The 111460-nt window shown below is 65.9% G+C and carries 105 protein-coding genes, 2 rRNA genes and 2 pseudogenes; 63 read left to right on the top strand and 46 right to left on the bottom strand.

The window, feature by feature from the left end:
• Positions 1 to 9 precede the first annotated feature (9 nt).
• Positions 10 to 124 (top strand): 5S ribosomal RNA (rrf, locus tag AB4Y98_RS16045).
• A 132-nt stretch (positions 125 to 256) separates the two neighbouring features.
• Positions 257 to 371 (top strand): 5S ribosomal RNA (gene rrf / locus AB4Y98_RS16050).
• A gap of 218 nt (positions 372 to 589) precedes the next feature.
• Here rrf (AB4Y98_RS16050) and AB4Y98_RS16055 read toward each other — a convergent pair.
• On the bottom strand, positions 590 to 2305 hold the full coding sequence (locus tag AB4Y98_RS16055; protein WP_312787696.1) for a M28 family metallopeptidase: 1716 nt from the start codon (positions 2303 to 2305) through the stop codon (positions 590 to 592).
• A 78-nt stretch (positions 2306 to 2383) separates the two neighbouring features.
• Positions 2384 to 3046 (bottom strand): hypothetical protein, encoded by a 663-nt coding sequence (locus AB4Y98_RS16060; protein ID WP_442244690.1) that lies wholly within the window; start codon positions 3044 to 3046, stop codon positions 2384 to 2386.
• A gap of 169 nt (positions 3047 to 3215) precedes the next feature.
• Between AB4Y98_RS16060 and AB4Y98_RS16065 the strand changes: the two genes are divergently transcribed.
• From AB4Y98_RS16065 to AB4Y98_RS16075, 3 genes are all read left to right on the top strand, one after another.
• Positions 3216 to 4448 (top strand): murein hydrolase activator EnvC family protein, encoded by a 1233-nt coding sequence (locus AB4Y98_RS16065; RefSeq protein ID WP_394198230.1) that lies wholly within the window; start codon positions 3216 to 3218, stop codon positions 4446 to 4448.
• A gap of 107 nt (positions 4449 to 4555) precedes the next feature.
• On the top strand, positions 4556 to 6145 hold the full coding sequence (locus AB4Y98_RS16070; protein WP_442244691.1) for a S41 family peptidase: 1590 nt from the start codon (positions 4556 to 4558) through the stop codon (positions 6143 to 6145).
• A gap of 82 nt (positions 6146 to 6227) precedes the next feature.
• Positions 6228 to 6638, top strand: a complete 411-nt coding sequence (locus tag AB4Y98_RS16075; RefSeq protein WP_312787633.1) for a hypothetical protein — start codon at positions 6228 to 6230, stop codon at positions 6636 to 6638.
• Positions 6639 to 6716: 78 nt separating this feature from the next.
• Here AB4Y98_RS16075 and AB4Y98_RS16080 read toward each other — a convergent pair whose 3' ends face one another.
• A complete protein-coding gene (locus tag AB4Y98_RS16080) occupies positions 6717 to 7409 on the bottom strand; it encodes a rhomboid family intramembrane serine protease (protein ID WP_025878304.1) in 693 nt (230 codons plus the stop codon).
• A gap of 226 nt (positions 7410 to 7635) precedes the next feature.
• On the opposite strand from AB4Y98_RS16080, the gene AB4Y98_RS16085 reads away from it, so the two are divergent.
• From AB4Y98_RS16085 to AB4Y98_RS16100, 4 genes are all read left to right on the top strand, one after another.
• Positions 7636 to 9063, top strand: coding sequence for an outer membrane protein transport protein (locus tag AB4Y98_RS16085; RefSeq protein WP_025878303.1), 1428 nt, complete (start codon positions 7636 to 7638; stop codon positions 9061 to 9063).
• A 109-nt stretch (positions 9064 to 9172) separates the two neighbouring features.
• Positions 9173 to 9613, top strand: coding sequence for a hypothetical protein (locus AB4Y98_RS16090; protein WP_442244692.1), 441 nt, complete (start codon positions 9173 to 9175; stop codon positions 9611 to 9613).
• A gap of 71 nt (positions 9614 to 9684) precedes the next feature.
• A complete protein-coding gene (gene pnuC, locus AB4Y98_RS16095; protein WP_442244693.1) occupies positions 9685 to 10293 on the top strand; it encodes a nicotinamide riboside transporter PnuC in 609 nt (202 codons plus the stop codon).
• Positions 10280 to 11350, top strand: a complete 1071-nt coding sequence (locus AB4Y98_RS16100; protein WP_394123401.1) for an AAA family ATPase — start codon at positions 10280 to 10282, stop codon at positions 11348 to 11350. Before pnuC ends, AB4Y98_RS16100 begins: the two co-directional genes overlap by 14 nt.
• A gap of 88 nt (positions 11351 to 11438) precedes the next feature.
• Here AB4Y98_RS16100 and putA read toward each other — a convergent pair whose 3' ends face one another.
• Positions 11439 to 14657, bottom strand: coding sequence for a bifunctional proline dehydrogenase/L-glutamate gamma-semialdehyde dehydrogenase PutA (gene putA / locus AB4Y98_RS16105; protein WP_442244694.1), 3219 nt, complete (start codon positions 14655 to 14657; stop codon positions 11439 to 11441).
• Positions 14658 to 14930: 273 nt separating this feature from the next.
• Between putA and AB4Y98_RS16110 the strand changes: the two genes are divergently transcribed.
• The 6 genes from AB4Y98_RS16110 (at position 14931) to AB4Y98_RS16135 (ending at position 19727) form a co-directional block, all read left to right on the top strand.
• The gene (locus AB4Y98_RS16110; protein ID WP_025878297.1) at positions 14931 to 15407 is read left to right on the top strand and encodes a DUF2244 domain-containing protein; all 477 of its coding nucleotides are present in this window, start codon (positions 14931 to 14933) and stop codon (positions 15405 to 15407) included.
• Between the two features lie 11 nt (positions 15408 to 15418).
• Positions 15419 to 16375, top strand: coding sequence for a cytochrome c oxidase subunit II (coxB, locus tag AB4Y98_RS16115; RefSeq protein WP_025878296.1), 957 nt, complete (start codon positions 15419 to 15421; stop codon positions 16373 to 16375).
• A gap of 61 nt (positions 16376 to 16436) precedes the next feature.
• Entirely contained in the window at positions 16437 to 18044 is a 1608-nt protein-coding gene (gene ctaD / locus AB4Y98_RS16120) for a cytochrome c oxidase subunit I (RefSeq protein WP_025878294.1), read from the top strand.
• A gap of 8 nt (positions 18045 to 18052) precedes the next feature.
• Positions 18053 to 18250 (top strand): hypothetical protein, encoded by a 198-nt coding sequence (locus tag AB4Y98_RS16125; protein ID WP_136639629.1) that lies wholly within the window; start codon positions 18053 to 18055, stop codon positions 18248 to 18250.
• Positions 18247 to 18837 (top strand): cytochrome c oxidase assembly protein, encoded by a 591-nt coding sequence (locus AB4Y98_RS16130; protein WP_025878292.1) that lies wholly within the window; start codon positions 18247 to 18249, stop codon positions 18835 to 18837. Before AB4Y98_RS16125 ends, AB4Y98_RS16130 begins: the two co-directional genes overlap by 4 nt.
• A gap of 14 nt (positions 18838 to 18851) precedes the next feature.
• Positions 18852 to 19727 (top strand): cytochrome c oxidase subunit 3, encoded by an 876-nt coding sequence (locus tag AB4Y98_RS16135; RefSeq protein WP_025878291.1) that lies wholly within the window; start codon positions 18852 to 18854, stop codon positions 19725 to 19727.
• Between the two features lie 53 nt (positions 19728 to 19780).
• On the opposite strand, the gene AB4Y98_RS16140 is transcribed toward AB4Y98_RS16135, so the two are convergent.
• Positions 19781 to 19999, bottom strand: coding sequence for a twin transmembrane helix small protein (locus AB4Y98_RS16140; RefSeq protein ID WP_010484233.1), 219 nt, complete (start codon positions 19997 to 19999; stop codon positions 19781 to 19783).
• Positions 20000 to 20056: 57 nt separating this feature from the next.
• Between AB4Y98_RS16140 and AB4Y98_RS16145 the strand changes: the two genes are divergently transcribed.
• The 4 genes from AB4Y98_RS16145 to cyoE are packed head-to-tail and all read left to right on the top strand — an operon-like array spanning position 20057 to position 23465.
• Positions 20057 to 20773, top strand: a complete 717-nt coding sequence (locus AB4Y98_RS16145; RefSeq protein ID WP_025878288.1) for an SURF1 family protein — start codon at positions 20057 to 20059, stop codon at positions 20771 to 20773.
• Between the two features lie 50 nt (positions 20774 to 20823).
• On the top strand, positions 20824 to 21393 hold the full coding sequence (locus AB4Y98_RS16150; RefSeq protein ID WP_032975628.1) for a hypothetical protein: 570 nt from the start codon (positions 20824 to 20826) through the stop codon (positions 21391 to 21393).
• A gap of 10 nt (positions 21394 to 21403) precedes the next feature.
• Complete coding sequence (locus tag AB4Y98_RS16155; protein WP_312111707.1) at positions 21404 to 22567, top strand: COX15/CtaA family protein; 1164 nt, start codon at positions 21404 to 21406, stop codon at positions 22565 to 22567.
• A gap of 4 nt (positions 22568 to 22571) precedes the next feature.
• Positions 22572 to 23465 (top strand): heme o synthase, encoded by an 894-nt coding sequence (cyoE, locus tag AB4Y98_RS16160; protein WP_033830169.1) that lies wholly within the window; start codon positions 22572 to 22574, stop codon positions 23463 to 23465.
• A gap of 187 nt (positions 23466 to 23652) precedes the next feature.
• Here the strand turns inward: cyoE and AB4Y98_RS16165 are convergent, their stop codons facing one another.
• The 6 genes from AB4Y98_RS16165 to rpsU form a co-directional block, all read right to left on the bottom strand.
• A complete protein-coding gene (locus AB4Y98_RS16165; RefSeq protein ID WP_428703796.1) occupies positions 23653 to 24624 on the bottom strand; it encodes a bile acid:sodium symporter family protein in 972 nt (323 codons plus the stop codon).
• A gap of 40 nt (positions 24625 to 24664) precedes the next feature.
• Positions 24665 to 25165, bottom strand: coding sequence for a fused DSP-PTPase phosphatase/NAD kinase-like protein (locus AB4Y98_RS16170; RefSeq protein ID WP_428703797.1), 501 nt, complete (start codon positions 25163 to 25165; stop codon positions 24665 to 24667).
• Between the two features lie 26 nt (positions 25166 to 25191).
• Positions 25192 to 26931 (bottom strand): DNA primase, encoded by a 1740-nt coding sequence (gene dnaG / locus AB4Y98_RS16175; protein WP_442244695.1) that lies wholly within the window; start codon positions 26929 to 26931, stop codon positions 25192 to 25194.
• A 59-nt stretch (positions 26932 to 26990) separates the two neighbouring features.
• Complete coding sequence (locus tag AB4Y98_RS16180) at positions 26991 to 27950, bottom strand: YihY/virulence factor BrkB family protein (protein ID WP_059065748.1); 960 nt, start codon at positions 27948 to 27950, stop codon at positions 26991 to 26993.
• A 105-nt stretch (positions 27951 to 28055) separates the two neighbouring features.
• Positions 28056 to 28499: a GatB/YqeY domain-containing protein gene (locus AB4Y98_RS16185; protein ID WP_312109345.1), complete on the bottom strand. Its 444-nt coding sequence runs from the start codon at positions 28497 to 28499 to the stop codon at positions 28056 to 28058.
• Between the two features lie 133 nt (positions 28500 to 28632).
• Positions 28633 to 28848, bottom strand: a complete 216-nt coding sequence (rpsU, locus tag AB4Y98_RS16190) for a 30S ribosomal protein S21 (protein WP_002808376.1) — start codon at positions 28846 to 28848, stop codon at positions 28633 to 28635.
• 166 nt (positions 28849 to 29014) lie between these two features.
• Between rpsU and tsaD the strand changes: the two genes are divergently transcribed.
• Positions 29015 to 30040, top strand: a complete 1026-nt coding sequence (tsaD, locus tag AB4Y98_RS16195) for a tRNA (adenosine(37)-N6)-threonylcarbamoyltransferase complex transferase subunit TsaD (protein WP_049468546.1) — start codon at positions 29015 to 29017, stop codon at positions 30038 to 30040.
• Between the two features lie 45 nt (positions 30041 to 30085).
• On the opposite strand, the gene AB4Y98_RS16200 is transcribed toward tsaD, so the two are convergent.
• Positions 30086 to 30745: a hypothetical protein gene (locus AB4Y98_RS16200; protein ID WP_442244773.1), complete on the bottom strand. Its 660-nt coding sequence runs from the start codon at positions 30743 to 30745 to the stop codon at positions 30086 to 30088.
• Positions 30746 to 31110: 365 nt separating this feature from the next.
• Between AB4Y98_RS16200 and folB the strand changes: the two genes are divergently transcribed.
• The 4 genes from folB (at position 31111) to AB4Y98_RS16220 (ending at position 35861) form a co-directional block, all read left to right on the top strand.
• The gene (gene folB, locus AB4Y98_RS16205) at positions 31111 to 31464 is read left to right on the top strand and encodes a dihydroneopterin aldolase (protein ID WP_025878255.1); all 354 of its coding nucleotides are present in this window, start codon (positions 31111 to 31113) and stop codon (positions 31462 to 31464) included.
• Positions 31465 to 31555: 91 nt separating this feature from the next.
• A complete protein-coding gene (locus AB4Y98_RS16210) occupies positions 31556 to 32827 on the top strand; it encodes a mechanosensitive ion channel family protein (protein WP_025878254.1) in 1272 nt (423 codons plus the stop codon).
• A 128-nt stretch (positions 32828 to 32955) separates the two neighbouring features.
• Entirely contained in the window at positions 32956 to 35130 is a 2175-nt protein-coding gene (locus AB4Y98_RS16215) for a glycoside hydrolase family 3 N-terminal domain-containing protein (RefSeq protein WP_333622375.1), read from the top strand.
• A gap of 137 nt (positions 35131 to 35267) precedes the next feature.
• Positions 35268 to 35861 (top strand): hypothetical protein, encoded by a 594-nt coding sequence (locus AB4Y98_RS16220; RefSeq protein WP_099841784.1) that lies wholly within the window; start codon positions 35268 to 35270, stop codon positions 35859 to 35861.
• Positions 35862 to 35967: 106 nt separating this feature from the next.
• Here AB4Y98_RS16220 and AB4Y98_RS16225 read toward each other — a convergent pair whose 3' ends face one another.
• Positions 35968 to 37134, bottom strand: coding sequence for a PQQ-dependent sugar dehydrogenase (locus tag AB4Y98_RS16225; RefSeq protein WP_301909157.1), 1167 nt, complete (start codon positions 37132 to 37134; stop codon positions 35968 to 35970).
• A 171-nt stretch (positions 37135 to 37305) separates the two neighbouring features.
• Here AB4Y98_RS16225 and yiaA point away from each other — a divergent pair, with 171 nt between their 5' ends.
• The gene (gene yiaA, locus AB4Y98_RS16230; protein WP_025878247.1) at positions 37306 to 37758 is read left to right on the top strand and encodes an inner membrane protein YiaA; all 453 of its coding nucleotides are present in this window, start codon (positions 37306 to 37308) and stop codon (positions 37756 to 37758) included.
• Between the two features lie 107 nt (positions 37759 to 37865).
• Here yiaA and AB4Y98_RS16235 read toward each other — a convergent pair whose 3' ends face one another.
• The 6 genes from AB4Y98_RS16235 to AB4Y98_RS16260 form a co-directional block, all read right to left on the bottom strand.
• Positions 37866 to 38213 carry a hypothetical protein gene (locus AB4Y98_RS16235; RefSeq protein ID WP_025878246.1) on the bottom strand — a complete coding sequence of 116 codons (348 nt, stop codon included), beginning with the start codon at positions 38211 to 38213 and terminating at the stop codon, positions 37866 to 37868.
• An 82-nt stretch (positions 38214 to 38295) separates the two neighbouring features.
• Positions 38296 to 39597, bottom strand: coding sequence for an APC family permease (locus tag AB4Y98_RS16240; RefSeq protein ID WP_025878245.1), 1302 nt, complete (start codon positions 39595 to 39597; stop codon positions 38296 to 38298).
• Entirely contained in the window at positions 39594 to 40358 is a 765-nt protein-coding gene (locus tag AB4Y98_RS16245) for a L,D-transpeptidase family protein (RefSeq protein WP_312109630.1), read from the bottom strand. Before AB4Y98_RS16245 ends, AB4Y98_RS16240 begins: the two co-directional genes overlap by 4 nt.
• A gap of 12 nt (positions 40359 to 40370) precedes the next feature.
• Positions 40371 to 41219, bottom strand: a complete 849-nt coding sequence (locus AB4Y98_RS16250; RefSeq protein WP_025878243.1) for a MurR/RpiR family transcriptional regulator — start codon at positions 41217 to 41219, stop codon at positions 40371 to 40373.
• 398 nt (positions 41220 to 41617) lie between these two features.
• A complete protein-coding gene (locus AB4Y98_RS16255) occupies positions 41618 to 42712 on the bottom strand; it encodes a dipeptide epimerase (protein ID WP_025878242.1) in 1095 nt (364 codons plus the stop codon).
• On the bottom strand, positions 42713 to 44158 hold the full coding sequence (locus AB4Y98_RS16260) for an SH3 domain-containing protein (protein WP_442244696.1): 1446 nt from the start codon (positions 44156 to 44158) through the stop codon (positions 42713 to 42715).
• A gap of 132 nt (positions 44159 to 44290) precedes the next feature.
• Between AB4Y98_RS16260 and AB4Y98_RS16265 the strand changes: the two genes are divergently transcribed.
• From AB4Y98_RS16265 to hglS, 9 genes are all read left to right on the top strand, one after another.
• Positions 44291 to 45763: a transglutaminase-like domain-containing protein gene (locus tag AB4Y98_RS16265; RefSeq protein ID WP_442244697.1), complete on the top strand. Its 1473-nt coding sequence runs from the start codon at positions 44291 to 44293 to the stop codon at positions 45761 to 45763.
• A 50-nt stretch (positions 45764 to 45813) separates the two neighbouring features.
• Positions 45814 to 48813: a TonB-dependent receptor gene (locus AB4Y98_RS16270; RefSeq protein WP_208081651.1), complete on the top strand. Its 3000-nt coding sequence runs from the start codon at positions 45814 to 45816 to the stop codon at positions 48811 to 48813.
• A gap of 83 nt (positions 48814 to 48896) precedes the next feature.
• Positions 48897 to 50453 carry a serine hydrolase domain-containing protein gene (locus AB4Y98_RS16275; protein WP_442244698.1) on the top strand — a complete coding sequence of 519 codons (1557 nt, stop codon included), beginning with the start codon at positions 48897 to 48899 and terminating at the stop codon, positions 50451 to 50453.
• Positions 50386 to 51099 (top strand): M15 family metallopeptidase, encoded by a 714-nt coding sequence (locus AB4Y98_RS16280; RefSeq protein ID WP_442244699.1) that lies wholly within the window; start codon positions 50386 to 50388, stop codon positions 51097 to 51099. Before AB4Y98_RS16275 ends, AB4Y98_RS16280 begins: the two co-directional genes overlap by 68 nt.
• A gap of 477 nt (positions 51100 to 51576) precedes the next feature.
• Complete coding sequence (locus tag AB4Y98_RS16285; protein WP_025878234.1) at positions 51577 to 51948, top strand: hypothetical protein; 372 nt, start codon at positions 51577 to 51579, stop codon at positions 51946 to 51948.
• A gap of 227 nt (positions 51949 to 52175) precedes the next feature.
• The gene (locus tag AB4Y98_RS16290) at positions 52176 to 52595 is read left to right on the top strand and encodes an EF-hand domain-containing protein (RefSeq protein WP_025878233.1); all 420 of its coding nucleotides are present in this window, start codon (positions 52176 to 52178) and stop codon (positions 52593 to 52595) included.
• Between the two features lie 97 nt (positions 52596 to 52692).
• Entirely contained in the window at positions 52693 to 53445 is a 753-nt protein-coding gene (locus tag AB4Y98_RS16295) for an HAD family hydrolase (protein WP_442244700.1), read from the top strand.
• Between the two features lie 31 nt (positions 53446 to 53476).
• A complete protein-coding gene (locus AB4Y98_RS16300; protein ID WP_442244701.1) occupies positions 53477 to 53965 on the top strand; it encodes a hypothetical protein in 489 nt (162 codons plus the stop codon).
• A 163-nt stretch (positions 53966 to 54128) separates the two neighbouring features.
• Entirely contained in the window at positions 54129 to 55493 is a 1365-nt protein-coding gene (hglS, locus tag AB4Y98_RS16305; RefSeq protein WP_442244702.1) for a 2-oxoadipate dioxygenase/decarboxylase HglS, read from the top strand.
• Between the two features lie 181 nt (positions 55494 to 55674).
• On the opposite strand, the gene AB4Y98_RS16310 is transcribed toward hglS, so the two are convergent.
• A complete protein-coding gene (locus AB4Y98_RS16310) occupies positions 55675 to 57189 on the bottom strand; it encodes an acetyl-CoA hydrolase/transferase family protein (protein WP_442244703.1) in 1515 nt (504 codons plus the stop codon).
• A gap of 375 nt (positions 57190 to 57564) precedes the next feature.
• Between AB4Y98_RS16310 and glnE the strand changes: the two genes are divergently transcribed.
• The gene (glnE, locus tag AB4Y98_RS16315) at positions 57565 to 60360 is read left to right on the top strand and encodes a bifunctional [glutamate--ammonia ligase]-adenylyl-L-tyrosine phosphorylase/[glutamate--ammonia-ligase] adenylyltransferase (protein ID WP_442244704.1); all 2796 of its coding nucleotides are present in this window, start codon (positions 57565 to 57567) and stop codon (positions 60358 to 60360) included.
• A 482-nt stretch (positions 60361 to 60842) separates the two neighbouring features.
• Here the strand turns inward: glnE and AB4Y98_RS16320 are convergent, their stop codons facing one another.
• The 6 genes from AB4Y98_RS16320 to AB4Y98_RS16345 form a co-directional block, all read right to left on the bottom strand.
• Positions 60843 to 61403, bottom strand: coding sequence for a queuosine precursor transporter (locus tag AB4Y98_RS16320; protein WP_025878224.1), 561 nt, complete (start codon positions 61401 to 61403; stop codon positions 60843 to 60845).
• 74 nt (positions 61404 to 61477) lie between these two features.
• The gene (locus AB4Y98_RS16325) at positions 61478 to 61993 is read right to left on the bottom strand and encodes a hypothetical protein (protein WP_025878222.1); all 516 of its coding nucleotides are present in this window, start codon (positions 61991 to 61993) and stop codon (positions 61478 to 61480) included.
• A gap of 32 nt (positions 61994 to 62025) precedes the next feature.
• Positions 62026 to 62517, bottom strand: a complete 492-nt coding sequence (locus AB4Y98_RS16330; protein ID WP_312110527.1) for a hypothetical protein — start codon at positions 62515 to 62517, stop codon at positions 62026 to 62028.
• 18 nt (positions 62518 to 62535) lie between these two features.
• Positions 62536 to 63384 carry a DUF2145 domain-containing protein gene (locus AB4Y98_RS16335; protein ID WP_263934915.1) on the bottom strand — a complete coding sequence of 283 codons (849 nt, stop codon included), beginning with the start codon at positions 63382 to 63384 and terminating at the stop codon, positions 62536 to 62538.
• Positions 63385 to 63441: 57 nt separating this feature from the next.
• On the bottom strand, positions 63442 to 63660 hold the full coding sequence (locus tag AB4Y98_RS16340; protein WP_100460003.1) for a hypothetical protein: 219 nt from the start codon (positions 63658 to 63660) through the stop codon (positions 63442 to 63444).
• A gap of 150 nt (positions 63661 to 63810) precedes the next feature.
• The gene (locus AB4Y98_RS16345; RefSeq protein WP_428703808.1) at positions 63811 to 64770 is read right to left on the bottom strand and encodes a mitochondrial fission ELM1 family protein; all 960 of its coding nucleotides are present in this window, start codon (positions 64768 to 64770) and stop codon (positions 63811 to 63813) included.
• Positions 64771 to 64892: 122 nt separating this feature from the next.
• Between AB4Y98_RS16345 and AB4Y98_RS16350 the strand changes: the two genes are divergently transcribed.
• Entirely contained in the window at positions 64893 to 65483 is a 591-nt protein-coding gene (locus AB4Y98_RS16350; protein WP_025878215.1) for a malonic semialdehyde reductase, read from the top strand.
• 85 nt (positions 65484 to 65568) lie between these two features.
• Complete coding sequence (locus tag AB4Y98_RS16355) at positions 65569 to 66279, top strand: YceI family protein (protein ID WP_025878214.1); 711 nt, start codon at positions 65569 to 65571, stop codon at positions 66277 to 66279.
• Between the two features lie 189 nt (positions 66280 to 66468).
• Here the strand turns inward: AB4Y98_RS16355 and AB4Y98_RS16360 are convergent.
• Positions 66469 to 66786, bottom strand: a pseudogene (locus tag AB4Y98_RS16360) (hypothetical protein); the annotation flags it as partial.
• A gap of 91 nt (positions 66787 to 66877) precedes the next feature.
• On the opposite strand from AB4Y98_RS16360, the gene AB4Y98_RS16365 reads away from it, so the two are divergent.
• A complete protein-coding gene (locus tag AB4Y98_RS16365; RefSeq protein WP_442244705.1) occupies positions 66878 to 67711 on the top strand; it encodes a hypothetical protein in 834 nt (277 codons plus the stop codon).
• 73 nt (positions 67712 to 67784) lie between these two features.
• Here the strand turns inward: AB4Y98_RS16365 and AB4Y98_RS16370 are convergent, their stop codons facing one another.
• Complete coding sequence (locus AB4Y98_RS16370; RefSeq protein ID WP_442244706.1) at positions 67785 to 68582, bottom strand: siderophore-interacting protein; 798 nt, start codon at positions 68580 to 68582, stop codon at positions 67785 to 67787.
• 60 nt (positions 68583 to 68642) lie between these two features.
• Positions 68643 to 69203, bottom strand: a complete 561-nt coding sequence (locus tag AB4Y98_RS16375) for a PadR family transcriptional regulator (protein WP_442244707.1) — start codon at positions 69201 to 69203, stop codon at positions 68643 to 68645.
• Between the two features lie 635 nt (positions 69204 to 69838).
• Here AB4Y98_RS16375 and aceE point away from each other — a divergent pair.
• The 4 genes from aceE (at position 69839) to AB4Y98_RS16395 (ending at position 76282) form a co-directional block, all read left to right on the top strand.
• Complete coding sequence (aceE, locus tag AB4Y98_RS16380; protein ID WP_032975588.1) at positions 69839 to 72526, top strand: pyruvate dehydrogenase (acetyl-transferring), homodimeric type; 2688 nt, start codon at positions 69839 to 69841, stop codon at positions 72524 to 72526.
• Between the two features lie 138 nt (positions 72527 to 72664).
• Positions 72665 to 74017, top strand: a complete 1353-nt coding sequence (locus AB4Y98_RS16385; RefSeq protein WP_442244708.1) for an AAA family ATPase — start codon at positions 72665 to 72667, stop codon at positions 74015 to 74017.
• The gene (locus AB4Y98_RS16390) at positions 74014 to 74865 is read left to right on the top strand and encodes a DUF4435 domain-containing protein (RefSeq protein ID WP_442244709.1); all 852 of its coding nucleotides are present in this window, start codon (positions 74014 to 74016) and stop codon (positions 74863 to 74865) included. The genes AB4Y98_RS16385 and AB4Y98_RS16390 overlap by 4 nt, the downstream gene beginning before the upstream one ends.
• Positions 74866 to 75394: 529 nt before the next feature.
• The gene (locus AB4Y98_RS16395) at positions 75395 to 76282 is read left to right on the top strand and encodes an HNH endonuclease (protein WP_442244710.1); all 888 of its coding nucleotides are present in this window, start codon (positions 75395 to 75397) and stop codon (positions 76280 to 76282) included.
• 88 nt (positions 76283 to 76370) lie between these two features.
• Here the strand turns inward: AB4Y98_RS16395 and AB4Y98_RS16400 are convergent, their stop codons facing one another.
• The 4 genes from AB4Y98_RS16400 to AB4Y98_RS16415 all read right to left on the bottom strand — a co-directional run bounded on the left by AB4Y98_RS16400 (position 76371) and on the right by AB4Y98_RS16415 (position 78443).
• Positions 76371 to 76823, bottom strand: coding sequence for a hypothetical protein (locus tag AB4Y98_RS16400; protein WP_442244711.1), 453 nt, complete (start codon positions 76821 to 76823; stop codon positions 76371 to 76373).
• A 70-nt stretch (positions 76824 to 76893) separates the two neighbouring features.
• On the bottom strand, positions 76894 to 77262 hold the full coding sequence (locus tag AB4Y98_RS16405) for a hypothetical protein (protein WP_442244712.1): 369 nt from the start codon (positions 77260 to 77262) through the stop codon (positions 76894 to 76896).
• A gap of 454 nt (positions 77263 to 77716) precedes the next feature.
• A complete protein-coding gene (locus tag AB4Y98_RS16410; RefSeq protein ID WP_442244713.1) occupies positions 77717 to 78142 on the bottom strand; it encodes an energy transducer TonB family protein in 426 nt (141 codons plus the stop codon).
• A 91-nt stretch (positions 78143 to 78233) separates the two neighbouring features.
• Positions 78234 to 78443, bottom strand: coding sequence for a hypothetical protein (locus AB4Y98_RS16415; RefSeq protein WP_442244714.1), 210 nt, complete (start codon positions 78441 to 78443; stop codon positions 78234 to 78236).
• Positions 78444 to 79037: 594 nt separating this feature from the next.
• Between AB4Y98_RS16415 and AB4Y98_RS16420 the strand changes: the two genes are divergently transcribed.
• The 8 genes from AB4Y98_RS16420 to AB4Y98_RS16455 all read left to right on the top strand — a co-directional run bounded on the left by AB4Y98_RS16420 (position 79038) and on the right by AB4Y98_RS16455 (position 86116).
• Entirely contained in the window at positions 79038 to 79277 is a 240-nt protein-coding gene (locus AB4Y98_RS16420) for a hypothetical protein (protein WP_442244715.1), read from the top strand.
• 9 nt (positions 79278 to 79286) lie between these two features.
• Positions 79287 to 80225 carry an XVIPCD domain-containing protein gene (locus AB4Y98_RS16425; RefSeq protein WP_049464817.1) on the top strand — a complete coding sequence of 313 codons (939 nt, stop codon included), beginning with the start codon at positions 79287 to 79289 and terminating at the stop codon, positions 80223 to 80225.
• 136 nt (positions 80226 to 80361) lie between these two features.
• Positions 80362 to 81288: an XVIPCD domain-containing protein gene (locus tag AB4Y98_RS16430; RefSeq protein WP_442244716.1), complete on the top strand. Its 927-nt coding sequence runs from the start codon at positions 80362 to 80364 to the stop codon at positions 81286 to 81288.
• The gene (locus tag AB4Y98_RS16435) at positions 81288 to 81914 is read left to right on the top strand and encodes a hypothetical protein (protein WP_442244717.1); all 627 of its coding nucleotides are present in this window, start codon (positions 81288 to 81290) and stop codon (positions 81912 to 81914) included. Before AB4Y98_RS16430 ends, AB4Y98_RS16435 begins: the two co-directional genes overlap by 1 nt.
• 3 nt (positions 81915 to 81917) lie before the next feature.
• Entirely contained in the window at positions 81918 to 82925 is a 1008-nt protein-coding gene (locus AB4Y98_RS16440; RefSeq protein WP_442244718.1) for an XVIPCD domain-containing protein, read from the top strand.
• Between the two features lie 179 nt (positions 82926 to 83104).
• Positions 83105 to 84253, top strand: coding sequence for a YncE family protein (locus AB4Y98_RS16445; RefSeq protein ID WP_442244719.1), 1149 nt, complete (start codon positions 83105 to 83107; stop codon positions 84251 to 84253).
• Positions 84254 to 84397: 144 nt separating this feature from the next.
• Positions 84398 to 84973 (top strand): hypothetical protein, encoded by a 576-nt coding sequence (locus AB4Y98_RS16450; protein ID WP_363729534.1) that lies wholly within the window; start codon positions 84398 to 84400, stop codon positions 84971 to 84973.
• A 42-nt stretch (positions 84974 to 85015) separates the two neighbouring features.
• Complete coding sequence (locus tag AB4Y98_RS16455; RefSeq protein ID WP_363729536.1) at positions 85016 to 86116, top strand: hypothetical protein; 1101 nt, start codon at positions 85016 to 85018, stop codon at positions 86114 to 86116.
• Positions 86117 to 86165: 49 nt separating this feature from the next.
• On the opposite strand, the gene AB4Y98_RS16460 is transcribed toward AB4Y98_RS16455, so the two are convergent.
• Positions 86166 to 86564, bottom strand: coding sequence for an XVIPCD domain-containing protein (locus AB4Y98_RS16460; protein WP_243380336.1), 399 nt, complete (start codon positions 86562 to 86564; stop codon positions 86166 to 86168).
• Positions 86565 to 86711: 147 nt separating this feature from the next.
• On the opposite strand from AB4Y98_RS16460, the gene AB4Y98_RS16465 reads away from it, so the two are divergent.
• Positions 86712 to 87257 (top strand): hypothetical protein, encoded by a 546-nt coding sequence (locus tag AB4Y98_RS16465; protein WP_442244720.1) that lies wholly within the window; start codon positions 86712 to 86714, stop codon positions 87255 to 87257.
• A 22-nt stretch (positions 87258 to 87279) separates the two neighbouring features.
• Here AB4Y98_RS16465 and AB4Y98_RS16470 read toward each other — a convergent pair whose 3' ends face one another.
• Positions 87280 to 87765 carry a DUF4440 domain-containing protein gene (locus AB4Y98_RS16470; RefSeq protein ID WP_442244721.1) on the bottom strand — a complete coding sequence of 162 codons (486 nt, stop codon included), beginning with the start codon at positions 87763 to 87765 and terminating at the stop codon, positions 87280 to 87282.
• Between the two features lie 228 nt (positions 87766 to 87993).
• Here AB4Y98_RS16470 and AB4Y98_RS16475 point away from each other — a divergent pair, with 228 nt between their 5' ends.
• Positions 87994 to 88806: an alpha/beta fold hydrolase gene (locus tag AB4Y98_RS16475; protein ID WP_025879208.1), complete on the top strand. Its 813-nt coding sequence runs from the start codon at positions 87994 to 87996 to the stop codon at positions 88804 to 88806.
• 24 nt (positions 88807 to 88830) lie between these two features.
• Positions 88831 to 89001 (top strand): hypothetical protein, encoded by a 171-nt coding sequence (locus AB4Y98_RS16480; RefSeq protein WP_312107955.1) that lies wholly within the window; start codon positions 88831 to 88833, stop codon positions 88999 to 89001.
• A 4-nt stretch (positions 89002 to 89005) separates the two neighbouring features.
• On the opposite strand, the gene AB4Y98_RS16485 is transcribed toward AB4Y98_RS16480, so the two are convergent.
• Positions 89006 to 89722, bottom strand: a complete 717-nt coding sequence (locus AB4Y98_RS16485; RefSeq protein ID WP_442244722.1) for a hypothetical protein — start codon at positions 89720 to 89722, stop codon at positions 89006 to 89008.
• Between the two features lie 92 nt (positions 89723 to 89814).
• Here AB4Y98_RS16485 and AB4Y98_RS16490 point away from each other — a divergent pair, with 92 nt between their 5' ends.
• The 3 genes from AB4Y98_RS16490 to AB4Y98_RS16500 all read left to right on the top strand — a co-directional run bounded on the left by AB4Y98_RS16490 (position 89815) and on the right by AB4Y98_RS16500 (position 92118).
• The gene (locus tag AB4Y98_RS16490) at positions 89815 to 90459 is read left to right on the top strand and encodes a hypothetical protein (protein WP_312107959.1); all 645 of its coding nucleotides are present in this window, start codon (positions 89815 to 89817) and stop codon (positions 90457 to 90459) included.
• A gap of 56 nt (positions 90460 to 90515) precedes the next feature.
• A complete protein-coding gene (locus AB4Y98_RS16495; RefSeq protein WP_312785735.1) occupies positions 90516 to 91061 on the top strand; it encodes an RNA 2'-phosphotransferase in 546 nt (181 codons plus the stop codon).
• A gap of 88 nt (positions 91062 to 91149) precedes the next feature.
• A complete protein-coding gene (locus tag AB4Y98_RS16500) occupies positions 91150 to 92118 on the top strand; it encodes a polysaccharide deacetylase family protein (protein ID WP_442244723.1) in 969 nt (322 codons plus the stop codon).
• A gap of 3 nt (positions 92119 to 92121) precedes the next feature.
• Here the strand turns inward: AB4Y98_RS16500 and AB4Y98_RS16505 are convergent, their stop codons facing one another.
• The 4 genes from AB4Y98_RS16505 to dmeF all read right to left on the bottom strand — a co-directional run bounded on the left by AB4Y98_RS16505 (position 92122) and on the right by dmeF (position 94927).
• Positions 92122 to 92964: a class I SAM-dependent methyltransferase gene (locus tag AB4Y98_RS16505; RefSeq protein ID WP_312785737.1), complete on the bottom strand. Its 843-nt coding sequence runs from the start codon at positions 92962 to 92964 to the stop codon at positions 92122 to 92124.
• 77 nt (positions 92965 to 93041) lie between these two features.
• On the bottom strand, positions 93042 to 93365 hold the full coding sequence (locus AB4Y98_RS16510; RefSeq protein ID WP_442244724.1) for a hypothetical protein: 324 nt from the start codon (positions 93363 to 93365) through the stop codon (positions 93042 to 93044).
• Positions 93366 to 93440: 75 nt separating this feature from the next.
• A complete protein-coding gene (locus AB4Y98_RS16515) occupies positions 93441 to 93857 on the bottom strand; it encodes a hypothetical protein (RefSeq protein WP_033830222.1) in 417 nt (138 codons plus the stop codon).
• 92 nt (positions 93858 to 93949) lie between these two features.
• The gene (dmeF, locus tag AB4Y98_RS16520; RefSeq protein ID WP_428703831.1) at positions 93950 to 94927 is read right to left on the bottom strand and encodes a CDF family Co(II)/Ni(II) efflux transporter DmeF; all 978 of its coding nucleotides are present in this window, start codon (positions 94925 to 94927) and stop codon (positions 93950 to 93952) included.
• Positions 94928 to 94977: 50 nt separating this feature from the next.
• Between dmeF and AB4Y98_RS16525 the strand changes: the two genes are divergently transcribed.
• On the top strand, positions 94978 to 95262 hold the full coding sequence (locus tag AB4Y98_RS16525) for a metal/formaldehyde-sensitive transcriptional repressor (RefSeq protein WP_442244774.1): 285 nt from the start codon (positions 94978 to 94980) through the stop codon (positions 95260 to 95262).
• A gap of 7 nt (positions 95263 to 95269) precedes the next feature.
• On the opposite strand, the pseudogene AB4Y98_RS16530 reads toward AB4Y98_RS16525, so the two are convergent.
• Positions 95270 to 95635, bottom strand: a pseudogene (locus AB4Y98_RS16530) (MerC domain-containing protein); the annotation flags it as partial.
• A gap of 69 nt (positions 95636 to 95704) precedes the next feature.
• Here AB4Y98_RS16530 and AB4Y98_RS16535 point away from each other — a divergent pair.
• Positions 95705 to 97030: a GTP-binding protein gene (locus AB4Y98_RS16535; RefSeq protein WP_442244725.1), complete on the top strand. Its 1326-nt coding sequence runs from the start codon at positions 95705 to 95707 to the stop codon at positions 97028 to 97030.
• A 96-nt stretch (positions 97031 to 97126) separates the two neighbouring features.
• Here the strand turns inward: AB4Y98_RS16535 and AB4Y98_RS16540 are convergent, their stop codons facing one another.
• Both AB4Y98_RS16540 and AB4Y98_RS16545 read right to left on the bottom strand, forming a co-directional pair.
• Positions 97127 to 98734 carry an ATP-binding cassette domain-containing protein gene (locus AB4Y98_RS16540; RefSeq protein ID WP_442244726.1) on the bottom strand — a complete coding sequence of 536 codons (1608 nt, stop codon included), beginning with the start codon at positions 98732 to 98734 and terminating at the stop codon, positions 97127 to 97129.
• A 167-nt stretch (positions 98735 to 98901) separates the two neighbouring features.
• On the bottom strand, positions 98902 to 99801 hold the full coding sequence (locus AB4Y98_RS16545) for a LysR family transcriptional regulator (protein WP_428703833.1): 900 nt from the start codon (positions 99799 to 99801) through the stop codon (positions 98902 to 98904).
• 228 nt (positions 99802 to 100029) lie between these two features.
• On the opposite strand from AB4Y98_RS16545, the gene AB4Y98_RS16550 reads away from it, so the two are divergent.
• The gene (locus tag AB4Y98_RS16550) at positions 100030 to 101208 is read left to right on the top strand and encodes a serine hydrolase domain-containing protein (protein WP_442244727.1); all 1179 of its coding nucleotides are present in this window, start codon (positions 100030 to 100032) and stop codon (positions 101206 to 101208) included.
• Positions 101205 to 102389, top strand: a complete 1185-nt coding sequence (locus AB4Y98_RS16555; protein ID WP_394198141.1) for an MFS transporter — start codon at positions 101205 to 101207, stop codon at positions 102387 to 102389. The genes AB4Y98_RS16550 and AB4Y98_RS16555 overlap by 4 nt, the downstream gene beginning before the upstream one ends.
• A 198-nt stretch (positions 102390 to 102587) precedes the next feature.
• Here the strand turns inward: AB4Y98_RS16555 and AB4Y98_RS16560 are convergent, their stop codons facing one another.
• Positions 102588 to 104207 carry an EAL domain-containing protein gene (locus tag AB4Y98_RS16560; protein WP_442244728.1) on the bottom strand — a complete coding sequence of 540 codons (1620 nt, stop codon included), beginning with the start codon at positions 104205 to 104207 and terminating at the stop codon, positions 102588 to 102590.
• A gap of 228 nt (positions 104208 to 104435) precedes the next feature.
• Here AB4Y98_RS16560 and cycA point away from each other — a divergent pair, with 228 nt between their 5' ends.
• Entirely contained in the window at positions 104436 to 105809 is a 1374-nt protein-coding gene (gene cycA, locus AB4Y98_RS16565; RefSeq protein WP_442244729.1) for a D-serine/D-alanine/glycine transporter, read from the top strand.
• 395 nt (positions 105810 to 106204) lie between these two features.
• A complete protein-coding gene (locus AB4Y98_RS16570; RefSeq protein ID WP_442244730.1) occupies positions 106205 to 106981 on the top strand; it encodes a lytic transglycosylase domain-containing protein in 777 nt (258 codons plus the stop codon).
• A 7-nt stretch (positions 106982 to 106988) separates the two neighbouring features.
• On the opposite strand, the gene AB4Y98_RS16575 is transcribed toward AB4Y98_RS16570, so the two are convergent.
• The gene (locus tag AB4Y98_RS16575) at positions 106989 to 108524 is read right to left on the bottom strand and encodes a hypothetical protein (protein WP_442244731.1); all 1536 of its coding nucleotides are present in this window, start codon (positions 108522 to 108524) and stop codon (positions 106989 to 106991) included.
• A gap of 150 nt (positions 108525 to 108674) precedes the next feature.
• Here AB4Y98_RS16575 and AB4Y98_RS16580 point away from each other — a divergent pair, with 150 nt between their 5' ends.
• Entirely contained in the window at positions 108675 to 110759 is a 2085-nt protein-coding gene (locus AB4Y98_RS16580; protein WP_442244732.1) for an SMP-30/gluconolactonase/LRE family protein, read from the top strand.
• Here AB4Y98_RS16580 and AB4Y98_RS16585 read toward each other — a convergent pair.
• On the bottom strand, positions 110737 to 111144 hold the full coding sequence (locus AB4Y98_RS16585) for a YciI family protein (RefSeq protein ID WP_049464203.1): 408 nt from the start codon (positions 111142 to 111144) through the stop codon (positions 110737 to 110739). The genes AB4Y98_RS16580 and AB4Y98_RS16585 overlap by 23 nt on opposite strands.
• Between the last annotated feature and the right edge of the window lie 316 nt (positions 111145 to 111460).

The following is a 111460-nucleotide window of genomic DNA, read 5'->3' on the forward strand; positions in this document are numbered from 1 at the left end:
AACCGCCTCCCTGGTGAAATTAGCGCTATGGAACCACCCGATCCCATCCCGAACTCGGAAGTGAAACGTAGCTGCGCCGATGGTAGTGTGGCCTAAGCCATGCGAGAGTAGGTCATCGCCAGGGTTTATACCCAAAAACCCCGCTGCATGTGCAGCGGGGTTTTTTCTATTAAGTGAAGGCTCTGCTTTTTTGAGTTCCTTCCGCCCCAAGGGCAAGTACGTGAGCTGGCGCTGCAAGCGCTGCTGCAACCGTCTCCCTGGTGAAATTAGCGCTATGGAACCACCCGATCCCATCCCGAACTCGGAAGTGAAACGTAGCTGCGCCGATGGTAGTGTGGCCTAAGCCATGCGAGAGTAGGTCATCGCCAGGGTTTACATCCAAAAACCCCGCTGCTCACGCAGCGGGGTTTTTCTTTGCGCGCGAGAAACCGAAGGTAGTGCCGGCCGCTGGCCGGCAACCTCATGAACATCACGCGGCTGCACGTGCCAGCCGGCCAGCGGCCGGCACTACCGGGGCCCAGCACAACACGCACAAAAAAAGCGGCGCCCAAGGGGCGCCGCCTTTTTTGGAGCTCAACTGCTGGCGGACTTACTTCGCCGCAGCGGCCGGTGCCTTGGCCTTCATCATCGTGTCGCGGGCAGCCTTGAACGGATTGCCTTCGTACCAGTTGGGCCAACGATCGCCGCCGGCCAGTTCCTTGCCAACGCCGTACATCAGCTGCAGGTCCTCGACCGTGCCATCCAGCTTCCAGGTGGCCGGGTCATACTCGTCCTTCGGGCCGTGGTAACGGTTGGAACCGTAGTCTGCGGCGGCCTTGCGACCGGCCTCGACGCCGCCGTCGCGCAGGTCCTCACCGCCGTCGGCATACAGCGCCGGCACACCCGCCTTGGCGAAGTTGAAGTGATCCGAACGGAAGTAGAAGCCGCTTTGTACCGAGGTTTCGCCGTGCAGGGTGCGATCCTGGGCTGCAGCCAGCGGCTTGAGGATGTCTTCCAGCTCCGAACTGCCGAAGCCGGTCACCGTCACGTCCTTGGCGCGACCGGCCACCGACATCGCATCGATGTTGATGACACCGGCGATCTTGTCCAGCGGGAAGGTCGGGTGGGCGACGTAGTACTTCGAACCCAGCAGGCCGGATTCTTCCAGGGTCACCGCCAGGAACACCACCGAACGTTCCGGCTTCGGCTCCTGATGGGCCATCGCTTCGGCCACCTCAAGGATGCCGGCTACGCCGGTCGCGTTGTCGACGGCACCGTTGTAGATGTTGTCGCCCTGTTCGCCCTCGTGCTTGCCGAGGTGATCCCAGTGCGCCATGTACAGCACGGCCTCGTCGGCGCGCTTGCTGCCAGGCAGTACACCCACCACGTTGCGCGACTGCTTCTGCGCGACCTTGCTCTTCAGGTCCACCGAAGCGGTTGCCTTCAGCGGCACCGGCTTGAAGCCGCGCTTGCTGGCATCCTTGTAGGCCTGGTCCAGATCCAGCCCGGCACCGGCGAACAGGGCTTTGGCCGCGTCGGCGCTCAACCAGCCCTGCACCGGCAGGCGCGGCTCTGCATCGTCCTTGGCCGGCAGGTCGTACTGCGGGCCAGCCCAGGAGTTCTTCACCACGTCCCAGCCGTAGGACGCGCCTGCGGTGTCATGCACGATCAGTGCGGCGGCGGCACCCTTGCGCGCGGCTTCCTCGAACTTGTAGGTCCAGCGGCCGTAGTAGGTCATGCGCTTGCCGTCGAACAATTTCTCGTCATCGACATGGAAGCCCGGGTCGTTGACGAACATGACCACGGTCTTGCCCTTCCAGTCCTGGTCGGCGTAATCGTTCCACTTCTGCTCGGGTGCGTCCACGCCGTAGCCGACGAAGACGAGGTCGCTGGCATCGACCTTCACTTCTGTCTGGCCGGTACGGGTGCCCACCACCATGTCGGTGCCGAACTTCAGCTCGCGGGTCTTGCCGTCCTGGGTGAGAGTGAGCACGGTCGACTCATCGGCCGTGGTTTCGGTCATCGGCACGTCCTGGAACCAGCTGTCGCCGTTGCCGGGCTGCAGGCCGATGCGCTGCATCTGGTCGCGGATATAGTTGACCGTCAGTTCTTCACCCTTGCTGCCGGGCGAGCGACCTTCGAACTCGTCAGAGGCCAGGGTCTTCACCATCTCGCCAAAGTCGGCGGCGTTGATCCCGGGAGAGAACGTGTGCGGGGCCGGCTTGGCGGTGCTGTCGGCGCTGGGCGCCGGAGCCGGGGTGTCTTCGCCTTTGCAGGCGCTGAGCGCGGCCGCAGCGGCCAGGCACAGGAGGAGTTTGCGGGGCATCATCGGTTCCTGGAAACACAAGGGACGGCCGCGCAGCGGGCGCGACCGGTATCGGGGAGTATCGCCCAAGCCGCAGGCTCAATCGGCCGGGGCGGTGTCGGTATCGAAGGGAATCGGATCGGCGCCGGTGACCGCGCCGATGCGTGCGCTGCGGTGGACATACAGAACCACTTCGCGCTCGAACAACAGGCTGCCACTGACCACGGCATTCGGCCCGATGATGACCCGCGGCTTGCGACTGGCGGTGAGCGAGACGCTGAAGTTCGGCTTGCGCACATGCACGCCGCCGCCGACCTGCGAGCCGATGCCGACGGTGATGTCGCCATTGACGGTCTCTACGTCCTTGCGCACGCGGCTGCCGACCAGGCCGATGCCGCCGTTGACGGTTTCCACGCCGCCTTCGATCTGGCTGCCCTGGTCGCTGAAGATGCTGCCGTTGACCGTGCTGACATCCCCATGGGCCGTCACTTCGCGGCCGAGGCGGATGCCGCCGTTGACGGTCTCGATGCTGCCGGTGCGGGCACGATCGGCGACCTTGACGCCGCCGTTGACGGTGTCGATGCTGCCGGTTTCCACGCCCTCGCCGACACGGATGCCACCATTGACGGTGTCCAGCTTGCCGTAGCGCTGGCCCGGATCGGCGCTGATGCTGCCGTTGACCTTGCTCACGTCTGCCTGGGCCCAGGCCGGGCCACTGGCCAGCGCAATGCCCAACAGCAGCGGAATGGAGAGAGCTTTCATGGGAACCTCGTTGTTGTGCGGCTGGCAGGCCGCGTGCGGAGATGTCACCATTCCCCGCACGTCTCCGCATCTGCCTGAAGTCACTGGAAAGCCCTTGCGCAACAACGTCTTCCCCTCACGCCGGCATCACATCGCCACCCTGCGCGGTGGACGTTGCCTGTTGCTGGGCATGGCGCTTGCCCTTGCGCTGCCCATGCCTGGTGTGGCGCAGACCTCTTCGGCCCGCGAGGCCGAGCGCAAGCTGCAGAAGCTGCGCACCGAACTGAAGGGCGTGGCGCAGGAGCGCCGGCAGATCGAGGGCCAGCGCGGACAGGCCTCGCAGCAGCTGCGCGAGGCCGATGAAAAAGTCGCACGCAGTGGTCGCACGTTGGCCCAGACCGAGGCGGCACTGCGTGAGCAGAGCAGGGCGCTGGCCGAAGCCGAGCAGCGTCGCAATGCGTTGCAGTCCAATCTGGCAAAACAGAATCGCGAATTGGCAGGCCTGTTGCGTGCGGCCTACCAGATTGGCAACCACGCGCCGCTGAAGCTGTTGCTTTCGCAGGACACGGTGGCCGATGCCAACCGTGCGCTGGCTTATCACCGCTACCTGCAGCGCGAGCGTGCGCAGCGCATCACCACGCTGACGGCCGACCTGAAGGAGCTGGAGACACTGCAGACGCAGATCGCCCAGCGCCAGCAGCACCTGCAGGGTACCCAGCGGGAGCAGAAGCAGCAGGTCGCCACGCTCGCATCGGACCGTCGCGAGCGTGCGCAGACCGTGGCTTCGCTGGAAGAACGCTTCAAGGACAAGCGCGAGAAGGAGCAGGCACTGGGCCAGGATGCCAAGGCACTGGAAACCCTGCTGGCCAACCTGCGCGCTGCTGCGGCCCGTGCAGAGGCAGAGCGCCGTGCCGCCGCCCGCAAGGCTGCCGCCGAAAAGGCCGCCGCCGAGCGCGCGGCGCGCCAGGCCGCCGCGGCTGGCCGTCCACCGCCGCCGCCGACCAAGGTTCCTCCGGCCGTGGCCTCGGCGCCAGCGCCGAAGGTCGGTGGCCTGGGCTGGCCACTGTCGGGCAATCTGCTGGCCCGCTATGGCGGCAAGCTGCCGGACGGGCGCACCAGCAGCGGTGTGTTGATCGGCGCACCTGCCGGAAGCACCGTCACCGCCGTGGCCGACGGCACCGTGGTGTTCTCCGATTGGATGACCGGTTACGGCATGATCCTGATCGTCGACCATGGCAACGGCTACATGAGCCTGTACGCCCACAACGACACCCTGCTGAAGGATGCCGGCGCGCGGGTCAGCCGTGGCGACGCGGTGGCCAAGGTCGGCAACTCCGGTGGCCAGGGCGTGACGGCGCTGTACTTCGAGCTGCGCCGTGGTGGGCAACCGGTCAATCCGGACAGCTGGCTGCAGCGGCGCTGAATTCCGCCTGGCCGCAGCACGGCGGATTCAACGGGAATTTAGCCACGCTTCGCGCATAATCGGTGCATGTGCCTTGGGCACGATGCCATCGTCGACAGGAGTGATCCATGCGCGCAGCCCGTACCGCCACCCTCTTGCTGGCTCTGTTGCCGGCCCTGTCCTGGGCTCAGCACACCGCCCCCATCCCGTTGAAGGAAACTCCCGGGAAGGCGGCGAGCAGCGAGGAGGCGGTGACCTCGAAGGTACCGCTGGACGACATCCGGCGCTTCGTGGCCGTCTACAACGCTGTGCGCGCGGCCTATGTCGACCCGGTCGATGACAACAAACTGATGCAGTCAGCTGTGCGCGGCCTGCTGCTCGACCTCGATCCGCACAGCACCTACTTCAACAAGGAAGATGCGGAGGCGTTCGACGAGCAGGCCAACGGCGCCTATGAAGGCATCGGCGTGGAGCTGCAGCAGCAGCCGGACAACGCCAGCATGAAGGTGATCTCGCCGATCGACGACACCCCGGCGGCCAAGGCCGGCATCCTCGCCGGCGACCTGATCATCGCCATCGATGGCAAGCCGATCAGCGCGATCGATGCCAGCGAACCGCTGCGTGGCCCGGCCGGCAGCAAGGTGGTGCTGACCATCGTCCGCGACGGCAAGCCCAAGCCCTTCGACGTCAGCCTGACCCGACAGACGATCCGCGTGACCAGCGTGCGCAGCCGCCTGCTGGAACCGGGCTATGGCTACATCCGCCTGAGCACGTTCCAGGCCGACACCGGCTCTGATTTCCAGAAGCACCTGCAGCAGCTGCAGAAGCAGTCCGGCGGCAACCTCAAGGGGCTGGTGCTGGATCTGCGCAGCAATCCGGGTGGTCTGCTGACCGCTGCGGTGCAGGTGGCCGATGACCTGCTCGACAAGGGCAACATCGTCAGCACCCGCGGCCGCATCAGCATCAGCGATGCACGCTTCGACGCAACCCCGGGCGACCTGCTGAAGGGCGCGCCGGTGGTGGTGCTGGTCGATGCCGGTTCGGCCAGTGCATCGGAAGTGCTGGCCGGCGCACTGCGCGACAACAAGCGCGCGCGCGTGATCGGCAGCCGCACCTTCGGCAAGGGCTCGGTGCAGACCGTGCTGCCGCTGGACAACGGTGACTCGGTGAAGCTGACCACGGCGCGCTACTACACACCCAGCGGTAAATCGATCCAGGCCACCGGTATCGTGCCGGAAGTGGAACTGAAGGCAGCACCGCGTCCGGAAGACGAGGCATTGCCGGCCAGCCTGAGTGACTACAGTGAAGCGACCCTGCCGGGCCACCTGCGCGGTGACGAGGAAGGCACCGAGGGCTACCACGCAGGCGCCGTGTTGCCGGGCGATGGCCCGATCAACGATGCACTGGCCGAACTGAAGAACCCGGGTTCGGTTGCGGCGCGCTTGAAGGCAGAAGCTGCGAAGGCCGAAGCGGACAAGGCGGCGAAGGTCGCCGCCAAGCCGGCGCCCAAGGCGGAGCCCAAGGCTGAAGCAAAACCGGAAGCAAAACCGGAAGCAAAGCCGGAAGCAAAGCCGGAAGCAAAGCCGGAAGCAAAGCCGGAAGCAAAGCCGGAAGCAAAGCCGGAAGCGAAGCCCGAAGCGAAGCCCGAAGCGAAGCCCGAAGCGAAGCCCGAAGCGAAGCCCGAAGCGAAGCCCGTTCCGGCCCCGGCCACGCCCTGATGGTACGCCGGGCCACGCCCGGCTAACCTCGGTACGTCAAGGAGGCAGCACGATCGCATGTGTCGCCCCATAGAATCGATTCATGGACGATTCGACTCTCACCACCACGATCAGCAATCTGCTTGAGCGCCAGCCAGTGCCGATGGAGCAGGCTGCCGTCCTGATGGAATCGCTGGCGGGCCGCCATCGGATCGATACCCACCTCATCTACTGGTGGGCAAGCGCGCCGTTGATTGTCCAGAAGATTCACTACGACAGCAGTGAGGAAGGCCTCTCCTACCTGGCTGGACTGTTGGCGCAAGTGCAGAGCGAAATCTGCCTGGTGGCATCAGAAGAGCGCGCATCGCCTTGGCCGATGTGGACGCTGCAGGCAAGCGAACTGATTCCTCTGCTGGGCGAGCTGCCGTTCTTCGAGTACTTCCTGGTGTTGAATGACGGCGCAACGTTGCTCTTTGATACCCACCACAACACCTTGGTGGTCAGTCGCGAGTGACGTTTCTGGCATCGTTCCGGATGGAGCAGACCCAGAGCAATGAAGCAGCCTGGCAAGTTCGACTCTACCAAGCGGACGCTAGAACCCGTGCCGCTTGCGCAGTCGCCGTGCGATCGCCGCGCGCACGTACATGCCGTACACCACGCCGAACACGAAGCCCCCGATGTGCGCCCACCAGGCGACCATGCCGAAGGTCGGGCCGATGTAGGCGAACACCACCTGCAGCGCCGCCCACACACCGATCAGCAGATAGGCCGGGGCGCGCACGAACTCCAGGAACAGCCCCAGCGGGATCACCACGCCCAGGCGCGCGCCGGGGAACAGCGCCAGATAGGCACCGATCAATGCCGACACCGCGCCGCTGGCGCCGATGATGATCTGGTCCGGGCTGCCCATGGTGTAGATCGCGACCAGGTTGGAGATCGCCCCGCCCACCAGGAACAGCAGCAGCAACCGCCACGGGCCCAGCACCCGCTCGGCGGGCAGGCCGAAGATCAGCAGGAACACCAGGTTGCCCAGCAGGTGCGACCAGTCGGCGTGCAGGAACAGGGCGGTGAACAGGCGCAGCACGCTGCCGTCCTGCAGGGTTGCCCACCAGTCCAGCGGGTGGGTCAGGCCGGTGGACAGGGCGCCCCAGTCCAGCCACAGGCTTCCGCGGGCATCGTCCGGGCGCGAGATCGACCACAGGAATGCCAGCCACAGTGCCGCAAACAGCACGGGCGTAGCCCAGCGCAGGGTCGCCTTTTTGCGCGAGGGGAGGGAGACAAACATGGCACTAGCCTAGCGTGCGGGCGCTTTTGGCGGGGAAGGAGCCTGTTCAGCTTTTGCGACGAAGAAAGCGCCAGCGCTGTTATTGTTTCATTAACGGCTCTGGGTAATACTCGCATACGGCGTCGTATGTCGGGAGGGGAATCCGGCGCGCTTCGAAAGGCCATCCAGCCTGACGGGCGCAGGCGCACTTAGAGCACCATCACCGCTTACCGGAGAGAGAACTACGATGCAAACTGCTTCTACCATTGCCCGCCTGACCCTGCTGGCCGTCGGCGTTGCCGGTGCGCTGGCCGCCGCCGACGCCAATGCCGCCGCCTTCCAGCTGAAGGAAAACAGCGCCAAGGGCCTGGGCCGCGCCTTCGCTGGTTCCACCTCTGCCGAAGGCGATGCCTCGGTGGTCGCCACCAACCCGGCTTCGATGCGCCTGCTGGAAGGCACCCAGATCCAGGGTGACGTCAGCGCCATCAGCTTCGGCGCCAAGTTCCGCGGCGAAGGCCGCTATGCCAACGGCGCTCCGATTTCCGGCGGCAACGGCGGCGACGCCGGCATGATCGCTCCGGTTCCGGCCGCGTACTTCCACGTGCCGTTCGGCGAGAAGGACAACATGCACTTCGGCGTGTCGCTGACCGTGCCGTTCGGCTTCAAGACCGAATACGACCGTGACTGGGTCGGCCGCTACAACGGCGTCAAGACCGAACTGCAGGCCATCGACCTGGGTGCGGCCTTCTCCTACGACGTCAACCCGTACCTGTCGTTCGGTGCGTCGGTGTTCGCCGAGCGCCTGAATGTCGACCTGACCAGCGCCGTCGACGGCGGTACCGCCATCAACGCCAGCGCCCAGCAGCGCGCTGCCGCCGCTGCACTGGCCGCTGGCCGCACCCCGGCACAGGCCCAGGCCGCTGCCCAGGCCGCTGGCCGCCAGGCCGCACAGCTCGGCTTCTCGCCGGGTACCGCTGATGGTTACCTGCGCATCAAGGGCGACGAAGTGTCCGTCGGCTACACCCTGGGCATGACCGTCAGCCCGGTGGAAGGCACCAACATCGCCTTCAGCTACCGCTCGGAAGTCGAACACAAGATCACCGACGGCAAGGCCGACTTCACCATGACCCCGGCTGCTGCAGCGTTCCTGGCGCAGGCTGCTCCGGGCACCTTCGTCGACAGCAACGGCCGCGCGACCATCACCCTGCCGGCCAGCGCCACCGTCAGCTTCACGCACCGCGTGAACGACCAGTGGAAGATCATGGCCGACGTGTCGCGCACCGCATGGAGCAAGTTCGACGAAGTGCGCGTCGACTACGACTCCAACCAGCCCGACAGCGTGCTGCCGTTCCACTACCGCGACACCACCTTCGCTTCGATCGGTACCGAGTACCGTCTGAACGAGCAGCTGACCCTGCGTGGCGGTCTGGCCTATGACCAGACCCCGACCACCGACGCCCACCGTGACGTCCGCGTGCCGGATACCACCCGCAAGTGGCTGTCGCTGGGCCTGACCTGGGCGCCGTCGGAGAAGATGGAATACAGCGTGGGCTACACCCACCTGTTCACCAAGGATCCGAACATCAACTCGACCTCCGCTACCGCCAACAACGTTGTCGGCAAGTACAAGGTCACCGGCGACGTGCTGGCTGCGTCGATGCAGTACAAGTTCTGATTCCGGCGATTGCCTGAAGCAGTACGAAGGAGGCCCCGCGCAAGCGGGGCTTTCTTTTTTCCGGGGGTCTGCATCCACGCATGGCGTGGATCTACGCGACAATGGCCTGATGGCCGATCGCCGATACCTGAAGAAGATGACCCGCTACTGGGCCGCCGAAGAGGCGAGGGCCACCGTGGCGCTGCAGGATGCGCTCGCATCGGAATGGTTCGACTACTGGCATACCCACTTGGACTGGAAGGGGCGTGGCAATCGCCACGGCAGTGATCGCACCGCCGTTGCCGCCGCGTTGCTGCGGCTGCTCGAGCGCGCGGTGGCCTGCAGGCGGCAGGACACCCAGTGCTGGGTGGTGTTGGCGCCGGATAGCGGCCAGAGCGCGCTGTTCCTGCATTCGCCGAATCCGCAGGGTACGCCTTGGCCGCATCCGTTCGATGGCGTGACCTGGGATATCCAAGCACCGGATTGGCTCGCGCCTGTGATGGCGCCGCACCATCAACTGGGCCGCTGGGGTAGCGCAGAGCCCCGGCTGCTGGTGCGCGTGCGCGCTTGATTTCCATCCACGCATGGCGTGGATCTACTGGCTCAATCCCGCGGGGCGTGGATCTACGCGACAATAGCGCGATGAACCTGTCCGATCCGAACTTCCAGCTGGAGCTGGCTGCCAACATCGCCGTTGCCGGCTCGATCCTGCTGGCTGGTCGCAACAACGTGCATACGTGGTGGCTGGGCATCGTCGGCTGCGCGCTGTTCGCCGCAGTGTTCGAGCGCTCGCACCTGTACGCGGACATGGTCCTGCAGTTCTTCTTCGTGGTCATCAGCGTGTTCGGCTGGTGGCAGTGGCTGCGTGGTGACCATGGCGAGCCGCTGCCCATCACCAGCTTGCCAGCACGCGCGTGGAGCTGGCTGCTGCCGTTGGCGGTGCTGGCGACCTTCGGTTACGGCTGGATGCTGACCCGGCTGACCAATGCGTATGCGCCCTACATCGACTCGGCGGTGCTGGTGTTGAGCGTGATCGCACAGATCCTGATGATGCGGCGCAAGCTGGAATCGTGGTGGGTGTGGCTGCTGGTCAACACCATCGCGGTGCCGCTGTACTACAGCCGCGGGCTGCACCTGACCTCGATCCTGTATGTCGGTTTCTGGATCAACGCGCTGGTGGCGCTGCGTCACTGGCGGCACCTGATGCGCGCCGAAGCGGATACGGGCAGGGCGGCCGATGGCATTGCCTGAGCGGGTACCGCGCGGGTTGGTGGTCGGCAAGTTCTGCCCGCTGCACCTCGGCCACGAGCGCCTGATCGAATTTGCTTCTACACGCTGCACCCAGCTGCTGGTGATCGGGTGGTCTCAGCCGGGTTTTGCCGGCTACAGCGCGGCGCGTCGCGAGCGTTGGCTGCGCGCGCGCTTCCCGCAGGCGACGGTGGCGGTGCTGGATGATGCGCGGCTGGCGGCGTTGTGCAGGCAACAGGGTGTTCCCGTGCGTGCGCTGCCGCAGGACAAGGACAGTGAGCAGGTGCAACGCGCGTTCACCGCATGGCTGTGCGTGGCGCTGTTTGGCGGACCGGTCCAGGCTGTTTTCACCGGTGAAGACTACGGCGATGGTTTCGCTGCAGCCCTGGCGCAGCATTTCAATGCGCCGGTGCAGCACCATCGGCTGGAGCGTTCGACCGACATCGGTCAGGCCAGTGGTACCGAACTGCGCGCCGATCCGCATGCGCATCGACAGGGCCTGAGCCGGTCGGTCTATGCCGACCATGTGCAGCGGGTGGCCTTCATCGGCGGTGAGTCCACGGGCAAGAGCACGCTGGCGCGGGTGCTGGCCGAACGCCTGGGTACGGCATGGGTGCCGGAGTTCGGGCGTACGTTGTGGGAGCAGCAGGGCGGCGAGCTGCAGGCGCAGGATCTGCTGCGTATCGCTGCAACCCAGCCGCAGCACGAGGACCAGGCCGCGCAGCATGCGCATCGCTGGGTGTTCTGCGATACCACGCCGTTGGTGACGCTGGGCTACAGCGGCTGGATGTTCGGCACTGCACCCGAACCACTGCAGCGGGCCGCGGCGCGTGCGTACGACCTGTTGTTCCTGTGCGCCCCGGATATCCCGTTCGAGCAGGATGGAACGCGTGTGGGTGAGGAGTTCCGCATGCGCCAACACGCGTGGTATCTGCAGCAGTTGCAGGCGCGAGGAATGGCGTATGTGCTGCTGGAAGGCGATCTGGAGATGCGTATCGCGCGGGTGCTGGAGGAATTGGTGAGGCGTGCGGACAACCGGTTCAGTGTGCTGGCGGAATGAGTTGCCAGGGGCTGGCAGGCCCGCATCCGCCCAACATGAAAAAACCCCGCTTTCGCGGGGTTTTTCGTTTACTGCATGACGCTTGGGATCAGTCGCCCAGGGTCAGCAGCGAGGCGTTGCCGCCGGCGGCGGTGGTGTTCACCGTCACCGTCTTCTCGGTGGCGAAGCGCAGCAGGTAGTGCGGGCCGCCGGCCTTGGGGCCGGTGCCGGACAGGCCCTGGCCGCCGAACGGCTGCACGCCGACCACCGCACCGATCTGGTTGCGGTTGACGTAGACGTTACCGACGTGGACGCCGTTGCTGATGCGGTCGACGGTCTCGTCGATGCGCGAATGCACGCCCAGGGTCAGGCCATATCCGGTGGCGTTGATCTGGTCGATCACCGCGTCGAGCTGGTCGCCCTTCCAGCGGATCACGTGCAGCACCGGCCCGAAGATTTCCTTCTGCAGCTGGCCCAGATCCTTCAGCTCATACGCACGCGGTGCGAAGAAGGTGCCGTTGGCCGCTTCGGCGGACAGTTCGGCAGCCGCGATCAGGCGCGCTTCGCGGTCCATGCGCACGGCGTGGTCCTGCAGGATCTGCAGTGCGTCAGCGTCGATCACCGGACCGACGTCGGTGGACAGCAGGCCCGGGTTGCCGACTTTCAGTTCCTTCATCGCGCCGGCCAGCATGGTCATCACCTTGTCGGCGATGTCGTCCTGCACGAACAGCACGCGCGCGGCCGAGCAGCGCTGGCCGGCCGAGGTGAAGGCCGAACCGATGGCGTCCTTGACCAGCTGTTCCGGCAGTGCCGAGGAGTCGGCGATGAAGGCGTTCTGGCCGCCGGTCTCGGCGATCAGCACGCCGATGGCGGCATCGCGTGCAGCCATCGCGCGGTTGATCGCACGGGCGGTGTCGGTGGAGCCGGTGAAGGCCACACCGGCCACGCGTGGGTCGGCGGTCAGCGCGGCACCGACGGTGGCGCCATCGCCCGGCAGGTACTGCACCACGTCAGCCGGCACGCCGGCATCGTGCAGCAGCTTCACTGCGTAGTAGCCGATCAGGTTGGTCTGCTCGGCCGGCTTGGCGATCACGCTGTTGCCGGCGGCCAGTGCGGCAGCCACCTGGCCCAGGAAGATCGCCAGCGGGAAGTTCCACGGACTGATGCAGACGAACACGCCGCGGCCATGCAGCTGCAGTTCGTTGGATTCGCCGGTCGGGCTGGGCAGCTTCTCGGCGTGGCTGAACTGCTCGCGCGCCTGCTTGGCGTAGTAGCGCAGGAAGTCCACCGCTTCGCGCACTTCGGCGATGCCGTCGGGCAGGCTCTTGCCGGCTTCCTTCACGCACAGCGCCATGAATTCGGGCATGCGCGCTTCCAGCTGGTCGGCGGCGTGCTCGAGGATGGCGGCGCGGCTGGCGGCCGGGGTGCGGTTCCAGGCCGGCTGTGCAGTCACGGCATTGGCCAGCGCCTTCTGCACGGTGGCGGCATCGGCGGCCTGCCACTGGCCGACCACTTCACGGGTGTCGGCCGGGTTGGTCACCTGCAGCGATGCGCCGGTCGGGTTCGCGCCCGGCACCAGCGGCGCGGCCTGCCAGGGCTTCACTGCAGCGTTGAGCTGCTCGGCCAGGGCGCGCAGTTCGTTGTCGTTGGCGAGATTGGCGCCCATGGAGTTCTTCCTGTCGTGGTTCTGGCTGCGCAGCAGGTCAACCGGCAGCGGGATCTTGGGATGCGGAATCGATTCGAACGAGGACACCATCTCGACCGGGTCGCGGACCAGGTCGGCGATCGGCACGCGCTCGTCGGTGATGCGGTTGACGAAGCTGGAGTTGGCGCCGTTTTCCAGCAGGCGACGCACCAGATACGGCAGCAGGTCTTCATGCGAGCCGACCGGCGCGTACACGCGGCAGGGCAGGCCGAGGCGGTCGGCCGGCACTACTTCGGCGTACAGGTCGTCGCCCATGCCGTGCAGCTTCTGGTGCTCGTACACGCCGCCGTTGGCGATGCTGCGCACTGCGGCGATGGTGTGCGCGTTGTGCGTGGCGAACATCGGGTAGATCGCGTCAGCATGGGTGAACAGGCGCTTGGCACACGCCAGGTAGGACACGTCGGTGTTCTGCTTGCGGGTGAACACCGGGTAGCCGGCATAGCCTTCGATCTGCGCGCGCTTGATCTCGGCGTCCCAGTAGGCACCCTTGACCAGACGTACCTGCAGGCGACGACCGGCGCGGCGCGCCATGTCGGCCAGGTGGTCGATCGTGTACGGCGTACGCTTCTGGTAAGCCTGCACCACCACGCCGAAGCCATCCCAGCCGGCCAGCGAGGCATCGCCGAACACCTGCTCGATGATGTCCAGCGACAGTTCCAGGCGATCGGACTCTTCGGCGTCGACGGTGCAGCCGATGCCGTAGCTCTTGGCCAGCTGCGCCAGTTCCAGCACGCCGGGCACCAGGTCCTTCAGCACGCGCGCGCGCTTGGCGTGCTCGTAGCGCGGGTACAGCGCCGACAGCTTGATCGAGATGCCCGGTGCGTTGTTGACGTCGCCATCGGCACGGCCACCACGCGACTTGTGGTCACCACCGATGGCGTGGATCGCACGACGGTAGTCTTCCAGGTAACGCAGGGCGTCCTTCATGGTCAGCGCGCCTTCGCCGAGCATGTCGAACGAGTAGCGGTAGCTGGCGCTGTCGCCCTTGTGCGAGCGTGCCAGCGCTTCGCCGATGGTGCGGCCCATGACGAACTGGTGGCCCATGATCTTCATCGCCTGGCGCACGGCCAGGCGTACCACCGGCTCACCGACGCGGCCGACCAGGCGCTTGAACGCGCTGGGCGCATCGGCGCGGGTGGCGTCGTTCATCTGCACCAGCTTGCCGGTCAGCATCAGGCCCCAGGTGGAGGCGTTGACCAGCACCGAATCGCTGCCGCCCAGGTGTTTTTCCCAGTCGGCATCGGCCAGCTTGTCGCGGATCAGCTTGTCGGCGGTCTCCTGGTCCGGAATGCGCAGCAGCGCTTCGGCCACGCACATCAGCAGCACGCCTTCCTCGCTGCCCAGGTCGTACTGGCGCATGAAGGCTTCGATCGCGCCCTGGTCCTTGGCGCGCACACGCACGCGGGCGACCAGGTCGGCGGCCAGCGCCTGCACCCGGGCCTGCTCGTCGGCCGGCAGGCGTGCCTGCGCCAGCAGTTCGCGCACATGGCTGGCCTCGTCTTTCAGCCAACCATCGGTGATGGCCTGGCGGAACGGGTTGGGGGACGCCGGCAGTTCCGGCGACAGCAGCGCCGAGTGACGCGGGGCGTCGCTGGCGGCAATGGGAGAGGAGGGTGCGTTCATGCCGGTCCGGCCAGTGGAAAACTTGGCGATTTTAATCATTTTTTCGACTTCAGGAAGGCCCGCGCAGCCACCTTCATGAATGCTGATAGCCCCTAGCGGTGGTGGATTCAGCGTGTTCAGCAAAGTCGGTACGTTTTGTGCCGAATTCGTCATTCGTGCCGCTGGACCCATGCTGTATTGCAGCATCGGAAAAAGTGTGAATGCACCCTTGCTACCGGCGAGAGGGCAGGGCTACCATCGAGACGTTTCCCGCGGCAGGAACGCGGTTGCGACATGATCGAGGTGCTTACAGCTCCGGATGGGTCAGGTACGCAGCTGCGACTGCGTCCCCCACGGGCGCTCGATGCCCGGCAGTTCGTCCTGTTGTTTGCTGTGTTGTCGGGAGTGATGTGGCTGGTGTCCGCCTTCGGGTGGGTGGCCGGCAATGCATTCGCCCCCCTGTTCGCGCTGCTGTACAGCCTGTTGCTGGCAGCTGCGTTGCGCGCGTTGTGGCGCAGTGGTGAACGGCAGGAGGAAATCCGGGTAGTGCCGGCGTGCGTGGAGGTCATCCCCGTGCCCGGTGGATCGCCGGTGTTCCGGGCTCATCCGCACTGGGTGCGCCTGCTCACCGACGACCAGAGGGTCCGGCTGGCATCCAGCGGCCGGCAGGTGGAGGTGGGGAGTTTCCTCGCGCCGGCCGAACGTCAAACGCTTGTTGAAACGCTTGAAGATTTGCTCGCCGCCAGCGATGGCGGCAACCGACGACGCTAAGGGTCTAGGCAATGAAGCAAAGCAGAGGGTGGGGCACGAAGTGCGTTGCAATGGCCGCCGCGATGGGGGCCCTGCTGTCGATGCCGGGGACGGCGCTGGCCCAGGCGGCCGATCCAAAACCGTGGCAGTTGAACATGGGCAAGGGGGTGACCCAGACCTCGCGCCTGGCCTGGGAATCGAACAACCTTTCGCTGATCGTCTGTACGGTGATCGGCGTGATCGTGTTCGGCGCGATGGCCTACGCGATGTTCAAGTTCCGCAAGTCCAAGGGCGCGGTCGCTGCCACCTTCAGCCACAACACCAAGGCCGAAGTCATCTGGACGGTGATCCCGGTGATCATCCTGGTGGTGATGGCGTGGCCGGCCACGGCCAACCTGATCAAGATGTACGACACCCGCGATGCCGAGATGACGGTCAAGGTCACCGGCTACCAGTGGATGTGGAAGTACGAGTACCTGGGCGAGAACGTGACCTTCACCAGCCGCCTGGACCGCGAGTCCGACCGCATGCGGCAGAGTGGCAAGGTACCGACCCGCGAGAGCCATCCGCACTACCTGCTGGATGTCGACAACCGGCTGGTGCTGCCGGTGGACACCAAGGTGCGCTTCGTCATCACCTCCGACGATGTGATCCACGCCTGGTGGGTGCCGGCGCTGGGCTGGAAACAGGACGCCATTCCCGGCTTCATCAACGAGGCCTGGACCAGCATCGAGCAGCCCGGTGTCTACCGCGGCCAGTGCGCGGAGCTGTGCGGCAAGGACCATGGCTTCATGCCGATCGTGGTCGAGGCGGTGTCCAAGGAAGAATTCAAGCAGTGGCTGGCGCAGCGCAAACCCGCGCCTGCACCGGCAGCGCCTGCCGCGCCCGCCGAACCCACCGCACCTGCCAGTGAAACGCCGGCGCAGCCGGCGGCACCGGCAGCCGCCGAGGCCGGCAACACGCCTGCGGCGGCGGCCAGCGGAGCCTGATGTAACTGCCCGCGGCCGTATCGCGGCTGCGGCGACAACCGATCCTGAGAGGTGTTTTGCAATGGCGCACTCGGCAGTTGGGCACGACGATCACCATCACCCGCAGAGCTTCTTCGAGCGTTGGTTCTTCTCGACCAACCACAAGGACATCGGCACGCTGTACCTGGGTTTCAGCTTCATCATGTTCGTCATCGGCGCGTTCATGAGCGTGCTGATCCGGCTGGAACTGGCCCAGCCCGGCATCCAGTACATCCGTCCGGAAATCTTCAACCAGCTGACCACCGTACACGCGCTGGTGATGATCTTCGGCGGGGTGATGCCGGCCTTCGTCGGCCTGGCCAACTGGATGATCCCACTGCAGATCGGCGCGCCGGACATGGCGCTGCCGCGCATGAACAACTGGTCGTTCTGGCTGCTGCCGGTGGCCTTCAGCCTGCTGCTGCTGACCTTCCTGCTGCCCGGTGGCGCGCCGGCCGGTGGCTGGACGCTTTACCCGCCGCTGTCGCTGCAGGGCGGCTACAACGTGGCGTTCACCGTGTTCGCCATCCACGTGGCCGGCATCAGTTCGATCATGGGCGCGATCAACATCATCGCCACGGTGCTGAACATGCGCGCGCCCGGCATCGACCTGCTGAAGATGCCGATCTTCTGCTGGGCCTGGCTGATCACCGCGTTCCTGCTGATCGCGGTGATGCCGGTGCTGGCCGGTGCGGTGACGATGCTGCTGACCGACAAGTTCTTCGGCACCAGCTTCTTCAATGCGGCCGGTGGTGGTGACCCGGTGATGTTCCAGCACATCTTCTGGTTCTTCGGCCATCCCGAGGTCTACATCATGATCCTGCCCGCCTTCGGCGTGGTCAGCGAGATCATCCCGACCTTCAGCCGCAAGCCGCTGTTCGGCTACCAGGCGATGGTCTACGCCACTGCGGCGATCGCGTTCCTGTCGTTCATCGTCTGGGCCCACCACATGTTCACCGTGGGCATGCCGCTGGGCGGTGAGATCTACTTCATGTTCGCCACCATGCTGATCTCGATCCCGACCGGGGTGAAGGTGTTCAACTGGGTCAGCACGATGTGGCGCGGCTCGCTCACGTTCGAAGCCCCCATGCTGTGGTCGGTGGCGTTCGTCATCCTGTTCACCATCGGCGGGTTCTCCGGCCTGATGCTGGCGATCGTGGCCGCCGACTTCCAGTATCACGACACCTACTTCGTGGTCGCCCACTTCCACTACGTGCTGGTGACCGGCGCGGTGTTCGCGCTGATCGCGGCGGTGTACTACTGGTGGCCGAAGTGGACCGGGCGCATGTACAGCGAGAAGTGGGCCAAGGTGCACTTCTGGTGGTCGATCGTGTTCGTCAACCTGCTGTTCTTCCCGCAGCATTTCCTGGGCCTGGCCGGTATGCCGCGCCGCATCCCCGATTACTCGGTGGCGTTCGCCGACTGGAACCTGATCAGCTCGATCGGTGCGTTCGGCATGTTCGCCACGCCGTTCATGATGGCTGCGATCCTGCTGTCCTCGCTGCGCAACGGCGAGAAGGCCGAGGCCCGCTCCTGGGAAGGCGCGCGCGGCCTGGAGTGGACGCTGCCGTCGCCGGCACCGGCGCACACCTTCACCACGCCGCCGACCATCCGCCCGGGTGACCTGGCCCACGACGATATCGGTCATTGAGGTGATGCATGCATAACGAGAGCCCGATCACCCCGGCCAGAGCCGAGCCACGCTTGGCCGCAAGCGCATCGGCAGGCCAGCGGCCAGGCACCGCGCCGCTTTATGCGGAGCAGCGCCAGCGCGCCAGGCGCACCGCGCTGTGGGTGGGCGCGATCGCCGTGCTGGTGTACGTCGGCTTCATCCTCAGCGGTGTGATCGGTCGATGAGCGAAACACCGGCCACCGCTCCGTCACGCAGCGCCGGCCTGCCGCGCCTGATCGGCGTTGCGGTGGTGGTGTTCCTGCTGACGTTCTCGCTGGTACCGCTGTATCGCATCGCCTGCGAGAAGGTATTCGGCGTGCGCCTGGAACGTGGCCCGGGCAGCGAAGCCAGTACCGGTGCTGCCACCGGCAAGCGCACCGTACGGGTGGAATTCGATGGTGGCGTCAATTCGCGGCTGCCGTGGTCGTTCCATCCCGAGCAGCTGACCATGGATGTGGTGCCTGGCGAACTCAACGAGGCGCTGTACTTCGCCCGCAACGACAGCCAGCAGGCCGTGGTCGGCAGCGCGGTGCCGTCGGTGGCGCCGGCACGCGCGTCCGGGTTCTTCAGCAAGACCGAGTGCTTCTGCTTCACTGCGCAGACCCTGCAGGCCGGCGAGAAGCGTGACATGCCGGTGCGCTTCATCGTCGATCCGGACCTGCCGCCGGAAATCCGCACGATCACCTTGTCCTACACCTTCTACCGCAACGATGCGTTGTCCGATCGGCTGGCGCCCGCCGCCACGTCGGAAGGCGCCCACGCTGCTCCCTGACCCGGATACCGACCATGGCCCAGACACCTACCGACGCCAACGTGTACTTCGTCCCGGCCCAGAGCAAGTGGCCGTTCGTCGGTTCCATCGCGATGATGGTGACCATGGTCGGCGTGGCCAGTTGGCTCAATGACGCCAGCTGGGGCCGCTGGACCTTCTACATCGGCGTGGCGATGCTGGTGCTGACCCTGTTCTGGTGGTTCAGCGATGTGGTGCGCGAGTCGCAGGCCGGCAACTACAACCGGCAGGTGGATGGTTCGTTCCGGATGGGGATGGTCTGGTTCATCTTCTCCGAAGTGATGTTCTTCGGTGCCTTCTTCGGTGCCCTGTTCTACACCCGCCACCTCGGCCTGTCGTGGCTGAGCGGCGAAGGGCGCGGGGTGATGACCAACGAGCTGCTGTGGCAGGGCTACTCGGCCGGCTGGCCGACCAATGGCCCGGCAGCGATCGGTGGCGCGTTCCAGACGATCCCGGCCTGGGGCCTGCCGCTGATCAATACGCTGATCCTGCTGACCTCGGGCGTGACCCTGACCATCGCCCATCATGCGCTGAAGGCGGGCAACCGCCGCCAGCTGTTGATCTGGCTGGGCCTGACCGTGCTGCTCGGCCTGGGCTTCCTGACCCTGCAGGCCGAGGAGTACATCCACGCCTACAAGGAACTGAACCTGACGCTCGGCTCGGGCATCTACGGTTCGACCTTCTTCATGCTGACCGGCTTCCACGGCGCACACGTGCTGCTGGGAACGATCATGCTGATCGTGATGTGGCTGCGGTCGGCGAAGGGACACTTCACCCGCGACAACCATTTCGGCTTTGAAGCGGCCGCGTGGTACTGGCACTTCGTCGACGTGGTGTGGCTGATGCTGTTCCTGTTCGTCTACGTGCTTTGACTGCGCAGGCGTCGGCAGCGTCAGCCGCCGGCGCTGCCTGGCCTGATGGAGCGTCAGCCGCCGATGCCGTGCGGTTTGATCCAGCCCATGTAGATGCTCACGATCACCAGTACGATCAACGCCACCGACACTCCGATGCGGCGGGTCAGTGCATTGACCGTGCGCTTGGTCTGGCCGCGGTCCACCAGCAGGTAATACAGGCCGGCGCCCAGATTCCAGACGATGACGATCAGAAACGCGATTACCAGCAGGGTCTTCAGCGAATCACTCATGCGCGGCTCGAGGGCAGGATGGATGTGCCTATCTGACCGCGTTTGCACGGACTTGTCATGATGCGCCAGCACACGCGCCTGATCGGCTGGCTGATGGCGTTGCTGGCGATGGCCGGATTCACCGCGCTGGGGCTGTGGCAGCTGCAGCGGATGCAGGCCAAGCAGGCGTTGCTGGATGCGCAGGGGCCAGCCGTGGCGCAGGCGCTGCCGTTGGCGCAGGCGCTGGCGGCGCAGGGCGCGCTGCATGGCGTGGCCGATCACGGTCGCTTCCTGCCGGGCGTGGTGTTGCTGGACAACCAGACCCGCCACGGCCGCGCCGGAGTGAAGATCTATCGTCCGTTCCGCAGCGATGCGGGCAGCGTGTTGCTGGTGGACCTGGGCTGGCGCGCGCTGCCGCCGGACCGCAGGTTGCCGGTGGTGCCGGCACCGCCGTCGCCGGTAGCCGTGCGAGGCCTGTTGGCGCCGCCCCCTTCGTCCGGGCTGGCGCTGGGGCCGGCGTTCACTACCACCGATGTTGCAGGGCGCTGGCTGGCCAGTCGCCTTCCCGCCGATGGCCTGGCTGCGGCACTGGGCCTGCCATCGTTGCCCGAACGCGTGCTGCGGCTGGACCCGGCGCTGCCGTTCGGCGATGAGCGCGATCTCGACCTGCTGCCGAACACGCTGCCGCCGCAGCGCCACCTGGGTTACGCCGTGCAGTGGTTCGGGCTGGCGCTGACCGTGCTGGTGGTGGCGCTGGTACTGGAATGGCGCAGAAGACGGCCCGTTGCCCGGTAGTGCCGGCCGCTGGCCGGCATCCCTTTCCCAACCATGAGAAAATGCCCTGCATGAACACTGCTACCTCCCCGCAGGCGCGCGGCAACGGCCGCCGGACCCTGGTGCTGCTGTTCGCCGTTTTCTTCGGGGCGATGGCGCTGGCCGCCCTCCTGCGTTTCTCCGGCTGGCAGCCGACCGCACATCGCAACAGCGGACAATTGCTGAAGCCGCCGGTGGATCTGCGCCAGCAACCGCCGACGCTGGCCAATGGCGCGGCCTACCCCTGGAACCCCGAGGCGCGCACATGGCGCCTGTTGGTGGCCCCGGCCGGAGCCTGCGACGCGCAGTGCGTCACTTTGTCGCAGGGACTGGGCAAGGTGTGGCAGCTGTTCGGCCATAACGCCGATAATGTCGAGATCCTGTGGCTGGGAACGCCACCGGCGTCGATCGCCTCGCTGCCCGCGCTGCGGCCGCTGGCCCCGTCGCCAGCCCTGCGCGCGGCGCTGCCTGGCGTCGATGATCCGGCGGGTCTGCCGGTCTACGTGATCGATCCGAACGGCTTCGTGATCATGCGTCATGCCCCCGGGAGCGATCTCGGCGGCCTGCGCAAGGACATGGCCACGTTGCTGAAACTGAAGTGAGTCCCGTTTGATGAGCCTTTCCGCGCGTCCGGCGCTGCACCGCAATTTCCACCGCCTGGCGTGGTTCGCCATGATCATGACCGCGAGCACGATCATGTTCGGTGCCTTCGTGCGCCTGTCCGATGCCGGCCTGAGCTGCCCGGACTGGCCGACCTGCTATGGGCAGGCGACCTGGCCGCAGCACGTGGAAGAGACCATTGGCCACCCGGCAGCGGAGATCCGTCCGCTGGAAACACACAAGGCCTGGCGTGAGCAGGTGCACCGCTTCCTGGCTGGCGCGCTCGGCATCGAGATCCTGACCCTGGCCCTGCTGGCCACGCGCAAGCGGCGTTTCGGAAGCACGGCGGTAGTCACCGCCTGCGTGCTGGTGGCCGCGGGCATACCGCTGTACATGATGGGCTGGCATGGAACCGCCAGCGCGCTGGCGCTGGTTGGTGAGGCCATCCTGCTGATCGCGGCGCTGCGCTGGAGCAACATCGACCTGGCGCGCGCTGCGCTGCTGACGTTGGCGGTGGTGATCTTCCAGGCGCTGCTGGGCATGTGGACGGTGACCCTGCTGCTCAAGCCGATCGTGGTGATGGGTCATCTGCTGGGCGGCATGCTGATGTTCGGCCTGCTGGTGTGGATGGCCTGGCGTGCCACGCACATGCCGATCACCCTGGCTGAGGCGCCGAAGCTGAAGTGGCTGCTGCGCATTGGCATGGCGGTGCTGGTCACCCAGATCGCGCTGGGTGGCTGGGTCAGCGCCAACTACGCGGCGCTGGCGTGCGGCGGCGGCAGCGCCTCGCTGGACAACTTCCCGCGCTGCGCCAACCAGTGGTGGCCGCAGCACAACTTCGCCGAGGGCTTCACCCTGTGGCGCGGTATCGGCGTGGACTACGAAGGCGGCGTGCTCGACGGTGCCTCGCGCATCGCCATCCAGATGGCCCATCGCCTGTTTGCCATCGTCGTTGCCGTTTACCTGCTGTGGCTGGGCCTGCGCCTGTTCCGGCTGCCGAGCATGCGCGGCTGGGCTTCGGCCCTGGTCACGCTGCTGGTGCTGCAGGTCACCCTCGGCATCCTCAACGTGAAGCTGGCGCTGCCGCTGGAAGTGGCAGTGGCGCACAACGGCGTTGCCGTTGCCCTGTTGTTTGTATTGGTCAGCCTGCTGGCCCGCCTGCGTGCCCCGGACTGATCCCATGTTTTCCAACTATCGCCAGTACTGGGATCTGACCAAGCCCAAGGTCGTCGCCCTTATCGTCTTCACCGCCCTGGTCGGCATGGTCCTGGCCATTCCCGGCGTGCCCAGCTGGGAGCAGGTGCGTGCCGGCCTGCTCGGCTTCCTCGGCATCTGGCTTGCCGCCTCCGCCGCTGCAGCCATCAACCAGCTGCTGGATGCGCACATCGACGCGCAGATGGCGCGCACCTCGTGGCGTCCGCTGGTGGTGGGCAAGGTGAAGCCGTGGCAGGTGCTGGTGTTCGCCGGCGTGCTGATCGTGCTGTCGATGGCGATCCTGGTGCTGTGGGTGAACTGGATCACCGCGGTGCTGACCTTCGCCTCGCTGATCGGTTATGCGGTGATCTACACCGTCTACCTGAAACGCGCGACCTCGCAGAACATCGTCATCGGTGGTCTGGCCGGTGCGATGCCGCCGATGCTGGGGTGGGCGGCGGTGACCGGCATGCAGGGGCAGTCGGACTGGGCGTACTCGTCGCTGCTGGTGCTGATCATCTTCATCTGGACGCCGCCGCACTTCTGGGCGCTGGCGATCTTCCGTCGCGAGGATTACGCCAAGGCGGAAATCCCGATGCTGCCGGTCACCCATGGCGTGGTGCACACGCGCAAGCAGATCATGGCGTACTCGGTGGTGCTGGCGCTGGTCTGCCTGCTGCCGTACCTGGTTGGCATGAGCGGAGCGTTCTACCTGGGTGGGGCGATCGTGCTCAACGCCGTGTTCCTCTGGTACGCCTGGCGCATGCTCAACCCGCCGGACGAGCTGTTCTCGATGAAGATGTTCAGTTACTCCATCGTCTACCTGATGGCGCTGTTCGCCTTCCTGCTGGTGGACCACTGGATCCTGCCCTGGTTGTAGCGGGTGGATCCGCCGGGCATGGCCCGGCGCTACCTGTGGATTCCAGCCATGCTCGACTCAGGGCCGGATCCGCGAAGGGGCTCTGACCCCGTCTGACCGCAGAAACATCCACGCATGGCGTGGATCTACTTTTGTGGACCGGGCCTTACAGTAGATCCACGCCATGCGTGGATGGCTGTTCCACAGGTCAGGGCGCGCGCTTGGCGTAGCGCTGGGCGATCACGCCGCAGACGATCAGCTGGATCTGGTGATAGATCATCACCGGCAGCACGATCGCGCCGAGGCTGCCACCGGCGAACAGCACCTTGGCGATCGGCACGCCGGTGGCCAGGCTCTTCTTCGAGCCGCAGAACACGATGGCGATCTCGTCTTCGCGGTTGAAGCGCAGGCGGCGGGCGATGAAGGTGATCAGTGGCATCGCGATGCCGAGCAGTACCGCCGCCACCACCGCCACTGCGAACAGCGACAGCAGGGGCGTCTTGCTCCACAACCCCTCGGTAACCGCTTCGCCGAATGCCGAGTACACCACCAGCAGGATGGTGGCCTGGTCGGTGTAGCGCAGCAGCGCGCGCTGCTTCTCCACCCAGCCGGCGATCCAAGGGCGCAACAGATGGCCGGCCACGAACGGCACCAGCAGCTGCAGCATGATGCCGCCGATGGCATGCAGCGGGTCGTGCACGCCGCCGGAGGTGCCGGCCAGCGCGGTCAGCAGCAGGGGCGTGAGGAACACGCCGAGGATGCTCGACAGCGAAGCACTGCACACGGCCGCCGGCACGTTGCCGTGCGCCATCGAGGTGAACGCGATGGAGGACTGCACGGTGGAGGGCAGGGTGCACAGGAACAGCACGCCCAGGTACAGCTCAGGTGTCAGCAGCCAGCCTGACAACGGCTTGAACAACAGCCCCAGCAGCGGGAACAGGATGAAGGTGCAGGCGAGGATCGTCAGGTGCAGGCGCCAGTGCAGCATGCCGCCGATGATCGATTCGCGCGGCAGGCGCGCGCCGTGCAGGAAGAACAGCGCGGCGATGGCGACGGTGGTGACATCGTCGAGCACCAGGGCGGCGGCGCCTTTCATCGGCAGCAGCGAGGCCAGGCCGACGGTGCACAGCAGGGCGAGGGTGAAGTTGTCCGGTCGCAGGCGCGACCACCAGCGGGTCATGGTGGATGGGCTCCTTGGTGCGGGGGGATTACCCCGGGAATCAGGGGGTGGGAGAAGGGATCGCCAGACGCTCGCGGGTGGTGGCTTCCAGCGACTTCAGGCCGGCTCGCTGGCCCAGTTGCAGCGCCTGTTCCGGGCTGGCGTGTTCGTAGCGTGCGTTGACCAGGCCGAGCACGGCACCGGCGCGGTTGCCGGAGGCGCAGTGCAGCAGCACCGGCCCCTGGCTCTGCTGCAGCGCCTGGTGCACGGCGCGCACATTGGCGGCATCCAGGCCCTCGGCACCGGCCACAGGAATGCGTACATAGCGCAGGCCGAGCGCTTCGGCCTCGCGTGTTTCATCGAAGCCGCGATCTTCACCGGGTTGGCGCAGGTCGATCACCGTGCGCACGCCTTGTGCAGCAAGTTCGCGCAGTTGCGCGGCCGTGGGCTGGCCGCCGGCGTAGAGTCCGGGGCGGACTTCAGCAAGGGCGGGGTCCGCAGCCCAGGCTGGCAGAACCGGGCAGAGCGACAACAACAGCAGGCAGGTCAGGCGCAGCAGCATGGTCTCTCCGGGGATGTGTACTGCCGCTACAGGCGCAGATTGGCGCGTGCCTTCAGCAGCTCGCGCATCTCGTACTTGTCAGTATCGTCCAGACCCTGTTGTCGCTGCTTGGCGTTAAGGTCATCTATCCGCTGGAACAGCAGCTGCTTCTCCAGCTGCCCGACCGCGTCATGCAGTTCCACCGTCCACATCGCTTCATCGCCCGCCAGCGTCTGCGCGGCCAAGGTGTGCAGCGAGGCCTGTTCTTCGCGGCCGTCGAAATGCTCCAGCAGGGCGCCGGTACTGATGTCCGGGCGCTGTTCGACCAAGCCCAGCAGTTCCAGCAGCAGTTCCACGCCCGGCAGGCGCAGGCCCTGGAAGTGGTGCTTGCCGCCCAGGGTCAGGGCCAGCGATGGCTGCTGCAGCAGGACGGCGATCGCGCCACGCACCAGGCTGCGCTTGGCCGCCGGCTGGATCGCGCGCGGCGCGGCGCGTTGTGGCATCTGCGGCCGGCCCGCCTGAGCGTTGCCCCCCAGGCCCGTCAGCTGTGCCAACTGCTGCTTCATCAGGTCGCCGAAGGCACCGTCGGGAATCTGCGCGAGCATCGGCTTGGCGCGCTCGGCCAGCCGTGCCTTGCCATCCAGCGTGCCCAGGTTGATCTCGCGGGTCAGCTCGTCGAAGAAGAACTGCGACAGCGGCGTGGCCTGCTTCAAGCGTTCGTCGAAGGCCTCGGCGCCTTCCTTGCGCACGATGCTGTCCGGGTCTTCGCCGTCGGGCAGGAACAGGAAGAAGGCCTGGCGGCCGTCCTTCATGCGTGGCAGCACCGATTCCAGCGCCTTCCAGCCGGCGCGGCGGCCGGCGGCGTCGCCATCGAAGCAGAAGAACACGTCCGGCGCGTTGCGGAACAACAGTTCGGCGTGGTCCGGCGTGGTCGCCGTGCCCAGCGTCGCCACTGCCTGGGTGACGCCGAACTGGAACAGCGAGACCACGTCCATGTAGCCCTCGACCACGATCAAGCGCTCGATCTTCTGGTTGGCCTGGCGCACCTGCCACAGGCCGTACAGCTCGCGGCCCTTGTGGAACAGCGCGGTCTCGGGCGAGTTGAGGTACTTGGGGCCGTCATCCTTCTCGAACACGCGCCCGCCGAAGGCGATCACCCGGCCACGGCGGTCGAAGATCGGGAACATCACCCGGTCGCGGAACTTGTCGTAGACGTGGCCGCGGTCGTTCTTGGAGAACAGGCCAGCGCGGTCGAGCAGCTTCATCCGCCGCTCGTCCTTGCCCAGTGCGTCGCGCAGGCCGCTGTAGCCATCAGGCGCATAGCCGATCTGGAAGCGTGCGCGGTTCTCTTCATCCACGCCGCGGCCATCGAGGTAGCTGCGGGCTTTCTCGCTGCCCTCAAGGTTCTTCTGGAAGAACTTGGTTGCCGCGTCCAGCGCCGAATACAGCTCGCGACTGTCATCCTGCTGCTGGGCGCTGCGCGGGTTCTCGCTGCGCGGCACTTCCATGCCGGCACGCTTGGCCAGTTCATCCACCGCGTCGAGGAATTCGAGGCGGTCGTAGTTCATCAGGAAGCTGATGGCCGTGCCGTGCGCGCCGCAGCCGAAGCAGTGATAGAACTGCTTGGTCGGCGAGACGGTGAAGGAGGCCGAGCGTTCGTCATGGAACGGGCAGCGCGCGGCGTACTCCTTGCCCTGGCGCTTCAACGGCACGCGGCTGCCCACCACCTCGACGATGTCGGAGCGGGCCAGCAGGTCGTCGATGAAAGCGTCGGGGATACGGGCCATGGGCAACGAGGCAGGGCGCGGCGGCAGCCACGCGGAAGGGGGAAGTCAGTCCCCCTAGTTTACCCCTTGCCGGCCACGTTCCCGGGCGCGTTCGCTGCAGTGCCAGGGTCGATGCCGGCAGCCAGCAGATGATGGCGTGCGCGCAGGCGTTCATCGATCACCGCGGTCATCAGCGCGCCGACGAAGAAGACCACGGTGGCGTAGTAGATCCAGACCAGCGAGATCACCAGCGCACCCATCGAGCCGTAAGCGCTGCCCGGTGCGACGGTGGCGATGTACACGCCGATGCCATAGCGGCCGAGTGCGAACAGCGCCGAGGTGATGAGGCCGCCGATGAAGGCCTGGCGCCACGCCACGCGCCGGTCCGGCAGGTAGTGATACATGAAGGCGAAGCCGACCGCGTACAGCAGCAGGCTGGTCAGGTAGCCGATGGCCGGCAGGATCGAGGGCAGCTGCGCAAAGGCCACCTGCAGCACGGTGGTGGCGGTCATCGACAGGATCAGCAGGAAGCCCAGCGCCAGCACCACGCCGAAGGAGAACACGCGTTTGCGCAGCCACGCCTTGATGCCCTCCAGGCGTTCGCCGCTGGTGCGGAAGATCAGGTTCAGTGCGTTCTGCAACTGGGCAAACACCGCAGTGGCGCCAACGAACAGCAGCAGCGTGCTCCACAGCCCGGCCAGCGATCCGACGTCGGGCTGGTTGTCGGCATTCTTCAGCACGGTTTCGGCCACGGTCGCGGCACTGCTGCCGGCCACCGAGCTGATCTGGTCGACCAGGGCCTGCTGTGCCGGCGGATACAGCGAGGCGGTCAGCCACAGCAGCAGCACCAGCAGCGGCGCCATCGACAGCAGGGCATAGAAGGAAACCGAGGCGGCCTGGGTCAGCACGTCGATTTCGACGAAGCGCTTGACGACGGCCATCGGGAAACTGTCCTGCAGGCGCTTGATGTACTTGTGCAGGGACGCGGGGCCGCCGTGCGGCGCGCTGTCTTCGGGGGCGTGGGACGTTGGATCAACCATGCCGGAGTTGTAGCAGCATCACGTCGAAGACGCGGTGAAGCAGGTGCGCAGGAGCGCGTCCCGGCGTCCCTTCGCAGTGCGGAAGGGACCCGGGTCAGGCGTCGCTTACGACAGCGCCTGCTTGACCAGCTTGGACACCAGGCCCATGTCGGCCTGGCCGGCCAGCTTGGGCTTCAGCGCGCCCATCAGCTTGCCCATGTCGGCCGCGCTGTTGGCGCCGGTTTCGGCGATGGCCGCCTGGATGGCCGCGACGATCTCGGCTTCGCCCATCTTGGCCGGCAGGTAGGCTTCGATCACCACGATTTCGGCGCGCTCGATTGCCGCCAGGTCTTCGCGGTTGGCCGCTTCAAACTGGCTGACCGAGTCCTTGCGCTGCTTGACCATCTTGTCGAGCACGGCGATCACGGCGGTGTCGTCGAGCTCGATGCGCTCGTCGACTTCCTTCTGCTTGATGGCGGCGTTGATCAGGCGGATGACGCCCAGCTTGTGCTTCTCGCCGCCCTTCATGGCGGCCTTCATGTCTTCGGTGAGCTGCTGCTTCATGCTCATGACGAACCTCGTGGTGGTAGTGGGGCAGGGCGGATGCCCGGGCCCGGAAACGCAAAAAGCCGGCGACGCTCGCGCGTGCCGGCTTCGACTCCATCGCGGCAGGGAATGCCCACCGCAATGAAGATGCGTCCGATCAGTACAGGCGCTGACGCTTGGTAACGTCGCGCGACGAGCGGCGCAGCTGACGCTTCACAGCAGCGGCGGCCTTGCGCTTGCGCTCCTGGGTCGGCTTTTCGTAGAACTCGCGCTTGCGGGTTTCGGCCAGCACACCGGCCTTTTCGCAAGTGCGCTTGAAGCGGCGAAGAGCAAACTCAAAGGGTTCGTTCTCGCGGACTTTGACGCTGGGCATGGAATCTCCGGGACACAGTAGAACCGGGTCACGCCCGGCGAGCCGCACATTATAGTGGCGAATAAACAAACTGCAAGCCACAAATCCTGAATAGGGGCAAGTTGTTGGATTGCAGTGAGGCCTGCCAGTTCCCCGAGGGGTTGGCAGGGGCGTCATAATAGCAGGCATGCGAGTCCTTGGCATCGAATCTTCCTGTGACGAGACCGGCGTGGCGGTGTATGACACCGACCTGGCCGGCAGCGCTGCCCTGCGCGCCCATGCGGTCTACAGCCAGATCGCCCTGCACGCCGAGTACGGCGGTGTGGTGCCTGAACTGGCCAGCCGTGACCACGTGCGCAAGCTGCTGCCGTTGATCCGGCAGACGCTGGCCGAGGCCGGGCTTGGCGTGAACGACATCGACGGGGTGGCCTACACCGCCGGCCCCGGCCTGGTCGGGGCGCTGCTGGTGGGCGCCGGCGTGGCCCGGTCGCTGGCCTGGGCGCTGGAGGTTCCCGCCGTGGGCGTGCACCACATGGAAGGTCATCTGTTGGCGCCGCTGATGGAAGACGATCCGCCGCAGGCCCCGTTCGTGGCCCTGCTGGTGTCCGGTGGCCATACCCAGCTGGTGGCCGTCGATGCCATCGGCCAGTACCGGCTGCTGGGCGAAACCCTGGACGACGCGGCAGGCGAAGCCTTCGACAAGACCGCCAAGATGATGGGCCTGCCGTACCCGGGCGGGCCGCAGCTGGCCGCGCTGGCCGAGCAGGGCACGCCGGGCGTCTACCGCTTCACGCGGCCGATGACCGATCGCCCGGGCCTGGATTTCAGCTTCTCCGGCCTGAAGACCCAGGTCCTGATGGCATGGCGCGATAGCGACCAGAGCGAGCAGACCCGCGCCGACATCGCCCGTGGCTTTGAAGACGCCGTGGTCGAGACCCTGTGCATCAAGTGCGAACGCGCGCTGGAAGCGGCCGGCACCAATGTGATCGTGGTGGCCGGCGGTGTGGGTGCCAACAAGCGCCTGCGCGCCCGCCTGCAGCAGATGGCCGAGCGCCTCGGCGGCCGCGCCTGCTTCCCGCGGCCGGCGTTGTGCACCGACAACGGCGCGATGATCGCCTTCGCCGGCGCGCTGCGCCTGCTGGCGGGCCAGCACAGCCCCCCGAAGGTGGACGTCACCCCGCGCTGGGACATGGCGACGCTGCCGGCGGTGTGAGCCGGTCCGTCTCCCGGTAGTGCCGGCCGCTGGCCGGCAACATCATCAACGCTTGCCAACCAGTGGCGAGGCCGCCAGCACCGTGGTGGCCCGTTCATGGCGCTGCAGCCATGCCAGCGTATGCGGGCACCGGGCGTGGATCAGCCGCCCGATCGCGGCCAGGTCGGCGCCGATGTCGCGCTCAAGGATCGGTTCGTGGTGGGCGATGCGGTTGCGCAGGTGGCGGATGCGTCCGATATCTGCGTGGATGGCTTTCCTGGTGACACTGGGATGGGCCGAAGGCGCATGGCGTAGAACACCGCTGAGTGCTGGTATCCACAGCGAAGCGTCGAAGCGGCAGGTGAAGAGCTGCTGCCAGAAAACCATCGGCAGGTTGGCGACGATCTCGGGCGTGTCGGTGGTACGGCCGGTGACCAGTTCCAGTGCGGTTCTCGCCGAAGCGGATGAAGATGCCGGCAACCTGCGTCGGAAGGCATCATTCCACGGCCATCGAGGCCCATGTTGCCGGGCCAGCGCCGATGCGGCTGCGTTGCGGATGACAACTTCGCACAGATGCACCGGCATCATCAGCGCACCGCACATCCGCATGTTCCACAGGTACAGGGATTCGGCGGTGACACCCGGGCTGCAGGCCGATGCAATTCTCTCGTAGGTCGACAGGCGCTCCGCTGACAGAGCGCGCCTCAATGCATCGTATGCAGCCATCGTGATTTGCGGTGGTGAAGGAAGGGTCGATGCTGGCCAGAGACCGCGGCGATCACCATCGGGGAACGCCGTTGCCTGCGTGCCCGATTTCCTGTGTTTCGGCTCGGACGAATTCCGTGAGTTGCTTTGTCGCAATTGGCCTTGACCGGCGATTGGGTCCTTGCCTAACCTCAGTGCCTGCGCCACCGGGACCCGCGGCTTGAGAAAGCTCCCCCCGGGGACAAAACGGTAGTACCAAAGGGCCCCGCTAGCAGGGCCCTTTGTCTTTTCCAGACCTTGTGAATACCCGGCGACCCGCCTCCGTTCCGGGCAGGCTCACTGCCGTCCCGTTACCATGGCCGCCTGTTTTCCGGCTGGTAACCGCAATGGACAAGGTTTTCATCGAAGGGCTGACGATCGACGCCCTGATCGGCATCTACGATTGGGAGCGGCGGATCCGCCAGGACCTGGTGTTCGATCTGGAGATGGGGTTCGACAACCGTCGCCCGGCCGCCAGCGATGACATTGCCCATACCCTGAACTACAAGGCGGTCAGCAAGCGCCTGGAGCAGTTCGTGCGCGAATCGGAGTTCGGCCTGGTGGAGACCCTGGCCGAGCGCTGCGCGCAGATCGTGCTGGACGAGTTCGACGTGAAGTGGCTGCGCCTGAAGCTGAGCAAGCCCGGGGCGGTGCGCGGTGCACGCGCGGTCGGCGTGATCATCGAACGCTCGCGGGACTGACACGCCGGTAATGCCGGCCGTCGGCTGGCAACCCGCGGTAGTGCCGGCCGCTGGCCGGCAACCTCAACAGCAATGAAGAAGGAGACAACCGATGGTGGACGCAGTGGTGGCGGTACAGTGGCTGGAAAAGCTGCAGAACACACTGGAACCCTATCCTGGCGCCTACCTGGCGTTGATGATCTCGGCGCTGCTGGTTGCCGCCGGCCTGGCCAACTGGGTGACCAAGCGCATCCTGCTGCGCGGCCTGCGTCGCCTGCTGCAGCGCCTGCCGGGCGCCGAGTCCGGGCGTGGCAGCCATCTTATGCGGGTCATTTCGCGGCTGTCCAACGTGGTGCCCAGCCAGGTGATCGCCTCGGGCATCACCCTCATTCCCGACCTGCCGCCAGGCCTGGTCAACGTCATCATCAAGCTGTGCATCGTGTGGGCGGTACTGACCGTGTCGATGGCGTTCTCGCATGCGCTGGATGCGGCCAACGACCTGTACGAACGTCGCCCCGAGGCGCGCAACAAGCCGATCAAGGGGTACCTGCAGGTCGCCAAGATCATCATCTTCGTGATCGCCGGGCTGTCGATCGTTGCCACCCTCGCCGGTGTCGACCTGCGCTACCTGGTCACCGGCCTGGGCGCGGCCACCGCAGTACTGATGCTGATCTTCCAGGACACCATCCTGTCGCTGGTGGCCAGCGTGCAGATCAGTGGTGATGGGCGTATCCGTATCGGCGACTGGATCGAGATGCCCAGCCAGAATGCCGACGGCGATGTCATCGACATCGCCCTGCATACGGTGACGGTGCAGAACTTCGACAAGACCATCACCACCATCCCGACCAAGAAGCTGGTGACCGAGTCGTTCAAGAACTGGCGCGGCATGCAGGAGGCCGGTGGCCGCCGGATCAAGCGCGCGCTGTTCCTGGACCAGCACAGCGTGCGTTTCATGGAGGAACAGGACCTGGCCTTCCTCGGCCAGTTCGCCCTGCTGGGCGACTACCTGCGCGGCAAGCAGCAGGAGCTGGGCCAGTGGAACGGGCGCCTGCGCGAGCAGGGCGTGGCCGAGGTCAACAGCCGCCGGGTGACCAACCTGGGCACCTTCCGCGCCTACGTGGAGCGTTATCTGGCCAGCCACCCGGGCATCCATACCGATATGACCCTGCTGGTGCGCCAGCTGCAGCCGACCACCGAAGGCCTGCCGCTGGAGCTGTACTGCTTCACCCGCAGCACCGCCTGGGGCGAATACGAGGCGGTGCAGTCGGACATCTTCGACCACCTGCTGGCGATCCTGCCGGCCTTTGGCCTGCGGGTGTTCCAGGCGTCCAGCGACGCGATGTTGATGGCCGGGCAGCGCCAGTTGGCCGGCTCGGAGTAAGCTGCGATGCCCCCGGCCGGACCGTACGGATCCGGCTGGTGGCTGAAACTGAATGACGAAACCTCTCGCCAAATCGTCCGGGATCGCTAGAATGCCGGGCTTGTAAACGTTTTCATCAAGGACTGCCGGTGGCCTCCGATCGCATCGAATCCCTCATTGCCCAGATGACCGTCGAGGAAAAAGTCGGCCAGCTGGGTGTCTTCGCGGACATGGTCCGCCCGTTCGCCCCGGACGTGAACCCGGAAGCCAACGTGCGCAATGCCGACCAGGTGCTGCAGCAGGTGCGCGAGGGCAAGGTCGGCTCGCTGTTCAACGGTGTCGGCGCCGAGCTCGGCCGCCGCATCCAGCAGGTCGCCACCGAGGAGAGCCGCCTGGGCATCCCGGTGATCCTGGCGGCCGACGTCATCCACGGCATGCGCACGGTGTTCCCGATTCCGCTGGGCGAGGCCGCCAGCTTCGAGCCGGACCTGGCCGAGCGCACCGCGCGCGCCACTGCGGTTGAAGCCACCGCTGCCGGCCTGCACTGGACCTACGCACCGGCAGTGGACATCGCCCGTGACCAGCGCTGGGGCCGCGGTGCCGAAGGTGCCGGTGAGGACGTGGTACTGGGCTGTGCCTTCGCCGCTGCCCGCGTGCGTGGCTTCCAGGGCAGCGACCTGCGCGCCGCCGACTCGCTGCTGGCAACGCCCAAGCACTTTGCCGCCTATGGCGCGGTGATGGCCGGCATGGAATACAACATGGTGGACATCTCGCCGCAAACCCTGCGCGATGTGCACCTGCCGCCGTTCAAGGCGGCCTTCGACGCTGGCGCGATCACCGTGATGTCCTCGTTCAACGACATCAACGGCGTGCCGGCCAGCGCCAACGCCGAGCTGCTGACCGACATCCTGCGCGGTGAATGGAAGTTCCCGGGCGTGGTGATCTCCGACTACACCGCCGACATGGAACTGGTCGCGCACGGTTATGCCGCCGACGACCGCGATGCCACCGCCAAGGCGTTCACCGCCGGCCTGGACCTGAGCATGCAGAGCGGCTTCTACGCCGAGCACCTGCCGGGCCTGGTGGAGAGCGGCGAGGTGCCGATGAGCGTGCTGGATGAAGGCGTGCGCCGCATCCTGTGGCTGAAGGAAGCCATCGGCCTGTTCGACGACCCGTACCGTTCGCTGGACCCGGCGCGCGAAGCCGATACCTCCCATATCGCCGCCCATGACGAACTGTCGCGCGATGCCGCGCGCCGTTCGATCGTGCTGCTGAACAACCGCGACAACGTGCTGCCGCTGCAGAAGAACGGTCAGAAGATCGCGCTGATCGGCCCGTTCGTGCAGGACCGCGACAACATCGAAGGCTGCTGGACGCTGTTCGGCGACAAGCAGCGTTACGTGGATCTGGAAACCGGCGTGCGCGCGGCCATCGGCGATGACGCGCTGCTGGAAGTGGTGCCGGGATGCGAACTGGAAGCCGCCATTGCAGGTGGCACCGAGGCGGCCGTGGCCGCTGCGCTGCGCGCCGACGTGGTGGTGCTGGCGCTGGGCGAGCCGCAGCGTTACAGCGGCGAGGCGCAGTCGCGCGTGGAGATCACCCTGCCGCCGGCACAGCAGGCGCTGGCCGAAGCGGTGGCGATGACCGGCAAGCCGCTGGTGGTGCTGCTGCGCAATGGTCGCGCGCTGGCCCTGCAGGGCGCGGTGCGCAATGCGCATGCCGTTGCGATCACCTGGTACCTGGGCACGCAGACCGGCCATGCCGTGGCCGATGTCCTGTTCGGCGATTACAGCCCCTCCGGCCGCCTGCCGGTCAGCTTCCCGCAAGTGTCCGGCCAGCAGCCGTACTTCTACAACCACCCGCGCACCGGTCGCCCGGAACTGCCGACGATGTCGGAATTCAAGGCACGCTGGCGCGAGATTCCGAACGAGCCGTTGTACCCGTTCGGCCATGGCATCGGCTACACCACCTTCGCCTACGGCGTGCCGCAGCTGAGCACTGCGCGCGTCGGCTGGGACGACACCCTGACCTTGACCACCACGCTGACCAATACCGGCAGCGTGGCCGGCGAGGAAGTGGTGCAGCTGTACATCCATGACCGCGTGGCCAGCCGCGTGCGGCCGGTGCGCGAGCTGAAGGACTTCCGCAAGGTGGCCCTGCAGCCGGGCGAGTCGGCCGAGGTGGTGTTCACCCTGACCCGTGAACAGCTGGCATTCACCGGCCGCGACGGCGTGCTGCGTGCCGAGCCGGGCCTGTTCGACGTGTGGGTGTGCGCCTCGTCGATGGCTGGTGACGCGGTGCAGTTCGAACTGCTGAAGGCCTGATCGGTAGAGCATCCACGCATGGCGTGGATCTACTGGCAATGAGTAGCGCCGGGCCATGCCCGGCGTCCTCACCCATGGCGAACACGCCGGGCACGGCCCGGCGCTACCATCGGAGCCTGATCCGATGGAGACCGCGCATGCGCACGATGGCCTACCTTGTTCCTGTCCTGTTGCTGGCAGCGTGCTCGCAGCCGGCACCGCCGCCCGAACCTGCCGCCGATGCGCCTCCGCCGATGACGGGCGCGACGCCGGCCGAAGCGGCCGCCAGCACCACGCCCGATGCGGTCGCCGCGCCACAGGCTGCGGCGGAGCACGCCAAGGATGCGGCTGCGACGCCGGCCGATGCTGCCAACCCCGCAGCACCTGCGGCGGCAGACGACGCCCGCGCGCGCATCGAGACGCTACTCGGCGATGCGGCGCAGTATGAAAAAGTATTCACTGCCTTCAAGACCGCAGTGGTCGGTGGCGATCGCGCGGCGGTGGTTGAAGAAGTGCGTTTCCCGTTGAACATCAGCGGTGGCAGGAAGATCACCGGGCCCGGTGAATTCCAGCGCAACTACGAAAAGATCATCACCCCGGCGGTGGTCAAGGCGGTGTCCGCGCAGGACTTCGGCACGGTGTTCGTCAACCAGCAGGGCGTGATGATCGGCGATGGCCAGGTCTGGCTGACCGGCCAGTGCCTGGACAAGGCCTGCACGCGCACCGAGGTGAAGGTCGGCACCATCCAGTAACGAAAACGGCCCCGTATGCAGGGCCGTTCCAGATCGGTAGTGCCGGCCGCGGGCCGGCAGCCAGGGCTCCTGCAGGTGCCGGCCAGCAGCCGGCACCACCCGGCCGTCAGGCCTTCGGCGTGAGCTTCAGCAGCCGTGCCTTGCTGCCGTCTTCCAGCAGCCACAGCGCGCCGTCCGGGCCCTGTTCCACTTCGCGGATGCGCTCGCCCATGTTGAAGCGTTCGGCCTCGCGCGCGCTGTCGCCGTCGAAGGCAACCCGCACCAGCGAGGTGGACGACAGGCCACCGATGAAGGCGCTGCCCTTCCACTGCGGGAACAGGCTGCCGCTGTAGAACATCAGGCCGGCCGGGGAAATCACCGGGTTCCAGGTCACCTTCGGTGCGGCGAACTCCGGGCGGGTGTCATGGTCGGGAATCGGACGGCCGTCGTAGTGGTCGCCGTTGGACACGATCGGGTAGCCGTAGTTGGCACCGCGCACGATCAGGTTCAGCTCATCGCCGCCGGCCGGGCCCATCTCCTGCGCCCACAGCTTGCCATTGGCATCGAAGGCGATGCCCAGCACGTTGCGGTGGCCGAGCGACCACACCTGCGCGGCCACGCCGCCCTGCGAGGCGAACGGATTGTCGGCCGGCAGGCTGCCATCGTCGTTGAGGCGGATGATCTTGCCCAGGTTGCCGCTCATGTCCTGCGCAGGATCGAACTTCTGCCGTTCGCTCGAACTGATCCACAGCTTGCCGTCCGGGCCGAAGGCCAGGCGGTGGCCGTAGTGGCCTTCGCCGCTGACCTTCGGCGTCTGCCGCCAGATCACCTTCAGGTCCTTCAGCTGGCCGCCACCGCTGGCATCGAGGGCAAGCGTGGCACGGGCCACGGCCGCGCCGCGCGTGTCCAGCGTGCCTTCCTCGGCGTAGCTGACGTACACCACGCGGTTGCGGGCGAAATCCGGATGCAGGATGACGTCACCGAACCCACCCTGGCCGCCGTAGGCGACCTTCGGCACACCGGTGATTTCATGTTTCTGGCCGCTGGCCAAGTCCAGGTGCTGCAGCTTGCCGCGCTTTTCGGTGACCAGCAGGCTGCCATCGGGCAGGAAGGTCATCGCCCACGGCTGGTCGAACCGGCTGACCTCGGTGGCGGTGAAGGGGCGTTGGTCTGCGCTGGCCGCGGCGGTCGCCGGGGCCTTCTGGCCAGACGCATCAGGGCCGGCCGCGTTGCAGGCGGTGGTGGCGAGGATCGGTAGCAGGCCGAGGGCGAGCAGCAGGGGCGTGCGGGTCATGGGTATCTCCAGCGGAAGGGGATGCGGATGGCCAGGCTCTCCCTTGTATACCACCGGGGCGGTGACGGTCGTGGCCCGAAGGTCCTGCTCCCCCTGTGCGGCATGGCGCGGATCGTCTAGGGTGTTGTCGCCCGGGCAAAGCATTGCCCGCCTGTCTGCCAAGGACCTGCAATGAACGCACCCCTCATCCATCGACCCTCGCCCGCCTTCATCGCCGCCTCGTGGGTGGCCCTGCTGCTGGGCGCGGTGGCTTACCTGGTCGGCCTGTTCAATGCCGAGATGCCGCTGAACGAGAAGGGCTATTACCTGACCCTGCTGCTGTTCGGCCTGTTTGCGGCGGTATCGCTGCAGAAGAGCGTGCGCGACCGCGTCGAGGCCATTCCGGTGAGCGGCCTGTACTACGCGCTGTGCTGGTTCGCACTGCTGTCGGCGCTGTTGCTGCTGCTGGTCGGCCTGTGGAACGCCACCCTGGTGCTGAGCGAAAAGGGCTTCTACGGCATGGCGTTCGCGCTGTCGCTGTTTGGCGCGGTGGCGGTGCAGAAGAACACCCGCGACCTGATTGCCGCCAACGCGGCCGAGCCCAAGCGCGCTTCGTCGATTCCGCCGCTGCCGGAACAGGAATGACCGGCTGAGGTAGCGCCGAACGCCTGCCCGGCCCAGGCCTGCACAGCAGAAGGCGCCGAGCACGGGCTCGGCGCTACTGTGGCTGCATCAGTCAACAGCTGGATGGGTCAACCGTGGCGCGTCAGCCGCGGATCGGCTACATGGGCTTCATCCCAACCGCGGCGGACAGCGGCGCGGGCCTGATCCCATTCCAGGCGGCTCTTGCCCCGCTCCGTCGCCCAGCGGGACTGCAACTCCGCTTCGACCTGTTCGTAGGCGCGGATCACCTGATCGGCGCGGGTTTCGTTGAAGCGTGCTGCGTGGCCGATCTGATAGGCCGGCTCGTAGTCATCGAACAGCAGGCTGGCGTCGTAATACGGTTCGGCGCTGTAGCGGTCGCGCCAGTAGTCGGAAATGGCCTCGCGCGGGGTGCTGTCTTCCGGCACGCGACCGGGAATCTGGTAATCGGGGCTCATGGACAGAAGGCTCCGTAGTGGACGAAGCCTGATCGTGCCCATCGGCCGGTTAACGCGCCGGACCGGCAGCGTGATCGGCAGGTCAATCAGCAGCGGCATCCTTGCGCGGCAGCTTGTAGATCACCGCGCCAACTGCGAAGGCGACCAGTGCCGCGGCGATGTTCTGCCAGCTGGCACTGGCAAACAGGGCCACGCACAGCAGCAGGGCCAGCACCGGAATCAACGGGCCGCCGGGCAGCTTCAGCGCGCCGGGACGGTCGGCATAGCGCTTGGCCAGTACCAGCACTGCGGCGGCCGTGCCGATGTAGGCGAACAGGCGTGTGGTCATCGACAGCAGTGCCAGCTGCACGAACGACCCGGACAGCGCCAGGCCGAGGGCGATCAGGCCCTGACAGAAAATCGCCGCGGCCGGGGTACGGAAGCGCGGGTGCACCTGCGCCAGCACCTTCGGGCCGTAGCCATCGCGGGCCAGGGCGAACAGGAAGCGCGGGCCCATCATCATCGTGTTGCTGTTGGTGCCGAGGATGGAGATGGTCGCGCCCACGGTGAGGATCAGCGCCAGCGCCTCGCCGCCGAAGCTGGAGGCCGCATCGGCCAGTGGCGTGGCCGAGTTGGCCAAGCCGGGCAGCGTGCCCTGCGCCACGATCTGCACCGCCGCATAGATCACGGTGACGGTGACGATCATGGTGATCAGCGCGAACGGGATGTCGCGGCGTGGGTTGCGGTATTCACCGGCTGCGGCCGGAATGTTCTCGAACCCGGCATAGGCATACAGCAACAGCAGCGCCGCCTCGCCCATGCGCTGCAGGTCGTGCGGGTCCGGGCGCTGGCCGGAGAAGGCCAGCTGCGGGTCGATGTAGAAGGCGCCGATGGCCACGAACAACAGCAGTGGCAGCATCTTGCCGATCACCAGCACGATGCCGGTGCGGGCGGCCGAACGCACGCCGATGATGTTCACCCCGGTGAGGAAACCGAGCGAGACAACGATGATTGCGATTCGGCCCATGCCTGCGCCTGCCCACGGCCAGAACCGCGCCACAGCGTCGGCCAGCGCATTGCTGAGCGCTGCGGCCGAGCTGATGCGGGTCAGCCAGATCATCCAGCCGATCTCGAAACCGGCGAAGCGGCCGAAGGCTTCGCGCGCGTACAGGTAGCTGCCACCGGGTTCATCGAAATAGCTGGCCGCCTGCGCGTAGCACAGCACCAGCAGGGCGACGACGATGCCGGCGGCGACCACGCCCCACAGGCTGAAGGGGCCGAGCAGGGCGACCGTGGCGGCCGGCAGCAGGTAGATGCCGCTGCCGACCACATCGTTGATCGACAGGCCGACGATCTGCCAGCGGCTGACCGCGCGTTGCAGTTGGGGTTCGTCGGCGGCGCTCAACGTACGGCTCCTTCAAGCGCGGGCAGTTTCCACTGTGCTTGCAGGCGCCGGTATTCGGCCCTTGGCAACAGGACGAAGCGTGGCGTGTCCTGCGGGCGCAGCCAGTCCAGCAACGCCTGCATGCGCACCTCTGGCATCGCAGTGCAGCCAGCGGTGGCCTCGCCGGGCTGGCGCCACAGATGGGCGAAGATGCAGCTGCCCTTGCCGGGTTGGTTGTCCGGGTTGTGCGCGATCACGAAGCCTTCCCGGTAACGCACGTCGCCCTTGTTGTGCAGGTCCAGCCGCATCGGTTCGGTGGAACCGGCTATGGCGGCGCTGCCCACCTTCTTCGCATCGACGATGCGGTTGTAGAACGGCGATGCTGGCACGTCCATGCAGTAGCTGCTCTCGAGCATCGGCTGATAGGTCATTGCCGTGCCGGGCCGGGTGACGGCATAGCCGAACGCGCTGCCCAGCGCGAACACACCGGCCGGACTGCGGCCGTCGCCTTCCTGTTTCTGCGGACCGTCGTTCTGGGCAGGATGCAGGCCCAGGCCCCAGGCACTGCCGGTGCGACCCAGCGCCACCGGGAAGGCCTGGCCGTGCCTGCGCCAGTGCTTGCCGTCGCGCACGAAGGCCTGCAGCTGGCCCTGCGTGCTGTCCCAGGTCTCGCTGGTGACCACGATCAGTTGGCGAGCGTTGTCCAGCGGGGCAGCGTGGAGAGCAGCTGCGGCAACGAGCAGCAGCGCGGCAGATGCAAGGCGGGCCAGCAGCAGGTTCATCGGGCGCTCCGGTCAGGAATCCAGCAGGTGGTCGATCCGTTCCAGGTTCACCGCCAGCTGCTGCTGGCGATCTGGATTGGCGTGGCAGAGCAGCACGAACAGGAAATCGAGCAGGGCATGCATGGCGCTACGGTACAGCAGCTGCGCCACCTGCGGCGCGCGGTCGTGCGCGCACACCACCAGTGCCGCATCGGCATGCGCACGCAGCGGGTTGGCGGTGTGGCGGGTGATCGACACCACCTTGCCGCCCATGTCCTGGAACTGGCGCGACAGCTGCGAAAGCTGTGGCAACTTGCCGAACTCGGAGAACATCAGCAGCACATCGCCCGGGCGCGCGGCGGACAGGTTGGCCAGCATCAGGATCGGATCGGTATGCGGCACCACCAGCAGGCCGAGCAGCGACAGCCGCATGGCGAACTCGCGCGCGTACAGGCCGTCGTCACCGAGGCCGTACACAAACAGCTTGGGCGCGCCGTCGAGCAGCTGCACGATGCGCTCGATCTCCTCACGCGGGTTGGCCTGGCGGGTTTCTTCCTCGGCCTGGGCCTTGCTGCGGCGCAGGGCGTCGCCCAGGCGCAGGTAGTCATCGCTGATGTCCGGTTCGGCGGGCGCCTGCTGTGGGTCGGCACCGGCGCGGGCGACGTCCTCGCCGATGGAATATTTCAGGTCCGGGTAGCCCTTGAAGCCGAGCTTCTGGCTGAACTTGACCACGCTGGACTGGCTGATGCCCAGCGCGCTGGCCAGCTGCTGCGAGGAGTAGTCGCGCAGCAGGTGCGCGTTGTCGAGGATGAAGTCGGCGATGCGGCGTTCGATGGCCGACATCTGCCCGCGCTCGGTGCGGATTTTCAGCAGGGGCGGCATGCGGGGCGTCCGATGGTCGTGCGCTGGAGCATAGAGGAACGCGTTGCGGTTGGCGGCGTAGAGCAGAGTATGTGGTGGCTCGGGCGGGTGGGGTTCGCAGGGGACGCCAGGAGCAAGGGCATCCACCCATGGCGTGGCTCTACCCGGAGCTGCTGTTGAGTCCGCCTTCAAGCGAGCCGAGCACCGCAGGTCCGGCGAGGGCGAAGAGGCGCGGGTGTCTGAGCGCAGCGAGTTCCGCGCTGTCCCTCGGCGGCCCGAGGAGCGCAGGGCACCGGCGTGCGCAGCACGTCGGCTCGCGGCCGGCGGAGCGTTTCTTTTGGTTACTTTTCTTTTCGCGAAAAGAAAAGTAACGCCCGACCAAGCATCAGCCGTAGACACTGCTGGCAGCGGTGCTCCGATCAACCCAGCATCTCCAACCCCCGCACTTCGGTGATGCCCAACCCCGGCACATCGCTGATGCTGATCTCCGACTCGTTGAAGCGCACCCCGCCGCTGACCGGATCGAACTGCCCCAGCGAGGGACCATCCAGGTCGACCTTGGTGATCACATCGCTCTTGGCTACCGCCAGGTGCACCGCTGCGGCCACGCTGATGCTGGATTCGATCATGCAGCCGATCATGCACGGCACGCCGTAGATGCCGGCGATGTCGGCAATGCGGATTGCGTTGGACAGGCCACCGGTTTTCATCAGCTTGATGTTGATGATGTCGGCGGCGCGCTGCTGGATCAGGTCCATCACCTGGCTCGGGCTGAACACGCTCTCGTCGGCCATCACTGGGGTGTTGACCCGATCGGTCACGTACTTCAGGCCGCTGATGTCGGCGGCCTTGACCGGCTGCTCCAGCAGTTCCAGCACCACACCTGCATCTTCCAGCGTGCGCATCGCATGCACCGCCTGCTTGGCGGTCCAGCCCTGGTTGGCATCCAGGCGCAGCAGCGCACGGCCTTCGACGGCGGCATGGATCGCCTTGACCCGTTCGATGTCCACGCCGATGTCCTTGCCGACCTTGATCTTCAGCGACTCGAAGCCGCGTTCGATCGCCGACAGCGAATCGGCCACCATCTTGTCGATGTAGTCCACGCTGATGGTGATGTCGGTGGTGATCACCGGGTCGCCACCACCGAGCATCTGGTACAGCGGCGCGCCATGCAGTTGCGCCCACAGGTCGTACAGGGCGATCTCCACCGCCGCCTTGGCGCTGGTGTTGCGCTCCATCGCGGTCTGCACCAGCGTGCACAGGCGGTTGAGGTTGACCACCTCCTGGCCGATCAGGCGCGGGGCAATGAAGTGCCGGATCGCTTCGATGATCGAGCCGTGGGTGTCACCGGTGATCACCGCGGTGGCAGGCGCCTCGCCGTAGCCGGTGTGGCCGCTGTCGGTGCGGATCAGCACCACCACGTCCTCCACGGTTTCCACCGTGCGCAGCGCGGTCTTGAAAGGGGTCTTCAGCGGCACGCGCAGCATGCCCAGTTCGATGGCGGTGATCTTCATTCAGGGGTTCTTGGCACGCAGGCGTTGGATGTTGGTGATGCGATCGATGTAGCGGACGCTGTCGCTGGCCATCATCGGCTCCAGCGGGGTGACCGATACGCCATTGAGGTGGGCCTGCACACGCTTGCCATCGGCGCCGAACCAGCTGCCGCCCGCGGTATCGTGGATCACCCAGGTGCGGCCATCGACGTGGCCGATGGCCATCATCACGTGGCCGGGGATGTAGACCAGGTCACCCACCTGCAGATCGGTGACGGCGCGGTCGCGCACGGCCTTGCCGTCCTTGGCGGTGAACGGCAGGCGGTCCAGCGCGGGACTGACCGCCTGTGCGCTGGTGTTGCGTGGAAGCAGCACGCCGAAGCTGCGGTAGATCTCCGATACGAATCCACTGCAGTCGCGGGTGTCGTAGTCGTGGCCCCAGCCATAGCGCTCGCCGAGGAACTTGAACGATTGCTGCAGCAGCAGGCGCGGGGTCAGCGGCAGGTAGTCGGCGGCGGTGTCCTGCGAGCGCGGCAGCAGCGCCGGCACCAGCTTCAGGCGGCCATCGGCCTCGCGCACCGGCAGCTGCACCACCCACGAGGCGTGCGCTTGTTGCCCGTTTACTGGCTCAGCGGCGGGCCAGTCGACCAACACCGGCAGGCGCACGCCCATGTCCAGCTGCAGGCGCGATACGCGCGGTTCTTCGGGTGTGTAGGCGGTGTGCGCTGTGGCAGCGGTGACGATGCGGTACGGGCCCTTCGCGCCGTAGCCGAGCACCGTGGCCTTGTCACCGCTGGCCACGGCGTCGGCTTCGATCCATGCGCTGTAGCGCTCGCTGTGCACGAACAGCCAGCGGCCGTCGGTGCTGCGGTGGACGACGGCTACCTTGTCACCAGGAAACAGCGCCGACTCCTGGAAGCGGTCGATGTCGGTATCGCCGACGGTGCTGAAGACACGCTGGCGGGTGGGGAAGGTGCGCAGCGCAGCGCGCTTCACCACCAGGGCGTAGTCTGGCGCCACCTGCGACGGAACTGCGTCGAGACCGAGGTTGGCTTCGATCGCGCCGCGCACGTCCGGTACGATGGCGCGGCCCTTGTCGTCATACAGCGCCCGCGTGGGCCAGCTCGAAAGCGCGCCGATGCTGTCACGCACCTGTGCCGCGCTGAGCTGCGCAGGCAGGGTGGCGATGTCCTGGATGTGCTTGTCCTGCGAGCGCATCCGTGCGTTCTGCGCCTCGATCTGCGCGCGGTCCAGGATAGGTGCGTCGGCATTGTCCAGCCGTGCCGCCCAGTAGTCCGCGGTGAGGTAGGCCTCGTGCAGGCCGATCACGTAAGGCAGCGGGGCGCCGGGGTCGGGTACAGGCGTGGCCGCCTGGGTGAATGCGGGTGCACCCAGCAGGCCCAGGGCCAGTGCCAAGGTCAACCGGTGCGGCCAGTGCCGACGCGGTTCGCGGGAAGCCAGGATCATGCGCTGCACACCCTCCTCGAATGCCTGTTGGAATATTTATTCCTTTCGGCCCCGAAAGCAAGAATAAATTATTGACCGGTCTCCCGGCCCGTGTTACACAGCCGTTACCACCCGCGCTTGGGAAGTGTCGCTGTGGATCCTGCCGTTCGCAAACCGTCTCTGCCTGCCGCTGCCGGCCTGTGTGCCGCGCTGCTGCTGTGGGCGTCGGCGGCACCGGCCGCGGATCCGCCCAGCGCCACTGATCGCGGACGGGAAACGCAGCTGATCGATCTGGTCGACAGCGGTCGTTTCAGCGATGTCGTTGCGTTGCTGGCGACCGCAGGCGATGCTGCCGAAAGCGCGTTCCAGCGCGAGCGCATGCGCCGCATCAAACTGGATTTCTCCCTTGACCACGCCGCTGCCAAAGCAGCGGTACGCCGCTGGATTCCCGACCTGACCGACGAGGAATTCGCGCGCTGGGACCAGCTCGGCCTGATCGAGCATCTCGACATCGATGGCACGCGCTGGTACTTCAAACGCGCACCATCGAACCTGTTCCTGCTCAGCGATGAAGCACGCGCACGCCGCCGCGCGGATGCGCCTATGCCGGCGCCGGGCCCCAACGAGGTGCTCAACGCGCATCACGCGCGGGTGGTTGCTGCCGCCGAACAAAGCGGCACGGCATCCGTGCTGCCGCAGCGCATCGAATTCACCCAATCGTTGACGGTCAAGGCCGACACCGTGCCGGCCGGCGAAACCGTACGTGCCTGGATTCCGTACCCGCGCGAGATTCCCGGCCAGCAGGAGCGCGTGCAGTGGATCGGCAGTGCACCAGGCAAGGCTCGAGTCGCCCCAGCCAGCACCCAGCAGCGCACCGCCTACCTGGAAGCCAAGGCGGTGGCCGGGCAGCCGACGCACTTTGAAATCCGCTATGCGGTGACGATCTTCGCGCGCCACACGGCAATCGATGCAACGAAGGTGCAGGCCACGCCGGATGATCCAGCATTGAAGCCCTATCTGGCCGAGCAGCTGCCGCACGTACGCTTCACCCCGGCGCTGAAGCTGTTCTCCGACCAGATGCTGCAGGGCGAGACACGCCCGTATGAAGTGGTACGCAAGCTGTTCGCCGCCGTCGACCGCATTCCATGGGCCGGTGCGCGTGAGTACTCGACCCTCAACAACATCAGCGACTACGCGTTGCGCGCCGGTCATGCCGATTGCGGGCAGCAGACACTGCTGTTGATCGCCCTGCTGCGCATGAACGGCATTCCCGCGCGCTGGCAGTCGGGCATGGTGTTCTCCGACGATGGCAGCGGCTACAACAACCTGCACGACTGGGGCCAGGTCTACCTGGCGCCCTATGGCTGGCTGCCGATGGATGTGACCACCGGCGCGCTGGCCAGCGACACGCCCGCGCTGCGTGACTTCTACCTCGGTGGCCTCGATGGCTACCGCATCGCCTTCAACGACGATTTCGGCCAGGCGTTCGTGCCGGCCAAACAGCACTACCGCTCGGAAACGGTCGACTCGCAGCGCGGCGAGGCCGAGTGGTCAGGCGGCAACCTGTACTTCGACCAATGGAGCTACGACTTCCAGTGGCGGGTACTGCCAGCCGGGCAACGCTAGCGCGACACACCACCCCACCACCATTCAATTCTTGCAGGAGAGAGCAGGGGATGAAGGCTTACAACATCAAGCGGGCGGCCTTGTGCGTCGCCCTCGGCGCGTGCATGGCCACGCTGGCGCCCAGCGCATTCGCACAGGACGGAGCCGTGGTCGGCCGCCTGACCAGCGATGCCGGACAGGTGCCTGCCGGTGCCACCGTTACCGTGCGCAACCCCGCCACTGGCTTTGTGCGTTCGGTGCAGGCCGACAGCAAGGGCAGCTACCGCATTCCGCTGTTGCCAGTCGGCACCTATGACATGGAGGTCAGCCTGCCGGGTGGTGCTGCCAGCCGCGTCGGCCAGGTCACCGTCAGCCTGGGCAGTGCAACCACGGTGAATGTGCCGCTGGGCGCGGTCAGCACGTTGGGCACCGTTGAAGTACGCGCGCCGCAGGTGGTGTCGATGGTGGACGTGAAGTCTACCGAGTCGGCCACGAACATCACCCGCGAGGAACTGTCGCGGCTGCCGGTGGACCGTGACATCACCGCGGTGGCGCTGCTGGCGCCTGGCGCGGTGAAGGGCAAGGGCTCGCTGGGTGGACAGGGCATCTCCTTCGGTGGTTCGTCGGTGGCGGAGAACACCGTCTACATCAACGGCCTGAACGTCACCGATTTCTACAACCGGGTCGGGTTCTCGTCGGTGCCGTTCTCGTTCTACCAGGAGTTCCAGGTGAAGACCGGCGGCTACTCGGTGGAGTTCGGTCGCAGCACTGGCGGCGTCATCAACGCCGTCACCCGCTCGGGCAGCAACGACTTCAAGGCCGGTGCCGAACTGGTGTTCGAGCCGCGTGCCTGGCAGTCGCAGGCGCGCGACCGCTATGACGGCGACGGCAGCCGTTACATCACCGCCAGCCGTGACGACTACTCGCGCAGTGCGCTGAATGTGTTCGCCTCCGGTGCGCTGGTGCAGGACCGGCTGTTCTTCTTCGGCATGTACGAAGCGCGCGACTACACGCCCAATTCGACCAATGATGCCGGTACCGTGTTCAACCGGGGTACCGCCGATGATCCGTTCTGGGGCGGCAAGCTGGATTGGCAGATCACCGACAACCAGATGCTGTCGCTGTTCGGATTCTCCGACAAGAGCGATACCGTCACCGACGTCTATCGCTACGACCATGACACCGGCACTGTCGCAGCCGAGCGCAACAACCAGATCTACAACACGGTGGGCGGCAGGAACTGGTCGGGCACCTACAGCTGGCAGGTCAACAACGATCTGACCATGAAGCTGATGTATGGCGAGAACAAGCGCAACCGCACGCAGAGCTCGTTGATGGACGAGAACTGCAACCGCGTGTTCGACAACCGCACTGCCAGCCAGGGCGTGCCTTCCAACCTGCAGGGTGACCGCAGCTGCACCAGCAGCTCGCAGCTGGAGTCGGCGCTGGATACGCGCAAGGCCGCGCGCGCCGACTTTGAATGGTCCATCGGCAACCATCTGCTGCGCTTTGGCCTGGACCGCGAAGAAAACACCTCCGACTACGAGCGCGCCTATCCCGGTCCCGGTGGCCTGCGCTACGACATCTACTACCGCACGCCGGGCAGTTCACTCAACGGCGGCACCGTGCCCGCCAGCGGCCTGGTCGCGCGTACCCGCCGCTACGAAGTGGCCGGGTCGTTCGAGACCATCAACTCAGCCTACTACCTGGAAGACAACTGGCAGGTCACCCCGAACTTCCTGCTCAACATCGGCGCGCGCGTGGAAGGGTTCGACAACAAGGGCGGCGACGGCGACAGCTACATCAAGATCGACAACATGATCGCGCCGCGCCTGGGCTTCGCCTGGGACGTTCGTGGTGATGGCACCACCAAGGTGTTCGGCAACCTGGGTCGTTACTACCTGCCGGTGGCCAACGTCATCAACATCAAGCAGGCCGGTGGCTTCCTCGATGAGCGCACCTGGTATGAGTTCCTGGGCTACACCGGCGCCGCCAACAACGTGCCGAACCTGGGCGGCCAGATCGGTCCGGTCGACAATTCGCAAGGCGATGGCAGCGTCCCGGACCTGCGCGCCGAAGTGAACCGGGACATGGATCCGGTCTACCAGGATGAGGCGATTCTAGGCTTCCAGCACATGCTGAGTGAATCGTGGTCGGTTGCCGCAAGCGTCACCTACCGGCGCCTGAGCAACGCCATCGATGACATGAACATCACCGCCACCGGCCAGTGTGGTGCGATCGACGGCGTCTGGATCATGGGAAACCCCGGGCGCACGAACACAGTCTGGGGGGACACCAATTGCGATGGCAGCAACGATGGCTGGATCGACATCGACACCTCCAAGGAAGGCTGGGCGCTGTATGACGACGACGGCAATTACGTGGGCCAACGCGGCTGGGTGAAGCCCAAGCGTGACTACAAGGCGCTGGAACTGCAGGTCGATCGCGCGTGGGATGGCAAGTGGGGCTTCAATGCCTCCTATACGCTGGCTTACGGCAGGGGCAATGCCGAAGGCCCGGTCAACTCCGATACCGACTTCGCCGACGCTGGCCGCACCGAGAATTTCGACAACCCATGGGTGAACTACCGCGGTTATGGCTATCTGGCCAATGACCGCCGCCATCAGTTCAAGTTCCGCGGCAGCTACGCGTTGACCGAGAACCTCAGCGTGGCCGCCACCCTGGGCGTGCAGTCGGGCAGTCCGATCACCCGCTTCGGTGCGGGTAATCCCTTCGACGACACCGACTTCCACAGCTATTACGTGTGTGTGTCCAACTGCCAGTCGACGGTACCCTCCGAACGCGTGTTCGTGCATTCGCCGCGCGGTGGCGATGGACGTACCCCGTGGACCTACGATCTGGACGTCAGCGTTTCCTACAAGGTGCCGATCCCCACCGACCTGCGCCTGAAGCTGGCGGTGTACAACGTGCTCAACCAGCAGCGCGTGGTCACCGTGGACCAGGACTACGAACCGCAGGACAGCATCGGCACGCCGAACCCGATGTATGGTTATGGCACGGGGTTCCAGTCGCCGCGCTATGCGCAGTTGACGGTGACCTGGAATTATTGAGGATGCATCTGCGCGCCGCCCTGCGGGGCGGCGTGGCGTGATGAACGCCGTGCCTGCCTGCGCGCTGCCTGACGGAGACTGACTTGCATCGTCTGTTGCTACTGGCTGTAGCACTGGCCAGCCCCGCTGCCCCAGCAGGGGCGGTGGACACCGCACGCCTGGACGCCGACATCGCCTTCGTGGACCAGCACGAGCACCTGCCGGGGCTGGCGATGGGGGTGGTCGAGGATGGCCAGGTGGTCTATCGCCACGCCGAAGGCGCGCGCGGTGATGGCGGCCGCATCGACGAAGACACGCTGTTCAAGATCGCCTCCAACAGCAAGGCGATGACCGCCGCGCTGTTGGCCACGCTGGTGGAGCAGGGCAAGCTGCGCTGGGACGACCCGGTACGCCGCCACCTGCCGGCGTTCGGCATGCATGACCCGTGGGTGGGCGAACACCTGCAGGTGCGCGATCTGCTGATTCACAACAGTGGCCTCGGCCTGGGTGCCGGTGACCTGATGCTGTGGCCCGAGCCCAATGCCTTCACCCGCAGCGATGTCATCGCCGGGCTGGCACACCTGAAGCCGGTCACCAGTTTCCGCAGCGGCTACGCCTACGACAACCTGATGTACGTCGTTGCCGGTGAGGTGGCTGCGGCCGCCGGTGGCAAGCCGTATGACCAGCTGATGCGCGAGCGGGTGTTTGAACCGCTGGGGATGACCCGTTGCCAGGTGGGCGCATGGTCGGTGAAGCAGGTCGGCAATGTCGCCCAACCGCATATGCGTCGCGATGGCCGCAATGTGGTGGCCGGTGCCGATGGAACGCTCAGCCCCGATCTGACGTCGATGGCGGCCGGTGGCATCCGCTGTTCGCTGCGCGACATGACGCGCTGGATGCAGGTGCTGCTGGACCCGGCGCTGGCACCGGCGTGGCTGAGCGCCGAGCAACGCCGCATGCTGTGGACGCTGCACATGCCGATGCCGTTGGGCGAACGCCAACGCAAGTGGGACAACGCCCACTTCTATGGCTATGGGTTGGGCTGGCGGGTGTCGGACATGGATGGGCACTGGAAGGTCGCGCACACCGGTACGCTGTCGGGCATGTATTCCTCGCTGGCGCTGCTGCCGGATCGCAAGGTCGGCGTGGTGATGCTGATCAACGGCGAGGCCGAAGAAGCCCGCACCGCGTTGATGCAGTCGACGCTGAAACAGTTCACCGCGCCGGATGACGCGCAACCTGTGGGGTACTACCTGGCCGAGCTGAAGGCCGATCAGGCCGCGCGTGCCGCCACGGGAAGTCGTGCACCCTCTACCCGGGCTGCCCGACCGGCTGCAGCCACTGATCTGGTGCAATGGCAGGGGCGTTACCGCGATCCCTGGCTTGGCCCCGCCTCGCTATGCCCCACCAGCAATGGCCTGCGCTTCAGCGTCGACAAATCGCCCACGCTGCAGGCAACGGTGCAGCAGCTGCAGGGTCGCTGGCTGTTGCAGTGGGATACGCTGGAACCCTCGGCGCAGGCGTGGCTGAATCCCGGCGCAGACACGCCGACGCTGGAACTGCGCGCCATCGATCCGGAGATCGACTTCAGCTATGACTTCCAGGACCTGCATTTCACTCGTACTGGCGATTGCCCTGGCAGCGGCGGCCCACGCCGCTGAGCCGCCGCGCATCTCGCCCGCCACCGACGTCACTGCGGCGGGACTGGTGGAGATCCGCACGTTGTCGCCGCGCATCGAGATGGACATCCGCTACGCCGGTGCCAACAATTTCACTGCTGCGCGCGTGCCCGGCTATGAAGCGCCCGCGTGTTATCTGCTGGCGCCGGTGGCAAAGGCGTTGGCCGCTGTGGAAGCTGACCTGCGCGCGCAGGGTTTTGGCTTGCGTCTCTACGATTGCTATCGCCCGGTGCGCGCGGTGCAGGCGTTCATGGCCTGGGTACGTGATCCGCAGGAACAGTCGCGCAAGGCGATGCAGTATCCGGATCTGGACAAGCCGCAGCTGCTGAGCGACGGCTACATCGCCGAGCGCTCCGGCCACAGCCGTGGTGCCACCGTGGATCTGGGCCTGCTGGATTGCCGCAGCGGGCGCTGTACGCCGATGGACATGGGCACCGACTTCGATTTCTTCGGCCCGCGCGCGCATACGCAGACGCCCGGCCTGACTGACGCGCAGAAGGCCAACCGCCAGCAGTTGGTACAGGCGATGGCACGGCGTGGTTTCGCCAACTATGCGCAGGAGTGGTGGCACTACACGCTGCAGCCCGAGCCGGACCTCGGTACCGCCTACGACGTGCCAGTGCGGTAAGGGGTTGTCGGCAGGGCTGCGCCCTGCACCCGCCGAATTGACGGCAACAGCAACAGCAACAGCAACAGCGGGCATTCCGTGGGATGGCGGGGTGGGTCCGGTTGCGGGGGACGCTGCAAGTACGTCCCTGTAAGCTCGGTCGCGCCATCCCCTGCTCCTGTTGGGTGTCGACCTTGGTCGACACGGTAGATCCACGCCATGCGTGGATGTTCATCGTTCAATTGTCGAAATATTCGATTTCGATGGAGATCCATCCACGCATGGCGTGGATCTACTGAAGCCGCCGGTACTCGTCTGGGGAAGAGCCCCCTGAGTCAGGGGGCGGCCGCGAAGCGGCGGGGGTCTGGAAGCTGGTAAGTGGGGCCCGCGGTTCGCGCAGCGAAGCGTGGGAGCGACAGCGCGTATGCGATGGCGCGTACCAAGGCGCAGCCCTGCCGATACCCTTACACTGGCCGCCGTCTCCTGCGTCCCCGCCTGATGAACCTTCCCCTGCATTTCGGCCTGCTCGGTACGCTCGAGGCGGGCCTCATCGCCCTGCTGGTCGGCCTGCTGGTGTATTTCCTGTGGCACCACCTGTGCCGGCTGCTGCACTGGACCGTGGGCCATGCCATCGGCTGGTCGTGCGTGATCGCGGTGATCATCTCCGCCGGCATCGACGCCTGGAAGCTGTTCTACATGGGCATCGTGCGGCTGGAGTCGCCGCTGTATGCGCGCCTGTTCCTGTCCACCATCCACGATCCGAACGAACTGGGCAGCCGCGTGGTGCTGGAGATCGCCGGTGCGCTCTCCGGTGTTGCATTGGGATGGGTGTTGTTCAGTTCGCGGTCATCGGAAAAAACCGTCGACTGACGCAGGTTTTTCGTTCGCTGCAGGTTAAATCCTGCAGCGCTGAATGCTCGTCTTACTACCTGCTCACTTCGCACTAACCACCGCGCTAACGCATGCGTCTGCGCCAGTGGTTAACCATGCGTGTTCGAGGGAATCGCGGCGCAAAATCGATTCAGAAACGCGGTGGCAGGGTAGGTGCCGTGCGGAGACAACGACCGCGCACTACCACCCTTCAGGAGACACCCCAGATGACTATTCGCAACCGCAAGCCCCTGATCGCCCTGATCGTCGCCGCCGGCAGCGTGTTGGCCATCCCGGCGATGGCGCAGTCGGCCAAGCAGCAGGCCGCGCATGCACAGAACGAAGCGGCGCAGGCCCAGCAGGCGGCGGCACAGGCAGGCCAGGCGGCTGACCAGGCCACCGACGCGGCCGCAGCAGCCTCGGCGCAGGCCAACGGCGGCGGCCAGACGTGGGCCAGCATCGATACCGATGGCAACGGCACCATCAGCAAGAGCGAGTCGCAGGTGAATGCGGGCCTTGCGCAGGTGTTCGACCAGGCGGATGCCAACAAGGACGGCCAGTTGAGCGCCGACGAGTACAAGGCCTACGTGGCCGCCCAGCAGGCGGGTGCCGGCGCGGGTGGCACGGCAGCAGGCCAGGGTCGCTGATCCACGGTTGAATTCGGGACAACCGGTGCATGGGCAACCCGGGTGGCTTCGGCCACCCGGGTTTTTTTCGTCATCGCCGCGCCTGTATCCTAGGGCGATGAACACCTCCACGCCTGCGCCCTCGCGCGCCATCGGCCTGGTCGGTTTTGACGGTGACGACACGCTGTGGAAGAGCGAGGACTACTACCGCAAGGCCGAGCAGGATTACCTGGACCTGCTGTCGCGCTACATCGACGTCCACGACACCCAGACCGCCCGCCACCTGCTGGAAGTGCAGCAGCGCCACCTCGGCGTGTTCGGTTACGGGGTGAAGAGCATGACGCTGTCGATGATCGAAGCGGCCATCGAGATCACCTCGCAGCGCATCGAAGCCAAGGACATCCAGCGCATCCTCGACATCGGCCATGACACCCTGCGCCATCCGGTCGAACTGATCGACGGCGTACGCGAGTCGGTGGCTGCCATCGCCGCGCAGTACCCGGTGGTGCTGATCACCAAGGGCGACCTGTTCCACCAGGAAGCCAAGATCAAGGTGGCGGCGCTGGCGGACCTGTTCCCGCGCATCGAGATCGTGTCCGAGAAGGACCCGGAAACCTATGCCCGCGTGCTGGCCGAATTCGACCTGCCGATGCAGCAGTTCGTGATGGTCGGCAATTCGCTGCGCTCGGACATCGAACCGGTGATCACCCTCGGCGGCTGGGGTATCCACACCCCGTACGCAGTGACCTGGGCGCACGAGACTCAGCACGGCGTGGCCGACAACGAACCACGCATGGTCAACGCCGATACCGCCTGGGACTGGCCGGCGGCGCTGGCGACGATCGAGGCCAAGGCCGCTGCCGCGGCCTGACACGGCGCGGCCGCTGCGGCAGAATCGAAGCATGAAACTGTCACTGCGCGCCCTGCTGTTGTCCCTGCTGCTGGCGCCGGCCATCGTGCTGGCGCAGCAGACCGCCGAACGTTCGGCGACCTATGAGGTGGATACCGGCGATGCCTGGGTCGACACCCAGCTGGCCGATATCAACCACTACGCCGAGCGTTACCCCGATGCCTTCCTCGACGAGGTATCGCGCTATGCCGGTGTACCGCGGGGTTACATCGCCGCGCTGGCCACCACCCACCAGTGGCAGGCCGGCGACATCTATTTCGCCTGTTTCTGGGCCAAGGCCAGTGGCCAGACCTGCCGCGACAGCGTGCGTGCCTTCAGCCAGGATCCCGAGGGCGGCTGGGCCGAGGTGGTGAAGCGGATGCCGGCCAAGCCGCAGAACCTGCACTACCGCGCCGTACGCCACGCCATCGTGGCCAGCTACGAGCACTGGGATCGGCCGATCACCCTCGATGCCACGCTGAAGCGCCAGCTCAAACGGTAGTGCCGGCCGCTGGCCGGCAACTGCATGCCCCCGACGCAGAGGTTGCCGGCCAGCGGCCGGCACTACCCATCGCAGGTCATGTTGCTCTGCGTATCGCCGCCGCCGCGCGCTCCGGCGACAATACGGGTCCGAGCTGTTCCCCGTTCCCGTAATCGAGTGACTGATGAGCGCCTCTTTCGTTTCGCCTGATGTGATCCGCCGCCTGTTCGCCCAGGCCATGTCCCGCATGTACCGCACCGAAGTGCCGTTGTACGGCACGCTGGTGGAACTGGTGGAGCGGATCAACACGCAGGTCCTGGCGCAGGACCCGGCGCTGGCCGCGCAGCTGCTGCGCAACGACGAGCGTGCCCGCCTGGATGAAGAACGCCATGGCGCGATCCGCGTCGGTACCCCGCAGGAACTGGCAACCCTGCGCCGCCTGTTCGCGGTGATGGGCATGTACCCGGTGGGTTACTACGATCTGTCGGTGGCCGGCGTGCCGGTGCATTCCACCGCCTTCCGTCCGCTGACCGCCGCCGCGCTGGCACTGAACCCGTTCCGCGTGTTCACCTCGCTGCTGCGCCTGGAGCTGATCGAAGACGAGGCACTGCGTGCACAGTCGGCCGAAATCCTCGCCCGCCGCCGCATCTTCACCGACGACGCACTGGCGCTGATCGACCAGGCCGAGCGTGACGGTGGCCTGACCCAGGCCGATGCCGAGCGCTTCGTCGAGCAGGCGCTGGAGACCTTCCGCTGGCATGGCGACGCCACCGTCGATCTGCCGACCTACCATGCCCTGCACAAGGCGCACCGGCTGGTGGCCGACGTGGTCAGCTTCCGTGGCCCGCACATCAACCACCTGACCCCGCGCACGCTGGACATCGACGCTGCGCAGGCGGCGATGATCGAGCACGGCATGGCCGCCAAGGCGGTGATCGAGGGCCCGCCGCGTCGCGCCTGCCCGATCCTGCTGCGGCAGACCAGCTTCAAGGCGCTGGAAGAGGCCGTGCACTTCCCGGGCAACGAAGGCGGCGACGCCGGTACCCATACCGCGCGCTTCGGCGAGATCGAGCAGCGCGGCCTGGCGCTGACCGCCAAGGGACGCGCGCTGTACGACCAGCTGCTGACGCAGGCGCGCGATGCCGGCGGCGCGGGCAGCACCGGTGGCGACTATGGGCAGCGCCTGCAGGCGGTGTTCGCTAGCTTCCCGGATGACCACGACACGCTGCGCCAGGAAGGCTTGGGGTATTACCGCTACCAGCTGACCGACGCTGGCCGCGCCGCGCCGGAGCGCGTGGCCGATCTGCCGGCCGAAGTGCTGGTTGCCGCGGGCCTGGCCACGGCCGACCCGATCGTCTACGAGGACTTCCTGCCGGTCAGTGCCGCAGGCATCTTCCAGTCGAACCTGGGCGGTGGCGAGCAGCGCGCGTACGCCGCCCATGCCAATCGCGAGGCCTTTGAACAGGCGCTGGGCGCGGCGGTGAACGATGAGTTCGAGATCTACGAGCGCATCCAGGCCGAATCGCTGGCGAGCCTGCGCACCGCCTGAAGGTGTGCCGGCCGCTACAGGGAGCCGGCGAGCGATGTCCGATTGCTGGTAGTGCCAGCCGCTGGCCGGCAGCTTTTGGGCCAGGCGAGCATCCGGCGTGCGGCCGTTGCTGAGGGGAGCCGGCCAGCGGCACTACCGGATGTGGGCAAGAAAGGCCGGGCATCTGCCCGGCCTTTTCACATCAGCCCTTCATCGTGCCCGTATCCAGCCACCGCTGGTGCCACGACAACGCCTCCGGCAGCAGGTGCGGGGTGTGCTTGCCGTAACTCTCGCGGCTGGCGCGATCGAAGTAGTCCTGCAGCTGCGCGCGGAAATCCGGGTGCGCGCAGTTGTCGATCAGCACCTGCGCGCGCTTGCGCGGGGTCAGGCCACGCAGATCGGCCAGGCCCTGTTCGGTCACGATCACCGACACGTCGTGCTCGGTGTGGTCGACGTGGCTGGCCATCGGCACGATCGCTGAAATGGTGCCGTTCTTGGCCGTCGACGGGCTCAGGAACGCGGACAGGAAACCATTGCGCGCGAAGTCGCCCGAACCGCCGATGCCGTTCATGATCCGCGTGCCCATCACGTGCGTCGAATTGACGTTGCCGTAGAGGTCCACTTCGATCATGCCGTTCATGCCGATGCAGCCGAGGCGGCGCACCAGTTCCGGATGATTGGAGATTTCCTGCGTGCGCATGATGATGCGCTCGCGGTAGAAATCGATGTTCTCCTTGAACGTCTCGTTGGCCTGCGGGCTCAGTGCGAAACCGGTGCACGAGGCATAGCTCAGCACGCCATCGCGCAGCAGGTCGAGCATGCCGTCCTGGATCACTTCGGTGAACGCCGCCAGGTCGCGGAAACCACTCTTGGCCAGGCCGGCCAGCACTGCGTTGGGGATGTTGCCCACGCCCGACTGCAGCGGCAGCAGGTTGGCCGGCAGGCGGCCGCGCTTCACTTCGTGCTGCAGGAACTCGATCAGGTGCGCGGCGATCTGCTCGCTGTTCGCATCGATCGGGCTGAACGGGCTGTTGCGGTCCGGGCCATTGGTGCGCACCACCGCCACGATCTTGTCCGGGTCGCAGCGCAGCGCGGTCTCGCCGATGCGATCGTTGGCATTGACCAGCGGAATCGGCTTGCGGTGCGGCGGCAGCGCGGTGCCGTAGTAGATGTCATGCATGCCATCGACGCCGGCCGGCTGCCACTCGTTGACCTCGATGATCACCTTCTTGGCCAGGTCCAGCCAGGTCTTGTTGTTGCCCAGCGAGGTGGAGGGCACCAGCGAGCCATCTTCGCGGATCGCCGAAACCTCGATCACGGCGGTATCGATCTCGCCGTAGAAGCCGAACCAGACGTGCTGGGCAACGTGGCTGAGGTGGATGTCGATGTAATCCAGCTTGCCCTCGTTGATGCGGTTGCGCGCATCCGGGTCGCTCTGGAACGGCATGCGCATGGCGATGCCATCGGCCTTGGCCAGCGCACCATCGAGTTCCGGCGCGGTGGAGGCGCCGGTCATCAGGCTGATCTGGAAGGGCAGGCCCTGGGCATGCACCGATTCGATGCGGCGGGCCAGTTCAACGGGAACGGCCTTGGGGTAACCGGAGCCGGTAAAGCCGCTCATGGCCACGGTTTCACCGGGCTGGATCAGCGCGGCTGCGGCCTCGGCGGAGACCACGCGGTCACGAAGACGCGCGTTGGCGATGCGATCAACAGTCATGACGACAGCGTTTCTGGGGGGAATCCCGATTATCGGCCATCCCCCGCCGTACGGGGGGTTCTACCTTCGTGGAATGGTGTTTCCGGCAACGCCTCTCCCATACCCGTCAGTTTTGTTTTGCAGTGCAGCGTGCAAAGTACTTTCGTACACCGCACGATGGCCCTGCATCCCGACGTGGGGGAGGGAGCAGAGCCCGCTGGCAGTTCGCTGCAAGCGGGCTTTTTTATTGCCTGTCGCCCAAGATGAATGCGCGGCCTCCATTATCGGTAGTGCCGGCCGCTGGCCGGCAACCCCAGCAACCTTCGGCGATATCGCAGCAAGCGGTCGCAGCCCTTCGCCGTTGGCAAAGAGATGCGACCCCGCGAGAATCAGTGCATGACCCTCGCCCCCGCCGAATTGCCCGCCACCCTGCAGCCCCTCGTCCACCGCGCGCTGGCGCGCCTGGCCCAGGCAGTGCCCGATCCCATTCCGGCCGAACTGCAGCCGATGCTGGTGCAGCTGGCCATCAGCAGCGACTTCGCCCTGGACACCCTCGTGCGCCAGCCCGGCCTGCTGGCGCAGCTGGCCGCGCCGGGCTGCCCGCCGCTGCCGGCGCCGGTGCTCGACCCGCTGCAGCCCAGTGACTGGCCGGCGCAGCTGCGGCGCTGGCGCACGGCGATGTCCACGCGCTTGATCTGGCGCGACCTGGCCGGCCTGGATGACGTGCCGCAGACCCTGGCGGGCGCCACCGCGTTGGCCGAGGACTGCCTGCGGTTGGCGCTGGACGCCCTGCAGCAGGAGTTCGCCCAGCGCCACGGGGTGATCGCCGATGACAACGGCCAACCGCAGCAGCTGGTGGTGTTCGGGCTGGGCAAGCTGGGCGGTGGCGAGCTCAACTTCAGTTCCGATGTCGATCTGGTCTACGCCTACGTGCAGGGCGGTGAATCCGACGGTCCGCGCGCGCTGGCGGCCGAGGAGTACTTCGCCCGCCTCGGCCAGCGCCTGGCCAAGCTGCTGGATGAAACCACCGTCGATGGCTTCAGCCATCGCGTCGACCTGCGCCTGCGCCCGTTCGGCAGCGCAGGCCGCGTCGCGCTGTCATTCGCTGCGATGGATCAGTACTTCCAGCGCGAAGGCCGTGACTGGGAGCGCTATGCCTGGTTGAAGGCGCGTGCGGTGGCGGGCGATATCGCCGCTGGCGAGGCCTGGCTGCAGACACTGCGTCCGTTCGTGTACCGCCGCTACCTCGATTTCACCGCGCTCGACGGCCTGCGCGAGATGAAAGCGGCGATCACTGCTGAAGTCGCCCGCCGCGAGATGCACGACGACATCAAGCGCGGTGCCGGTGGCATCCGCGAGATCGAATTCCTGTGCCAAGCGCTGCAGCTCATTCGCGGTGGCCGCGAGCCGGTGCTGCGTGAGCGGCGATTGCTGGTCGCGCTGGATGCACTGGTCGCTGCCGGGCAGATCGCCCGCGATGATGGCGCCGCACTGCGCGAGGCCTATCTGTTCCTGCGCCGGCTGGAAAACCGCCTGCAGATGCTGCGCGATGCGCAGACCCATGTGCTGCCCAGCGATGCGCTGGATCGCGAGCGGATTGCCGTCGGCCTGGGCTATGCCGATTGGGATGCGCTGCGCGACGCACTGCGTGTGCAGCAGCAGCGTGTCAGTACCGAGTTCGGTGCGCTGCTGGCACCACGCAAGGGCCAGGCAGCGCCGGATGCGCTGGCCAATTACTGGCGCAGCCTGCCCGAAGGCAGCAACGCGCCGCTGCTGGCCGAGGCCGGTTTCCTCGATGCCAATGGCGCCGATCAGTCACTGCGCGATTTCGCCCAGGGCACGGGCGTGAAGTCGCTGTCCGATGCCGCGCGCGCGCGCCTGGACCGCGTACTGCCGGCACTGCTGCACGCCGCCACCCGTTCACCGCAGCCCGATGCCGCACTCAAGCGCGTGCTCGGCCTGCTGCAGGCAGTGCTGCGCCGTACCAGCTACCTGGCGCTGCTGGACGAACAGCCCAGCGCGCTTGCGCGACTGGTCGACGTGCTGGCACGCAGCGCGCTGCTGGCCGAACGCCTGGCCGCGTATCCGCTGCTGCTGGATGAACTGTTGGACGTACGCGTGTCCGGGCCGATGCCCGATGCCGCCGACATGCTGGCCGAATGCCGGCAGGTGCTGCCGGTGGAAGATCCCGAATCACAGCTGCGCTGGCTCAATGAAACACGCCTGGCGCTGAGCTTCCGCATGGCCATGGCCACGCTGGATGGCCGCCAGGGCGCGGTCGACAGCACCCGGCAACTGGCCGAACTGGCGCAGGCGGTAGTCATCACGGTGTTGGCGATGGCCGAGGCCGATATGCACGCCGCGCACGGCGCTATCGCCGGCGGCCGCTTCGCGATCATCGGTTACGGCAGCCTGGGCGGCCTGGAGCTGGGTTTCGGCTCGGATCTGGACCTGGTGTTCCTGCACGATCACCCGCCGGGCGTGGAAGCCAGTGACGGCGCGCGCCCGCTGGAACCAGGCCGCTGGTATGCGCGCCTGGCCCAGAAGGTGATGGCGCTGCTGGCTGCGGTCACCGCCGCCGGCCGCCTGTACGACATCGACGTGCGCCTGCGTCCGGATGGTGGCAAGGGCTCGCTGGTGTCTTCGCTGGCCAGCTACACCGAGTACCAGCGCGATCGCGCATGGACCTGGGAGCACCAGGCGCTGGTGCGCGCACGCGGCGTGGCCGGCGATGCCAGCCTGCTGCAGGATTTCGAACAGGTACGTGCGCAGACCCTGGGCCGCGAACGTGATCGCGCAACGCTGTATGCCGATGTGGTGAAGATGCGCGGGCGCATGCGCACCGAACTGGACCGCAGCGATGCCGCGCGGCTCGACCTGAAGCAGGGTGCAGGCGGCGTGGTCGACCTGGAGTTCCTGCTGCAGACCGGCGTGCTGGCATGCAGTGCGCAAACCCCTGCATTGCTGCAGCCGCGTGCCACGCCTGCATTGATCGACGCGCTGGCGGCGGCGGAGTTCCTGCCCGAAGCCACCGCACAGGCGCTGCATGGCGCGCATGCCACACTGCTGGAGGTCGGGCTGGCCTGCACGCTGGATCGCCGGCCGCGCTTGGCACCGACCACGCCGGCCATCGAAGAGGCGTGTGCGGCGATCCGCGCCGCGTGCATCGCCGCGGAGCTACCGTTCGCCTGACCGCCTGCAATGGCGGTAGCAGCTTTGGGTGGGTGCCGATCGTTGGCACCCACCAGATCAATGGTCTGGCGAAGGCTTTTCATTGGTAGGTGCCGACCGTTGGTCGGCACAATCTCTCAGCTGCGATGAACCTTGAAGGAGCGCGCCGACCAACGGTCGGCACCCACCGGGTTCARGGAGTGTGCCAACCAAGGTTGGCAGCTACCGGACCAATGGTCTGGCGATGGCTTTTCATTGGTAGGTGCCGACCGTTGGTCGGCACAATCTCTCAGCTGCGATGAACCCTGAAGGAGCGCGCCGACCAACGGTCGGCACCCACCGGGTTCAAGGAGCGCGCCAACCAAGGTTGGCAGCTACCGGATCAAGGGCCCGGCGATGGCTTTTCATTGGTAGGTGCCGACCGTTGGTCGGCACAATCTCTCAGCTGCGATGAACCCTGAAGRAGCGTGCCGACCAACGGTCGGCACCCACCGGTGAGGCGGTCAGCCCGCTGTACGCAGCGGCGCCATCTTCCACAGCAGCGCGCGGAATGGGGCCAGCAGGCACACGCCGATTGCCAGCTTCACCGCCAGGTCGCCCGCCGCCCAGCTCACCCACGGCAGGGTGGAACCGGCGAAGGCGATCGACCAGAAGATCGTGGTATCCACCGTGGCGCTGCAGGTGGTGGCCACCATCGGTGCGCGCCACCAGCTGCCGCGGCGCAGGCGATCGAATACGGTGATGTCCAGCAACTGGGCCACGATGAAGGCCGAGCACGAGGCGATCGCAATGCGCGGTGTGGCCACCCACACCGACAGCAGCACCGCCACCGCAAACCCGATCCACGCCACGCGGCGGGCCGGGCCCGGGCCGAAGCGGCGGTTGATCAGGTTGCTGACCAGAAAGGCCACCGGGTAGCTGAAAGCACCCCAGGTCAGCCAGTCATTGATCGGGTACTGCACCAGCACGTTGGACAGCAGCACCACCGCGCCCATGGCCAGCACCGCCAGCACCAGGGCGCGGGCGGTCAACGGGGCAAAAACAGGCGCAGGACGCACGGACATGGCGAGCCAGGGGACAAAGGGGATCGCCCATTATCCGCCCGGCCCGCCGCAAAGCCAAAAACGGCCGTTCAGTTTTACAGCTGCTCGCTCAGCGCGTCGCCGGCGGCATAGGCGGTTGGCACATAGGCCAGGGCCTTGCCGTCACTGTTCTTCACTGTCCAGCCGGCACCGGCATCGGTCGGGTCGAAGCGCACCTGCTGGCCGACCACGAAACCGGCCACCGGGTCTTCGCCCTCGATCGCCGGCCACTGCAGGGTGGCGGTCTGGTCGGCCTTGTCCGGCACCTGCAGCTGCACCTGGCGCTCGCCAGCGGCGGTGGTCGCCACCTGCTTCACTTCCATCGGCGGCAGCGGCACTGCCGGAGTGCGCTCGGCCACCCGGCCATTGCGCTCGCTGGCCTTGAACGGCGCCTTGGACAGTGCGGCCAGGCCCATCGAGGTGGCCAGTGGAACCGACACCACGATCAGCGAAGTGACCAGCACGCTGGCCTGGCCGCTGTTGATGTGCGGGGCGGCACCAGCGTGCACGGTCGGCACCGTCAGGGCCGAGAGCAGCAGGGCGGCGGCGGGGGCGCGCAGGGAACGAAGCATGGTGACCTCCTGGTCAGGATGAAGGCAGCGGCTCAGCGCTGCGTATCGAAAATGTCGCGTGGGCCGGTGGCCTCGGGCAGGTACTCCAGCGGCCGGCCTTGGTTGTCGCTCACCTGCCAGCCGTTGCCCGATCCGGTGGGTTGGAAGTTCACGGTCTGGCCTACGTTGAACTGCACGGCCGGGTCACCGGGGCGCTTGGGCCATTGCATGGACGCGGTGTTCTGCGGGTTGCTGGCGTCCTGCAGCAGCACCTCGCGGCGGCCATCAACGGTGGTGGAGATGGCGCTGACCTGCATCTGCGGCAGCTTCACCGCGCCCCGGCCTGCAGGCACGCCGGCATCTTCGGCTTCCTTGGCCGCCGCTGCTTGCGCAGCCGCCACCATCGGCGCGGACATCTCCAGGCTCGGCCCCTCGGGCACGCTGTTCTGGATGATCACGATGCGGCGCTCGGCATGTGCTGGCGCTGCAGACAACAGGCTGCCGCACAGAAGCACGGCCAACGCGGAAAACTGCAGGTTGCGCATCATCTTCTCCTTGCCAGGTCAGGGCGCAGCGGCGGCAGTGTCGGCCGTCGCATGCGCAATGGTCAGTTCCTGCTGCAGCTGGCTGCGCTGGTGCAGGAAGTCGAATACCGATTCCACCGTCACCACCGAGTAATTGCCGGAAATGCGTTCGCTGGCCGGATGGTCGGTGGTGGTGGCGTTGGCCACGAACAAGCGCGCACCCACGCGCTTGCCCAGGCCGATATGCAGCACGCTGGGCTGGTACTTCTGCGCGCGCAGCCATTGCTGTGCCTGTTCGCGCTTGACGATGACCGGGCCACCTTCGGCCTGCGCCATCGCTGCGGCCAGCACTTCCAGGATCCATTGGTTGGAATTCTGGAAGTCGGTGGCGAACGGATAGGCCACCACGTTGTAGTTCGATTCGTGCAGCGCCTTGGGCTGGATCGCCGGCGCAGCCAGCATCCGCTTCAGTGCAGCCTGCAACGCAGGGGGCGGCACGCCGATGCGCAGATCGGTATGGGTGCCGCTTTCACCGACGAAATTGCCCAGGCCCTCGCGGTACAGCTGCGAACTGTCGGTCTTGCAGCGGTTGAGCAGGTGCATCGCGCGCCAGCGGCCGTCGTCCTCGCGCAGCAGGAAGGCCAGGTGGCTGTGGCGCAGGCCGTAGCGGCTCAGGTCCTGGCCGCCACGCGCGGCGATCACCACGTCCACGTCGGGCAGCGCATCCAGGCGCTCAGCCGTGGTCCACGCCACATCGAACATCGCCGCCTGCGCGGCTACGCTGGGGTAGCGCTCGCGGCAGGTGCCGCTGTCGGCCCATGCCGGCGCGGTGGCCAGCAGGCCCATCGACAGCAGCAAGGCACAGCGCAGGCGATGCAGACGTTCCATGTATACCGCTCCAGACGCGGGCAGGCCCGCGCGCCGATCATACCCGCATCGCTGGAATCAGCGCTCCACGCCCTTGCGCCGCAGTTCCTTGTCGCAGGTATCGCTGATTGGCGCGATCGGCAACGGCGGGCGCTCGTTGCGCGGATTGCGCAGCGCCGGCTGCTCGCGGTACGCATCCAGCTGCTGCTGGCAGGCGTGCGACAGCGGGTCCAGTTCGGTAGGGGTGGTGGAGCAGGCGGCCAGCAGGGCCAGCGGAAGCAGAAGCAGGGTACGCATGGGGACGTCCAGTCCGAGGGGGAGGCTGGACTCTAACCGCGCAGCGGGATCGAAATGTTCAAAAAGTGCTGGAGAGGGTCGTACCGGCCGCTGGCCGGCAACCCCATGATCTTCGGCCACGTGCACCTGGTTGCCGGCCAGCGGCCGGCACTACCGTGATGTCAGGCGCGCTTTGACCTCGGCGGCAATCCGCGTGGTTTCGCGCAGCGGTTCGATGCGGTCGTACTGCCAGTCCAGCCAACGCGGCTGCAGGCGCCCGCGTTCGCGCAGCTGCTGCTGGAAGCGCGCCAACCGTCCCTGTGCGGTATCGGCCAGGGCCACCATCACCGGCATGCGGGTGGCGCTGGCCTCGGACAACAGGTTCACCGAATCGGGCGACACCACCACCCGGTTGGCCCAGCCGAGCAGGCCGGCATACGGGTTCACGCCATCGCCGCCATCGCCCCAGATCACATGCGGCAGATCGGCGAACTTCGCGCGCAGGATCTCGGCCAATGCTGGCGGCGTGCGCCGCGACGTCGTCGCCAGCAGGCTGCCGCCCTCGCTGCGGATCTGTTCGGCCAACGCCTGGAACACATGCACCATCGCGGTTTCGTCCCACGGCGCCAGCGGCGTCGGGCCGCCCACCAGCAGCGCGGTGCGCGGGCCGGGCAGGGTGCTGAAGCTGGCGAACGCAGCGCGGCCCCAGGCCAGCCAGTCATCGTCCACCGGGTTCAGGCTGCCGATCAGGGTCAGCACGTTGCTGCCGCGCAGGGCGTCATGTTCGGGCACCACCACCACATCCCAGTGACGCGAGCCGATGCGCGGGTCGAGGATCTGCACTACCTGGCTGCCGCGCGCGCGCAGCACGCGAAGCGCACCGGCGGCCTGGCGGCCACAGCCGATCGCCAGCACGGGCGCCTCTGCAGCGAGTGACGCGAACGCCTCGCCGTAGCCTTTCACATCACCGGGCAAGCGCCGCGGTGCCAGCCAGCGCCATGGCGCCCGTGGTTGCAGGATCAGGGGGCGGTGGGTGCCTTGGCGCAGCGCCGAGGCCAGCGCGACCGCCTGCCGGACATTGCCGGCACGGCCGTCGGTGACCGTCCAAGGCGCGCTCGATCGTTTCACCATTGGCATTAATTCGTTTCAGCCCTGCTGGGTGTTGCAACAGTCGCGACACTCTACACTGCGGATCGACGTTTCGCCCCGCGCCGCCCGCGGGCACTGACCTTAGCCGCCCTGGAGATCCACCGATGTCCCACGCGCTCGACGCTGCTGCACTGGACCAGTTGTTCCGCACTGCCCGTACCCAGAATGCCTTCCTCGACAAGCCGGTCGAAGACGCCCAGCTGCACGCCCTGTACGACCTGCTGAAGTGGGGCCCGACCGCCGCCAACGGCAGCCCGGCGCGCTTCGTGTTCGTGAAGTCGGCCGAAGCCAAGGCCAAGCTGGCCCCGGCCCTGTCCGAAGGCAACCACAACAAGACCCTGGCTGCCCCGGTCACCGTCATCGTGGCCTTCGACCAGGACTTCCACGAGAAGCTGCCGTACCTGTTCCCGCACACCGACGCCAAGGCCTGGTTCGACGGCCCGCGCGAAGGCCGCCATGAAGGCGCGTTCCGCAACGGCAGCCTGCAGGGCGCTTACCTGATCCTGGCCGCACGCGCGCTGGGCCTGGATGCCGGCCCGATGTCCGGCTTCGACAACGCCAAGGTCGACGAAGCCTTCTTCGCCGGCACCAGCATCAAGTCGAATTTCCTGGTCAACCTGGGGTACGGTGACGATTCGGGCCTGTTCCCCCGTCTGCCGCGTCTGTCCTTCGACGAAGCGGCGCGCATCGCGTAAGTCGCTGTATCGGTTTCGGGCCCGCCCGCCGTGGCGGGCCATTGCTGCACTGTGTTCCCACCCTACGATCCGGAGAGTTCCTGAGATGAGCGCCACCCGTAAACTGCTGCTGCCGCTGGCCCTGACCCTGGCCATCGCCGCCTGCTCCAAGCCGGCCGACACCGCCGCCCCGGCGGCCGATGCTGCTGCCCCGGCCGCCACCGAACAGGCTGCCACCACCCCGGCCGCCGATGCCGCTGCTGCCGCCCCGGCTGCTGCCGCCATCACCATCGCCTCGGGCACCTACAAGCTCGACCCGACCCACACCGACGTGCTGGCGCAGTGGAGCCACTTCGGCTTCTCCAACCCGAGCGCACACTTCGGCAACGCGGAAGGCACTCTGGTGTACGACGCCACCGACGTCACCAAGTCCACCGTGGAAGTGAAGCTGCCGCTGAGCGGCCTGAACAGCTTCACCGCCAAGTTCGACGAGCACCTGAAGAGCGCCGATTTCTTCGACGCTGCCAAGTTCCCGGCTGCCAGCTTCAAGAGCACCAAGGTCGAATCGGCCGGCACCAACAAGCTGACCGTCACCGGCGACCTGACCATCAAGGACATCACCAAGCCGGTAACCCTGGACGTCACCGTCAACGGCGGCGGCGAGCACCCGATGGCCAAGGTTCCGGCCGCCGGCTTCGATGCCACCACCACGATCAAGCGCAGCGATTTCGGCGTCGGCGCCTACGCCCCGAACGTCAGCGATGAAGTGAAGATCCGCATCACCACCGAAGCCACCGGCGAGAAGCCGGCGGCTTGATCCCTCCCGCTCACTCGTCGTGAGAAGGCAGAAGGCCCGCTGAAAAGCGGGCCTTCTTTTTTGGCAGCGTCCTGGACGGGTCGCTCGATTGCCTGATTGGCCGATTGCCGAATCACCGGGTGGCCCGATCGTCTGGTAGTGCCGGCCGCTGGCCGGCAACCGCATGCATCCAACTACACCGAGGTTGCCCGTCTGCGCCGCCTGCGCTACTACCTGGCGGGCGATCAGCGCGGCCTGCTTGGTCGTTGCCTGCTGCTTGCGCAGCTGCACGATATGCACCGACGGGCGACCCACCGGCGCGTACTTCTGGTCGCGGCGCAGGATGTCGGCCACCTGTGCCACTTCGTGTTCGGCCTGCAGGTAGCGGTGCTGTGCCTCGACCAGCTCACGCAGCGGTGCGCGCGCCGCAGCCGGGTCGGCGAAGGCAGACAGCGCTGCGTCGCAGGCGGTGTCATCGGCCAGGCGGGTACGCAGCGTGTCCACGCCGCTCAGGGTCAGTTTGCCCACGTGGGGCCTCGTTGGTGCAGGAAAGGAGCGCGATTGTCGCATGGGGTCGCGGTTACCATGGCGGCCGCACTGAACCACGGAAGGCAACACCATGCAGGAAGCGCAGTACTGGCTTGGCGAATTCTGGACCGGCCTGAGCGTGCTCGATCTGATCGGCGGCAGCGTGCTGGGCACGCTGTTGGGGCTGGCGCTGGGCATCTTCGCCTGGCGCGGGCTGCATCGACGCGGTTGGTTGCGGCGGCAGCGGCGTTGGCACCACGGGCTGCTGGCCTCGTATGTGGTGCTGCTGCCGTTGCTGGTCGCGTTCTTCGGCCTGCAGCTGGGCTTTACTGCCGGCGCGCACCGCGCGCTGTTCAAGCAGCTCGACCACTTCCAGCCGCACCTGCAGACGATGGTGGAAGGGTGGAGCAGTGGCTTCACCGCCTCGCTGGAAGACGAACGCATGCGTGCCGCGCTGCAGAGCCAGGGCACCGTGGGTGACGTTGCCGATTCGCTTGCTGCGATCTACCTGCGCGAGCATCCACTGCCAAGCGTGGAGCGGCTCGGTAACGGCCCGATGGCGCGCGGCGTGGGCTGGGTGATCGGCAAGGTGCGCGCCGGGTTGCTGCGCGCGATGGTGGAAGACACGCTGATCGACAAGGCCGGCACTGTGGGCCTGGAGCCGAAGATGGTGCGTGAGGCGCTGACCATGCGCATGGATGAGCTGTTGCATACGCGTGGCGTGCTGCGGCTGGTGAAGGCGCAGATCAACGGCATGATGCCGGGCGTGTATCTGGGGTTGCTGCTGCCGCTGGCGATCATCGCGCTGCTGCTGGCGCTGGAGATCTGGGCCGCGCATCGGTTCGGGTGGAAGAGTGGGGCTGCGCCCCGGTTGGTAGTGCCGGCCGCTGGCCGGCAGTTGCAGGATGCAGCCGAAGGGTCATGAGGTTGCCGGCCAGCGGCCGGCACTACCCGTAGAAGAGCGTGCGGACCAACGGTCCGCACCTACCGTTTTGCGGTCAATCGCCGTCCTGTTCGTCCGGGTGCGCCTTCCAGTAACCGGTCGAGCGGATCCAGTCGCGCGGCACGCCCAGGTGCCCTTCAATGAACTTGCGCATCATCCGTGCGCGGCGCGATTCGGTGGCGATCCAGTAGAACGCATCGCCGTCCGGGGCCTCGAAATCGGTCAGCATGTCTTCCAGCAGCGTGCTGCTGGTCGCCGGGAAGCCATTGCGCTCCAGCCAGTGGATGCGCACGTTCTCGTACTGCGGCAGGTCCTGGCGCTCGTCCTCGTCGGCCACTTCGATGTACGCCTGCACCTGCGCGCCCTCGGGCAGCACGTCCAGCCAGCGGGCGATGGCCGGCAGTGCGGTTTCATCGCCAATCAGCACATAGGCGTCGTAGCTGTCGGCCACCACGAACGAACCGCGCGGACCGCCGATCACCAGCGTGTCGCCGGCCTGTGCGCGCTCGGCCCACGGCCCGGCAATGCCCTGGTCGTGCAGCACGAAGTCGATGGCCAGTTCGCCGGCTTCGTGGTCCCACCAGCGCGGGGTGTAGTCGCGTGCCGGCGACGGCTGCTTGCCTTCCGGATAGCTGCGGCCTTCGGCGGTCAGCACCGGCAGCACCATCTCGCCGCTGGCGTTGGGGAAGAACAGCTTGATGTGGTCGTCGGCGCCGGGCGAATCGAAGCCGGCCAGGTCGTCGCCGCCCAGCACGATGCGGCGCATGTGCGGGGTGACGGTCTCGGTGCGCAGCACCGTCAGTTCACGGAAGCGCACATCCAGGCGCAGGCGCGAGTTGTGATGTTCGGTCATGGGGGTACCTGTCAGAAGGTCGCGCGGGGGCGCGCGGCATGAGGGGAGACCTGGCTGGATTCAGTCTGGCTGGGTCGTTGAAAAGGGAGAGGACACGTTGCTGGCCTGGCCATTCATCAGCGCCGACGCGTGCGACAGCAGCGCGGCCACCTGCTCGGCTTCGCCGTCGGCCCAGCGCCCGTGGTGGTGCACCAGCGCCAGCTTGAACTCGCGCAGCGCAGCGGCCAGCGGCGCCGGCAACGAGGCCTTGGTGATCTCGCGGGCGCGGTCGAACGCGCGTCGCTGCGCCAACCGCACCTGGGTGCGCTGCACCTTCAGCTCGAACTCGCCGGCAGTGGTGATGCGGAACACACGGCGGCCGTCCACCTCTTCCGACGCCACCCAGCCGGCCTGCTCGAAGCTGGCCAGCAGCGGGTACATGGTGCCCGCGCTGGGGGTGTAGGCCTGCATGAACATGGTGCTGATGTGCTGCATCAACTCGTAGCCGTGGCGCGGCTGCTCGCCGATCAGTGCCAGCACCAGCAGGCGCAGGTCGCCACGGCTGAGCACGCGCGGCTGGCCGTTGCGGCGGGGTACCGCGGCATCGTCGGTGCGGTTCCTGGGGGAGGGGGATCGGCCCATTTCGATATATCGGTAACGTGTGCCGCAAACGATATATCGATAAGCCGGGCCCGACAAGCATGGTTTCGGCCACAACGCTTGCCAGATCGGGCCACGCAGCCAGGTACCGCAAGGGATCAGGGCAGGGTTGCGTGGGGCGCAAGCCACCGTTGCGCGGCCCGACATCCGTATCGGGCCACGCAACGGCGCTGCGGGTTTTCGCCCCGGGCGGGGCGCAGCAGACGAGCGGCGAACCGCGGGAAGGGGCCTGCTCGCCGCCAACCGTGCGCAGTGGCCCCGTCCGCGTCGAGAGGCGCGCGCGACACGTTGTCGCGGGTTCAGCGGCAGCCCGTCAGACAACGCCGACACGGCGCCGGGCTTGCCCCACAACGGTCATCCGCAGCAGTAACACTGCGTCCTGCGCATGGGCGCAGCAGGCCGCAGGCGACAGCTGGCGCAGCCCTTGCAGGCAGCCATAGCGGCCTGCAGCAGTGCTTTGTCCCGCCGGTGGACGTCCCGGGACATGCCGTGCAGACATGGGTGGCATGCCTCCATACGCCAGCGTAGCCAAGTGACGAAAGCCCTTGGTGCGCTACACTTTGCGGTCTAGAAATCTATCAACAGTCGCGCGCGTGCGTGCGGTAATGGGAGCGCTAATGAACTGGTTGAACGAGGTGCTGAACAACGACCCGAATCCTGTGGAAACCCAGGAGTGGATCGAGTCGTTGAAGGCCGTTATTGATGTCGAGGGCCCCGAGCGCGCGCATCAGCTGCTGGAAGGCATGGTGGAACTGACCCGTCGTTCGGGTGCCTATCTGCCGTTCTCTCCCACTACCGAATACGTCAACACCATCGAGCCGCAGCTGGAGGCCAAGAGCCCGGGCAACGCCGAACTGGAATGGCGCATCCGTTCGATCATCCGCTGGAACGCGATGGCCACCGTGGTGCGCGCCAACCGCAAGCCGGGTGACCTGGGCGGCCACATCGCCTCGTTCGCCTCCGGTGCAACGCTGTACGACGTGGGCTTCAACCACTTCTGGCGCGCCCCCAGCGAAAACCATCCGGGCGACCTGCTGTTCATCCAGGGCCACAGCGCCCCGGGCATCTACGCGCGTTCCTTCCTGGAAGGCCGCATCAGCGAAGAGCAGCTGGACAAGTTCCGCATGGAAGTGGACGGCGGCGGCCTGTCGTCGTACCCGCACCCGTGGCTGATGCCGGAGTACTGGCAGACCCCGACCGTGTCGATGGGCCTGGGCCCGCTGGCCGCCATCTACCAGGCGCAGTTCATGCGCTACCTGGAAAACCGTGGCCTGATCGAGAAGTCCGACCGCAAGGTGTGGTGCTTCATCGGCGACGGCGAGAGCGACGAGCCGGAAACCCTGGGTGCCATCGCGCTGGCCGGCCGTGAAGGCCTGGACAACCTGATCTTCGTGGTGAACTGCAACCTGCAGCGCCTGGACGGCCCGGTGCGCGGCAACGGCAAGATCATCCAGGAACTGGAAGGCGTGTTCCGTGGCGGCGGCTGGAATGTCATCAAGCTGCTGTGGGGCGGTTACTGGGATGCCCTGCTGGCCAAGGACACCAATGGCGTCCTGAAGAAGCTGATGATGGAAACCGTCGACGGCGAATACCAGAACTGCAAGGCCTTCGGCGGCGCGTATACGCGCGAGCATTTCTTCGGCAAGTACCCGGAAACCGCTGCGATGGTGGCCGGTCTTTCCGACGACGACATCTGGCGCCTGAACCGTGGTGGCCACGACCCGCACAAGGTGTACGCCGCCTATCACCAGGCCGTGAACACCAAGGGCATGCCGACCGTCATCCTGGCCAAGACCGTGAAGGGTTACGGCATGGGCAGCGCCGGTGAGGCACTGAACCCGACCCACCAGACCAAGAAGCTGGACGACGAAGCGGTGCGCCACTTCCGCGACCGCTTCAACATTCCGGTAACCGACGCGCAGCTGGCCGACGGCCAGGTGCCGTTCTACCACCCGGGCCCGGATTCGCCGGAAGTGCAGTACCTGCAGGAGCGCCGTGCGTCGCTGGGTGGTTACCTGCCGCAGCGCCGCCGCAAGGCCGAAAAGAGCTTCAATGCACCGAAGCTGGAAAGCTACGAGCGCCTGCTGAAGAGCAGCGGCGAGCGCAGCTACTCCACCACCATGGCCTTCGTGCAGAGCCTGAACATCACCCTGCGCGACAAGGAACTGGGCCCGCACATCGTGCCGATCGTGGCCGACGAAGCCCGTACCTTCGGTATGGAAGGCCTGTTCCGCCAGATCGGCATCTACGCGCCGTTCGGCCAGAAGTACAAGCCGGTCGACGCCGACCAGCTGATGTTCTACCGCGAAGACCAGAGCGGCCAGGTGCTGCAGCAGGGCATCAGCGAGCCGGGCGCGATCAGCTCGTGGATGGCCGCCGGTACCAGCTACTCGGTCAGCAACGTGCCGATGCTGCCGTTCTACATCTACTACTCGATGTTCGGCTTCCAGCGCGTGGGCGACATCGCCTGGCAGGCTGCCGACATGCGCACCCGCGGCTTCCTGCTGGGTGGTACCGCCGGCCGCACCACGCTGAACGGTGAAGGCCTGCAGCACGAAGATGGCTTCAGCCATCTGGTGGCCGGTGGCATTCCGAACGTGCGTAGCTACGACCCGACCTTCGGCTTCGAAGTGACGGTGATCCTGCAGCACGGCACCAAGGCGATGATGGAAGATCAGATTGACGAGTACTACTACGTCACCCTGATGAACGAGAACTACACCCACCCGGAAATGCCGGAAGGCGCGGCCGAAGGCATCGTCAAGGGCATGTACCTGCTGACCGACGCCGGCAAGCCGAAGAAGGGCGAGCTGCGCGTGCAGCTGCTGGGTTCGGGCACCATCCTGCGCGAAGCCATTGCCGCGGCCGAGCTGCTGGACAAGGACTTCGGCGTGACCGCCGACATCTGGAGCTGCCCGAGCTTCAACGAACTGCGTCGCGATGGTTTCGACGTGGAACGTGCCAACCGCCTGCATCCGGAAGGTGAGCAGCGCAAGGCGTATGTGACCGAGCTGCTGGAAGGCCGCCAGGGCCCGGCGATTGCCGCCACCGACTACGTGCGTGCGTATGCGGACCAGATCCGCGCGTTCGTGCCGATGTCGTACACCGTGCTGGGTACGGATGGGTTTGGTCGTTCGGATACGCGTGCGAACCTGCGTCGGTTCTTTGAAGTTGACCGGTACTACATCGCGCATGCCGCGATTGCGGCGCTGGCGAAGGACGGGAAGATGACCGCGAAGGATGTGGCCCGGGCGATCAAGCAGTACAAGATTGATCCGGAGAAGGCTAACCCTGTTGGGGTTTGATCTGGTCAATTAATTGACGCGAAAAAGGGCGGCCATTGGCCGCCCTTTTTTTTGCGAAGATTGTGCGGATTACCACATTGTTCCTGATAGGCTCAGCCACGACAGCGTCTATTGATCATCTACAAAAGGAGCAAGGCAATGAGGGTTGCGTCATTTTCAGCCAGTCAAGTTCATGGGTACATGGATTTTGACTTAACATTTAATCTGAATCCGACAATTCTCGTTGGTCCAAATGGAAGCGGAAAAACGACTGCTATCCGCCTAATTAAGGCATTGCTTGAGCCATCTCTGGCTGACCTGTTGGCGATTTCATTTACGGAAGCTAGCCTGCTTTTGAGTGAGGGGGCTCGTGAAGTGACTATCAGTGCGAGGAAGAGTTCGGATGCGCTAATGGTCAGCTGTTCCGATGCATCTGGCGTGCTGGAAATTTCTTCAATACTTCTCGACGAAATGGGGGTGGACGCATTTGATGCTGAGAGGCTGCGCGAGGCATCTCGAGTCTTGAGGGTTAAGTATTCTGAAAATCGCACCTTCAAAGCGATCAGCAGATTGGAGCCGCCTATGTTTCTCGGCTTGAATCGGCTTAGCGAATCCAATTTAGATGGTGAAACCAGCGTCCGGCGTTACGATAGGGTATATGGGCAGCAAAACCAGAAGTCTCGAGTGGTACGCGGCGCGCGAGATTCTTTGGGGGTCAGTATATGGGAGATGCAGTCTCTTGTTACAACTGCTTTCAAAAGAGTAAGAAGTTTAAAGGATGCGCAGTCGGAGCGGCTCAGAAAGAAACTACTTCTTACCGGATTCAAATACGAAGGTGTTGTTGGAGCAAATTCATACATGGATCCTCCAACGCTGATGCAATTATCTAGCCAAAGATCGGATATCGTAGCCGCCCTCCGAGAGATCGGTGTGGACGAGGCAGACATCAAAAGAGAGATTGATCCCTTCTTTCAGCGGGTTGCTGAGCTCTCCGATAAGGTCAGAAGAAATAACTCGCCAGGTGATGATGACTATGACGTTGAAGTAACTATTGAATGGCTTCTAAATAGGGCGGCTCTAAGACGGCTCACCGAGTTGACTGCCAGTGTTCAGGAGTTTAATGCCAAGAGCGAACAGTTTTTGAGTAGGTTTCAGTCCTTTGTTGAATGTATAAATAGATTTTTCGTTGATTCGGGTAAGTGCATTGAAGTTGACTCCGTCGGATCGCTCAAAGTATTTCGTCCGGATGAGACGGAGGTCCCCCTAGACGCTCTAAGCTCTGGTGAGCGGCAGTTGCTCGTGATGTTTGGGCATATCTATTTCAATTCATTCGGGAATAGATCAAATGCATTTGTTATCGATGAGCCCGAGTTGTCCTTACATCTGCGCTGGCAGGAGATACTGGTCGACGAGATGCTGGCGAGTAACTCGCGGGCGCAGTTCATAATCGCCACTCATTCGCCAGAGATTGTAGGGGATCTAGTGAGGAATTGCGTGGAGGTTCGCAGGTGATCGAGCGCAGTGAATCCTCCCGGTATGCGAAGCATGTTTTCTTTTCGAAATTCAACGATGTTGATATATTTATCGAAGATACCGCTATAGAGTCCAAAAAAATATATGTAGAACTCCTGACTAGGGCTCTTGGGGGAGGGATTAAGATATCGCAAGTATTTCCAATAGGCTCTAAGTCAAAGGTGATATCTAAATGCAGGGAGGATCAGGGGGAGCGTGCTCGCAAGGCGGTATATATAGTGGATGGAGATTTTGATGTCCTGTGCTCAGTGGATCATCCTGGATTCAAGAGGCTCTATAGGCTCGATAGATACTCGATAGAAAATTATTTGCTGGACGAAAATGCTCTGCTAAAAATTCTTGATGAAGAGGTTCTGGATCGAGACGAGCGTCAGATAGGTGCTCTTTTGGAATATCATTCATGGATGAGCAAGTTGGCTACATCTATTCGTCGTTTGACCGTGGCCGCGGCGGTTGGGAAGAGACGATCGTGTGGGGTTCCTGTTGTGAACTTCCCGATATCCGAAATATGTAGTACGGAATGTGGTTCGGTGGATGATGCGAAGATTGAAGCCAGAATTGATCGAATAAGACGAGGTGTCGAGGCGAGATGTGAGATGGGCGAATTTGATCGAGATTGTTGTGATATTGAGAATAACTTCCCGGCCAATGATCCGCTCTCATGGGTGCTGAGGCACACTCCTGGAAAGACTATTCTCTTTCCACTGCTCCGTCGCAGGCTTCGTCACCTTTTTAATTTCTCGCATAATGATGCTTCGTTTAGGCTTCGCCTCGCAAAGAAGGCTGACGCTCGTAGTTTGTCTGGTATAAGTGAATGCGTGGAGTAAAGTCCGATCACATCGTTAGCCTTGTTTTGCGAAGGTGGTGACTGGATTTTTCGCCGCCGGCTATCTTACAAGTTTGTGCTCTCTATATTTTCTATAAGATTTAATATTTATTATATCTTGGTGCGATATTCTGGGGGTGTAGTAAGTAGCTTTACTTCTGTGTGAGCTCTTCTGTATTATGATTACTGCAATCGTTCATGTTTATTAATGTGTCACTGGGGTCTGCCAATACGCGGCGACTTGCGCAGTCCGGATCCGCCCGATTGTCCTGGCAGTAGATGGGAATTATCCCAAGTTGTTCGCGAGCATCCAGAGCGGCGAGAAGGATTCGAAGCGCGAACGAAGGCTTGACACGGATCCATTTGAGATGGATCCAGACACAGCAAGAGAAGGCAGGAACACCCCTGCCTTCTTTGTATCGCCTCGAAGTGTGCTGGTTGCGACATCCGAAGGTACTATCCCGTCTCGGAGGCCAATAGGCCACATCAATTAGATGAGACAGGGGGAAGCAGGGATGGCGTACTGGTGGGTGAACCAGAAGCAGACGTTTGATCGAGCGGTTAAGGCTGGCTACTTGTGGTCGCCGAAGACCAACGTAAAGGGGAAAAGGAGTCCCTTCTATGAGCACATGACCCAAGTACGGCCCGGTGATGTCGTCTTTGCGTTCGCCAAAGCCAAAATCAAGGCCATCGCTATCGTCAATGGCGCGCACTACGCGAAAGATCGCCCTGAGGACTTCAAGAAGAAGGACAACGAATGGCGCAAAGACGGCTGGGCCGTTCCAGTGGACTATCAGCTGGTGGATGCGCCGCTGAAGGTGAGCGATCACATGGCGCAGATTGGGCCGCGTCTTCCTGCAAAGTACTCGCCGCTGAAGCCAAACGGCAAGGCCAATCAGGCCTACTTGTTCCCAGTCCCTGAGGCGATGGCTACCGAGCTGCTGAGGCTGCTCAATGTTGACACTGATGACCTAGGCGATTGGCAAGACGAGGCGCCGGTCAAGGAAATCAAGGAAGACAAGAACCTTGGCGAAACGGAGAAGGCCCAGCTGATCAAGGCCAGAGCGGGGCAGGGCATCTACCGAAAGAACGTCAGCGACATTGAGAAGGGCTGCCGCGTCACCGGCACGGATGATGCCAAATTCCTGATCGCTAGCCACATCAAGCCTTGGGCGAAGAGCACCAATAAGGAGCGCCTTGATGGCAGTAATGGACTGATGTTAGCTCCCCATATCGATCGACTTTTCGACCGTGGATACATCTCGTTTGAGGATGATGGGGGGCTAATTTTGAGCAAGAAGTTGCCCGATGCGGTGCGGTTGAAGTGGGATGTGGCGCAGAAGATTCCGCGCGTTGCGTTCTCCGCAGCGCAGGCCCAGTACCTGAACTACCATCGGAATTTGCTGTTGCGTAAATAGGCAAGGATCGCCGAGCGCAGGCATCCCCTTAATCGGGGATGCTCCGCCGAACACGGAAAGGTCGAAGGCCAACCACAGACTGAAATGCTCATAGCACCGGTACTTGGGCGGATCTGGATGGCGGTGGAGATAGGCTGAGGCTTCGTCCTCGGCGCGCAACCGATGAGTGCCATGCCTCCAGATCCGGTCCTGTCCGCACCTGCCAACGCTGCTCGAGCTGGACCAGATCCGGAACCTGCTCCCGGGCTTCGCCAAAAATGACCACAAGCAAATGCGTTGAGGAATTGTCCGCCAGCATTACCGGTTGGCCGTGGGCTTGAAGCTCAAAGAACCTCTGACCGTCAGTTATTGAACTCACTTCCAACCCAGCACTGCGCGACCCCGCAAACATCTCGGCCTCTTCCAGCATGAGCCCAAACTCAGCATCGGTCAGGCTGCGATAGGCCTTCAGCTCTAGTGGCGCGTTGGGCACATACCTATCCTCGATCACCAGGCCCAGCAGCACGTTCGCCACGATGGCAAATGCGAGCGGCACTCTCATCGGCGGCGTTTCAGCAGCGCAAACCAAGTGGACCGCACGCATGATTGCGTACCAGGCGGCAGGGCAGCCACTACTCCCGCACCCGCAACCGCTCAATCACCTGCGCAGTCAACCCAACACACGCCATCATCAGCCCCTCCATCACCCGGTCCCCCAGGTCCTCCTCAGGCTCACCGTTCTGCCGCGTGCGCTCCGCGGCCAACAGCACCTCCTGCACCACGCGCAGCCCGGCCAGCGCGCAGTCCGCATCCGCCAGTTGAAGACAACGCCCAGGCAGTTGATGCCGCTCCGGCCAAGACTGGCCATCCGCAGCAGCACCGGTTCCGATGCGGCGCAGCGTGGCAACGAAGGTGTTGGGATCGGCAGACGGTTCGCGCTCGACTTCGGTGTTGGCTGGGTCGTGCTGCGCGTGGAGAGAGCGGAATTCCGATGCGTTCATGGCAATGCTCCGTACAGGACAGATAGCAGCGCCACCAGATAAAGGCGGCGGACGATGCGTGGTTCGAAAGCCGGACAGTAACCAAGCCGGTGGGTCCGAAGACCCCCACGCACCGCCCGCCATGGAACGCGAACGGATTGCCAGCCGGCGCCACGCAAAGGTGACGCCGGCTGACAAGCGTAAAACACATGGTTACTGAACGGGCTTTCGACACCCGTGCCACCCGTTTTCGGTGGCACGCAAAGAGATACCCGCACAGCTGCCAAATGCCAAGAAACTGCAGAACTGACGATTGCCAGTCCTGACGCTTTCGGCATTGTCGCACACGGTGTTAAGCCGGCAAGCGATTGCGCCGCAACGGTCTTGAAGGGCTTGGCGCTATTGGCCCCAAGCACAGGATGCCTACAGCCAGGCCTACGGCGTAGGACCAATTACGACAGATTGGAGCAGCAGTTCAGCCGGGCTGCGCCTCGGCCGTGGGCACGAAGGTCATACGGACCCGAACCCGCGCATGCAGCGCGACGCCTTCAACCACGACAGGTTCGAAGCGCCACTGGTCTACTGCGGTAAAGGCCGCACGATCAATCTCCCGCAGTCCGCTGGACCGCGCCACCATTACGTTGGAAACGTGGCCCAGCTCATCCAGTTGAGCAACCAACAGCACCTCCATGGGAACCTGCAGCAAGGTATCGGGCGGCGTGGCAGGGGCCGTTGAATACTCAACGGCAGGCGCCTGTTTCAGCTCGAAGGTGGGGTTGTCACCGCGCTCTACGAACACTTCAGTGGAAACCTGCGGATCTGCCGCCATGGCCATGGCAGGTGTAGCGCCCAGCAGCATCAGAGCGAGGTTCAGTGCCAGGGCGGCGTTCAAACGGGGCATACGTGGTTTCCATTCCGGTGCGCTGCCAGCATAGCGGCCATGCCCTGGCATCGCTTGCCTTGAATGCCGGGGTGCGGGACTGCTGCGTGGTTCACACAGGCACGCGCGGTCGTGGCCACAGTGCATCGTCGCGCTCCAGGTCGTAGTCGCTGCCGAAGGCCAGTGCTGCTTCGCGTGGTGGGAGGTCTGTGTAGCAGCGCAGCAGGTGCTCATCCATGCCGGCATCGCGGTGGTCGATGGCGAACAGGTGGAGGAGCTCTTTGTCGAGGGCTTCGAGCCATGCGGGGTCGATCTTGGTCATGGTGATCCTCCAGTGGGGAGGGGAGAATGGCTGAAGTGCGTCTCAACACATGGGATGTGAATTCGACTTACTGCGGGCTCGGCGGTGCCCGTCCGCTCTGTAGTGACAGTCGTCGTAGATTGCTTTTAGGCCTGGGTGTATAAGAAAGCCTGGTGAAAACACACCTATCAATCAAAGCTCACGCGAGGACGGACGATGCTGCGACTGGGACGACGGATGCTGGGAGCAGGCGCATGCTTGACTTTTCTTCTGCTGAGCGCTTGCCAGGCACAGACTTCCCCGCCGCGATCTGAGGCTTCTTCAAGTGCTGCACAAAACAATGTGCCGCTTGTCAGGCCGCTTACTCTGACGTCAATGGCCGAGCCAATGGTCGTAGAGTTCAATCTGGAGCCACCCGGTAGAAACGCAACGCCAACGCTCCTGGTTGCCGTCCGCGTAAGTGGGGAAGATGGTGCCGTAGCGCAGGAGCGGGCCTTGATGATTCGAGGGGCTGGTCTGCCTGCACGCGTGCACCTTACTCAGCTCGGGGAAATGAGTGAGGCAAGTGCTCCACTCGTCCGTGTTGAGCAGCAGCCAGGAACGGCTGCCACTCTCGTGCCGATCAACGCTGATGGGCGCGTTTCAACGGTCTGGCTTGATGACGTGGACGACACCTCACTTGAAGCGGCAGGTTTGTCCAATCCGCAGGGGCACTACAAGCAACTGGCGATGGCGTGGGGCCAGAACCTCTCTCCGGGCAGGTACCGCCTGAGCGTGGAGTTACTTGACCCACCCGTGCATCTCGCGCCGATCCCGGCAGAGTTGCTTGTCGCCTACAAGCACAAGTCGAAATAGGAGCGTTTCATGGACGAACGATATCGCGTGACAATTTACGTTGCGGCGCCAGGAACCCCGCTGTTGGAGGGCGGAACATCTACCGCAGGCCACGTCTATTACACAGTGGGTAATGGCCGTGAGAGCATCAGCTATGGCTTTGCGCCGAAGGAGCACGGGGCGACGACCGGCCCCGGCAAGGTTTACGACTCTGACGCGCGGGAGTACCAGAATCCCTTCTACCAACGAACGCTCGAAATCTCGAAAGATCAGTACGAAAAGCTCAAGGAATTTGGTGCCGCGCCGGACAAGCATGGGTTCAATACGGAGTATCACGGGCTCAACAACAGCTGCATTGATTTCACTTGGGGCGCGCTGAATCACGCGGGACTCCATCGCACCAATGCGCTTTTCATGCAGGACAAGGATTTCCAAGGTGGACTCAAGCCGCTCACCAATGTCGAGTACATCCGCAGCATCCGCGCACCGTTTCCCGATAGTGAGTTGAACATCGAGCATTACAACAAGATGCCGGACCGAACCCTGAAGCAACGCCTCATCAGCGATGAGCAATTGCCAGGCAACGATCGCGAGATGCTCGACACCATCCGCAAGGGCATAGCGGGCATTGATGAGAGGCACGGTCGGGCCTACGACGAAACCAGTGAGCGCATCTCGGTGGGGTTGCTGGCCACCGCCAAGGAAAATGGGCTGGAGCGCGTCGATCATGTTGTATTGGGCAGTACGCCCGCTGATGGCTCAGCACAGCGGCTATTCGCCGTGCAGGGCGAGCTCAACGATCCTGCGCATGTGCGAGCCTCTATGACGGCAGAGGAAGCAGCCCGAACGCCAGTGGAGCAGTCGTTCGCCAAGGTAGAGCAGATTTCGCAAAGCCAGCAGGAACGCGCCTTGGCGGCACAGCAGGAGCCCGTGCTGGAGCAGAGCCGGGCACCCATGCAAATGGGCTGACCCGGGCCGAGTACTGCATGGTAGATCACAGTTTCGGGGGCTTCGGCCCCCGTGCTGCTTTTCTCTCCACCTGCCCGCGAACCCACCTATGCGATCATCCGGCCAGGACCGCAGTACCCAACAAGGCTGAGCAGGCATGGAGCAAGCAACACGCTACACGGTAACCCTCTTTCTAGCCGCCCCCGGCACCCCGCTGAACAGCGGCGGCAGCTCACCGCGCGGGCACATGTATTTCCAGACCGCGACAGGCGAAGAAGCACACAGCTATGGCTTCGCACCGCTGCGTCTGCCGCCCGATGAGGCCGCTGCCGGTGTGCAGTACGCCGAGGTCGTACACGACGATGCCGATGAGCACCGCGACCCGTACTACAGCCGCACCCTGGAAATCAGCGAAGAGCACTACGGCTGCCTGCGCGATTTCGCCGAGGAGCCGGCCGAGTTCGGCTTCGATGTCGATCGCCCGGCCACCATCAACCGCTGCAGCGATTTCGTCTGGGCCGCGCTGCACTATGCCGGCCTGCATTCGCAGCCGGCACCGCTGGACGGCGGCAGCAACCTGGGCGAGTTCGCGGTGCTGTTCAACCTGCCGGAAATCCAGTGCATCGCTGCGCCATTCCCGGCCAGCGAGCTGAATGGCGAACAGCACCACCCGATGCCCGAACGTGAGGCCGAGCTGCACCGCGAAGGCGGTCGCCCGAGCGACGAGCCGCCGCCCAGCCCGATGGAAGTGGCCGGCACGCTGCTGGACCCCTCGCACCCGGACCACCGGCTGTTCGCGCAGCTGATCCAGAAGGTGGCCGAGCTGGACGCCGCACACGGGCGCACCTTCGACGACACCAGCCAGCGCATCAGCGCCAGCCTGCTGGTGTTGGCCAAGCAGAACAACCTGTCGCGCGTGGACCACGTGCTGCTCAGCCGGCCTACCAAGAGCAGTCACGAGGCGGAGAGCATCTTCATCGTGCAGGGCGACCGCGATGATCCGGGGCATCGCCGCGCGAGCATCGCTACGGAGGTGGCGGCACAGACCGATGTGGCTGATTCGCTACGGCTGAAGGAGCAGTGATGCGGGCCGTGCGTGCAGTTGTTGCGTCGGTGGTACTCGCCTTGCTGGTGGGCTGCGGCAGTACTTCGTCACCTGAAGCCCCGAAGCTGTTGACCCGGGCCGAGGCCGACGCACGAACCGTGGTGCCGTTCACGCGAGGCGTGCGGTTGGACAAGGCGGGGCGCATCGTGGACGTGACCTTTGACTTGCCGCCTGCAGTACCTCCCGCGATTCCAAGTCTGAAGATCGGGTTCCGCCTGCAAGCGCAGGAGGTCAAGCCGCTGCTTGCCGAGGCCGAGCGGATAAGGGACGTCGGTGTCCCCGCGCGCGTTCGTCTGGAGCGCCTGGACGGCGACCACGCTACATCGGTGCGACTGATGACCACGGCCCCGGGAGGCCGCAGCATGGAGCCTCTTCCGCCTGACGGCCACGTCGGCAAGTTGGTTCAGGGGAAAGTTGAAAGCGGGATGCTGATTGAGGCTGGACTGTACTCGCAGGATGTTTCCTACCACATGCTGCAACTGGCCGATGCGGGCCTGCTGGATGCCGGCAGATACCATTTGACCGTGGACCTGCTGGAGGATCGACCCCAGCTCAATGACATATCGGCCGAGCTTATTGTCGGCTTCCAACTACTGGGAAAATGAGAGATGCAGAAGGACGCTGCAGAGCGTTTCACCGTCACGATCCATGTGGCTGCTCCGGGAACGCCTCGCTGGGGCGAAAGGGATTCCGTGCCAGTACGGCTCGAGAACTCGTCCGTGGGGCACATGTTCCTCACGATCGATGATGGCAGCGGACGCGATCCAAAAAGTTACGGATATACGCGCGCGCCCACGCCAACCAACCCGGACGCAGGTGAAGTTGATACCTACGACAATCTGGTCTACAGAAATCCGCGCTACGAGCGCACGATAGAAGTCAGCAGGGAACAGTACGACAAGATCATGGAGTTCGCTGAAGCCCCGGAAAAGCACGGCTTCGACAAGAACAACTACAACCTGGTCACCAATGCCTGCACCGACTTCGCCTGGGGTGCGTTGAACCACGCTGGTCTGCGCCCGGTAGGACTGGCCGGTGAGATCAGGAACTACGAAGGCTCGATCAAGGTGTTGGACAACATACCCGCGATCAACGCTATCCCACAGCAGGTCAAGGACAGCGAGCTGGACAAGGTGAAGTGGAATGACATGCCGACGCAGACCTTCGGTCAGTGGTGGATTTCGCAGAATGGCGAGCGGACGCAGGATGCCCATCCCTTGAGCGGAACCCCCGCCGATCCATCCCACGCCGATCACACTCGCCTCAATCAGCTTCACCAGCAGGTGGCCGACCTCGGAGCCTTCGGCGCCCAGAACGGCAACGTCAGCGCCAGCCTCCTGGCACTCTCCAAGGAGCAGCAGTTCACGCGCGTAGACGATGTGCTGCTCGGCGAGCGCCGTGGCGACGCCGCCCCCAACCTCTTCATCGTGCAGGGCGATCGCAGCGACCCGGCGCATCAGCGCGCCAGTCTGCCGGCAGATGTCGCCGCGCAGACGCCGGTGGCCGCCTCGTTCGAGCGCATCGAGCAACTGGCGCAGGCACAGCCGCAGCGCGATGCCCAGCGTCAACAGGAAGAGCAGCAGCTGGCCCAGACCCACGCCCCGCGCATGGCGTAGGCGCCCAACACCGAACAGCGCGTCCGCCATGCATCCGCAGGCGGACGCCACGGCCCCTACCTGCTACCATTCCCGCGCTACCCAGCCAGCCCACCCCGCGCAGACAGATGCAGGGCCGGGCCGTCGAAGAACGGCCCCGCGAGCCAGGACACCCTCCGTGCCCATTGAAGGACGCTCGCATGATCCGCAATTCCCTTTTCCGTTCGGCCGCGCTGGCCGTCGCCGTGTCGCTGAGCCTCGGTGCTCCGACCGCCTTCGCCGCCGAAGCCGCCGCCGCCACCAGCCCCGCCATCGCCGTGCAGCGCCAGGCCATCGCCCAGGGCCTGTACGAGCTGGCTTACAGCCCCAAGCAGAACGCCGTGTTCGTTGCCTCGTCCGGTGGCTTCGGTGACAACGCCGGCCCGGCCCAGGTGCTGCGCCTGAACCCGACCACGTTGGCCGTGGAAACCCGCATCCCGCTGGAGCGCAAGGCGTTCGGCGTGGTGCTGGATGACGCCCACAACCGCCTGTACGTGGGCAACACCGTGGACCTGTCGGTAACCGTGGTCGACACCGCACAGAACAAGGCCATCGGCACCGTGCAGCTGATGGAGAAGAAGACCGGCAAGGATGGCAAGGCCGCCTACACCCACGATCTGCGCGAGCTGGTGGTCGACAGCGCCGCCAACCGCCTGTACGTAACCGGCCACAGCAGCCAGCCCGATGTGAGCAGCGTGCTGTTCGTGATCGATACCAACACCCTGAAGGTGATCAACACCATTCCGGGCCTGGGCAACGCCAAGGCGCCGGGCCTGGCGTTGGATGCCGCCAACAAGCGCGTGTACACCAGCAATCTGCTGGCCGATCTGGTGGTGGTCGGCACCGACTCCAACAAGGTCGAAGCCCAGCACAAGATTGCCGCCGAGCAGCCGATGAACATCGCGCTGGACCCGGCCGGCAAGCGCCTGTTCGTGACCGACCAGGGCTCGGAAATGCTGCGGGGTTACCAGGCCAAGAGCAGCGGGCTGGTCAGCAAGCACCCGGGCCAGCGCGTGCTGGTGCTCGACCGCAGCAATGGCAAGGAACTGGCCAGCATCCCGACCGACGCCGGCCCGCTGGGCATCCTGCTGGATGCACCGCGCAAGCGCCTGTACGTGACCAACCGCGAAGCCGGTACGGTGACCGCGTACAACAGCGACAGCTACCAGAAGGTGGCCACCTACGCCGTGCCGACGCACCCGAACAGCCTGGCGCTGGATGCCAGGAACAACGTGCTGTACGTGAGCATCAAGAACGGCGAGAAGGATGCCAAGGGCGCGGAAGAGAGCGTGGCGCGGATCCAGCTGTGATGCGATGACGCTGGGCCACGCCCGGCGTCCTGACGCGTGAAAAAGGCAGGGCTTTTGCCCTGCCTTTTTCTTTGCCCGGTTGCAGTGCCGACCGCCAACCCGCTAGGGTTGAAGCCCATGGCAGGGAGCCAAAGGGTCTGAATCATGCTGTGTATCCACCGCTGGCTGCGCGCCGGCCTGTTGATCATCTTGAGCTCCGTGCTGGGCGCCTGTTCCAGCCGTGATCCTGTTCCACCCGAGCCGCTGGACCTCACGCAGCCGATCGCTGTGGATCAGCCGGGCCAAGAGGTGATTTTCGAGTTCGAGATGAACGGACGCAATTTCACTCCCAGCCGCATTCATGCGTTGGAACTCGAGATGCAACGCCAAAGACCGTACAGCGCGGATGCGCCGGACTTGGAGCGCTTGAACATTCCGTTCGAAGTGGTCCTGCAGCGCTGGACAGGCGGGGCTTGGAAGGATGTGCCTACCTACGACAATTACCAGGCACTAGCACTCAACGCAGGTCAGCCGCTTCCTGCGTGGCATACGTCGGACACTTGGCGCTATGCAATGTTGCGGTCAGGTAGCGGCGGGCAGTACATGCTGAGTGTCGTTGCCTTGCCCCTGCAGAACGACAACCGCTATCGAGTGCAGGTTCGCACCGTCAAAGTGACCCCGGAACTGGGCGAGTATTCGGCCCGTCTTCGCGTCCACGCTGCACGACCCGTTGGTAAGTAGGCTCTATTTACATCCCTTGGAAGGAACTGAAGGAACAATCTTATGGACAAGCCACGCTACACCGTAGATATCGTCATTGCGGCACCCGGGACCCCTCTGCTTGATCTTTCGACCGGTAAGCAGGAGGTTGTGGATGGTGTTCTGCAGACCTCCGCGCCGGGGCACATGTTCTACGTCCTGCACGCTACGGGTGTGCCTCCCCAGAGCTACGGCTTTGCACCTGTGGTGCATGGCGACATCAATGGGCCGGGCGACATCGTGAAGAAAGATGATCTGATCTATAAGGATCCGCGATACACCCGGACGCTCGAAATCAGCGAGGAGCAATACAAGAAGCTCGACGCCTTCGGCAAAGATCCCGAGGGGTTTGGCTTCAGCAAGCACTACCAGGATGTCCGCAACAACTGCGTGGACTTCACCTGGGAAGCCTTGAACCACGCGGGCATCGAGCGGAAAAGAAGCATCGACGTGAATGCGCTGGGAGGTCCCGCCGGGCAGCTTTTCCCGGATGTCCGCATTCCTCTGGACATCAATGGCGGTGGCAAGGACGGTTATCGTCCGCTGCGTAACATCCACGGCGTCGACAGCATCGATCCGCCGTTCCCCAACAGTGATCTCAATCGTACGAAAACCAACCCGATGCCCGATCGTACGTGGAAGCATCGCCTGCTGAGCGACAACGACGACATCGGCGAGCGCAGCGGCGAGCGGGTGGCCAACGACGCACGCGTGCCGGGCGACGCGTTGCATCCTCTCGACCAGCGGGTGCGGGCAGCGCTGGGTGACGCCGCCGAGCGCCAAGGGCTGCCGGCGGGGCAACAGCCCGAGCTGTTGGCGGGCCACCTGACACGATTGGCGGTGCAGGGGGGCTACACCGAACGCGATACCTTGCAGGTGGCCTTCAGCAGCGGCGGCGCTGTGGATTCGCCGGGCTATGTTTTTCTGCAGCGCACTGGCGACACCGCTTCACCGGACCCTGCAGCGAACCGCCAGCGCTTGTCGCTGGTCGATGCCCAGCAGGGCACGGTTGAAGAGGTGTACCAACAAGCCAGCGTGCAGCATCAGGGGCGTGAGTCCTGCCGCATTGCGCATGAGGATCAGCTGCAGCAACAGACGCAGCAGTCCCAGCCGCGAATGGGCTGATAGCGGCCCATGCCATAAAGGCGTCGATCGCATCGACGCCTGCCGGTGTTCACCCCATCCGATGCGCAGGGTTCTGCTGCTGATCCTGCGCCTGTGCATCCAGCGTCTGCTGCTCGGCCTGCACCGGCTGCTGCCCACCCAGTCCCAGCTTCTGCAGTGACTCCTCGGCCGGCGTCTGCGCGGCCACGGCGGTCGGCAGCATCGCCCGCAGGTGCGCCGGGTTGGCCGGGTCGCCCTGCACCACGAAGATGTTGTGCCCGGCCGGGTGGTTGGCCGTGGCGTTGCTCACCACCACGTGGTCGGCGCGTTCCAGGCCCTGTTCGCGGGCTTTGACGGCCAGGCTGGCGGCCACGTTCTCGCTGGTGGCGTCGAACGCGCGGCCGTGCTTTTCGTCCAGTGCGGCCACGTTCTGGCGGATCTGCTGGTGAAGGGAATCGTCAGGGGTCATTGGGGGCTCCATGTGGCCGCTACCGTGTGGCCGGATGTGGCCAGTGTAAAACGGTCGCGGGCTGCGCCGGTAACCGCTTTGTTGCTAGCCTGTGGCCCGGCGACGCAGGGGATGGCGTCCGGTGCAATGGCAGCGGGGGAAAGCGTGGTGCACGGGGAGACAATCCGGATACGGGGACAGGCGGCCGCGCGGTTGCTGCTGGGCGTGGGGCTGTGGGTCTGCGCAGGTATTGCGGCGGCTGACACGCCCGTGGCGGCGGACGATCCCGCTTGCCCTTCGCAGGACTTCACCCGTTTCCTGCAACGCTTCGCCGACCCGGCCGATGACCGGGTGCGCCTGCGTTACACCTCCGACCCACTGGAGTACGAGGTGCCGATGCACACCGTGCGCGATGACCACGAGGGGCTGGCGCCCACGCACGTCGTGCTGGAGCAGGGTGCCGCGCGGTTGAAACGTTTCAGCTACCGCTACCTGGCCACGTTCGATCTGTTCGTGCCCTCGCCGGTCAGCCGCGATCCGGCCGCGCTGGAGCGCATGCGCGCCGGCGCCTACAACGCGCCCACACGCATCGAAGCGATCGATGACAACGGGCAGCGCGTGACCTTCGGCAGCGACGCCGAGCGCGACTCCTATACCTTCGCGCGCCGCTACGGCTGCTGGATGCTGACGCGCGCCAGCAACCTGCGCGACTGAGTGGGCGCTGCGGCGGTGATGTTTATTTGTCTGCCGGGCGGTGGTCGTAACTGATCACCCGCTCGGCCTGCCATCGGCCATCCACGCGGCGCCAGACCTGGATGAAACGGGCCTGGCCGGTCCAGCGTTCAACGCCATCGGCGCCGCGCTCATGGAAGCGGTGATCGCCCATTTCCAGGGCGCGATCGTCGTGCAGCGGAAAGACCTGCAGTGAGCTCTGCACCAGTTCGCGCCGCAGGTGCCAGCCCCCTTTGCGCGCGTTGTCGCACAGGGTGGCCACGCTGCGGCGGAAGTCCTCGCGGCTGTTGGCGGACTTGCCATCCTTGTCATGGAAGAACTCCATGTCTTCGGTGGTCATCGCGGCGGCCCTGTCGGCATCGCAGGCATCGAAGGCCACGGCGAACAGCTGCGTGTCGGCCGCGCGGATCTGCTCGCGCAGGGTGTCGCTGGCGGGGGATGTGCCGGCGACGGCGACGGCGGCGGCGAGCAGGGGCAGGGCGAGCAGCATGGCGTGGCTCCATTGAGGACCGGCGCAGACTGGCATGGGCGATGGCGCACGGTAACCGGGGCGTGACGAAATCGGCGCAGGGCCCGACCAATGCCGTGCTGGCGGGTGTGAACCGATGTGCCGGCTGGCCGGTGCCGTGTACGCGATGTCATGGCCTGAGCCGGATCCATCACGGGCGCCTCCGGTGCGATTGCCTAGGCTGGGCTCCTCTTTCCCCCGGGAGTTCCCATGGCTACCTCCTCCGTCCGACTGCACATTGAAGACACCGGCGGCACCGGCCGCCCGGTCATCCTGATCCATGGCTGGCCGCTGTCTGCCGAATCCTGGAAGGCGCAGGTGCCGCTGCTTCGCGATGCCGGTTACCGCGTGATCAGTTACGACCGTCGCGGCTTCGGCCGCTCGGACAAACCCGCCGATGGCTACGAGTACGACACCCTGGCCGCTGACCTGGCCGGTCTGATCGACGAACGCGATCTGCGCGATGTCACCCTGGTCGGCTTCTCGATGGGCGGTGGCGAAGTGGCGCGCTACATCGCCAACCATGGTGAAGACCGCCTGCACAGCGTGGTGTTCGCTGCGGCCGTGCCGCCGTACCTGTTGAAGGGCGCGGACAATCCCGAAGGGCCGCTGACCCAGGAAAAGGCGGATGAGATGCGCCAGGGGCTGGAGAAGGACCGGGAGTCGTTCTTCGACGGCTTTACCCGCGATTTCTTCAGTGCCGACGGCAAGCTGATGGTCACCGAGGACGAGCGCCAGGCCGCCATCGCGCTTGCCCATCAATCTGACCAGACCGCTGCGCTGGGGTGCATGAAGGCGTTCGCCACCACCGATTTCCGCGCGGACCTGAAGAAAGTGACCGTACCGACGCTGGTGCTGCACGGGGACAGCGATGCGACGGTGCCGTTCGAAGGTTCGGGCAAGCGCACGCATGCGGCCATCGCAGGCAGCGAGGTGGTGGTGCTGAAGAATGCACCGCATGGCTGCAATACCAGCCACGCCGATGATTTCAATCTGGCGTTGCTGGAATTCCTGAAGAAGTAACACCCACTACGGCATCATCCGCACATGCCCACTGCCCGCACGCCGCCCTGGAAGAAGCTCAACCCGAAGGGCCAGAAGACGCAGCCGCTGACGGAAGCGCAGAAGGCGGCGGCGCGGCAGCGGGCAGAGGAGAACGGGCGCCGTTACCCGAACCTGGTGGACAACATGTGGGCGGTGAAACTGCCGCGCGGTTGAAGCCTTACTGGCCGCTGCGCCCCGGCCACGGCTTCCAACCCCATTCCCGCCATGGCGCGACGGTGCGCGGCTGTATCGTCAGCGTAACGTTGGACGATGCGCTGCACTGGTACAGAGCATCACGTAGCAGGGCCACATCCACCGGTTGCGCCGTGGCCACCTGCAGCAGCGTGCCGCGGTGCCGCACCTGCACCGGCAGTACCCCGTGCACCTCGACCGGATTGCCGGTGCGGGCTCTGCGGTAGCGCATGGTGATGGGGCGGACAGTGCGATGCAGCACGGGGGCGCAGGCATCCAGCAACTGCAGCTGCTGCTGCATGGGCGCGCGGACCTCGATGACGGTGGAGGGATATCCCAAGGTGCTCTCGACCAGCACCTGGAAGCGGGGGCCATCGGGCATCAGGTAGACGGTCAGGCCCACCGTGCCGATGAACGCCATTGCCGCGAGCAGGACCCAGCTGCTCGGCACCTTGGGCGGCTGGGTAAAGCGCTGCAGGCGCGGTCTGCGCCGACGCATGCGGCGATAACGTCGCTGTGCAGCGGGTTTGGGCAGCAGGCTCTCATCCGGCAGTGCAATCACGCGCGGCGGAAGGCGGGCCAGCCGCGCATTGATCACGCGTGCGCCGAGCATCGCAACCAGCCCGCCAAGCAGAACCGGCAGCAGGGTACGCACGAGTAGATACAGCCCTACCATCGCCAACTCTCCTGAAGGAGTGGACATGATCGCGCATCCTCCAAGGTCGTGTCGTATCTGCCAGCCGACAGCGGCGGTTGGCTTGGCTAGCATGCGCGTCACTCGCTGGGGATACATCGATGACCGCCTTCACTGCCCGCCTCGGGCGCTTCTTCGGCGCCGGCCTGATGCTGTTCCTGCTGCAGGTGCTGGCGCTGTTGTCGGTGGGCTTGGCCGCAGGCTACTTTCACCACCGCATGGACCTGCTGCTGGAGCCACTGACGCTGGCCTGCGGTGGACCTGATCCAACCGCCCGGATGCAGGTCGCCGAGCACCTGCTGGCGCGTGCCGGTGCGTTGGATGGCTGGCAGCCGCTGTGTTGGTTGCCAATGGCCACGCTGTTGCTTGCCCTGCTGGGCACGCTGACGGTCGGCGTGCACTTGCTGCGTCATGTTGATGCACGGTTACGCCGCAGTGCGTGGGGATTGCTGGCCCTGCACGCGGCGGCGCTGTTGCTGGCCAGCGCGATGCTGCGACTGTATGACCAAGCCTGGAAGGGCATCACCACTGCGCTGCCTGCAGCATGCATGACAGACCTGACACCAGACGGACATGCGCTCCCGTCCTCGATGCGGCGATGGCTGTTGCAGATCTTCGCCAAGGCCGACCTGACGCCGCCGCACGCACCTGATGCGCTGGCCATCATCCTGTGCGGACTGTTGCTGGCCGCGATGGTGGTTGGCCTGTGGCTGTGGCGCACCACCTCGCAGCTGACCCGGCTCTGACTCGCGCGCGGGCCACTGACTGGCATCAACCGGCGCTTCTGCGGCACGCTATGCGGATGAATACGGAAACTTCAACCAAGCAGACCAGCAAGTTCCTCAGCCTGGTGCTGCGCCATGAACCCGGGAAAATCGGGTTGAACCTGGACGGCCAAGGCTGGGCCAACGTCGACGAACTGCTGCAGAAGCTGCATGCACACGGGCAGGTGCTTGATCGTGGCGGACTGCAGGACATCGTGGCGACCTGCAGCAAGCAGCGCTTTGCACTGAGCGATGATGGCCAGCGTATCCGCGCGAACCAGGGGCATTCGATCACGGTCGATCTCGGACTGGTGCCGGTCGAGCCGCCGCCGTGGCTGTACCACGGCACGGTGTCGCGCTTCGTCGGGGCAATCCGCGAGCAGGGTCTGCGTCCGGGCGAGCGCCAGCACGTGCATCTGTCGCTGGACCGCGAGACGGCCCACCAGGTGGGTGCCCGCCGCGGTGCGCCGGTGATCCTCAGCGTGCACGCCGGGCGCATGCATGCCGACGGGCATGTATTCCACCGCTCGGCCAATGGTGTCTGGTTGACCGACCACGTGCCGCCGCAGTACATCGCCGACTGACCCGCTCTGGCGCTGCGACCGGGTCCACACTCGGCGGCAAGGCCCAATCGCGTTACAGTCGCTGCATCCTCGTCCCATGGATGTACCGATGCGTCTGTTCCTGCGTGCGTTGCCGTTGCTGTTGTTGTCATTGACCGTCCATGCTGCCGAAGTCGATCGGCGCATCGCGGTGACCATCGACGATCTGCCGTGGGCGCGCCTGGATGAGATCGTGCCGGCCGATCTGCAGGCACGCCATGCCGCACTGATGGCGCAGCTGCGCCAGGCCGATGTGCCGGTGGTGGGCTTCGTCAACGAAAACAAGCTGGAAGTGGATGGCCAGGTGCAGCCGGCGCGGGTGCAGATGCTGCGCGACTGGTTGGATGCCGGCTACGAGCTCGGGAACCACACTTGGTCGCACATGGACCTCAACGCCAAAGGTGTAGCGGCATTCCAGCAGGACTTCCTGCGCGGCGAGCAGGTGCTGCGACCGCTGCTGGCCGAGCGTGGGCAGACGCCGCAATGGATGCGCCACCCTTACCTGCGTGCGGGCCGTACGCAGGAAGACCGCGTGGCGATGGACGTGTTCTTCAAACAGCACGGCTACCGCGTGGCACCGGTGACGGTCGACAACGGTGAGTGGGTGTGGGCCTTTGCCTATGCCAACGTGATGAACGAGCAGCCCGATTCACCGCAGCGCGAGGCGACGCTGGCGAGCCTGCGCAAGGGCTATGTGCCGTACATGCTGAACAAGGTGGATTACTACGAGAAGCAGTCCCAGGCGCTGCTGGGATATGCGCTGCCGCAGGTGTGGCTGATGCATGCCAACGAACTCAATGCAGCGACCTTCGCCGAGCTGGTGGCGGCCACCAAGCGTCGTGGCTATCGCTTCGTGTCACTGCAGGAGGCGGTGCGCGACCCCGCCTATGCACGCGGCGCCGAGGGCTACAGCGGTCGCTATGGGCCGAGCTGGCTGCACCGCTGGGCGATGGCCGAAAACAAGCCCAAGGCGTTCTACGCCGGCGAGCCGGAAGTGCCGAAGTGGGTGATGAAGCTGGCCAAGGTGGAAGGCGAGTGAGCCTCAGCGCTTGATGGCCAGCACGCCATCGAGCGCCAGCTCGGCCTTGAAGCCGGCCTTTTCCAGGCGCTTGGCCACTTCGCGTGGCACGTCGCGGCCACTGGTCAGCTTGTTCGGCGCGCCGGTGTAGTGGAACAGGCGGCCACCCTTGCGGATGACGCGGGCGAGATGGTCGTAGAACACCTGCGAGTACAGTTCGCCGGCAATGCCGAAGCGCGGCGGGTCGTGCAGGATCGCATCGACGCTGTTGCTGGCGACCTGTTCGATCTGCTGCGAGACGTCGCCGTGGCTGAAGTGCAGGCGGCCGCCCGCGGCGGCTGAATCCGGATCGGGCGACCACGGATTGAGCGTGCGCAACCACATCACGTCGGCGTTCTTTTCGAACGAGCGGATCTGGCCGACGCCGGCCTCCAGTGCGCAGGCGGCGAAGTAGCCGAGCCCGCCGCAGGTATCGAGGAGGCTTTTGCCCGCCGGGGCGACCAGCTCGACCTTGCGGCGCGCGTCCTCGAACGGCGACAGCTTGGAGGTCGGCAGCATCTTGATGCCGTCGATCTCGAAGGTCGGTGCGCCCCACTCGGTCGGCACCAGCTTGATCAGCGAGCCGCTGAAGCGGGAGATGGAGCAGAACTCCTCGCCATCCCAGTAGTACAGCGTGCGGTCCTTCAGCTTGCCCGGCCACGGGTAGTGCTGGCCGCGGAAGGTGAAACCCTCGGCATCCAGCTGTACCGCCGCTTCGCTGCGGCCCAGATCGAGCGAGCCCGGCCACTCGGTGGCGCCCTTGTCATGGGCACGGCGCAGGGTGTCAGCGCTGTCGCGGGTCAGCAGGGGGCCGGAGTAGTGGGGCACGGCAGGTAGCGTAGGTGGCTCGGGGGAGGGCATGGTACCGCAGGTGCCGTGCAGCCGAGCCGGGCAGGGGCGCGGCGCTACAGCGGGCCGCTGCAGCTGAATCCGTGAATGGTTCCCTCTCCCGAGATGAGGCCGACGCCTCGCGAGGGCTGCATTCCCCGCAACGCGCACGAACGGCGATGGACTTCCTGGGTGGCGGCTGGTTGCCGGTCGAAGTCGTACCGCATGCTGCCGTCTTCCTGCAGCAGCCAGTGCACGGTTACGCGTTCGGCGCGTTGCCCTTCGATCTCCCAGTCGAAGGTACGCATCACCACGATCTCGCCATCAGCGGTCTCACGCACCTCGTCGTAAGCACCCTGGGTCTTTGCAACAATTGCGGCCAGCAGGAGAAGAATGAGCATCGGTATTCCTCCTCGAAACCGGCAGCGTGTGCCAGCGGCATCGCTGAGGCCATGGGAAGAATTGCAATGTGGCCGCTACTGGCACTTCACCGCATACACCGGTCCGGCGCCGATCAGCAGCAGCGCCATGTAGTCGCTGTCGCGTGCCCGGGCCTTCAGCGTTGCGCCGTCCTTGACGCGGAAGATGCCGAAGCCGCCGGCCATCCGGATCAGCGCGCTGTCGATCTGGTCGGCGTCATCGCGGAAGTACTGCTGGATGTCGCTGCGGCTGGCCTTGTACAGCGCATTGGGTTCGCGCTGCCAGTGACCATCGCGTTCGAACGAGACGAAGTACTGGCTTGCTTCCTTTTCGATGCGGAACTCGGCGGACTTGCGCGGGTTGGTGGCGAAGCAGCCGAGCATCGGGTCGGAGGAGAACGGCAGCTGGGTGTCGCCGGAACAGGCCACCAGCAGCAGGAGGGCACCGGGCAGCAGCAGGCGGAGCGTGCGCATGGGATGTCCCGACGGGGCAGGTGCGGCCAGTGTAGGCAGCACGCAGCCGTGGCCGGTACAGATTTTCGGCAAGAACCGCCGCCCTGCTGGCGTCACGCGCTGCGGTGGATCTCCACGGTGATGTGCACCAGTTCCTCGTGGATCGCCAGCGCCTGGCGCACGGTATCCGGATCGAGCGTGGCATCACTGGTGACTACGCTGGCGGCGACGGCGTACTTGCCGCGCCCCACCTGCCACACGTGCAGGTCGGCCAGGCGTGCCGGCCATGGACCCTGCTCGATCACCTCGCGGACTTCAGCAACCACCGGCGCATCCATCTGCGCGTCGAGCAGGATGCGGCCGCTGTCGCGCAGCAGGCCGATTGCCCAGACGGTGACCAGTACCGCGCCGACCAGGCCCATCACTGGATCCAGCCAGGTCAGGCCGAGCAGCTTGCCGCCCAGCAGGGCGACGATGGCCAGCACCGAGGTGGCGGCGTCGGCCAGCACGTGCACGTAGGCCGAACGCAGGTTGAGGTCGTGGCCGTGGGAATGGTCGTGGCCATGATCGTGGTCATGCCCATGATGATGGTCGTGCCCGTGCCCGTGTCCATGGTGGTGATGGGCGTGGCCGGGACTGTCGTGCAGCCACCACGCGCACAGCAGGTTCACACCCAGGCCGACTGCGGCGATGGCGATGGCTTCGTTGTAGTGGATGGGCGCGGGCACCCACAGGCGTTCCAGCGATTGCACGGCCATCAGCGCGGCGACGCCGAGCAGGGCGATGGCGCTGGTATAGCCGGCCAGGATCTCGATCTTCCAGGTGCCGAAGGCGAAGCGCGGATCGTGCGCGTAGCGCCGTGCGCAGCGGTAGGCGAACACCGACAGGCCCAGTGCCAGCGCGTGCGAGCTCATGTGCCAGCCGTCGGCCAGCACGGCCATGGAGTTGAACCACCAGCCACCGACGATCTCCACCAGCATCATGCTGACGGTGAGCCACATCGCGCGGCGGGTGTTGCGTTCGGCCAGCGGATTGCCGTCGTCGAAGCGGTGCTCGTGGCGACGGGCGGCGGCAAGGGCGTCCAGGTGCATGGCGGCGGTCAGGCTTGGGTGGATACCCCCATAGGGTATATGATCCCGGCATGGCCCATGTACACAGAAATCGAAAGCAGCTGCTGACCCGGGTGCGCCGCATCGGCGGGCAGGTGGCAGCGCTGGAACAGGCATTGAACACGCCCGGGGGCGAGGCAGGCGACTGTGCCGATGTGCTGGTGCAGGTGGCGGCCGTACGCGGCGCCGCCCACAGCCTGCTGATGGAACTGCTGCACGAGCATCTGCAGGAACACGTGGTGGACGCGGAAGACCCGGCGCAGCGGGCGGCCGAAGCCGAGGTACTGGTGGAACTACTGCGGCGTTACGGCAAATAGCCGGGTAGTGCCGGTGCCGCGCGTTCCAGATGTGCGTGGCGGCCAGCAGCAGACTGCCGGTGACCGTCAGCGGGGTCTCCCACGCGTGCGAGGGCAGCGCCAGGGCGCCGGCCATCAACAGGGCCAGGCCGATACCGGCGCTCAGCCACGCCAGTGCGGGCAGAGGATGGCGGCGTTCGGCCCGCCACAGGGCGAAGCCAGTCATCGGCAGCGCGATGGCCACGAAGACCAGGTGTACCCATTCCGCTTCGGCCCAGACGCCGAACAGCGGCAGCGCGGCCGCCAGCAGGGGCAGTGCCAGGCAATGCAGCAGGCACAGGCTGGACAGGGCGACGGCCCCGGCATCAAGCAGGGCGGCTGAGGGCGACTTCATGTAGGGAGGTTCCTTGCGCGACAATTGTTATACAGTAACATTTCCGTTCCGCAGCCAACCCGCTCCGACATGAACACTGTTTCCCGCGCCGACCGTCGCCTTCCGGTCACCGTGCTCTCCGGCTTCCTCGGTGCCGGCAAGACCACCCTGCTCAACCAGATACTGCGCAACCGCGATGGCCTGCGGGTGGCGGTGATCGTCAACGACATGAGCGAGGTCAACATCGATGCGCAGCTGGTGCGCGATGGTGGCGCAGAGCTGCGTCGCACCGAAGAGACGCTGGTGGAGTTCAGCAACGGCTGCATCTGCTGCACGCTGCGCGATGATCTGCTGCAGGAGGTCCGGCGCCTGGCTGACAGCGGCCGCTACGACTATCTGCTGATCGAATCGACCGGGATCGGCGAGCCGATGCCCGTAGCGGCCACCTTCGCGGTGCGCGATGAGCACGGCTTCAGCCTGAGCGATATCGCGCGGCTGGATACGATGGTGACGCTGGTGGATGGCAGTGCCTTCCTGGCCGATTTCGGTTCAACGCTGCGCTTGGCCGAGCGTGGTCAGCAGGCGGGGCCGGACGATGACCGCGGCGTGGTCGACCTGCTGTGCGAGCAGGTGGAGTTCGCCGACGTGATCGTGGTCAGCAAGGTGGACCAGGTGGACGACGAAGTGCTGCAGGACACGCTGGCGGTGCTGCGCGGGTTGAACCGCGACGCGAAGCTGCTGCTGTCCGCGTTCGGCGACGTGCCGCTTGCCGAGCTGCTGGATACCGGTCGCTTCGATTTCGATCGTGCGCAGCAGGCTCCCGGCTGGGTGAAGGAGCTGCGCGGCGAGCACACACCGGAAACCGAGGAGTACGGCATTGCCAGCTTCGTCTACCGCTCGCGACGGCCGTTCCACCCAGCCCGCTTCGCACGCACGTTGCAGCACGGCATGCCCGGGGTGATCCGCAGCAAGGGCTGGTTCTGGCTGGCCAACCGCATGGACTGGGTGGGCGAGTTGAACAGCGTGGGCGCGGCCACGCGCACCCAGGCGGCGGGCTTCTGGTATGCGGCGCGAGAGCGTGTACGTGCCGGACAGGAGGACACCACGCCGCTGCTGCCGCCAACGCCACTGCCTTACAGCGATCTGGGCTGGGCACGGCAGCAGGCCGACTGCTGGAGCGCGCCGTTGCCCGATGCACAGGAATTCCCGGACGCGGCGGCGCACGCGGCGATGGCACGCCTGTGGCACCCGCTGTGGGGTGACCGCCGGCAGGAGCTGGTGGTGATCGGCGTGCACATGGACGAGCGTGTGGTGCGGTCGGCACTGGATGCGTGCCTGCTCAACGACACCGAGCTGCAGGCCGGGCCCTTGCTGTGGCAGCAGATGCCGCAGGCGTTCCCGGTGTGGACGCGTTGATGCGTCTGCGCCACGTGGGGCGTGGAGGCAGGGCTGTGCAGTAGATCCACGCCATGCGTGGATGAATGCCTGCAGGAGCCGAGCACGTGCTCGGCTCTACATCGCATCGCGCCACTGCCAACCTGCGTCACCGACCTGCAGCACCTGCGTTGGCCGCAGGGCCTGCAGCAGGTGGGTGTCATGGCTGACCATCAGCAACGCCCCCGGCCATGCCGCCAGCAGTTCTTCCAGCGCCTGCAGCGCGGCAAGGTCCAGGGCGTTGCCCGGCTCGTCCAGCAACAGCAGCTGCGGGGCAGGATCGGCGTACAGCACGCTGGCCAGTGCCCCTTTCACCCGCTCGCCATCGCTGAGGCTGCTGGCCGGGCGTTGGACGCGCTGCGCATCCAGGCCCAGCAGGGCAAGACGCGTACGCAGTTCACCCGCATCGGCCGCGGGATTCGCAGCGCGCACGGCATCGAGGATGCTCTGTTCACCTGCAAGCCCCAGCAGTTGCTGGTCGAGCAGGGCCAGCGGCGCATGCCGCTGCACCTGACCGCTGCGCGCCGCCAGCTGTCCGGCCAGTACGCGCAGCAGGGTCGACTTGCCGCTGCCGTTGTCGCCCACGACGGCGATGCGCTGGCCGCGCCGGATCTCCAGCTGCAGCGCCGCGTTGCAGCCATGCGGCAGCACCAGATCGTGCGCCTGCAGCAGCCGGGCCTGACCACGCTCGCCTTCACCACTGAACAACGCCAGTTCTGGCGTCACGTGTACCGCCGCAGCGGCGGCGCGCACCTGCGCCGCGCTGGCCTGCAGGCGGTCGTTCTGGATCTGCTGCGCACGGCCGTGGCTCGCTTCGGCGCGCTGCTTCTGCCGACCGAGCAGGATCGGTGCCTGGTTGGCCTCGCGCGCTTCGCGGTTGCCACGTGCCTGCCGCTGCTGCTGGCGCTCGTTCTGTTCGCGCGCGCTGCGTTGCTGCTGCCGGTGATGGGCACGGGCATGCTCCAGCTGGGCGGCGGCGGCCTCGCGTTCGGCGGCGCGTGTGTCGGCATAGTGCTGCCACGGTCCGCCGTAACGATGCAGGCCGTGCGCGTCCAGTTCGACGATCTGCGCCATCTGCGCGAGCAGGCCACGGTCGTGGCTGATGGCCAGCAGGCCCCCCTGCCACTGCTGCAGCTGTGCGTACAGCTGGTGGCGATGCCGGGCGTCGAGATGATTGCTTGGCTCGTCGAGGATCAGCCAGTCCGCGCCGCTGGCCCACGCACCGGACAGCGCCACCTGCATCGCCTGGCCGCCACTGAGCCGGGAGGCGGGCTGCGCCGGATCAAGGTCGGCCGGCAGCTGCATTGCCTGCCACTGCTGCTGCAGGCGTTCGCGCAGGTCCCAGTGGTCGCCCACGCAGACGAAATCGGCTTCATCGATGCTGCCCGCTTCGATGCGTGCCAGTGCCGCCAGTTCGGCGCCGACGCCGGCCAGTTCACCCACCGTGCCACGTGGCGGATAGCCCGGCGTAGGCAACAGGAACACCTGGCCACTGCGGTGCACGCGGCCATCGTCGGGCGACAGCTGGCCGGCGAGCAGGCGCGCTAGCACGCTCTTGCCGGCGCCATTGGCGCCGACCAGTCCGGTGGCCACCGGTTCGAAGGAAAAGGACAGATCGGAAAACAACGGTCGACCATCGGCCAACCGATACGACACGCGATCGAGCGTGAGGGAATGCGAAGTCATGCGACCTCCATGTGATGCCTGGTTCTCCCCTGCGCGCAGGGGCGGGAAGAGTCGGGCCGTCTAGTGCGAAGACGGCGGCATCACTGGCGCATTGGTCGCGAGCCTCGGTGGGGAATGAGCGTTCAGTATAGCGCCGCGAGCTGAATGGTCGCGGCCGTGGCGCGGGGTTACGGCACCGTATCCAGCCGTGCGCCGACAAATTCGATGAATACCCGCAGCTTCGGCAGCACGTGGCGGCCGGAGGGCCACAGCAGGTGGAAGATGCCGCAGGAATGCACGTGCTTATCAAGCACGGTGACCAGCCGGCCATCGGCCAGTGCATCGCGCACCGAATGCACCGGCACGAACGCCAGGCCCCCGTCGCGCAGCGCCAGTGCCACCCGCGCTTCGATGGTGTTGGCGACCAGGTGTACCGGCAGATCCTGTGCCGTTTCGCCTTCGGGCCAGAGGATGGGCCATGGCTCGAGCTTGCCGGTGCTGGGGAAGCGGTAGTGCAGCAGGCGGTGCTGCAGCAGGTCGGCCGGCGTGCGTGGAACGCCGTGCCGTTGCAGGTACGCCGGCGATGCAACCACGCGGCGTGGGAACACACCGAGGCGGCGTGCGGTGAGGCGTGAATCGCTGGGCTCGCCAACGCGCAGCACGGCGTCGAAGCCTTCCTCGATGACATCGACCAGGCGATCGCAGAAATCCAGCTCCAGCCGGATGTCCGGGTAGGCCGCCATGAACTCGGCCATCAGCGGCAGGGTCAGGTCGCCCACCAGCGGCAGGCTGATGCGCAGGGTGCCGCTGGGGGTTGCATGTTGCTGGGCCAGTTCGGTGCGTGCGGCATCACGTTCGTCGAGGATGCGGCGGCAGCGTGCCAGGAACAGCTGGCCCTCGGCCGTGAGGGTGATGCTGCGCGTGCTGCGGTGGAACAGGCGCACGCCGAGTGCGTGTTCAAGCCGGGCCACGCACTTGCCGGCGGCCGAGGCGGAGATGCCCTGCACGCGGCCGGTGTCGACGAAGCTGCGGGTGTCCGCGGCATGGACGAAGGTCTGCAGGTTGGCCAGGTTGTCGAGGACGGACATGGGGAAGGTCGCTGCGAAAGTGGGCAGGGTAGGGTGCGGCAGTCCGGCCCGCGGACGTAGCCCGCGCAACACTGCGGTGCACGGGCCTGGCGGGTCGGTGCGGCCCAATGGTTCCGGCCATCATGCCGATTGCGGACTTTCCGGTCCATGATGCACGGAGCCCCGCCCCGCTTTTTGCCGGCGCAGGAGCTGCCTACCGTGGCGGGCCTCTCCCCACGGATCACCCCGATGACACTCGCCCTTCCTGTTGATACCGCACCGGCACTGCCCGCGGTGAGCGCGCTGCTGCGGGCCGTGCATCCGCAGCGCCTGGTCGGTGCGGTGGTACTGGTGCGCGAGCACGGCGTGCTGCGCCACGCCAGCGCCAGTGGCCTGGCCGACCGTGAATCGAACACGCCGATGCGCCGCGACCACCTGTTCCGGCTGGCCTCGGTGAGCAAACCGCTGCTGACCACGGTGATCCTGCGCCTGGTAGCCGAGGGGGTGCTGGACCTGGACGCGCCGGTGCAGCGCTGGTTGCCGGCGTTCCGCCCGGCACTGGCCGATGGCAGCCGCCCGCCGATCAGCCTGCGCCAGCTGCTCAGCCACAGCAGTGGGCTGGGCTACCGCTTCCTGGAAGCCGATGCCCAGGGGCCTTATGCGCAGGCGGGTGTGAGCGATGGCATGGACGCGAACCCGGTGACGCTGCAGCAGAACGTGCAGCGCATCGCGCAGGCGCCGCTGTTGTTCACGCCGGGCAGCCAGTGGCTGTACTCGCTGGGCGTGGATGTGGCGGGCGCCGTGGCTGAAGCGGCCACCGGCGAAAGGTTGCAGGTGTTGTTCGACCGGTTGTTGGCGCAGCCGCTGGCCCTGCGCGACACCGCGTTCGCCACCGACGAGGGTAGTCGTCTGGCCACGCCGTATGTCAGTGACATGCCGCAGCCGCATCGGTTGCGGGAGGGCGAGGTGGTGCCTGCGTTCGAGGGCTCGGTGGGCATCGAATACAGCATGGCCCGGGCGACCGATCCACACCGCTATCCGTCGGCAGGCGCGGGGCTGGTGGGCAGTGCCGACGAGGTGATGGCCGTGCTGGAAGCGTTGCGCGATGTGCGCGCCTCGCAGCTGCTGCCGGAACGGCTGGCGGCTCAGATGGGAACCCCGCAGGTCGGCGAGCTGGGACCGGTTGATCCGCCGGGTTGGGGCTTCGGCCTCGGCTTTGCGGTGCTGCGTGATGCCGCGGCCAGCGGCACACCGCAGACCGCAGGGACATGGCGTTGGGGCGGTGCTTACGGCCACAGCTGGTTCGTGGACCCGGCGCGTGGCCTGAGCGTGGTCGCGCTGACCAACACGCTGTACGAAGGCATGCATGGCGCGTTTGTCGATGAACTGCGCGATGCGGTGTACGCCGACCTGGAGACGGTGCGATGAGCGGGCATGCGATCGATGCAGCGGCACCGGCGGGTGAAGCAACGCGCCTGCCGTGGCGCGGACTGCTGGCACTAGCCGGTGGTGGCTTCATCACCCTGCTGACTGAAACGCTGCCAGCGGGCGTGCTGCGGCCAATGGGCGAAAGTCTCGGCGTCAGCGATGCGGCCGCAGGTCAGCTGGTGAGCGTGTATGCACTGGGCTCGGTGCTGGCTGCATTGCCGATGACCGCGTTGACCCAGCGCCTGCCGCGCCGTCCGCTGCTGCTGGCGGCGATTGCCGGCTTCATGGTGGTCAACACCGTGACCGCGCTGAGCCACGACTACGTGCTGACCCTCGTGGCGCGCTTCCTGGCGGGTGTGGGCGCAGGCCTGCTGTGGTCGCTGGTGGCCGGCTATGCCGCGCGCATGGTGGTGCCGGAACTGCAGGGAAGGGCGATCGCGGTAGCGATGATCGGCTCGCCGCTAGCGCTTTCGCTGGGAGTGCCGGCCGGCACCTTGCTGGGCCAGCAGATCGGGTGGCGCTGGGCGTTCGCGTTGATGAGCGTGCTGGCGGTGCTGCTGCTCGGCTACGCCCGATGGGCGCTGCCCGCGTTGCCGGCGGCCGGTGCAGGCCGGCGCATGTCGCTGGGTTCGGTCTGGCGCATGCCCGGCATCCGCAGCACGCTGCTGGTGATGGTGCTGTACGTGCTGGCGCACAACGTGCTGTACACCTACATCGAGCCGTTGGCAGTGCAGGCCGGCGCCGGGGCGTGGCTGGACCGGCTGCTGCTGGCATTCGGCATCGCCGCGATCGTGGGCATCGCCATCGCCGGCTGGGGCGTGGACCGCCACCTGCGCGCGCTGGTGTGGGCCAGCGTGATCGGCTTCGTGATGGCGGTGGTTTCGCTGCTGCTGTGGCCAGGTGTGCCGGGCGTGCTGCTGCTGGTGACGATCCTATGGGGCGTCGCGTTCGGTGCGGTACCCACCCTGTTCCAGACCGCACTGGCCCGCCGCGCCGGTGCCGCCGCCGACCTGGCGCAGTCGATGCTGGTGACCGGCTGGAACCTGGCCATCGCCGCCGGCGGCGTCGGCGGCGGCCTGATGCTGCAGGCCAGCGGCGCCCAGCACCTGGCTTGGCTGCCGTTGCTGCTGCTGGTGGTGTGTGGCCTGTGGGTCTGGGCGCGGCCCAAGGCCTGGGCGTAGGCGTCGATCAAGGATGACGGGGTTGCCGGCCAGCGGCCGGCACTACCCCAGCCGAAGCTCAACAGCGTGCGCGAGCGCAGCGACCCGCTGTTGCTTTTCTCTTCTCTATTTACGTGGTGGAACGCCGCAGAGATCTGTCCCGGCCAGCCCACGAACCGCTCTTAGCGACCCACCACGAGGGGCTGCGCCTTTCGCCGGCTACTCCCCCGCCTGCTCGCGCTCGAACGGCACGCTGCGCGGATTCTGCATGTGCTCCCGCGCCGCGCCGTACTGCTGCTGGCGTTTGCGATGGAAGGCGATGAACTCATCGCGCGGCAACGGCCGCGAGAACAACCAGCCTTGGCCGAACTGCACGTGCTGGCTGTGCAGGTAGGCCAGCTGTGCTTCGGTTTCCACGCCTTCGGCCACCAGCCACAGGCCCAGCTCCCGGGCCATGCCGATGATGTGCGGCGTGACCGGGCTGGTCGCGCTCTCGGTGCCGATCGCATCGACGAAGGATTTGTCGATCTTCAGTGCATCCAACGGCAGCTGCTGCAGGTACTGCAGGCTGGAATAGCCGACGCCGAAATCGTCAATGGCCACGCTGTGGCCCGCGCGTCGCGCCGCGGCCAGCATGGTGCGGGCACGGTCGATATCGAGGAAGCCATGTTCGGTGGCCTCCAGCCAGATCTGCTGCGGCAGGATGCCGCTGCCGGCCATCCGCTGGGAGATCACCTTCAGCGCCCGCCCGCTGCTGATGTCCTCGGCCGCCAGGTTGATCGCGATGTGTGCACTGCGATCCTCGGCCAGCAGTTCGCGCATGTCGGCAACCACGTTTTCGATCACCAGATCGGTGATGGCGGCGATCATCCCGGCTTCTTCGGCCAAGGGAATGAACAGGTCCGGACGCACCTGCGTACCGTCGGGTCGCTGCCAGCGCACCAGCGCCTCGGCGCCGACGCAGATGCCGGTATCCAGTTCGATGATCGGCTGGTAGTGCAGGTAGAGTTCACGGCGACGGATGGCGATGCCCAGTTCGCCGCGCATCGACAGCCGTCGTCGCGACAGCCAGATCACCAGGCCGGCACCAGCGGCGGCCATCAGCAGTCCCAACGGCACGAACAACCACGCCTGCTGGCGGAACGTGGCGGCCAGCGCGGTGCGCGGCGCCGTGGCGATTGCCAGCCATTCGCCGCTGCGTGCGCTGGCGTACAGCGTGTCACGGTCCAGGCCCTCTCCGGGCTCACGCAGCAGCTGCTGCAACAGGGTCGGGTCCATGCCGTCCTGCTGGGTCAGCAGCCGTCCATCCGGGCTTGCCAAGGCCAGCCGCACRTCCGGATCAACGACGACATCGATGAAGCGTCGAGGGTCGACCAGCACATCGTAGGAGCCGTACATGATGGACAGCATCGGCCGCCGGCCGGCCGCCTCGGGGCGAACGTCCACGGTGATGCCGGCGCCATCGCTGGTGACGTGGTCCGGCGTGGGTTGGTCCACATCCCGCTGAAACACCCCCCACGACGTGCAGCGCAGCTTGCCGCCCTCGAAGTAGCCCATCTGGTCCGACGACGGCGTGGTCATCACCAGGGTCTGCATGCGCTGGATGTGTTCGGCCCCGCAGGGCGGCAGCACGGTGGCCTCGGCCGACTTCAATGCCGCCAGCGCTTCCTGGTAGGACACTTCGGTACGGCGCAGGCTGCGCTCGGCGATGGCATGCAGCCGCTGCTGTTCGACACTTACGGCACGGTCCCAGGTGGCATAGACCATGACCGCGATCGGCACTGCCGCGGCGAGCACGGCCAGGACGGTGCCGCCGATGATGACCCGCAGTCGGCTCATGACCGGGGCTCCAGAGAGGTGTGCAGGGCTGGGCACATGGGCGGGGCCGGTCCTTGGACGATGGCGGTATATGAACACGGCGCAGGGCTGGGCGGAATGGGACAAAGGCGGTAACGGGTCACATTGTGGTGAAAGTGACACTTGCTGACGGCCCTGGGCCGTCCGGCGCTGGCGTTGTGGCAGCGGGAGGACTACCGTCGAACGCTTCACCCGCCCCTTCCCGCGCCCATGACCGAGCCCGCCACGCCCCCCGAGCACCTGCGCCGCAGCCTGTCCAACCGCCACCTGCAACTGATCGCCATCGGCGGCGCCATCGGCACCGGCCTGTTCATGGGCTCGGGCAAGACCATCAGCCTGGCCGGCCCATCCATCGTGTTCGTCTACCTGATCATCGGCGCGATGCTGTTCTTCGTGATGCGGGCGATGGGCGAGCTGTTGCTGTCCAACCTGCAGTACAAATCCTTCATCGATTTCTCCACCGATCTGCTCGGGCCGTGGGCCGGCTTCTTCTGCGGATGGACGTACTGGTTCTGCTGGATCGTCACCGCCATCGCCGACGTGATCGCCATCGCCGCCTATGCGCAGTTCTGGTTCCCGGGACTGGAAGCGTGGAAACCAGCGCTGGCCTGCGTGATGCTGCTGTTGTCGTTGAACCTGGTGACGGTGAAGCTGTTCGGCGAAATGGAATTCTGGTTCGCGCTGATCAAGATCGTGGCAATCTGCGCGCTGATCATCACCGGCGCCGGACTGGTGGCCTGGGGCTTCACCTCGCCCAGCGGGCATACCGCAGCGCTGTCGAACCTGTGGAATGACGGCGGCATGTTCCCGATGGGCCTGGTCGGTTTCTTCGCCGGTTTCCAGATCGCGGTGTTCGCCTTCGTCGGCATCGAGCTGGTGGGCACCACCGCTGCTGAAACGGCCGACCCGGAGCGCAACCTGCCCAAGGCGATCAACTCGATTCCGGTGCGCATCATCATCTTCTACGTGCTGGCGCTGATCGCGATCATGGCGGTCACCCCATGGCGGCAGGTGGTGCCGGACAAGAGCCCGTTCGTGCAGCTGTTCGTGCTGGCCGGCATTCCCGCCGCCGCCAGCCTGATCAACTTCGTGGTGCTGACCTCGGCCACGTCCTCGGCCAACAGCGGCATCTTCTCCACCAGCCGCATGCTGTATGGCCTGGCCGAGGAAGGCCATGCACCGCGTGGCCTGTCCAAGCTCTCGCGCGCTGCAGTGCCGGCACGGGGCCTGCTGTTCTCCTGCCTGTGCCTGCTGGGCGGCACCCTGCTGATCTACCTGATCCCCAACCTGGTGACCGCCTTCACCCTGGTGACGACCCTGGCGACGGTGTTGTTCATCTTCGTCTGGTCGCTGATCCTGGTGGCCTACATGGTCTACCGCCGCCGCTACCCCGAGCGCCACGCCGCATCGATCTTCAAGATGCCCGGTGGCGTGGCGATGTGCTGGGCCTGCTTGGTCTTCTTCGCCGCCGTGCTGGTCCTGCTGAGCCTGCAGGCCGACACCCGCCAGGCGCTGGTGGCCAGCCCTGCATGGTTTGTGCTGCTGGGCGCGGGCTACTGGCTGCGGCGGAAGATGGCGCGCTAGTCGGGGAAGACCCTCGCCAACAGATCTCACGGCCTCGGTCAGTCCCATCCACGCATGGCGTGGATCCATGTGTCGACCAAGGTCGACACCCACCAACAGCCGCAAGGTCGACACCCACCAACAGCAGCACAGAACACCGTTCCCAGGTCGCGGGGAATTGTCGAAGGCGGGGTGGGTCCGGTGGCGGGGGTGTAAGCGCCATGGATGGCGCGCCCAAGCCTCCAGGGACGGATTCACGGCGTCCCCCGCCACCGGACCCACCCCGCCATCCCACCGAATGCCGCAGTTGCTGTTGCTTCGGCCGTTGCCGTTGCCTCTGCGGGTGCCGGGCGCCGCCCGGCCGAACCCCCCCATTCACTCAGTGTTAGCGGCCGCAGCCGGATCATCCCGCCGCCATGTCCCTCCGTCCCGCCCTTGTCGCGCTGTTGCTGCTGTCTGGCCTGTGGCCAGGGCTGGCCGCTGCGCGCACGGTCTACCGCTGCGTCCAGGGCAACACCGTCAGCCTGGCCACCGCACCGGAGCCCGGCTCGCGCTGCACGCCGAAGGAGATCGACGACAGCGCCGTGCAGACCCCCAACCTGTGGGGCAACATGGGCGTGTTCAGTGGCGTGCTGTACGAGCGCGAACAGGACGGCGTGCTGGTCTACTCCACCCGCAACCTGCCCGGTTCGCGGGTGTTCCTGAAGTTCACCGTGGCCACGCCACCGGGCGAACCGGCGCATGAAGGCCTGGGCAAGGTCGGCAAGCCCCAGCTGGCACAGCACGCCAAACAGTTCAAGGCGGCGGCCAAGGCCACCGGTGTCGACGATGCCTGGTTGCGGGCGATCGCCCATGCCGAAAGCAATTTCGACGCGCTGGCGGTGTCCAGCAAGGGCGCGCAGGGCGTGATGCAGCTGATGCCGGACACCGCGCTGGAATACGGCGTGCGCGACCCGTTCTCGCCGCAGCAGTCCATCGACGGCGGCGCCCGCTATATGCGCGCGCTGCTGCGTCGCTACAACGGCGACCGCCCGCTGGCAGCGGCCGCCTACAACGCCGGCATCGGTGCGGTGGCGCGCTACAAGGGCGTGCCACCGTATGCCGAAACCCTGGCCTACGTGGACAAGGTGATGGCCCTGTACACCCGCTATCGCGAGGCGATGGGCATCCGCATCGAAGTACCGGCGAAGTAGCCGGTGCTCAGCGCGATGTGGCGCTGCCCACCAGGTCGTAGCGCTCGATGCGACCGACGCGCGAGACTTCGGCCTGCACGTCGGCACGCTGCTTGAGCTCGCGCCACGCGGCATCGATGCGTACATCGCCCGGCAACGAGGGATACACGCGCATATCCTGCAGGCTGGCCAGCGCATCGCTGCGCTCCAGCGGCGAGCGCAACTGCTCGATCAGCACGCCTGCGGCCCCATCCAGATCACCTTCTTCCAGCAGCATCTCGCGATGGAACAGGCGCGCGTCCTTGCGCTGGGCGACGATGACCGCACGTGCAGCGGCGGCAGCGGCGGCATCACCGCGCTGGCGGGCAGCGGCGAATTGGATCACTGCCTGTGCGGCCTGGCCATAGCCGCTCAGATCGCTCAACGGGGCCATCGCGGCGCCTGCTTCCTGCGTCTTGCCCAGTGAGCTGAGCACGAAGGCGACGTTCATCTGGTGCTCCAGACCATCCGGCCCAAGCGTGCCGATGCGCGCGGCGAGCTTGGCCGTCTCCAGCACTTCATCGGTGCGCCCCAGGCGGCGCAGCGCCGCGACGCGGCTGTTGAGCAGCCACGCCAACCACTCCGCTTTGGCGGCGGACGGCGCCTGTCCTTGCGCAACGGCCTCGGCCAGATCATCGGTCAGTGCCAGGACTTCCTCGTTGCGGTCCAGCATCAGCAGCGTGCTGCTGAAATCCACCAGGCGTGCATCGAGGTCACCATCGAGCAGGCCCGATACACGCAGGGTGTCCAGATGGGCCTGCGCGGCCTTGACCGGATCGAAGCGTGCATCGTGGCGATCCACGTAGCGGTCGAAGCGCTTGTCGCTGCGCAAGCGGATCAGTTCGGCCGGGGTGTCGATGCGTGCCAGCGTGGCCGGGATGGCATCGCCGCGACCGTTGTCGGCCTGCAGCGTGGCCAGATCCAGCCACAGCCCGGTGGGTTCGGTGCCGGCGATCTTCCAGCCGTTGTCGAACAACGCCTGCAGCAGCGCCATGCGTTGCGCGGGCTGCTCGCGCAGGTGGTACTGCAGGTAGCTGACGGTATGGTGGTCGATTGCCAGCGGGCTGTCGGCACGCGCCAGCGCCTGTGTCAGATGCTCGAGTGCCGCTGCGGGTTGGTCATCGTTGAGGTCCAGCGAGACCAGTGTGGTCAGGATGCTTGCATCACCCGGCAACGCCAGCAGCGCCTGCTGCAGATAGCGCCGTGCCAGCGCGGGTTGCTTCTGCATGGCCGCCGTCCAGCCGGCAAACTGCGCGGCGCGACCGCGGCGCTCGGCATCGAAATCGGCCAGCAGCGGGCTGTCCATCAGCCGTTCCATGGCGATCAGCGCGGCCAGCGTATTGCCGCTGCGGGACTGCTCGATGGCTGTATCCCACTGCTGCGCGTACGCAGCATGCGAAGCGTCCATCGCTGCATCGGACGGAGGCTGCGAAGGAGACGTGGGCGTCCGCGGCACGTTCGCCGAGGCGGTCGTGCTGGTCAGCGCGGCAAGCAGCAGCGCGAAGAGTGGGGTACAGCGGGGCATGGTGGGCCTCCGTCCATGGAGCGGACATTGAACCTGCTGTGGCAGCGCAGGACAAGCGCTGTGAAAGGGCCCTGACCATCGGCCATGGCGCTGCGCGGACGCAGCCATTATCGTGCGTGGCTCTTCATGCAAGCACAGGCAAACGGAACGATGGCGCGGTGGCAAGGGATGGCGGTGGGTGCGGTGGTGGTGGCAACAGCGGTGGCCCTGGCGGCCACCTGGTGGGAATTCCCTGCCTCCGGCCCGCAGGTGCCGGCTGGCCCTGTACCGACGCCGCTGGCGTGGACCGCACAGATCGAGCTGCTGGCCGGCGACGGTCATCCGGGTGATCGCGATGGCGCCTCGGCGCAGGCACGCTTCGCCGACCCCTACGCGCTGCTGGGCAGTGCCGATGGCAGCGTTTACTTCACCGATGCCGGTGACAACAACCGCATTCGCCGCCGCCTGCCCGATGGCCGCATCGAAACGGTAGCGGGGCAGGGCGAGGGTCGTGTTGATGGGCCTGCCCTGCAGGCAAGTTTCAACACGCCTTCGGGCATTGCCGCCGATGCGCAGGGCAACCTGTATGTGGCCGACACCGGCAATCATGCGATCCGGCGCATCAGCACCGATGGCCAGGTGACCACGCTGGCAGGCGGCACCCAGGGCTTCGCCGATGGTCCCGCCGCACAGGCGCGCTTCGATGGGCCGATGGGCATCGCCGTGGATGCGCAGGGACAGGTCTATGTGGCCGATACCTGGAACGACCGCATCCGGGTGATCGGTACCGATGGCAACGTGCGTACGTTGGCCGGCGGCGACCGCCCGGGTTTCGTCGATGCGCTTGGCGCTGACGCTCGTTTCGATACACCGGTGGCGCTGGCCTTCGATGCGCACGGCGCACTGCTGGTGGCCGATCTGTTCAACAACGCGGTGCGTCGCGTCGGTGCCGATGGCACGGTCAGCACCGCGGTCGGCAAGGGTGAGGTCATCAATGGACCGTTGTCACTGGCCACCACGCATGACGGCGTGCTGTACGTGGGTGACCTGGATGGACGCATCGTGCAGGTGACCCCGCAGGGCCATCAGCTGGCACTGCTGGGCAATGACCGCCTGCCGCGCCTGGCGCGTCCCAGTGGTCTGGCGGTGGAGGCCGACGGCGCCCTGCTGGTGGCCGACTCCGCGGCTTATCGGCTGCATCGCCTGCGCCCGTTGCCGGTGGGTGAACTGCCCGCACCGGCGCTGGTGGGCCCGGCCTCGGATGCGGCGCTGCCGGACAGTGGCGGACGCTGGCCACTGGCACCGCAGGATGGCTGGCACGAAGTGGTCGGCACGCTCGGCGAGGTGCGCGGCACCTTCCAGGGCGAGAGCCGCCACCACCTGCACGGTGGCTTCGACGTGCGCGGCGATGTCGGCCAGACCGTGCTGGCGATCGCCGAGGGCAAGATCAGCAGCCCGATTGCCGCCTGGAGCCTGGGCGGACAGGCCGAAGGCCTGGCCGTGGACCGGTTGAAATACATCCACATGCGTGTCGGTCGCACGCCACGCGGCGAACCGTTCGACGCGCGCTGGCAGCCGCTGTACGCCGAAGACGGCACGCTGGAGCGGATCCGCGTGCGCCGCGGTACGCGCATCCACGTGGGCGACCGCCTGGGCAGCATCAACAACCAGGCGCATGTGCACCTGGCCGTGGGCAATGGCGGTTTCGAGACCAATGCGGTGGCGTTGGGGTTCAAGAACTATGCTGACCACTTCGCGCCGCGCATCACCGATGTGGCGCTGCTGGACGACAACGACCAGCCACTGGCCGCCGGCAGCGATGGCGTGGTGATGCTGGCCCGGCAGGGACGCGGCGTGCAGATCGTGGTGGAGGCCTGGGATCAGGTGGACAACAACCTGCCGCGTCGCCGGCTGGGGCCGTACCAGGTGGGTTACCAGATCCTCGATGCCGCCGGGCAGCCACTGCAGGGCTACGAGCAGCCGCGCTGGAACATCGTCTTCAACCGCATGCCACCGCAGAAGCAGGCGGTGAAAGTGGCTTACGCACCCGACAGCGGCATCACCGTGCATGGCAGCGCGGTCACCCGCTTCCGTTATCTGGTGACCAACACCGTGCGCGATGGGCTGATGGAAACCGGTCGCTGGCAGCCGGCGGCGTTGCCGCCGGGCGAGTACATCGTGCGTGCCAGTGCGCGCGACTACAGCGGCAACGAAGGCGTGGGCCCGCGCGACATCAGGGTACGGCTGCTGCCATAGCCGCGGCCGGGGCGCCGCAGCGTTCGCGCTCGGCGTCCATGTCTTCCAGCGGCCGCACCTCGATGCTGCCGAAGCGGGCCCACGGGAAGCCCTGGGCGATACGCATGGCCTCATCGCGGTCACGGGCGACGATCAGGTTGAAGCCGGCCAGCAGTTCGCGGGTTTCGGCGAAGGGGCCATCGAGCACCCGGCTGTGGCCATCGCGCACGCGCAGGGTCTGCGCCGATTCGATCGGCTGCAGTTTCTGCGCGGCCAGCAACGTGCCTTCGGCCTGCAGTTTATCGGCATGGGCGAGGCAGTCGCGCATCAACGTATTGAAGTCGTCGATGGGCAGTGTGCGCAGCAGTGATGGGTCGATGTAGATCAGAAGCAGGTACTGCTGCATGGCGGAGTCCTGGCGGGGGCGGGGGACCATGATCGCGCAGGTTTGCGCGGGGGCATGCTGCACTGCGAAAGGCAGAGCGGGAAGCGCGCCTTCGGCGGGGATCGGCGAACGGCGGGGCCCCTCCGTGGTGGAAGCACAAGCACAAGCATGAGCCATGGGATTGGCCGGGTGGGTAGGCGGGTCGGGGGACGCCGTGAACCCATCCCTGGGGGCTTGGCCGCGGCATCCATGCCGCGGACACCCCCGCCCCGCCTACCCACCCGGCCCTGGACAGTTTCCTGCGGCATCCACCACGGAAAATCACAAACAAAGGCAA

Source organism: Stenotrophomonas sp. 2YAF26, assembly GCF_052114625.1.
In the GTDB taxonomy this organism is placed as follows: domain Bacteria; phylum Pseudomonadota; class Gammaproteobacteria; order Xanthomonadales; family Xanthomonadaceae; genus Stenotrophomonas; species Stenotrophomonas indicatrix.

Coding starts and splice junctions, on each gene's coding strand:
- AB4Y98_RS16055 (WP_312787696.1), bottom strand. CDS start 2,305: ATGCCCCGCAAACTCCTCCTGTGCCTGGCCGCTGCGGCCGCGCTCAGC.
- AB4Y98_RS16060 (WP_442244690.1), bottom strand. CDS start 3,046: ATGAAAGCTCTCTCCATTCCGCTGCTGTTGGGCATTGCGCTGGCCAGT.
- AB4Y98_RS16065 (WP_394198230.1), top strand. CDS start 3,216: ATGGCGCTTGCCCTTGCGCTGCCCATGCCTGGTGTGGCGCAGACCTCT.
- AB4Y98_RS16070 (WP_442244691.1), top strand. CDS start 4,556: ATGCGCGCAGCCCGTACCGCCACCCTCTTGCTGGCTCTGTTGCCGGCC.
- AB4Y98_RS16075 (WP_312787633.1), top strand. CDS start 6,228: ATGGACGATTCGACTCTCACCACCACGATCAGCAATCTGCTTGAGCGC.
- AB4Y98_RS16080 (WP_025878304.1), bottom strand. CDS start 7,409: ATGTTTGTCTCCCTCCCCTCGCGCAAAAAGGCGACCCTGCGCTGGGCT.
- AB4Y98_RS16085 (WP_025878303.1), top strand. CDS start 7,636: ATGCAAACTGCTTCTACCATTGCCCGCCTGACCCTGCTGGCCGTCGGC.
- AB4Y98_RS16090 (WP_442244692.1), top strand. CDS start 9,173: ATGGCCGATCGCCGATACCTGAAGAAGATGACCCGCTACTGGGCCGCC.
- pnuC (WP_442244693.1), top strand. CDS start 9,685: ATGAACCTGTCCGATCCGAACTTCCAGCTGGAGCTGGCTGCCAACATC.
- AB4Y98_RS16100 (WP_394123401.1), top strand. CDS start 10,280: ATGGCATTGCCTGAGCGGGTACCGCGCGGGTTGGTGGTCGGCAAGTTC.
- putA (WP_442244694.1), bottom strand. CDS start 14,657: ATGAACGCACCCTCCTCTCCCATTGCCGCCAGCGACGCCCCGCGTCAC.
- AB4Y98_RS16110 (WP_025878297.1), top strand. CDS start 14,931: ATGATCGAGGTGCTTACAGCTCCGGATGGGTCAGGTACGCAGCTGCGA.
- coxB (WP_025878296.1), top strand. CDS start 15,419: ATGAAGCAAAGCAGAGGGTGGGGCACGAAGTGCGTTGCAATGGCCGCC.
- ctaD (WP_025878294.1), top strand. CDS start 16,437: ATGGCGCACTCGGCAGTTGGGCACGACGATCACCATCACCCGCAGAGC.
- AB4Y98_RS16125 (WP_136639629.1), top strand. CDS start 18,053: ATGCATAACGAGAGCCCGATCACCCCGGCCAGAGCCGAGCCACGCTTG.
- AB4Y98_RS16130 (WP_025878292.1), top strand. CDS start 18,247: ATGAGCGAAACACCGGCCACCGCTCCGTCACGCAGCGCCGGCCTGCCG.
- AB4Y98_RS16135 (WP_025878291.1), top strand. CDS start 18,852: ATGGCCCAGACACCTACCGACGCCAACGTGTACTTCGTCCCGGCCCAG.
- AB4Y98_RS16140 (WP_010484233.1), bottom strand. CDS start 19,999: ATGAGTGATTCGCTGAAGACCCTGCTGGTAATCGCGTTTCTGATCGTC.
- AB4Y98_RS16145 (WP_025878288.1), top strand. CDS start 20,057: ATGATGCGCCAGCACACGCGCCTGATCGGCTGGCTGATGGCGTTGCTG.
- AB4Y98_RS16150 (WP_032975628.1), top strand. CDS start 20,824: ATGAACACTGCTACCTCCCCGCAGGCGCGCGGCAACGGCCGCCGGACC.
- AB4Y98_RS16155 (WP_312111707.1), top strand. CDS start 21,404: ATGAGCCTTTCCGCGCGTCCGGCGCTGCACCGCAATTTCCACCGCCTG.
- cyoE (WP_033830169.1), top strand. CDS start 22,572: ATGTTTTCCAACTATCGCCAGTACTGGGATCTGACCAAGCCCAAGGTC.
- AB4Y98_RS16165 (WP_428703796.1), bottom strand. CDS start 24,624: ATGACCCGCTGGTGGTCGCGCCTGCGACCGGACAACTTCACCCTCGCC.
- AB4Y98_RS16170 (WP_428703797.1), bottom strand. CDS start 25,165: ATGCTGCTGCGCCTGACCTGCCTGCTGTTGTTGTCGCTCTGCCCGGTT.
- dnaG (WP_442244695.1), bottom strand. CDS start 26,931: ATGGCCCGTATCCCCGACGCTTTCATCGACGACCTGCTGGCCCGCTCC.
- AB4Y98_RS16180 (WP_059065748.1), bottom strand. CDS start 27,950: ATGGTTGATCCAACGTCCCACGCCCCCGAAGACAGCGCGCCGCACGGC.
- AB4Y98_RS16185 (WP_312109345.1), bottom strand. CDS start 28,499: ATGAGCATGAAGCAGCAGCTCACCGAAGACATGAAGGCCGCCATGAAG.
- rpsU (WP_002808376.1), bottom strand. CDS start 28,848: ATGCCCAGCGTCAAAGTCCGCGAGAACGAACCCTTTGAGTTTGCTCTT.
- tsaD (WP_049468546.1), top strand. CDS start 29,015: ATGCGAGTCCTTGGCATCGAATCTTCCTGTGACGAGACCGGCGTGGCG.
- AB4Y98_RS16200 (WP_442244773.1), bottom strand. CDS start 30,745: ATGGCTGCATACGATGCATTGAGGCGCGCTCTGTCAGCGGAGCGCCTG.
- folB (WP_025878255.1), top strand. CDS start 31,111: ATGGACAAGGTTTTCATCGAAGGGCTGACGATCGACGCCCTGATCGGC.
- AB4Y98_RS16210 (WP_025878254.1), top strand. CDS start 31,556: ATGGTGGACGCAGTGGTGGCGGTACAGTGGCTGGAAAAGCTGCAGAAC.
- AB4Y98_RS16220 (WP_099841784.1), top strand. CDS start 35,268: ATGCGCACGATGGCCTACCTTGTTCCTGTCCTGTTGCTGGCAGCGTGC.
- AB4Y98_RS16225 (WP_301909157.1), bottom strand. CDS start 37,134: ATGACCCGCACGCCCCTGCTGCTCGCCCTCGGCCTGCTACCGATCCTC.
- yiaA (WP_025878247.1), top strand. CDS start 37,306: ATGAACGCACCCCTCATCCATCGACCCTCGCCCGCCTTCATCGCCGCC.
- AB4Y98_RS16235 (WP_025878246.1), bottom strand. CDS start 38,213: ATGAGCCCCGATTACCAGATTCCCGGTCGCGTGCCGGAAGACAGCACC.
- AB4Y98_RS16245 (WP_312109630.1), bottom strand. CDS start 40,358: ATGAACCTGCTGCTGGCCCGCCTTGCATCTGCCGCGCTGCTGCTCGTT.
- AB4Y98_RS16250 (WP_025878243.1), bottom strand. CDS start 41,219: ATGCCGCCCCTGCTGAAAATCCGCACCGAGCGCGGGCAGATGTCGGCC.
- AB4Y98_RS16255 (WP_025878242.1), bottom strand. CDS start 42,712: ATGAAGATCACCGCCATCGAACTGGGCATGCTGCGCGTGCCGCTGAAG.
- AB4Y98_RS16260 (WP_442244696.1), bottom strand. CDS start 44,158: ATGATCCTGGCTTCCCGCGAACCGCGTCGGCACTGGCCGCACCGGTTG.
- AB4Y98_RS16270 (WP_208081651.1), top strand. CDS start 45,814: ATGAAGGCTTACAACATCAAGCGGGCGGCCTTGTGCGTCGCCCTCGGC.
- AB4Y98_RS16280 (WP_442244699.1), top strand. CDS start 50,386: ATGACTTCCAGGACCTGCATTTCACTCGTACTGGCGATTGCCCTGGCA.
- AB4Y98_RS16285 (WP_025878234.1), top strand. CDS start 51,577: ATGAACCTTCCCCTGCATTTCGGCCTGCTCGGTACGCTCGAGGCGGGC.
- AB4Y98_RS16290 (WP_025878233.1), top strand. CDS start 52,176: ATGACTATTCGCAACCGCAAGCCCCTGATCGCCCTGATCGTCGCCGCC.
- AB4Y98_RS16295 (WP_442244700.1), top strand. CDS start 52,693: ATGAACACCTCCACGCCTGCGCCCTCGCGCGCCATCGGCCTGGTCGGT.
- AB4Y98_RS16300 (WP_442244701.1), top strand. CDS start 53,477: ATGAAACTGTCACTGCGCGCCCTGCTGTTGTCCCTGCTGCTGGCGCCG.
- hglS (WP_442244702.1), top strand. CDS start 54,129: ATGAGCGCCTCTTTCGTTTCGCCTGATGTGATCCGCCGCCTGTTCGCC.
- AB4Y98_RS16310 (WP_442244703.1), bottom strand. CDS start 57,189: ATGACTGTTGATCGCATCGCCAACGCGCGTCTTCGTGACCGCGTGGTC.
- glnE (WP_442244704.1), top strand. CDS start 57,565: ATGACCCTCGCCCCCGCCGAATTGCCCGCCACCCTGCAGCCCCTCGTC.
- AB4Y98_RS16320 (WP_025878224.1), bottom strand. CDS start 61,403: ATGTCCGTGCGTCCTGCGCCTGTTTTTGCCCCGTTGACCGCCCGCGCC.
- AB4Y98_RS16325 (WP_025878222.1), bottom strand. CDS start 61,993: ATGCTTCGTTCCCTGCGCGCCCCCGCCGCCGCCCTGCTGCTCTCGGCC.
- AB4Y98_RS16330 (WP_312110527.1), bottom strand. CDS start 62,517: ATGCGCAACCTGCAGTTTTCCGCGTTGGCCGTGCTTCTGTGCGGCAGC.
- AB4Y98_RS16335 (WP_263934915.1), bottom strand. CDS start 63,384: ATGGAACGTCTGCATCGCCTGCGCTGTGCCTTGCTGCTGTCGATGGGC.
- AB4Y98_RS16340 (WP_100460003.1), bottom strand. CDS start 63,660: ATGCGTACCCTGCTTCTGCTTCCGCTGGCCCTGCTGGCCGCCTGCTCC.
- AB4Y98_RS16345 (WP_428703808.1), bottom strand. CDS start 64,770: ATGGTGAAACGATCGAGCGCGCCTTGGACGGTCACCGACGGCCGTGCC.
- AB4Y98_RS16350 (WP_025878215.1), top strand. CDS start 64,893: ATGTCCCACGCGCTCGACGCTGCTGCACTGGACCAGTTGTTCCGCACT.
- AB4Y98_RS16355 (WP_025878214.1), top strand. CDS start 65,569: ATGAGCGCCACCCGTAAACTGCTGCTGCCGCTGGCCCTGACCCTGGCC.
- AB4Y98_RS16365 (WP_442244705.1), top strand. CDS start 66,878: ATGCAGGAAGCGCAGTACTGGCTTGGCGAATTCTGGACCGGCCTGAGC.
- AB4Y98_RS16370 (WP_442244706.1), bottom strand. CDS start 68,582: ATGACCGAACATCACAACTCGCGCCTGCGCCTGGATGTGCGCTTCCGT.
- AB4Y98_RS16375 (WP_442244707.1), bottom strand. CDS start 69,203: ATGGGCCGATCCCCCTCCCCCAGGAACCGCACCGACGATGCCGCGGTA.
- aceE (WP_032975588.1), top strand. CDS start 69,839: ATGAACTGGTTGAACGAGGTGCTGAACAACGACCCGAATCCTGTGGAA.
- AB4Y98_RS16385 (WP_442244708.1), top strand. CDS start 72,665: ATGAGGGTTGCGTCATTTTCAGCCAGTCAAGTTCATGGGTACATGGAT.
- AB4Y98_RS16400 (WP_442244711.1), bottom strand. CDS start 76,823: ATGAGAGTGCCGCTCGCATTTGCCATCGTGGCGAACGTGCTGCTGGGC.
- AB4Y98_RS16405 (WP_442244712.1), bottom strand. CDS start 77,262: ATGAACGCATCGGAATTCCGCTCTCTCCACGCGCAGCACGACCCAGCC.
- AB4Y98_RS16410 (WP_442244713.1), bottom strand. CDS start 78,142: ATGCCCCGTTTGAACGCCGCCCTGGCACTGAACCTCGCTCTGATGCTG.
- AB4Y98_RS16415 (WP_442244714.1), bottom strand. CDS start 78,443: ATGACCAAGATCGACCCCGCATGGCTCGAAGCCCTCGACAAAGAGCTC.
- AB4Y98_RS16425 (WP_049464817.1), top strand. CDS start 79,287: ATGGACGAACGATATCGCGTGACAATTTACGTTGCGGCGCCAGGAACC.
- AB4Y98_RS16430 (WP_442244716.1), top strand. CDS start 80,362: ATGGAGCAAGCAACACGCTACACGGTAACCCTCTTTCTAGCCGCCCCC.
- AB4Y98_RS16435 (WP_442244717.1), top strand. CDS start 81,288: ATGCGGGCCGTGCGTGCAGTTGTTGCGTCGGTGGTACTCGCCTTGCTG.
- AB4Y98_RS16440 (WP_442244718.1), top strand. CDS start 81,918: ATGCAGAAGGACGCTGCAGAGCGTTTCACCGTCACGATCCATGTGGCT.
- AB4Y98_RS16445 (WP_442244719.1), top strand. CDS start 83,105: ATGATCCGCAATTCCCTTTTCCGTTCGGCCGCGCTGGCCGTCGCCGTG.
- AB4Y98_RS16450 (WP_363729534.1), top strand. CDS start 84,398: ATGCTGTGTATCCACCGCTGGCTGCGCGCCGGCCTGTTGATCATCTTG.
- AB4Y98_RS16455 (WP_363729536.1), top strand. CDS start 85,016: ATGGACAAGCCACGCTACACCGTAGATATCGTCATTGCGGCACCCGGG.
- AB4Y98_RS16460 (WP_243380336.1), bottom strand. CDS start 86,564: ATGACCCCTGACGATTCCCTTCACCAGCAGATCCGCCAGAACGTGGCC.
- AB4Y98_RS16470 (WP_442244721.1), bottom strand. CDS start 87,765: ATGCTGCTCGCCCTGCCCCTGCTCGCCGCCGCCGTCGCCGTCGCCGGC.
- AB4Y98_RS16475 (WP_025879208.1), top strand. CDS start 87,994: ATGGCTACCTCCTCCGTCCGACTGCACATTGAAGACACCGGCGGCACC.
- AB4Y98_RS16480 (WP_312107955.1), top strand. CDS start 88,831: ATGCCCACTGCCCGCACGCCGCCCTGGAAGAAGCTCAACCCGAAGGGC.
- AB4Y98_RS16485 (WP_442244722.1), bottom strand. CDS start 89,722: ATGTCCACTCCTTCAGGAGAGTTGGCGATGGTAGGGCTGTATCTACTC.
- AB4Y98_RS16490 (WP_312107959.1), top strand. CDS start 89,815: ATGACCGCCTTCACTGCCCGCCTCGGGCGCTTCTTCGGCGCCGGCCTG.
- AB4Y98_RS16495 (WP_312785735.1), top strand. CDS start 90,516: ATGAATACGGAAACTTCAACCAAGCAGACCAGCAAGTTCCTCAGCCTG.
- AB4Y98_RS16500 (WP_442244723.1), top strand. CDS start 91,150: ATGCGTCTGTTCCTGCGTGCGTTGCCGTTGCTGTTGTTGTCATTGACC.
- AB4Y98_RS16510 (WP_442244724.1), bottom strand. CDS start 93,365: ATGCTCATTCTTCTCCTGCTGGCCGCAATTGTTGCAAAGACCCAGGGT.
- AB4Y98_RS16515 (WP_033830222.1), bottom strand. CDS start 93,857: ATGCGCACGCTCCGCCTGCTGCTGCCCGGTGCCCTCCTGCTGCTGGTG.
- dmeF (WP_428703831.1), bottom strand. CDS start 94,927: ATGCACCTGGACGCCCTTGCCGCCGCCCGTCGCCACGAGCACCGCTTC.
- AB4Y98_RS16525 (WP_442244774.1), top strand. CDS start 94,978: ATGGCCCATGTACACAGAAATCGAAAGCAGCTGCTGACCCGGGTGCGC.
- AB4Y98_RS16535 (WP_442244725.1), top strand. CDS start 95,705: ATGAACACTGTTTCCCGCGCCGACCGTCGCCTTCCGGTCACCGTGCTC.
- AB4Y98_RS16540 (WP_442244726.1), bottom strand. CDS start 98,734: ATGACTTCGCATTCCCTCACGCTCGATCGCGTGTCGTATCGGTTGGCC.
- AB4Y98_RS16545 (WP_428703833.1), bottom strand. CDS start 99,801: ATGTCCGTCCTCGACAACCTGGCCAACCTGCAGACCTTCGTCCATGCC.
- AB4Y98_RS16550 (WP_442244727.1), top strand. CDS start 100,030: ATGACACTCGCCCTTCCTGTTGATACCGCACCGGCACTGCCCGCGGTG.
- AB4Y98_RS16555 (WP_394198141.1), top strand. CDS start 101,205: ATGAGCGGGCATGCGATCGATGCAGCGGCACCGGCGGGTGAAGCAACG.
- cycA (WP_442244729.1), top strand. CDS start 104,436: ATGACCGAGCCCGCCACGCCCCCCGAGCACCTGCGCCGCAGCCTGTCC.
- AB4Y98_RS16570 (WP_442244730.1), top strand. CDS start 106,205: ATGTCCCTCCGTCCCGCCCTTGTCGCGCTGTTGCTGCTGTCTGGCCTG.
- AB4Y98_RS16575 (WP_442244731.1), bottom strand. CDS start 108,524: ATGCCCCGCTGTACCCCACTCTTCGCGCTGCTGCTTGCCGCGCTGACC.
- AB4Y98_RS16580 (WP_442244732.1), top strand. CDS start 108,675: ATGGCGCGGTGGCAAGGGATGGCGGTGGGTGCGGTGGTGGTGGCAACA.
- AB4Y98_RS16585 (WP_049464203.1), bottom strand. CDS start 111,144: ATGCAGCAGTACCTGCTTCTGATCTACATCGACCCATCACTGCTGCGC.